Annotated in this window: 71 protein-coding genes, 1 tRNA gene and 2 pseudogenes; 39 read left to right on the top strand and 35 right to left on the bottom strand. The window is 63.3% G+C overall.

Annotated features, from left to right (window positions below):
- Nucleotides 1-207: 207 nt before the first annotated feature.
- Nucleotides 208-327 carry an IS66 family insertion sequence element accessory protein TnpB gene (gene tnpB / locus ACP7BV_RS20065; protein ID WP_426106303.1) on the top strand — a complete coding sequence of 40 codons (120 nt, stop codon included), beginning with the start codon at nucleotides 208-210 and terminating at the stop codon, nucleotides 325-327.
- Between the two features lie 17 nt (nucleotides 328-344).
- On the opposite strand, the pseudogene ACP7BV_RS20060 reads toward tnpB, so the two are convergent.
- Nucleotides 345-559 (bottom strand): annotated as a pseudogene (locus ACP7BV_RS20060) (group II intron reverse transcriptase/maturase); the annotation flags it as partial.
- An 89-nt stretch (nucleotides 560-648) separates the two neighbouring features.
- On the opposite strand from ACP7BV_RS20060, the pseudogene istA reads away from it, so the two are divergent.
- Nucleotides 649-1,602 (top strand): annotated as a pseudogene (gene istA, locus ACP7BV_RS20055) (IS21 family transposase); the annotation flags it as partial.
- A 241-nt stretch (nucleotides 1,603-1,843) separates the two neighbouring features.
- Here istA and ACP7BV_RS20050 read toward each other — a convergent pair.
- The 4 genes from ACP7BV_RS20050 to ACP7BV_RS20035 form a co-directional block, all read right to left on the bottom strand.
- A tRNA-Val gene (locus tag ACP7BV_RS20050) sits at nucleotides 1,844-1,918 on the bottom strand.
- Nucleotides 1,919-1,947: 29 nt separating this feature from the next.
- Nucleotides 1,948-2,661 (bottom strand): DNA polymerase III subunit epsilon, encoded by a 714-nt coding sequence (gene dnaQ / locus ACP7BV_RS20045; protein ID WP_426106300.1) that lies wholly within the window; start codon nucleotides 2,659-2,661, stop codon nucleotides 1,948-1,950.
- A 69-nt stretch (nucleotides 2,662-2,730) separates the two neighbouring features.
- The gene (rnhA, locus tag ACP7BV_RS20040) at nucleotides 2,731-3,168 is read right to left on the bottom strand and encodes a ribonuclease HI (protein ID WP_426106298.1); all 438 of its coding nucleotides are present in this window, start codon (nucleotides 3,166-3,168) and stop codon (nucleotides 2,731-2,733) included.
- A 29-nt stretch (nucleotides 3,169-3,197) separates the two neighbouring features.
- A complete protein-coding gene (locus ACP7BV_RS20035) occupies nucleotides 3,198-3,971 on the bottom strand; it encodes a class I SAM-dependent methyltransferase (protein WP_426106297.1) in 774 nt (257 codons plus the stop codon).
- Between the two features lie 36 nt (nucleotides 3,972-4,007).
- On the opposite strand from ACP7BV_RS20035, the gene gloB reads away from it, so the two are divergent.
- The 4 genes from gloB (at nucleotide 4,008) to ACP7BV_RS20015 (ending at nucleotide 12,842) form a co-directional block, all read left to right on the top strand.
- Entirely contained in the window at nucleotides 4,008-4,808 is an 801-nt protein-coding gene (gloB, locus tag ACP7BV_RS20030; RefSeq protein ID WP_426106296.1) for a hydroxyacylglutathione hydrolase, read from the top strand.
- 157 nt (nucleotides 4,809-4,965) lie between these two features.
- The gene (locus ACP7BV_RS20025; protein ID WP_426106295.1) at nucleotides 4,966-7,134 is read left to right on the top strand and encodes a hypothetical protein; all 2,169 of its coding nucleotides are present in this window, start codon (nucleotides 4,966-4,968) and stop codon (nucleotides 7,132-7,134) included.
- Between the two features lie 166 nt (nucleotides 7,135-7,300).
- Nucleotides 7,301-8,440 (top strand): ABC transporter substrate-binding protein, encoded by a 1,140-nt coding sequence (locus ACP7BV_RS20020; RefSeq protein WP_426106294.1) that lies wholly within the window; start codon nucleotides 7,301-7,303, stop codon nucleotides 8,438-8,440.
- A 4-nt stretch (nucleotides 8,441-8,444) separates the two neighbouring features.
- Nucleotides 8,445-12,842 (top strand): EAL domain-containing protein, encoded by a 4,398-nt coding sequence (locus ACP7BV_RS20015; RefSeq protein ID WP_426106292.1) that lies wholly within the window; start codon nucleotides 8,445-8,447, stop codon nucleotides 12,840-12,842.
- 139 nt (nucleotides 12,843-12,981) lie between these two features.
- Here the strand turns inward: ACP7BV_RS20015 and aceB are convergent, their stop codons facing one another.
- Nucleotides 12,982-14,571 (bottom strand): malate synthase A, encoded by a 1,590-nt coding sequence (aceB, locus tag ACP7BV_RS20010; protein ID WP_426106291.1) that lies wholly within the window; start codon nucleotides 14,569-14,571, stop codon nucleotides 12,982-12,984.
- Nucleotides 14,572-14,742: 171 nt separating this feature from the next.
- Here aceB and ACP7BV_RS20005 point away from each other — a divergent pair, with 171 nt between their 5' ends.
- Entirely contained in the window at nucleotides 14,743-15,648 is a 906-nt protein-coding gene (locus tag ACP7BV_RS20005; RefSeq protein ID WP_426106290.1) for a LysR family transcriptional regulator, read from the top strand.
- Nucleotides 15,649-15,780: 132 nt separating this feature from the next.
- Here ACP7BV_RS20005 and ACP7BV_RS20000 read toward each other — a convergent pair whose 3' ends face one another.
- The 4 genes from ACP7BV_RS20000 to ACP7BV_RS19985 all read right to left on the bottom strand — a co-directional run bounded on the left by ACP7BV_RS20000 (nucleotide 15,781) and on the right by ACP7BV_RS19985 (nucleotide 19,099).
- A complete protein-coding gene (locus tag ACP7BV_RS20000) occupies nucleotides 15,781-15,984 on the bottom strand; it encodes a cold-shock protein (RefSeq protein ID WP_020703630.1) in 204 nt (67 codons plus the stop codon).
- A gap of 319 nt (nucleotides 15,985-16,303) precedes the next feature.
- Nucleotides 16,304-16,678: an Hpt domain-containing protein gene (locus ACP7BV_RS19995; RefSeq protein WP_426106289.1), complete on the bottom strand. Its 375-nt coding sequence runs from the start codon at nucleotides 16,676-16,678 to the stop codon at nucleotides 16,304-16,306.
- A gap of 13 nt (nucleotides 16,679-16,691) precedes the next feature.
- Nucleotides 16,692-17,342, bottom strand: a complete 651-nt coding sequence (gene upp, locus ACP7BV_RS19990; protein WP_426106288.1) for a uracil phosphoribosyltransferase — start codon at nucleotides 17,340-17,342, stop codon at nucleotides 16,692-16,694.
- Nucleotides 17,343-17,407: 65 nt separating this feature from the next.
- On the bottom strand, nucleotides 17,408-19,099 hold the full coding sequence (locus ACP7BV_RS19985) for an isovaleryl-CoA dehydrogenase (protein WP_426106287.1): 1,692 nt from the start codon (nucleotides 19,097-19,099) through the stop codon (nucleotides 17,408-17,410).
- 277 nt (nucleotides 19,100-19,376) lie between these two features.
- Here ACP7BV_RS19985 and ACP7BV_RS19980 point away from each other — a divergent pair, with 277 nt between their 5' ends.
- Nucleotides 19,377-21,086 (top strand): putative bifunctional diguanylate cyclase/phosphodiesterase, encoded by a 1,710-nt coding sequence (locus ACP7BV_RS19980; protein ID WP_426106285.1) that lies wholly within the window; start codon nucleotides 19,377-19,379, stop codon nucleotides 21,084-21,086.
- Nucleotides 21,083-22,624 carry an HDOD domain-containing protein gene (locus ACP7BV_RS19975; protein ID WP_426106283.1) on the top strand — a complete coding sequence of 514 codons (1,542 nt, stop codon included), beginning with the start codon at nucleotides 21,083-21,085 and terminating at the stop codon, nucleotides 22,622-22,624. The genes ACP7BV_RS19980 and ACP7BV_RS19975 overlap by 4 nt, the downstream gene beginning before the upstream one ends.
- 14 nt (nucleotides 22,625-22,638) lie before the next feature.
- Here ACP7BV_RS19975 and ACP7BV_RS19970 read toward each other — a convergent pair whose 3' ends face one another.
- The 3 genes from ACP7BV_RS19970 to aroC all read right to left on the bottom strand — a co-directional run bounded on the left by ACP7BV_RS19970 (nucleotide 22,639) and on the right by aroC (nucleotide 25,508).
- Entirely contained in the window at nucleotides 22,639-23,133 is a 495-nt protein-coding gene (locus tag ACP7BV_RS19970; protein ID WP_426106281.1) for a MerR family transcriptional regulator, read from the bottom strand.
- A gap of 85 nt (nucleotides 23,134-23,218) precedes the next feature.
- Nucleotides 23,219-24,409, bottom strand: a complete 1,191-nt coding sequence (locus tag ACP7BV_RS19965; RefSeq protein WP_426106280.1) for an MFS transporter — start codon at nucleotides 24,407-24,409, stop codon at nucleotides 23,219-23,221.
- A complete protein-coding gene (aroC, locus tag ACP7BV_RS19960) occupies nucleotides 24,402-25,508 on the bottom strand; it encodes a chorismate synthase (protein ID WP_426106302.1) in 1,107 nt (368 codons plus the stop codon). Before aroC ends, ACP7BV_RS19965 begins: the two co-directional genes overlap by 8 nt.
- 212 nt (nucleotides 25,509-25,720) lie before the next feature.
- Between aroC and ACP7BV_RS19955 the strand changes: the two genes are divergently transcribed.
- From ACP7BV_RS19955 to ACP7BV_RS19945, 3 genes are all read left to right on the top strand, one after another.
- Nucleotides 25,721-27,994 (top strand): GGDEF/EAL domain-containing response regulator, encoded by a 2,274-nt coding sequence (locus ACP7BV_RS19955; RefSeq protein WP_426106279.1) that lies wholly within the window; start codon nucleotides 25,721-25,723, stop codon nucleotides 27,992-27,994.
- A 227-nt stretch (nucleotides 27,995-28,221) separates the two neighbouring features.
- Nucleotides 28,222-28,413, top strand: a complete 192-nt coding sequence (locus tag ACP7BV_RS19950) for a hypothetical protein (RefSeq protein ID WP_426106278.1) — start codon at nucleotides 28,222-28,224, stop codon at nucleotides 28,411-28,413.
- A gap of 227 nt (nucleotides 28,414-28,640) precedes the next feature.
- Nucleotides 28,641-30,887, top strand: coding sequence for a response regulator (locus ACP7BV_RS19945; protein ID WP_426106277.1), 2,247 nt, complete (start codon nucleotides 28,641-28,643; stop codon nucleotides 30,885-30,887).
- Between the two features lie 106 nt (nucleotides 30,888-30,993).
- Here the strand turns inward: ACP7BV_RS19945 and ACP7BV_RS19940 are convergent, their stop codons facing one another.
- The 4 genes from ACP7BV_RS19940 to ACP7BV_RS19925 all read right to left on the bottom strand — a co-directional run bounded on the left by ACP7BV_RS19940 (nucleotide 30,994) and on the right by ACP7BV_RS19925 (nucleotide 33,090).
- Nucleotides 30,994-31,206 (bottom strand): helix-turn-helix transcriptional regulator, encoded by a 213-nt coding sequence (locus ACP7BV_RS19940; protein ID WP_426106276.1) that lies wholly within the window; start codon nucleotides 31,204-31,206, stop codon nucleotides 30,994-30,996.
- Complete coding sequence (locus ACP7BV_RS19935) at nucleotides 31,206-31,661, bottom strand: hypothetical protein (protein ID WP_426106274.1); 456 nt, start codon at nucleotides 31,659-31,661, stop codon at nucleotides 31,206-31,208. Before ACP7BV_RS19935 ends, ACP7BV_RS19940 begins: the two co-directional genes overlap by 1 nt.
- 79 nt (nucleotides 31,662-31,740) lie before the next feature.
- Nucleotides 31,741-32,631 (bottom strand): PhzF family phenazine biosynthesis protein, encoded by an 891-nt coding sequence (locus ACP7BV_RS19930; RefSeq protein WP_426106273.1) that lies wholly within the window; start codon nucleotides 32,629-32,631, stop codon nucleotides 31,741-31,743.
- Nucleotides 32,632-32,637: 6 nt separating this feature from the next.
- The gene (locus ACP7BV_RS19925) at nucleotides 32,638-33,090 is read right to left on the bottom strand and encodes a CBS domain-containing protein (RefSeq protein ID WP_426106272.1); all 453 of its coding nucleotides are present in this window, start codon (nucleotides 33,088-33,090) and stop codon (nucleotides 32,638-32,640) included.
- Nucleotides 33,091-33,324: 234 nt separating this feature from the next.
- Between ACP7BV_RS19925 and ACP7BV_RS19920 the strand changes: the two genes are divergently transcribed.
- On the top strand, nucleotides 33,325-34,635 hold the full coding sequence (locus tag ACP7BV_RS19920) for an O-acetylhomoserine aminocarboxypropyltransferase (RefSeq protein WP_426106271.1): 1,311 nt from the start codon (nucleotides 33,325-33,327) through the stop codon (nucleotides 34,633-34,635).
- Nucleotide 34,636: 1 nt separating this feature from the next.
- On the top strand, nucleotides 34,637-35,449 hold the full coding sequence (locus ACP7BV_RS19915; protein WP_426106270.1) for an alpha/beta fold hydrolase: 813 nt from the start codon (nucleotides 34,637-34,639) through the stop codon (nucleotides 35,447-35,449).
- A gap of 126 nt (nucleotides 35,450-35,575) precedes the next feature.
- On the opposite strand, the gene ACP7BV_RS19910 is transcribed toward ACP7BV_RS19915, so the two are convergent.
- From ACP7BV_RS19910 to ACP7BV_RS19900, 3 genes are all read right to left on the bottom strand, one after another.
- Nucleotides 35,576-36,136: a dihydrofolate reductase family protein gene (locus ACP7BV_RS19910; protein ID WP_426106269.1), complete on the bottom strand. Its 561-nt coding sequence runs from the start codon at nucleotides 36,134-36,136 to the stop codon at nucleotides 35,576-35,578.
- A gap of 370 nt (nucleotides 36,137-36,506) precedes the next feature.
- Entirely contained in the window at nucleotides 36,507-36,959 is a 453-nt protein-coding gene (locus tag ACP7BV_RS19905) for a hypothetical protein (protein ID WP_426106268.1), read from the bottom strand.
- Between the two features lie 363 nt (nucleotides 36,960-37,322).
- Nucleotides 37,323-39,305: an alpha/beta fold hydrolase gene (locus ACP7BV_RS19900; protein ID WP_426106266.1), complete on the bottom strand. Its 1,983-nt coding sequence runs from the start codon at nucleotides 39,303-39,305 to the stop codon at nucleotides 37,323-37,325.
- A 106-nt stretch (nucleotides 39,306-39,411) separates the two neighbouring features.
- Here ACP7BV_RS19900 and ACP7BV_RS19895 point away from each other — a divergent pair, with 106 nt between their 5' ends.
- The gene (locus ACP7BV_RS19895; RefSeq protein WP_426106265.1) at nucleotides 39,412-39,888 is read left to right on the top strand and encodes a lysozyme inhibitor LprI family protein; all 477 of its coding nucleotides are present in this window, start codon (nucleotides 39,412-39,414) and stop codon (nucleotides 39,886-39,888) included.
- A gap of 58 nt (nucleotides 39,889-39,946) precedes the next feature.
- On the opposite strand, the gene ACP7BV_RS19890 is transcribed toward ACP7BV_RS19895, so the two are convergent.
- Entirely contained in the window at nucleotides 39,947-41,311 is a 1,365-nt protein-coding gene (locus ACP7BV_RS19890) for a YihY family inner membrane protein (protein WP_426106264.1), read from the bottom strand.
- A gap of 61 nt (nucleotides 41,312-41,372) precedes the next feature.
- Here ACP7BV_RS19890 and wrbA point away from each other — a divergent pair, with 61 nt between their 5' ends.
- From wrbA to ACP7BV_RS19835, 11 genes are all read left to right on the top strand, one after another.
- Nucleotides 41,373-41,984, top strand: coding sequence for an NAD(P)H:quinone oxidoreductase (gene wrbA, locus ACP7BV_RS19885; RefSeq protein WP_426106301.1), 612 nt, complete (start codon nucleotides 41,373-41,375; stop codon nucleotides 41,982-41,984).
- On the top strand, nucleotides 41,984-42,379 hold the full coding sequence (locus ACP7BV_RS19880) for a DUF2069 domain-containing protein (RefSeq protein ID WP_426106262.1): 396 nt from the start codon (nucleotides 41,984-41,986) through the stop codon (nucleotides 42,377-42,379). The genes wrbA and ACP7BV_RS19880 overlap by 1 nt, the downstream gene beginning before the upstream one ends.
- The gene (locus ACP7BV_RS19875) at nucleotides 42,376-43,785 is read left to right on the top strand and encodes an FAD-binding oxidoreductase (RefSeq protein WP_426106261.1); all 1,410 of its coding nucleotides are present in this window, start codon (nucleotides 42,376-42,378) and stop codon (nucleotides 43,783-43,785) included. The genes ACP7BV_RS19880 and ACP7BV_RS19875 overlap by 4 nt, the downstream gene beginning before the upstream one ends.
- Entirely contained in the window at nucleotides 43,782-44,243 is a 462-nt protein-coding gene (locus ACP7BV_RS19870) for a DUF4124 domain-containing protein (protein WP_426106260.1), read from the top strand. The genes ACP7BV_RS19875 and ACP7BV_RS19870 overlap by 4 nt, the downstream gene beginning before the upstream one ends.
- A complete protein-coding gene (locus ACP7BV_RS19865) occupies nucleotides 44,231-46,780 on the top strand; it encodes an ABC transporter permease (RefSeq protein WP_426106259.1) in 2,550 nt (849 codons plus the stop codon). The genes ACP7BV_RS19870 and ACP7BV_RS19865 overlap by 13 nt, the downstream gene beginning before the upstream one ends.
- Nucleotides 46,780-47,838: a lipocalin-like domain-containing protein gene (locus ACP7BV_RS19860; RefSeq protein ID WP_426106258.1), complete on the top strand. Its 1,059-nt coding sequence runs from the start codon at nucleotides 46,780-46,782 to the stop codon at nucleotides 47,836-47,838. Before ACP7BV_RS19865 ends, ACP7BV_RS19860 begins: the two co-directional genes overlap by 1 nt.
- 26 nt (nucleotides 47,839-47,864) lie before the next feature.
- The gene (locus ACP7BV_RS19855; protein ID WP_426106257.1) at nucleotides 47,865-49,718 is read left to right on the top strand and encodes an ABC transporter transmembrane domain-containing protein; all 1,854 of its coding nucleotides are present in this window, start codon (nucleotides 47,865-47,867) and stop codon (nucleotides 49,716-49,718) included.
- 247 nt (nucleotides 49,719-49,965) lie between these two features.
- Nucleotides 49,966-51,051 (top strand): threonine aldolase family protein, encoded by a 1,086-nt coding sequence (locus tag ACP7BV_RS19850; protein ID WP_426106256.1) that lies wholly within the window; start codon nucleotides 49,966-49,968, stop codon nucleotides 51,049-51,051.
- 34 nt (nucleotides 51,052-51,085) lie between these two features.
- A complete protein-coding gene (locus ACP7BV_RS19845) occupies nucleotides 51,086-51,880 on the top strand; it encodes a thymidylate synthase (protein ID WP_426106254.1) in 795 nt (264 codons plus the stop codon).
- Complete coding sequence (locus ACP7BV_RS19840; protein ID WP_426106253.1) at nucleotides 51,877-52,374, top strand: dihydrofolate reductase; 498 nt, start codon at nucleotides 51,877-51,879, stop codon at nucleotides 52,372-52,374. The genes ACP7BV_RS19845 and ACP7BV_RS19840 overlap by 4 nt, the downstream gene beginning before the upstream one ends.
- A 175-nt stretch (nucleotides 52,375-52,549) precedes the next feature.
- Nucleotides 52,550-54,802: an Orn/Lys/Arg decarboxylase N-terminal domain-containing protein gene (locus ACP7BV_RS19835; protein WP_426106252.1), complete on the top strand. Its 2,253-nt coding sequence runs from the start codon at nucleotides 52,550-52,552 to the stop codon at nucleotides 54,800-54,802.
- A gap of 62 nt (nucleotides 54,803-54,864) precedes the next feature.
- Here the strand turns inward: ACP7BV_RS19835 and ACP7BV_RS19830 are convergent, their stop codons facing one another.
- The 3 genes from ACP7BV_RS19830 to ACP7BV_RS19820 all read right to left on the bottom strand — a co-directional run bounded on the left by ACP7BV_RS19830 (nucleotide 54,865) and on the right by ACP7BV_RS19820 (nucleotide 57,075).
- Nucleotides 54,865-55,434 carry a PEP-CTERM sorting domain-containing protein gene (locus ACP7BV_RS19830; RefSeq protein ID WP_426106251.1) on the bottom strand — a complete coding sequence of 190 codons (570 nt, stop codon included), beginning with the start codon at nucleotides 55,432-55,434 and terminating at the stop codon, nucleotides 54,865-54,867.
- Nucleotides 55,435-55,641: 207 nt separating this feature from the next.
- Nucleotides 55,642-56,208 carry a dCTP deaminase gene (gene dcd, locus ACP7BV_RS19825; RefSeq protein ID WP_426106250.1) on the bottom strand — a complete coding sequence of 189 codons (567 nt, stop codon included), beginning with the start codon at nucleotides 56,206-56,208 and terminating at the stop codon, nucleotides 55,642-55,644.
- Nucleotides 56,209-56,274: 66 nt separating this feature from the next.
- Entirely contained in the window at nucleotides 56,275-57,075 is an 801-nt protein-coding gene (locus tag ACP7BV_RS19820; RefSeq protein ID WP_426106249.1) for an alpha/beta fold hydrolase, read from the bottom strand.
- A 115-nt stretch (nucleotides 57,076-57,190) separates the two neighbouring features.
- Here ACP7BV_RS19820 and ACP7BV_RS19815 point away from each other — a divergent pair, with 115 nt between their 5' ends.
- A complete protein-coding gene (locus ACP7BV_RS19815) occupies nucleotides 57,191-57,706 on the top strand; it encodes an alpha/beta hydrolase (protein WP_426106247.1) in 516 nt (171 codons plus the stop codon).
- A gap of 186 nt (nucleotides 57,707-57,892) precedes the next feature.
- Here ACP7BV_RS19815 and ACP7BV_RS19810 read toward each other — a convergent pair whose 3' ends face one another.
- Nucleotides 57,893-59,053, bottom strand: coding sequence for a papain-like cysteine protease family protein (locus ACP7BV_RS19810; protein WP_426106246.1), 1,161 nt, complete (start codon nucleotides 59,051-59,053; stop codon nucleotides 57,893-57,895).
- Nucleotides 59,054-59,181: 128 nt separating this feature from the next.
- Nucleotides 59,182-61,539 (bottom strand): DNA internalization-related competence protein ComEC/Rec2, encoded by a 2,358-nt coding sequence (locus ACP7BV_RS19805; RefSeq protein ID WP_426106245.1) that lies wholly within the window; start codon nucleotides 61,537-61,539, stop codon nucleotides 59,182-59,184.
- Between the two features lie 601 nt (nucleotides 61,540-62,140).
- On the opposite strand from ACP7BV_RS19805, the gene ACP7BV_RS19800 reads away from it, so the two are divergent.
- From ACP7BV_RS19800 to ACP7BV_RS19790, 3 genes are all read left to right on the top strand, one after another.
- Nucleotides 62,141-62,923: a 3-hydroxybutyrate dehydrogenase gene (locus tag ACP7BV_RS19800; RefSeq protein WP_426106244.1), complete on the top strand. Its 783-nt coding sequence runs from the start codon at nucleotides 62,141-62,143 to the stop codon at nucleotides 62,921-62,923.
- Entirely contained in the window at nucleotides 62,908-64,851 is a 1,944-nt protein-coding gene (locus ACP7BV_RS19795) for an acyl CoA:acetate/3-ketoacid CoA transferase (protein ID WP_426106243.1), read from the top strand. Before ACP7BV_RS19800 ends, ACP7BV_RS19795 begins: the two co-directional genes overlap by 16 nt.
- Nucleotides 64,852-64,955: 104 nt before the next feature.
- Entirely contained in the window at nucleotides 64,956-66,356 is a 1,401-nt protein-coding gene (locus tag ACP7BV_RS19790) for a sigma-54 interaction domain-containing protein (protein WP_426106242.1), read from the top strand.
- A gap of 19 nt (nucleotides 66,357-66,375) precedes the next feature.
- On the opposite strand, the gene ACP7BV_RS19785 is transcribed toward ACP7BV_RS19790, so the two are convergent.
- From ACP7BV_RS19785 to ACP7BV_RS19765, 5 genes are read right to left on the bottom strand one after another with little or no spacing between them, the layout of a single operon-like run.
- A complete protein-coding gene (locus ACP7BV_RS19785; RefSeq protein ID WP_426106240.1) occupies nucleotides 66,376-67,176 on the bottom strand; it encodes a TatD family hydrolase in 801 nt (266 codons plus the stop codon).
- Nucleotides 67,177-67,178: 2 nt separating this feature from the next.
- Entirely contained in the window at nucleotides 67,179-67,877 is a 699-nt protein-coding gene (gene lolD / locus ACP7BV_RS19780; RefSeq protein WP_426106239.1) for a lipoprotein-releasing ABC transporter ATP-binding protein LolD, read from the bottom strand.
- The gene (locus tag ACP7BV_RS19775) at nucleotides 67,870-69,141 is read right to left on the bottom strand and encodes a lipoprotein-releasing ABC transporter permease subunit (RefSeq protein ID WP_426106237.1); all 1,272 of its coding nucleotides are present in this window, start codon (nucleotides 69,139-69,141) and stop codon (nucleotides 67,870-67,872) included. Before ACP7BV_RS19775 ends, lolD (ACP7BV_RS19780) begins: the two co-directional genes overlap by 8 nt.
- A complete protein-coding gene (lolD, locus tag ACP7BV_RS19770) occupies nucleotides 69,138-69,878 on the bottom strand; it encodes a lipoprotein-releasing ABC transporter ATP-binding protein LolD (RefSeq protein ID WP_426106235.1) in 741 nt (246 codons plus the stop codon). The genes ACP7BV_RS19775 and lolD (ACP7BV_RS19770) overlap by 4 nt, the downstream gene beginning before the upstream one ends.
- A complete protein-coding gene (locus ACP7BV_RS19765) occupies nucleotides 69,871-71,136 on the bottom strand; it encodes a lipoprotein-releasing ABC transporter permease subunit (RefSeq protein WP_426106233.1) in 1,266 nt (421 codons plus the stop codon). Before ACP7BV_RS19765 ends, lolD (ACP7BV_RS19770) begins: the two co-directional genes overlap by 8 nt.
- 179 nt (nucleotides 71,137-71,315) lie before the next feature.
- On the opposite strand from ACP7BV_RS19765, the gene ACP7BV_RS19760 reads away from it, so the two are divergent.
- From ACP7BV_RS19760 to ACP7BV_RS19730, 7 genes are all read left to right on the top strand, one after another.
- Nucleotides 71,316-72,506, top strand: a complete 1,191-nt coding sequence (locus tag ACP7BV_RS19760; RefSeq protein WP_426106232.1) for a hypothetical protein — start codon at nucleotides 71,316-71,318, stop codon at nucleotides 72,504-72,506.
- 50 nt (nucleotides 72,507-72,556) lie between these two features.
- Nucleotides 72,557-73,342: a ferritin Dps family protein gene (locus ACP7BV_RS19755; RefSeq protein WP_426106230.1), complete on the top strand. Its 786-nt coding sequence runs from the start codon at nucleotides 72,557-72,559 to the stop codon at nucleotides 73,340-73,342.
- A gap of 139 nt (nucleotides 73,343-73,481) precedes the next feature.
- Entirely contained in the window at nucleotides 73,482-74,504 is a 1,023-nt protein-coding gene (locus ACP7BV_RS19750; RefSeq protein WP_426106229.1) for a hypothetical protein, read from the top strand.
- Entirely contained in the window at nucleotides 74,501-76,195 is a 1,695-nt protein-coding gene (gene recJ / locus ACP7BV_RS19745; protein WP_426106228.1) for a single-stranded-DNA-specific exonuclease RecJ, read from the top strand. The genes ACP7BV_RS19750 and recJ overlap by 4 nt, the downstream gene beginning before the upstream one ends.
- A 330-nt stretch (nucleotides 76,196-76,525) precedes the next feature.
- On the top strand, nucleotides 76,526-76,963 hold the full coding sequence (locus ACP7BV_RS19740) for an antitoxin Xre-like helix-turn-helix domain-containing protein (RefSeq protein ID WP_426106226.1): 438 nt from the start codon (nucleotides 76,526-76,528) through the stop codon (nucleotides 76,961-76,963).
- The gene (locus ACP7BV_RS19735) at nucleotides 76,964-77,656 is read left to right on the top strand and encodes an RES family NAD+ phosphorylase (RefSeq protein ID WP_426106224.1); all 693 of its coding nucleotides are present in this window, start codon (nucleotides 76,964-76,966) and stop codon (nucleotides 77,654-77,656) included.
- A gap of 8 nt (nucleotides 77,657-77,664) precedes the next feature.
- A complete protein-coding gene (locus ACP7BV_RS19730; RefSeq protein ID WP_426106223.1) occupies nucleotides 77,665-77,985 on the top strand; it encodes a DUF2288 domain-containing protein in 321 nt (106 codons plus the stop codon).
- Here ACP7BV_RS19730 and prfH read toward each other — a convergent pair.
- Complete coding sequence (gene prfH, locus ACP7BV_RS19725; protein ID WP_426106222.1) at nucleotides 77,982-78,602, bottom strand: peptide chain release factor H; 621 nt, start codon at nucleotides 78,600-78,602, stop codon at nucleotides 77,982-77,984. The genes ACP7BV_RS19730 and prfH overlap by 4 nt on opposite strands.
- A complete protein-coding gene (locus ACP7BV_RS19720) occupies nucleotides 78,602-79,786 on the bottom strand; it encodes an RNA ligase RtcB family protein (protein WP_426106220.1) in 1,185 nt (394 codons plus the stop codon). Before ACP7BV_RS19720 ends, prfH begins: the two co-directional genes overlap by 1 nt.
- Nucleotides 79,787-79,912: 126 nt before the next feature.
- On the opposite strand from ACP7BV_RS19720, the gene ACP7BV_RS19715 reads away from it, so the two are divergent.
- Nucleotides 79,913-80,083, top strand: a complete 171-nt coding sequence (locus tag ACP7BV_RS19715) for a hypothetical protein (protein WP_426106218.1) — start codon at nucleotides 79,913-79,915, stop codon at nucleotides 80,081-80,083.
- A gap of 52 nt (nucleotides 80,084-80,135) precedes the next feature.
- A complete protein-coding gene (locus tag ACP7BV_RS19710; protein WP_426106217.1) occupies nucleotides 80,136-80,657 on the top strand; it encodes a M23 family metallopeptidase in 522 nt (173 codons plus the stop codon).
- Between the two features lie 6 nt (nucleotides 80,658-80,663).
- Here ACP7BV_RS19710 and ACP7BV_RS19705 read toward each other — a convergent pair whose 3' ends face one another.
- Together ACP7BV_RS19705 and ACP7BV_RS19700 are read right to left on the bottom strand one after the other, a co-directional pair.
- The gene (locus ACP7BV_RS19705; protein WP_426106216.1) at nucleotides 80,664-81,032 is read right to left on the bottom strand and encodes a DUF6463 family protein; all 369 of its coding nucleotides are present in this window, start codon (nucleotides 81,030-81,032) and stop codon (nucleotides 80,664-80,666) included.
- 61 nt (nucleotides 81,033-81,093) lie between these two features.
- Nucleotides 81,094-81,288: a hypothetical protein gene (locus ACP7BV_RS19700; RefSeq protein ID WP_426106214.1), complete on the bottom strand. Its 195-nt coding sequence runs from the start codon at nucleotides 81,286-81,288 to the stop codon at nucleotides 81,094-81,096.
- Nucleotides 81,289-81,384 lie beyond the last annotated feature (96 nt).

The raw sequence follows: 81,384 nt of genomic DNA, 5'->3' as shown, positions 1-81,384 counted from the left end.
AAATTCCACCACAACAACCAAGATCAGGACATAATTTGTTCAAAAAACACACCCGACAAGTAGTCTGACACAGGGGGATATTCGGATCGGCATTTTCATCCAAAGTGATCTCCTCCGGACCTGCGCAGCAAGCGCGGCTGGGCATGGGCCTTGCCGAGCGATATGTGGGTGAGTTGGCTGGCTAAAGCGATGTCGGCTCGTTGATGGATCTCTCGGCTGTCGATCTGTCTGGCGACGGCGGCCGTGGACATGCGCACCAGCATTGACGGTCTGTTGATGCAGGTGCAGCAGGAGCTGGGGTGTGCGCCCTGTGATGGCGCGGCTTAGGTGTCGCCAACCGCCGTTGAACGGCAGGTCAGCTCACGGACGCGTTGTTTGAACGTATTGAGTGGCTTCTCAGCCACCTTGCGTTTCACTTCGCCTCCACGCGCCACCACAGGCTGTAACCGAGAAACTTGCGGCCAAACACGCTGGCCACAGCGCTCTTGCTTTCGTTGACCACGAGGTGCAACTTGGCATAGCAGCGACGTAGTAGTGCCATCACCCGTTCACCCGCCCGCACGTGTCAGCAGCGGTTGTAAACTGATACAGGCAGCGATTGAAAACTGACACACCAATTTGAGAAGATGGTCGCTTTGCGGAGCGGCCTTGAAACCCAAAGAGGTGTACGTGGAAATTCAACTACTCAGTAAGCATGGGTTAAGTCTGCGGCAGATCGCTGCCGAGGTCGGCTGTGCAGTGAACACGGTGCGGCGGCACCTGCCCTGGAGGCGGTGCCGAAGTACGAACGCAAGGTGAAGCGCCAGTCGAAGCTGCAGCAGTTCGAGGATTATCTGAGGGAGCGCCAGGAGGCTGCACACCCAGATACGATTCCGGCGACCGTGTTGTACCGCGAGATCGCTGGACGCGGCTACCAAGGCGGCATGAGCCAGCTGCGCGCCTTCATGCGGACGCTGCGGCCGACGCCAGTCGCCGACCCAGTGGTGCAGTTCAAAACGGCATGGGCGAGCAGTTGCAGGTCGACTGGGTCGAGTTCCGCAAAGGCAGCTCGCCGCTGCACGCCTTCTGCGCCACCCTGGGCTTTAGCCGGGCCAGCTATGTGGAGTTCGTCAGCAACATGAAGGTGGAGACGCTGATCGGCTGCCACGAGCGCGCCTTCGCGTTCTTCGGCGGCGTGACCAAGCGGATCCTGTACGACAACATGAAGACCGTTGTGCTCGAGCGCGATGCATACGGCGACGGGCAGCACCGCTTCCACGCCGGCTTCCTGGACTACGCCAAACATAGCGGCTTCGTCATCAAGCTGTGCCAGCCGTACCGAGCAAAAACCAAAGGCAAGGTCGAACGCTTTAACGGCTACCTGCGCCGCTCGTTTTACGTGCCGCTGGCCAGCCGCTTGGCGCAGAGCGGCCAGAAGCTCGATGTCGTCACTGCCAACGTGGAAGTGGCGCACTGGCTGGCCGAGGTTGCCAACGCGCGCGTCCATGGGACGACGAAGGAACCGCCGGCCGAAGCCTGAAGCGAGAAGCAGCGCACCTGCAGGTGTTGCCGGCTCCGTGGCGCGCGGACATTGCAGCGGCCCGGCCGCAGGCCGCAGCATCCGTTGCGGGTGTACGACGCACTGCTTGAACGCGTGGCCGAAGGAGTGGCGGCATGAATCTGCAGCATGAACGCATAGCCGCCCTGTGCGACAGTCTGAACCTGCCAGAACACTATCGACAGACTCGTCCATGTAAGTCCACCACCGTCCGCAGTAAAATCCCGTACTTTTCCCGTACATTTCCCCAGAAACAAAAAAAGGCCTGACGCATCACGCGCAAGCCTTTGATATTTCAACGAATTTTGGTGGGAAGTGCAAGTTTCGAACTTGCGACCCCTGCAGTGTGAATGCAGTGCTCTACCCCTGAGCTAACCTCCCGAAACGCGGCGTATTATCGCACACCATTTTCAAATCGTCACGCTTGGCGCGTAATTTCTCCAAATACAGCTGCCTTTGACCGCGTTGTCGAGGCCGCCGAGCAGGGTTTCATGTTCGGCCAGCTCTTCGGCGCTCGCGGCCAGCAACACGATGTCGGCCAGCGCGACCGCCTCCAGCAAGCCGCCGCCTTCGGCCACTTCTTCCTCGAGATCCATGGACAGGCTGTTTTGTCCGCGTGTCATCGACAAATACACATCGGCCAGCAATTCGGCGTCGAGCAGCGCGCCGTGCAGCTTGCGGTGCGCGTTCGAGACGCCATAGTGATCGCACAGCGCGTCGAGCGAGTTGCGCTTGCCTGGCCGCATTTCCTTGGCGTTGACCAGCGTATCGATCACGCTGCTGCAATGCCCGGTAAACGATGGCAAGCCGAGCAATTTGAATTCGTTGTTCAAAAAGCCCAGGTCGAACGGCGCGTTGTGGATGATGACTTCGGCGCCCTGGATATAGTCGCGCAGCTCAGCGACAATCTCCGCAAACTTCGGCTTGTCGCGCAAAAATTCGGTCGTGATGCCGTGCACCGCCAACGCGCCCTCTTCCGAATCGCGCTCCGGATTGATATACCGGTGAAAATTATTTCCCGTCAGCATGCGGTTTTTCAATTCCACGCAGCCAATTTCAATCACCCGGTCGCCCGTGCGGGGGTTCAGGCCGGTAGTTTCAGTATCGAGGACGATTTGACGCATGCTGTTCCAGGTGTTGGGCAAAGAAAGGCGCGCAGTATAGCAAAGCGCGCCGGCGGACACGGGAAACGGCTAGCGGCCGACGGTCTCGGCGCCGCGATTGGCCAGCACGTCGGCCCGTTCATTGCCTGGATGCCCATTGTGTCCGCGCACCCATTTCCACTCGACCTTATGCTGGTGCTGGGCCAGGTCCAGCGCCTTCCACAAATCTTCATTCTTGACCGGTTCCTTGGCGGCCGTTTTCCAGCCGCGCGCCTTCCAGCCATGGATCCACTCGGAAATACCTTTTTGTACGTACTGGCTGTCGGTGTGCAGCACCACTTCACAAGGGCGCGTCAAAATCGTCAGCGCTTCGATTACGGCGCGCAATTCCATGCGGTTGTTGGTGGTGTTCGGTTCGCCTCCAAAAATTTCCTTCTCGTGGCCGTCGGCCACCAGCAATGCCCCCCAACCGCCCTTGCCTGGATTGCCCTTGCAAGCGCCATCGGTAAAAATATCCACTTTACTCATACTTGCTTTCTCTGTCTCGCTCACGCGTTCTATTTCCGATTCGTCGCCGGCACCGCCTGGGAAGACGAGGCAGACTTTCTATTCCATGCAGGCCCGACCATTGTCATGCCCTTGACCCGCTTGACCGCATGCACCATGTACACCGCGCCCAAGTAAGGCCACCAGCGCTGTCCCGCATTTTCCATAAAGGCAAAGCGGTTGAGCCATTTGGCCGTGCGACAGGGCGGCGAATAACAGCCGAAGTGGCTGCCGCCCACCCGCAGGTTCAACAATTTTAACCAGTCTTTCATGCGCGGCATAGAGATGAATTCGCCCGCGACCGGCAGGTAGTGCTTGCGCGTGATCCGACTTACGCCCTGGCGCGCGCCCCACAGGCTGGCTGGATTGAAGCCGCAAATGATGACCTGGCCTTCAGGAATGAGCACCCGCTCGACTTCGCGCAACACCTGGTGCGGCTCGGCGGCAAACTCCAGCACATGCGGCAAGACCACCAGGTCCAGGCTTTGCGAGGCGAAGGGCAACTCGGCAAAATCGAGCGCCACGGCAATCTGTTTGCCGTCGGCGACCTGTTGCAACTGGGCCAGGCTGGAGGTGCGCATGGCCGCCTGCCATTTGTTGGGCATGCGATTGGCCGCCAGCGCATTGATTTGCGGCAGGCCGACCTGGACGGCATTGAAACCGAAAATATCAGCCGTCAATTCGTCCAGACAAGCTTGCTCCCACGCACGCACATACACGCCGGCCGGTGTTTGCAGCCACTCGTCGAGCGCTATAATGGACTTCTCTGATGCCGCACTGTCCATGCCTGACCCTCGTTGATTCTCTCGGAAACTTCCACTATGCCCACCTCATCGCAGCACGCGTTGCGCGTTCTCGCCGTCCCCGCCTTCCAGAACAATTACTTGTGGCTGGTGCATGACGGCGACCACGCGGCCGTCGTCGACCCGGGCGACGCGGCACCCATCCTCGCCGCACTGGCCGCACATCATCTCACGCTCACTGCCATTTTACTCACGCATCACCATGCTGACCATATCGGCGGCGTGCCGGCCTTGCTCGCCACGGCAGATGTGCCCGTGTTCGGCCCGCGCGGCGACGGTATTGCAGCGGTCACGGTGCCGCTGGGCGAAGGCGATTGCATCGACGTGCCCGGGCTCGACCTTGCCCTGCGCGTCTTTGACGTGCCCGGCCACACGCTCGGGCATATCGCCTACCTGCGCCGGACACCAGCGCAGCCATGGCTGTTTTGCGGCGACACGCTCTTTGCCGGCGGGTGCGGACGCCTGTTCGAAGGCACGCCGGCCCAGTTGCACGATTCGCTGACCAGACTGGCCGCGCTGCCCGACGACACGCTGGTCTATTGCGCGCACGAATACACGCTGGCCAACCTGGCGTTCGCGCATGCAGTCGAGCCGGGCAACACTGCCATTGGCGCGCGCATCGAGGCCGAAAACGCCAAGCGCGCGCGCGGCTTGCCGACCATTCCATCGACCATCGGCCTGGAAAAAGCCACCAATCCTTTCCTGCGCGCTACCCAAAGCGCCATCGCAAGCGAGCTCGTGGACGCCGGAAAACTGGCCCCGGGCGCCGCTCCGCCGGCAGTCTTTGCGGCCCTGCGCGAATGGAAGAATACTTTCTGACATTCCTTGCGGAACGAAAATATTTCCACTGCTTAGATCGGACTTGCGCCTGTATTGACGCGGACTGCCGCTGCGTGCCGCAGGCCCGGTGCCGCCTGAACCAGCGTCCATCCTGGTCCAACAGCCCCAAGCGCGTGCGCGCTCAAGGAATAGACACATGACGACATATACGATGGGCGCCCTGATGATGCTTGCTGCCACGATGTGGCCTCAGGCAGCGCTGGCATGCTCGTGCAACTTTGCTGAAGAAGCCGGATTCATTCATGCCGATATGAAGCAACTTCCGGCGAACGCATGCGGGGCCCTGTTCCTGCCAACCCGGCCGCCTCAGGCCAGCATCCTGCGCGCCGAAGGCGACTTCGTCATTTACAGTGGCGTGCCACGCGCCCTGTCCCCGTCCAGTTTTACGATGACGTCCACGCTGGACAAGGGGCCCATTCCGGTTCGCATCACGCGCGTCACGCTGCCGGGCGCCGCCGACGGCATCGCCGCCCCGCGCGCGTTTCGCTTTGCCAGCGCCGCCGACCGGGCGCGCTTTCGCGTTTCGTCACGTCCCTTGAACTGGCAAGCCATGTTGCGCGCGGGGCGGCTGATCGACATCAGCGCAGCCATGCAAGCGGCGACCGGCCTGGTGCGCATCGGACCGACCGCCGGTTTCAAAGCGGGCGCGCGTTATGCCATTGCATACCAGGGGCCAAGCGCTTCCTGGCGCTATCCGGCAAAGGTGGAGCATGCGATCGACGCTGCACCGGTAACCATGACGGGCGCCGACTACGCGCTGGCGCTTGACGGCCGTCCCGAGCGCAAGATGATGGCAAGGCCCGCAGGCGGGTCGTGCGGGTACGCGTCGGCTGCCACCGTGCAGGATTTTCATTATGTCGTCCCGGACGGGCTAAAGCGCTACGCGGGCGCAATCCTGTATTTCTCGGCCATTCGCGCCGACGGGGGCCCGACAAAGGCGAGCACGCCTTTTGCGCAATTACTTTACCAGTCCAATGCCTGCGACGTGCCCAAGTTGGGCGCAACGGCGCGCGGCAATGGGGCCGACATGATCCTCATGCCCTGTGACGGGGCCGGCGGCCGGGTCAGCATTCGCGGCTGGGCCGGAATGCTGGAGGTCGAAGACACACTGCGTCCCTCAGGCATCACCGGCGTGGATTTCGCCAACCCCAAGGGCGCTTCGTGCACCGGCTTTGGCATGCTCAAGCAAGCGCTGGCCAGTGGCAACAAGGAGCGCATCGCGCAAGCCGTGTGCATGACCGGTCACGCACAGGGGGGCGAACTGTCCGCCGGCGACGTTGCGGCCATGCCCGATCTGCTCAAGCTTGCATCGACCACAAGCGCAGCGTCGGCGAGCGTGTCAGCCAAGGGCTGCGCCAGGGCGGCCTTGGCCACCCTGTTCATCTTGGCGCCGGCGCAAAGCCGCGCTTTCGTGGAGCCTTTCGGCAAGCTGCTGGCGCAAGACATGGTGTCGTCCGACGCCAAACTCGCCCGGGATGCAGAAGAGCGCGCGTATGCGCTTTTGAACAACCTGAAGTCGGCGTCCGATGCGGCGGCCCCGGCAAGCGCCAACACATTGCTGCGGCCAATCCTGCCCGCCCTTCTTGCGGCACTGACCGGGGGCGCCAGCGCCCAGTCGGCGCAGGCTGGCGACATGATCGCCACGTTCGGGAAGGACGCCGCGCCCCTGGTGCCTGCCTTGCTGGCGGCCGCCCAGGGTGACGGCGTACGGGCCGGCCATGCGGCGCACGCCCTGACCGGCATCATTGGCGACGATCCACGCTTGCATCAGGTCTTGCTGCGCCATGCCGGCGTTGCCGCGCTGCGCGAACAAGCTTGCCTGGACTACAACGACGTGGCCGGCGCCACCAACCCGGACAAGGCGATCGCGCTGCTGACCGAGGCGGCGCGCCACGGTAGCGGCGCAGCGGTCGACATGCTGGCGCGGCACGCTCGCAAGGCCCGCTCCAGCACGCCGGTGTTGATCGGCCTGATGGAACAGGGCGGCGAATCGGGTCGCAAGGCGCTCGAGGCGCTGTTGGTGGTGGCGGACGGCGAACCGGCAGTATTGGCCGCGTTCGCCAGGCAGATCGGCGCCGGGCCCGGCAAGGAACCTTTTTCAAGTACGCTGGAAAAGCTTGCCGTGTTAAAGCAAGAGGGGCGCGCCTTGTTGCCGGCCATCGAGGCGCGAATGAAGACACCGGTATCGACACAGCGGCGCGCCGCCCTCAAGGTGCTCATTGTCAGCATGGCGCTGCCACCGGCCCGGGCGCGTTCATTGCTGGCCCGGGTCGGGCAAGCAAAGTCGAACGGGGAATATTTCTAAGATGGCAAGCATACGTGCAAGCAAATGGCCTCGCGCACGCTGATCCCGTACGCCCGACAATAAACATTATTTCTTTAAAGCTACTTTTCTGATTTATACTGCCGCGTGGAAACTGTCGCCCCTTGCGGCCGTCGCTTAACCTGGTTGGCACCTCGCGTCGCTGTCAATGATCACTATGCTCTTTCATGCCGGGCGCGTCCTGCGCGCCGCCGTCTGCCTGTTGCTGGCGCTGGCCTTGCTTGCCCCTGCGGCGGCCCGGGCGCGCACCGACGCCGCGGCCGAGATCAGCACCGCCAGTGCGGCCGGCTTTGCCGCGTCGGCCCATCTGCTTGAGCGGCTCGACGCCGGCGCCCCCGGCGCGGCCTATGCTATGCGCCCGATCACGCTGGCCCAGCTCGAAGACCAGCTGCGTCGCCCGGAACTGCAGGCCAGCGCCGGCAAGGGCGCCATCGCCGTGCTCTATTCGGACGTGTCGGAACCGGTGCGCAGCGCCTTCATTGCCATGATCCAGGGGATCGAAGAACGCACCCGGGTACGGGTGCGCAGCTATCTGGTCGAAGCGCGCACCGACCCGGCCGAACTGAACGCACGCCTCAAGCGCGCCAATACCCGCGTTGTCATCGCGCTCGGGCGCCAGGGCCTGGCCGCGGCCGCAGGCCTGGATCGCGACATCCTGGTCCTGGTGGGCGGCGCGCTGCTGCTGTCGGACGCCGAAATCGTCAACTTGAATGGGATCAGCCTGACCCCCGATCCGGCCCTGCTGTTTGCGCGCCTGCGTACGCTGCTGCCGGACGTGCGGCGCGTGCTGGTGGTGTACGACCCGACCAAAACCGAATGGCTGCTGCGCCTGGCGCGCGAGGCGGCGCGCGCCCAGGGCCTGGAACTGGTGGCCCACGAAGCGCGCGACCTGGGCCAGGCCGCGACCCTTTACGCCAGCGTACTGAAGGCGGCCGACGGCAAGCGCGACGCGCTGTGGCTGCCGCACGACACCACCACCGTCGAAGAAAGCACGCTGCTGCCGCTGATCCTGAAGCAGTCCTGGAACCAGGGCGTGCCTATTTTTTCAAGCAACGTGCTGCACGCGAAAAAAGGCGCGCTGTTCGCCATGAGTCCCAACAATGTCGAGCTGGGCAAGTCGCTGGCAAGTTCGGCGCTCGGCCTGATGGCGGGCGAACTGCGCCGCAAAGGCGTGCAGCCGCTGCGCGAATTGCACACCGCGCTCAATTTGCGTACCGCCCACCACATGGGCCTGAACATCGGCTACCAGCAGCAACGCACGTTCGACTTCATTTTTCCGGAGCCTTGACGCGATGATCAATGGCTTCCTGCGCCGCACCGGTTTTCGTCGCCAGCTCACGATCATTGTCTCGGCGGCGATCCTGGGCCTGGCGCTTTTTTCGTCGCTGATCAACTCCTGGGAAGCCAGGACCCGCATGCGCGAGCATTTTGTCGAGCAAGGCCAGCGCATCGCCGAAAATCTGGCCCGCCAGAGCACGCTGGCGCTGCTTTACCACTCGGGCGAAAACGCCAGCGAGGTCGTTGCCACCACCCTCAGCTTCCCGGACGTCTCGCACGTCCAGATCACCGACACGCTCCAGCATGTGCTGCTGGCGCGCAGCCAGAAGGACGCCGCACCCGTCACCGCCCCCGCCGTGCCAACAGCGCTGGCGCATGCCATGCTGGCCGGGGAGAGCGACAGCGCCTGGCGCTTCATCGCACCCGTGTACGGGGGCGCCGCGGCCGCCTCGCCCTTCGACCTGCACGAAAGCGCGCCGCAACTGCTCGGCTACGTGCACGTGTGGGTGGCCAAGGATACCCTGCGCCGCCTGACGCTCTCGCTCCTGGTCGGCAACCTGGCCATCAGCCTGTCGTTCGCCGTGATCCTGCTCGCCGTGGTGCGCCTGCTCACGCGGCGCATGATCAACCCCCTCAACGCCTTGTCGCATCTGATGCGGCGCGCCGAACTGGGCGAGTCGGGCATGCGCGCCGCGCCCGACGGCCCGCGCGACATCATCGACATGGCCAGCGCCTTTAACAAGATGATGGTCGTACTCGAACAGCGCGAGGCCGAACTGAAGGACTCGCGCGACGCCGCCGTCAGCATGGCCGCCATGAAGGCGCAGTTTGCCGCCACCGTCAGCCACGAAGTGCGCACCCCGTTAAATGGCGTGGTCGGCATGCTCGACATGCTCAAGGAAATGAACCTGAACCAGCGCCAGGCCCAGTGCGTTGACGTGGCCTGGAATTCGTCGCGCACGCTCATTGAACTGATCAACAACATCCTCGACTTCTCCAAAATGGAAGCGGGCAAGCTGGCGCTGGAAGAAGTCGACTTCGACCTGCGCGAACTGCTCGAAGAAGTCATCGAGCTCGTTGCCCAACAGGCGCAGGAGCGCGACGTGGAACTCGCTTACCTGCTGGACGCCGATGTGCCCGCGCGCGTGGTGGGCGACGCGCTGCGCCTGCGCCAGGTGCTCATCAACCTGGTCGGCAACGCCGTCAAGTTCACCGAACACGGCGACGTTGCAATTGCGCTTGGCCTGGTGCCCGGTCCGCAGTTCGCGCTGCGCGTCGAGGTGCGCGACAGCGGCATCGGCATGAGCTGCGCTCAGCAGGCCCGCTTGTTCGAGTCGTTCGCCCAGGCCGACCCGTCAACCACGCGCAGGTACGGCGGCACCGGCCTTGGCCTGGCGATTTGCAAGCAGCTCGTTGGCCTGATGGGCGGCGCCATCACCGTCGCTAGCACGCCCGGCGAAGGCAGCGTTTTTGCATTTACCATCTTGTGCCGCCCTGCGCCCGACCTGGCGCCGCCGCGGCCCCATCCCGCGCTGGCCGGCCTGCGCGTGATCGCCGTCGACGACAGCCTGGTCGTACGCAGCTTCATTGAACAATGCCTGGCGCGCCACGGCATGACGTGCCACGCCACGCGCTGGGGCGGCGCGGCGCTGGCGCAGCTCAAGGCGGGCAGCGACAGCGCACAACCTTACGCCATCGCGATCATGGACATCGGCGCGCTCGACGACGACGGCAACGACCTGGCGCGCCAGATCGCGCTACAGGCGCCCGGCACCCGCGTGCTGATCCTGGACCGCTTCGGCGCGCCGGGCGGGGGCAGCCTGGTCGACGGCCAGGCCACGCTCGGCAAGCCGCTGCGCCAGAGCCGCCTGCTGCGGGCGCTCCAGGACCTGTTTGATGGCGCCCCCGCGCCGTCCCCCCCGGCAAGCGCACCGGGGGCGCCCCAGCCCCTTGCCTACCGCGTCCTCGTGGCCGAAGACAATCGCACCAACCAGATGGTCGCCGCCGCCATGCTGGCCATCAATGGCTGCGCGTGCGAGTTCGCAGCGAACGGACGCGAAGCGCTGGAGGCGGCGCGGGCCGGACACTTCGACCTGATCCTGATGGATTGCAGCATGCCCGACATGGACGGCTACGAAGCGACCGCGCAGATCCGCGCGCACGAAATGGGCAGCGCTCGCCGCACGCCGCTGGTGGCCATGACGGCCAACACCCAGAGCGGCGACGCCGAAAAATGCCTCGCTGCCGGCATGGACGACTACCTCGCCAAGCCCATCACCCTGGTCGAACTGCGCCAGAAGCTCGACAGGTGGTTGCCGCGCATTCAGGCGGACATGGACGGCGACGACGCCGGGAGCCCGATCGACCTGCCCACGTTCGCCAAGCTGCGCGAAGTCATGGGGCCGATGCTGCCGCAAGCCGTCGCGCCCTTCCTGGAAGACACGGCGCAATACCTGCTCGAACTGGAAGCTGCCGTACACGGGCGCGACGCCGGCACCGCCCGCGCCAGGGCGCACGCCATCAAGGGCGCGTCCGGCAACCTGGGCGCCGGCGGCCTGGCGCAACTGGCCAAGGAAGCCGAAGAACTGGCCATGGCCGGCGACCTCGAACAGATCGTGCCGCTGTTGGCGCGCCTGCGCATGGCCTACAATGCCGTCGCCGGTTCGCTTGCCAGCGTAGTGAGCGGCAGCGACAGCTTCCACAACGCGCCCGTCGACACCGACGATGTCGCGCAGGTACTGATCGTCGACGACGACCGCAGCACCCGCAGCACGCTGCGCTACACGCTGCAGCGCGACGGCTTCAAGGTCGAGGAAGCGGCCGACGGCGCCCAGGCCCTGACCATGCTCAAGCGTTTCAAGCCCGACGTGATCCTGATGGACGCGGTGATGCCCGTCATGGATGGCTTCACCGCCTGCGCGCGCATGCAGGAGCTGCCCGGCGGCCGGGCGATACCGGTCTTGATGATCACCGCGCTGGAAGACAACTCCTCGGTCGAACGGGCCTTTGCCGCCGGCGCCAGCGACTACATCCCCAAGCCGATTCATTACGCCGTTCTGTCGCAGCGCGTGCGCCGCATCATCGAGGCCAACCGCGCCGAAAAGCGGATTCGCCACCTGGCCTATAACGACTTGTTGACGGGCCTGCCCAACCGCACGCTGTTCTTCGACCTGCTCGGCCAGGCGGTGCACCAGGCGCAGATGCAACAGTCGATGCTGGCGGTGCTGTTTCTGGACCTGGACCGCTTTAAATACGTCAATGACAATCTCGGTCACGATGTGGGCGACCGCCTGCTGGTGGCCGTGGCGCAGCGCATGCGGCGCACCGTGCGCAGCATGGAAACGCTGGCGCGCCTGGGCGGGGACGAATTCACCATCGTGCTTGCCGATATCGACGGCCCCGCGCCGGCGGCAAGCGCGGCCCAGAATATCTGCCGCGCACTGGCCGCGCCTTTCCAGATCGATGGCCACGACATTTTTGTCACCAGCAGCGTGGGCATTGCGCTGTATCCGCACGACGGGCTCGATGTGGCAACACTGGTCAAGCACGCCGACAGCGCCATGTACCGCGCCAAAAAGACCAACACCGGCTTTCAGTTCTACGAAGCGTCGATGGAAAACACCATCTCGGAACACGTGCGCCTGGAAAGCGACTTGCGGCGCGCACTCGAACACGGCGAACTGGATGTGTACTACCAGCCGCAGGCGCGGCTGGGGGACGAACGCATCATCGGTATGGAAGCGCTGGTGCGCTGGAACCACGCCACGCGCGGCATGGTGGCGCCGAATGACTTCATCCCGCTGGCCGAAGAAACCGGCCTGATTAACCCGCTGGGCGAGTTCGTGCTGCGCACCGCCTGCGCGCAGCTGCGCGCGTGGCTCGACGAGGGTTTGCCGTCGATGCGGGTGGCGGTCAACCTGTCGGTGCGCCAGCTGCTGCAGAAAAACTTCGCCGCGACGGTGGAAGCGGCCCTGATCGATACCGGCTTGCCGGCGCACTTGCTGGAGCTGGAGATCACCGAAAGCACGCTGATGGAGCATGCATCGGACACGCTGCAGGCGCTGCACCGGCTGCGCGCGCTCGGCGTGCGGATCTCGATCGACGACTTCGGCACCGGGTATTCGTCGCTGTCGTATTTGAAGCGCTTCCCGGTCGACATCATCAAGATCGACCGCTCGTTCGTGCGCGACGTGCCGCAAGATGCCGACGACGCGGCGATCATCAAGGGGATCATCGCGCTTGCACACAGCCTGAGGCTGGAAGTGGTGGCCGAGGGCGTGGAGACGCAAGCGCAGCTGAACTACCTGCGCGAGCAGTTTTGCGATCTCTTGCAGGGGTACTATCTGAGCCCCACGGTGCCGGCTGCGCAATTTGCGCAATTGGTGCGGGAACGGGAAGCCAGGCTGGTATAGGCGCTGTTGGCAAGGCAGTGTCCTCGTCACGCTTGGCGCTAAGGAGACTTCGTCCTTTTCGCAGCCCGGGCCAAAAAAAACGCCGCGTCACGGCGGCGTCTTCGTAGGGCGGAAAAGCGCATTGCGCCAAATCGCAACCTTAAATCTCTTCGTACAACGGCAGCGTCAGGAATTCGGCAAAGTCTTCCGACGTCGACATCTCTTCAAAGATCTGCGCGGCGCGCACGTACGTCGGATTGTCGCCATTTGGCGCCACGCCCTTCACCTTCACCAATTCCTCGGGAATCATCGCGCGCACCATGTCGGCGGTGACCTTGCGCCCGTCTTCGAGCACGCCCTTGGTCGAACGGATCCACTGCCACACCTGCGAGCGGCTGATCTCGGCGGTGGCCGCGTCTTCCATCAGGTTATGGATCGGCACGCAGCCGTTACCGGCCAGCCAGCTGCCCAGATAATGGATGCCGACGTTGATGTTGTAGCGCAGGCCCGCCTCCGTGATCGGCGCTTCCGGCTTGAAGTCCAGCAGTTCGGCGGCGGTGACGCTGATGTCCGGGCGCTGCTTGTCGATCTGGTTTTTTTTATCGCCCAGCACCTTGGTGAATTCGCCCATCGCCAGCGCCACCAGGCCCGGATGCGCAACCCAGCCGCCGTCGTAGCCGTCGGTCGCGTCGCGCGCCTTGTCGCTGCGAACGCCGCCCATCGCGATGTCATTTTTCTCCGGATCGTTCTTGATCGGGATCAGCGCCGCCATGCCGCCAATGGCCGGCGCATTGCGCTTGTGGCACGTTTGCAGCAGCAGCAAGGCGTAGGCGCGCATGAACGGCGACGTCATCGTCACCTTGGGCCGGTCCGCCAGGCAGAAGTCTTTGTCGAGCTTGAATTTTTTGATGCATGAGAAGATGTAGTCCCAGCGACCCGCATTCAGGCCGGAGCTGTGTTCGCGCAGCTCGTACAAAATCTCATCCATCTCGAAGGCGGCGAGGATGGTCTCGATCAGTACCGTGGCCTTGATCGTCCCTTGCGGCAGCCCCAGTTCGTTTTGCGTCATCACGAAGATGTCGTTCCACAGGCGCGCTTCAAGGTGCGACTCCATCTTGGGCAGATAAAAATACGGGCCGGCGCCGCGTGCGAGCTGCTCTTTGGCGTTGTGGACCATGAACAGCGCGAAGTCGAAAATGCCGCCCGAGATGCGCTTGCCGTCGACCAGCACGTGCTTTTCGTCGAGGTGCCAGCCGCGCGGACGCACCACCAGCGTGGCGATCTTGTCGTTCAGCTTGTAGGTCTTGCCGTTCTGCTCCATCGAGATGGTGCGGCGCACGGCGTCGCGCATGTTGATCTGGCCGGTGATCTGGTTGTCCCAGTTCGGCGTGTTCGAGTCTTCGAAGTCGGTCATGTAGCTATCGGCGCCCGAATTGAAGGCGTTGATGACCATCTTGCGTTCGACCGGGCCGGTGATTTCAACGCGGCGGCATTCCAGCGCGGGTGGAATCGGTGCGATCTTCCAGTCGCCGGCGCGGATGTGCGCCGTTTCTGGCAAAAAGTCGGGACGCTCGCCGGCGTTAAGGCGCTTGGCGCGTTCCACGCGCGCGGCCAGCAGTTCCTGGCGGCGCGGCTCGAAGGCGCGCGTGAGTTTTGCGACCAGGTCGAGTGCTTGGGGCGTCAGAATCTGTTCGTAGCCAGGCAAGATCTCGGCCTTGATGTCCATACCGGCTGGGGTGGCGATTGTCATAGGTACTCCTGTAAAGGTAAAAATGGAAAACGGGTACAGCGCATTGACGCGGCTAACTGGCGAACGCATTGGCGATTCATATGACTTCCAGTATATTCACTATCTGGTAGCTAAACGAGACATTTTATACATTCATCTGTGCGTTTTTATCACAAGTGACAGGAGCAGTTGATGGGGCAGTTCAGACAGATTTCCACCTTTGTCGAGGTTGTCGCGCGCGGCAGTCTGTCGGCTGCGGCGCGCGCCGAGGCGATCGCGCCGGCGATGATCGGGCGCCGCCTCGACGCCTTAGAGGCGCGCCTGGGCGTCAAGCTGCTGCAGCGGACCACGCGCAAACTGGTGCTCACCGACGAAGGCGCGGCCTTCCTCGAAGACTGCCAGCGCATCCTGGCCGAGCTCGAAGAAGCCGAGGCCGCCGTGGCCGAGCGCAGCGCCAAGGCCAGCGGCCATCTGCTGGTCTCCGCGCCTGCCGGCTTTGGACGCCAGCACGTGGCGCCGCTGCTGCCATCGTTTCTCGCCGAGCATCGTGAAGTGACGGTCAACCTGAACCTGAACGACCGCTTGGTCGACGTGGTGGGCGAAGGTGTGGATGTGGCCATTCGCATCGCCAGCCTGTCCGATTCCACTTTGGTGGGCATGAAGCTGGCCGACAATCAGCGCGTGCTGGTGGCCTCCCCTGCCTACCTCAAGCGCCATGGCACGCCTGAAACGCTGGCCGACCTGGCAAAGCACAACTGCCTCCCGATCAGCAGCGAAGGCAGCCAGCGCGGCTGGACCTTTCGCGAACACGGCAAAGCGGTGACGATCAAGGTGGCCGGGAACATGGTCTGCAACGACGGTGCGGTGCTGCACGACTGGGCGCTGGCAGGCAAGGGGCTGGCCTGGCGCTCGATGTGGGAGGTCAATGCCGAAATCGATGCGGGCAAGCTCAAGACCGTGCTGGACCAGTTTGCGGCGCCGGGAAACGATATCCATGCAGTATTCGCCCAGCGCCGCCATTTGCCATTACGGATCAGGGCGTTCGTGGATTTCTTGCGCCACACCTACGCCCAGCCGGGATATTGGCGCAAAGGCTGATCCACCTTCACCCCCCTCAACGGGGTCAGTGATGTGAGGGAGGAATTGCTACTAACTGCGGCGTTTCAAAACCATCAGGCGAAAAAAAATCCTCGGAAACCGAGGATTTTTTTAGTCGTTGACTCAGCGATATTAGATAGGCTGAATGTTCGAAGCTTGCTTGCCTTTAGGGCCAGCGGTTACTTCGAAAGAGACGCGCTGGTTCTCTTGCAAAGATTTGAAGCCTGCCGACTGGATAGCCGAGAAGTGAGCGAACAGATCTTCGCCGCCTTCGTCAGGGGTGATAAAGCCGAAGCCCTTCGAATCATTGAACCATTTTACGATGCCAGTTGCCATTACAATTTCCTATTTCAGTTAGTTGGGCTTTCGCCCGTTTTAGATCGTTTGAAGAAGCAAGAAAGAAATGACAGACAGACTGCACTACTACCTCGAATCCAACGATCCCGCATTATACCCAATAAATCAAAAAAAACACATTCACTGCAAAATAAAACTTGAGGACTGAAGAATCGTTGCGTTGATCAACGATGACAGAACCCGTTTGCAGCGGCAGTAAGATGAATATAGGGCATGGATACTCTGGAAGTTTGCGTTAGATCAAACGATCATCGCACCGGTTCTTGCATTAACGCATATGCAACAGTTCAATGTCGCATTACACGTCGCGTCCGCCTGCGTGTTCGTCCGCCTTGGGGTCGATTTCGGCCCAGTCGATGTAGGCGTCGAGCGCATCGAGCCAGCGCTGCCAGTCGGACGCCGCCACCGTCTCGAAGGCCATCAGCACGCGCAGGCGCTGCTCGAGCTCGCGCGCCTTCTGTCCAAAGGCGCGAAAGCCGAACGTGGCCGCCGAACCGGCAATCGTGTGCAAGGTTTCATGCAGCGCCTTGATGCTCCCTTCCTGCGGCCCATCCGGGTTGAACGCGCCTCGCTCGCGGCGCATGCGCACCAGCGTTTCGGGAATGCCCGCGGCGAACTTGTCGTTCAGTGCGCGCAGGCGCGCAAAGAAGTCCTGGTCGATCTGTGTCGCCATCGCGCAGCAGGCTTTACTTGGTGCCGAAAATACGGTCGCCCGCGTCGCCCAGGCCCGGCACGATGTACGCATGCTCGTTCAGGTGCGAGTCGAGCGAGGCCACGTACAGCTTGACGCCCGGATGCGCATCCTGGAATACCTGCACGCCTTCCGGCGCGCACACCAGCGCCAGGAAAATGATCTGCTCGTCGGAGACGCCGCGCTTTTTGAGCACGTCGACCGCATGCACGGCCGAATTGCCGGTAGCCACCATCGGGTCGCACAGGATGAAGATGCGGTCGGCCGTATCAGGCAGGCGCACCAGGTATTCGACCGGCTTGTGGGTGTTCGGATCGCGGAACACGCCCACGTGGCCCACGCGGGCCGACGGCACCAGTTCGAGCAGGCCGTCGCTCATGCCGATACCGGCGCGCAGGATCGGCACGATCGCCAGTTTTTTTCCGGCGATGACGGGCGCGTCGATGGTAACAAGGGGCGTTTCAATCTTGCGCGTGGTGAGCGGCAGGTCGCGCGTGATCTCGTAGCCCATCAGGAGCGTGATTTCCTTGAGCAGTTCGCGAAACGTGCGGGTCGAGGTGTCGCGCTCGCGCATGTGCGACAGCTTGTGCTGGATCAGCGGGTGGTCCAGGATGAACAGGTTGGGAAAGCGTGGATCTTGTTTCATGATGAGTTTTTCGTGGTAATGGCTTGTGCCCGTATTATCCCAGCCGCAGCCCGGTTTGTCCGAATTTAGTTGTCAGCCGATGCCGCCAGCGCGCGCTCGAGGATGGCCTTGCAATCGACGCCCGGCCCCAGGCGTCCGAAGGCGCCGCCCACGTCTACCGCAATGCGCGAGGCGATAAAGGCTTCGGCCACGAACGCCGGCGCGTGGCGCACCAGCAGCGCGCCCTGCACCGCGATGACGACGCGCTCGGCCAGCCGGCGCGCGCCGAATTCGTCGCCATGCGCTTGATCGATGTCGGCCAGCAGGCGCGCCGCATACGCATTCAAGGGGCCGCTGGCCTTGCCCGCAAGCGCCAGTTCGGCGGCCAGCGCCTCGCGCGCGGCCGGCGTCTTGCCAAAGGCGCGCAGCAGGTCAAGGCACATCACATTGCCCGAGCCTTCCCAGATCGAATTGACCGGCGCCTCGCGGTACAGGCGCGCCAGCGGGCCGTCTTCCACGTAGCCGTTGCCGCCCATGACTTCCATCGCTTCGGCGCCGAAGCCCGGCCCGCGCTTGCACAGCCAGTATTTGCCCGCGGGCGTGAGGATCCGTCCCAACAGCGCCTGGGCCGGGTCATCGCCTTCGTCAAAGCAGCGCGCCAGGCGCAGCGCAAAGACGGTTGCCGCCTCCGATTCGAGCGCCAGGTCGGCCAGCACGTTTTGCATCAAAGGTTGGTCGGCCAGTTTGCGCCCGAACGCGGCGCGCCCGCGCGCATGGTGCAGCGCGTGCGTGAGTGCGGCGCGCATGATGCCGGCGCTGCCCACCACGCAGTCGAGCCGCGTATGCCCGCCCATTTCCAGGATGGTGGGAATGCCGCGCCCCGCTTTGCCGACCAGCCAACCCACCGCATCGCAAAACTCCACTTCCGACGAGGCGTTCGAACGGTTGCCCAGCTTGTCCTTCAAGCGCTGCACGCGGATTGCATTGCGGCTGCCGTCAGGCAGGAAGCGCGGCACGAAAAAGCACGACAGGCCGGCACTGCCTTCGTCGTCGGTCTGCGCCAGAATCAAATGCGCGTCCGACTGGGGCGCGGAAAAAAACCACTTGTGGCCGACAATGTTGAATGCGCCTTCGCCTTCGGCGCCGAAGCGCGCCTGGCCCTCGCCCGGCGCCAGCGGCGCGGCGCGCGTGGTGTTGGCGCGCACGTCGGTGCCGCCCTGCTTTTCGGTCATGCCCATGCCGATCAAGGCGCCGTGCTTTTGCTCGATCGGCAGCGAGCGCGGGTCGTAGCGCCGCGACAGGATCTTGGGCAGCCACTTGTCGGCCAGCGCGCCGGCCTGGCGCAGCGCGGGCACGCAGGCATACGTCATGGTGATCGGGCACTGGGCGCCGTTTTCCACCTGGCCGAACAGCAGGTACTGGGCCGCGCGCGTGACCTGGGCGCCGGCCAGGCCCGAATCCCACGGCGAGGCGTGCACGCCCGATTCGATCATCAGCGTCATCAAGGCATGCCAGGATGGATGGAATTCGACTTCGTCAACCCGCCTGCCGCTGCGGTCGAAGTTATGCAATCTGGGCGCGTTGGCGTTGGCCTGGCGTCCCAGGTCCAGCACCTCGGCGCGCCCCAGTTGCTCGCCCAGCGCGTGCAAGGCGAGCGCCGCCTGCGCGCCGCCCTCGCGCTGCAGCGCTTCCTGCAAAGCCAGGTCGCAGGCGAACAGGTTGATGTCGGCAAACGGCGCGGCCTGGTTAAAGACGTCGTGGGTATCGAAATGGTGCATGGTGAAGCCTCCATGGCGGCGCTGGCGCCGTTTTATTGTTTTGCTGGCAGTGCACTGCGAGCGTTGCAGGCTAGCGCAAAGCCCCTGCAGACGCAAGTTTCGGTGATTCCGCCAGCAATGGCGCCCGGTTCCATGATGGGCGTCAAACTTCCTGCTATCAAAGGCCAAAACAGGAGGAATCAATGCCCAACGGCATTTTTTTGGTGTTACATTTCTCGCTCGTGTTGTCCACGATTGTGCTGTCCAATTCAACGGAAAGACCGATTATCTTATGCGCATGAGCATCTCCAGCGACAACCGCGGCCCGGCCCGCGAAATCGATCACCTGATGGACGCGGCCGGGGACATCGTGCTGCGCCTGGACTTGGCCGGCCAGGTCCGTTACGCCAGCCGCCGCGCCCGCGCACTGCTCGCACTGCGCGGCGCCAACATCAAGCTCGCTTCGCTCGCGGCCGACGCAGACCAGCCGTCGCTAGCCAAGGCTGTGGGCGATGCGGTGACTGCGGCGCCATCGGACGCGCCGGTGCTGGCCGTCGTGCGCCTGCAGTGCGGCGAGCAGTACACCTGGTTCGAGCTGCGCCTGTCGCGCCTGACCACGCCCGACGACATTGCCGACGTGCTGGTCGTGGGGCGCGACATGTCGGCCCAGCGCGGCACCGAAGAGATGCTGCGCCACATGGCCACCCATGACGCCCTGACCGGCCTGCCCAACCGCATTTTGCTGTCGGACCGGATCCGCATGGTCACCTTGCAGGCGCGCCGCTCGGGCGAGCCGTTTGCCGTCATCCACATCGGCCTGGACGGCTTTAAGAAGGTCAACGATAGCCTGGGCCATCCGGTGGGCGACGCGGTGCTCAAAATGGCCGCCGCGCGCATGCGCAAGACGCTGCGCGACAGCGACACGCTATCGCGCGTGGGGGGCGATGAATTCGTCGCCATCCTGCCCGGCACCCACAGCGAAGCGCAAATCAAGCTGGTCACGGGGCGCCTGTTGGCGATGGCGCAGATGGCCTTCGAGGTCGAGCACCACATGATCTACATCGGCGCCTCGATCGGGGTGGCGCTGTTTCCCGAACACGCCGAAGATGAGGTGCGGCTGGTGGCGCTGGCCGACACGGCCATGTCGCGCGCCAAGCAGACCGGCCGCGGACGCTGCGTGCTGTACAGCGCGCGCCAGAGCTCCCCGCCGGAACACGATATTTCGCTCGAGGCTGCCATGTTCCAGGCCATCCGCGAAGGCGAATTCCTGCTCTTTTACCAGCCCATCGTGGATGCGCCGACGCGCCAGATCCAGGGGTTCGAGACCTTGATGCGCTGGAAGCACCCCACGCTGGGCATGGTGCCGCCGGCACGCTTTATCGGCCTGGCCGAATCGAACGGGCTGATCAACCTGCTTGGTGCCTGGGCGCTCAAGGCGGCCTGCGTGCAGCTGGCCCAGTTTCAGCAAGCCTGCGGCCGAACGCTGTACATGTCGGTCAACATCAGCCCGCGCCAGTTTCGCAACGACCAGTTCCTGGCGGTGCTCGATGAAGCGCTCGCCTATTCGGGCTTGCCGGGCGAGCAGCTGGTGCTCGAGATTACCGAAGGCACGCTGATGCTCGACCCGCAGCACGCGGAAACGATCTTGACGCGCATGGCCGAGCGGCGCGCCCGCATCGCGATCGACGACTTCGGCACCGGCTACTCGTCGCTGGCCTACCTCAAGCGCTTTCCCATCTCCGTGTTGAAGGTCGACCGCGCCTTCGTCAAGGATTTGCCGGCGTCAAGCAAGGACGGCGCAATCTGCAACGCGGTGCTCGACCTGGCGCGCCACCTTGGCCTGTCGGTGGTGGCCGAAGGCGTCGAGACCGAAGACCAACTGCAGTACCTGGGCCAGCGCGGCTGCCAGTACATCCAGGGCTACCTGACCGGCCGTCCAATGCCGGCCCACGTCGCCATGGTCGCGCTGGCCGACACCTTCAACGCCTTGCGCACGGGGCGCGTATGATGGACGTAACCCTTTCCGCCACGGATTGCAGCTCGGATTGCAGCTCGGGTTGCAGTCCCGATTGCGGCGCCGATTGCACCTCCAATTGCGGCGCCAGCGCCGACACCACGCTCGCGCTGCTATGGGAGCGCGTGCGCGAGCAGGGCGACATGCCCGGCTTTGCCAAGGCCATCGGCGCCATCCTGGGCGCCATGCGCGGCGAAGACGAGCACGAATTTTGCATGACCCAGACCGTGCTGTCCGACCCGGTCTTGACGCAAAAGGTGCTGCGCCTTGCCAACAGCGGCATGTACGCCGCCTTTGGCCAGCGCATCAGCACCGTCTCCAAAGCCGTGCTGGTGCTGGGCACCGAGGCGATCGGTCACCTGGCGCTCGGACTGAAACTGGTCGAAGAGTTGCACGCCAGCGCCCAGGCCAGCAGCAACGCCCACGCCGAGATGGAAAAGGCGGTCCTGGCCGGCATGGTCGCGCAGCAGGTGGCCGGCAGCGCCGAAGGGCGCGACAGCGAGGAAGCGGTGGTCTGCGCCATGCTCCATGCCCTGGGCCGGATGGCCGTCACGTTCTACCTGCCGGACGTATGGAGCGCGCTGCAGGACGCCGGCGGCGTTGGCGGCGAAGACCACGCCGCCCCCGAGCTGCTCGGGCTCTCGCTCGAAGACGTGGGGCGCGCCGCTGCCGAACGCTGGGGCTTGCCGCACAAGCTGATCGCCAGCATGCGCCGGGTCGAACCGGCGCCGCGGCCCGACGCCTTCAGCGACGCCGACTGGCTGGCCGCCTTGTCGACCATGTCGAGCCGCTGCGCCGATTCGCTGTGGAACGACGACGACGCCGGCGCCGACACCTTGCAACTGCTCGCCGCCGGCTTTGCGCCCATGCTCGGCGTACAGGCCGGCAGCGTGATGGACGCCATCGGAAAAGCGCGCGAAAACGCCATCGCCGACCTGTCGGTGGCGCCATTTGCACGCGCGGCCCAAAAGCGCTCGCAGGTGCCCGAGGTGCGCGCCAAGGTGCGCGCGCGCGACAGCCGCCTGCTCGCTTCAGGCATTGCCGACATGCGCGACGTGCTCGATACGGCCAGCCCTGGCCAGATGATGTCGATGGCCCTGGAAACGCTGTATCAGGGCCTGGGCCTGGCGCGCGCGGTGGGCTTTTTGCGCAACCGCCGCGAACACAACTACGCCGCCAAGATGGGCTTCGGCGCCGGCGTGCGCCTCTTGATTCCCCGGTTGACGTTCGACGACCGCTACCAGCCGAATGTCTTTCACGCCGCGCTCAGCCACGACCGCGTGGTGTTCATTGAAAACACGCGCGACCGCGAGTTTGCGCCCCGGCTGCCGGCCTGGTGGAAGGTGTCGCTGGCGAACGCGCGCAGCTTCGTGATCTTGCCGCTGTGCCGCAACGGGCAGCCGGTCGGCTTTATTTACGGCGACTGGGACGATGAAATGTACCAAATGCCGCTCGACCATGGCCAGTTCACCCAGCTCAATGAACTGCGCGCGCTGGTGCTCGAAGCGCTGGAACGGCGCCAGCACGCCTAGGCGCGCGGCAGCGTTTACTGGTCTTCGCCGGCGCCCGCAAGGCGCGCCGCCTCCTCGCCCGTCAGGCCGAGCGAGCGCAAAAAGGCCTTGTACCCTTCCGGATTCTGGCGCGCGAACACGGCGTGCCAGCGGTGCATCGCGGCGTCATCGAGCCCGCTGGCTCCGAACGCATCCTCAAACGCATCTTCAAACGCATCTTCAAACGCAACACCCGGCGCCGCCGGCCGCCTCCCGCCTTCCAGTAACGCCACCAGCAAAGCCTGCTGCTCGCGCAGGCCTAGCATTGATTGCCCGATCTCGTCCAGGCGCTTGGCGAATGCGGCCATTTTGTCGCCGCCCGCCAGCAAGGGGCGAATCTGGTCCAGCGTCAGCCCGGTGGCGCGGTAGGTGCCGATCTGCTGCACGCGCGCCAGTTCAGGTTCCGAATAGAGCCGCTCGCCGCTCCCGCTGCGCTCGAGCGGCGCCAGCAACCCTACCTGCTCGTAATACAGCACCGTTGTGCGCGGCACATTTCAGCGGCTGGCCAGCTGGCCGAGGGTCAATCTAGCACCAAGGTGTTCGTCAGCAGACATCGCCAATGCTCCTGAAAAAAAATCAGACCATCAACCCGGGAGCGCCGGCGCCGGCGTCCTGGCGATGGAAACAATACCAGGCTGCCCCCGCCCCGGCCAGCGTCATCGCGGCGGCCGCATAAAACATGTGCTGCGGCCCGACGCGGTCCCAGCACAAGGTGAGCACCAGGCCGCCCAGCGTGCAGCCGACACCGTAAGCGACGCTCATGTAGAGCGCCTGGCCGCTGGCCTGCAGGGGGCCTGCAAACCAGCGCTGCATCGTGATTACGCAGGCCGAATGGTGGGCCGCGAACGTGGCCGCATGCATCAACTGCGCGGCAATGAGCACCCACAGCAGGCCGGGCGCCGCCCCGGTGATGGCAAAGCGCAGCAGCGCCACGCCAAAGGCGAACAGCATCACGCGGCGCGCCCCGAAGCGCGCAAACACGTGCGACTGAAAGTAGAAAAACGCCACCTCGGCCACCACGCCAAGCGCCCACATCGCGCCGATCAGCGGTTTGCCGTAACCGGCGCGCGCCAGGTACAGCGAGTAAAACGCGTACAGGCACATGTGGGCGCCGCACATCAGCGCCGCCGAGACAAAAAACGCCACCACTTCGCCCTTGCGCAGCACGCTCCACAAGGGCGGCGTGTCGTGCGCGCGCACCGGGTGAGCCGTTTCGCCAATGCGCAGGCTGGCCCCAAACACCAGCAGCAGCAGCGCGAACGTCAAGCCCAGCAGCGCCTCCACCCCGAACCATTCAAGGCCGTACCCGGCCAGCACCACCGCGGCGATAAAGCCGAGCGAGCCCCACAAGCGCAGCTTGCCATAGTTGGACAGGTCGCCCCGCATTTCGGCCAGCATCAGCGCGTCGCACAGCGGGCTTAACGCGCTGGCGAACAGGTTCACCAGCATCATCACGATGAAAAACTGCAGGTAGGAGTCGGCCACGAAGATGGCGCCGAACGAGAGCAGCGCGCCGAGCGCCGTCAGGCGCATGACCAGCACGCGGCGGGCGCTGCGGTCGGCCGCCCAGCCCCACAGGTTGGGACCGACGATGCGCATCACGGGAATGAGCGAGATCAGCACCCCGATCTGCGGCACCGTCAGGCCGCGCGCGGCGAAATACAGCGTCGCATAGGTGCCAAAGGTGCCGGCGTAGGCGTAATAGACAAACAGGAACAGCGAAAAATTAATCGACTGCAGCGGCATCGGCGCGCGCGGCTCAGGCAATTTTTGGGGCGATCCTGGGCGTGGAAACGCGCACGTCGCCGCACTGCGCCCGGTGCATCAGCGCGTGGTCGATCAAGACCAGGGCCAGCATCGCTTCAGCAATCGGCGTGGCGCGGATCCCCACGCACGGGTCGTGCCGGCCGAACGTTTCGACCAGCACCGGGTTACCCGCCTTGTCGATCGAGCGGCGCGGCGTGCGGATCGACGAGGTCGGCTTGATAGCGATCGAGACCGTGATGTCCTGCCCGGTCGAGATCCCGCCCAGCACGCCGCCGGCGTTATTGCCGACAAAGCCTTCCAGCGTCAGTTCGTCGCCATGCTCTGAGCCGCGCTGCGCCACCGACTTGAAGCCGGCCCCAATTTCCACGCCCTTGACCGCGTTAATGCCCATCATCGCGTAGGCGATGTCGGCGTCGAGCTTGTCGTAAATGGGTTGCCCCAGGCCGACCGGCACGTTGTGCGCCAGCACGTCGATGCGTGCGCCGATCGAGTCGCCGTCGCGCCGCAGCTCATCCATGGCCGCTTCCATGCGCGCGATCAGAGCGGCGTCGGCGCTGGCGGCGAAAAACGGGTTCTCGCGCACGTGCTCCCACGACGCGAACGGCACCGCAATGTCGCCCAGCTGGCTCATGCAGCCCTTGAACACCGTGCCATACTGCTCGAACAACCACTTTTTGGCGACGGCGGCGGCGCCCACCACGGGCGCGGTCAGTCGCGCCGACGAGCGCCCGCCTCCGCGCGGGTCGCGCACGCCGTACTTGTGCCAATAGGTGTAATCGGCATGGCCCGGGCGAAAGCTGTCGACGATGTTGCCGTAGTCCTTGCTGCGCTGGTCCTGGTTGCGGATCATCAGCATGATCGGCGTGCCGGTGGTCTTGCCCTCGTACACCCCGGACAATATTTCGACCAGGTCGGCTTCCTGGCGCTGCGTCACGTGGCGCGAGGTACCCGGCTTTCTGCGGTCCAGGTCCGGCTGGATATCGGCTTCCGACAGCAGCATGCCCGGCGGGCAACCGTCGATGATGCAGCCGATGGCGGGGCCATGCGATTCGCCAAAGGTGGTAACGGAAAACAGCTTGCCAAATGAGTTGCCGGACATGGTGGGAAAAGTGAGTGGGAGAAAAAGCAATTCTACCAGCCCGCGCGCATTTGCTGCACCCTTGCCCTCGAATGGCAATATCTTCCCCATCACATTACCATTAAAGCAATTGCCGTAAGCGTCACGGAAAGCTGTTTTTCTCACCGCAAACTCGCTTGAGGCGGCGTTTTCGTCGTATCCTACTGAAAAACGCCATCCTGGAGAAGCGCTACATGCCCCCATCGAGCACGCCCCCGGTCCGTTCCGAGGACGATCACGACGACCTGGTCTTTCTGGACGAGCACCCGGCAAGCGCCGCTGCCGACGGCTTGCCCAACGTATGGCGCGTGATGATCATCGATGATGATGAGGACGTCCATTCGACGACCACTTTCGCCCTGGGCAACCTGGACATGCAGCACCGTCCACTGCAATTCGTGCATGCCTATTCGGCCGCCCAGGCCCGTGAAATGCTCAAGACCGAGACCGACATTGCCGTCATTTTGCTCGACGTGGTCATGGAACAGGACGACGCCGGCCTGCACCTGGTGCGCTACATCCGCGAAACGCTCAAGCTGGCCGACGTGCGCATCATTCTGCGCACCGGGCAGCCCGGCTACGCGCCCGAAATCGACGCCATCCGCGATTTCGACATCAACGATTACAAGACCAAGTCGGAACTGACCCGCATCAAGCTATATACGACGGTGACGGCGGCGATCCGTTCCTACGAACAGATCCGCGCGATCAGCGCCAGCCGGCGCGGCCTGGACCAGATCGTGCGCGCCAGCACCGAGCTGATGTCGCTGCACGGCGTGCAAAATTTCGCCGCCGGCGTGCTGGCCCAGATTGCCGAGATCTTGCAAATCCCCCCCAACGGCGTGCTGTGCGCCCGCGACAACCCGGACGCCGGCGGCGACGCGCTGTGCGTGGTGGCCAGCGCGGGCACGGCGCGGCGCGCCGCCAACGCGCGCCTGACGCTGGCCGACGACGCCCCGCTCTACAGCGCCATGATGCGCACCCTGTCCCAGTGCAGCAACCTGTACGAACCGGGCTGCGTCACGCTCTACTTCGCCGGCAAGTCGAGCCGCGACTTCGTGGCCCGCGTCTCGGTGAACCGGGTGCTGGGCGACATCGACCGCCGTCTGCTGGACGTATTTTGCAGCAACGTCGCGGTCGGCCTGGACAATGTGGAACTGGTCAGCCACCTGCACAACGCCGCCTTTTACGACCAGCTTTCCAAGCTGCCCAACCGCACCCGCCTGGTCGAAATCCTCGACGCCACCTTGTGCGGCCCGGCATGCGACGACGCCACGCTGTGCCTGGTCGACCTGGACCACTTTGCCGAGACCAACGACGCGCTTGGCCACCAGTTCGGCGACGCACTGCTGGTGGCCGTCGCCACGCGATTGCAGACCAGCCTGGGCCAGCAGTTGACGGTGGCGCGCATCGGCGGCGATATTTTCTGCGTGCTGGGCGACGCGGCGGCCGTCAATCCGGTCGCCATCCTGTGCTTGTTCGAAACGCCCTTCCTGATCGAGAACCAGGAAGTGCGCCTGTCGGCCACGCTCGGCCTGGTGCGCCTGGTCGAGCATGACGGCGGCGGCGCCGACGCCCTGAAGGACGCCGATATTGCCTTAAAGCGCGCCAAGACCCAGCAGCGCGCCGGCCACTTTTATTTTTCGCGCAGCATGGGCGTTGAAATTCGCGAGCGGGTGCGCATGATGCACGCGCTGCGCAGCGGCTTTGCCGACGGCGAGCTGTTCGTCGTCTACCAGCCGCAGATCGACCTGGCCACGCGCCGGCCGGTGGGCGCCGAGGCGCTGCTGCGCTGGCGCGGCGCCGACGGCGTCTTCATTTCGCCCGACCGCTTCATCCCGATCGCCGAATATTCGGGCCTGATCATCGACATCGGCGAATGGGTGCTGCGCACCGCCTGCCACGAAGTGGTGCGCCTGCGCGAAGCGGGGCACCGCGATTTCACGATGTCGGTCAACGTCTCGCAGGTGCAGTTTCGCCATCCGTACTTTCTGGAGATGCTGCGCTCGGCGCTTGAAGACAGCCAGGCACCGCCCGAATTCATCGAGCTCGAAATCACCGAATCGATGGCCATGGAAGAGCCGGACCTGTTGATCAAGATGCTGGCCCAGATCAAGCATACCGGCGTGTCGATTTCGATCGACGACTTTGGCACCGGCTTTTCATCGCTGTCGTACTTGCAGCGCCTGCAGGTTGACCGGCTCAAGATCGACCGCGCTTTTGTCACCGAAATCACCGGCTCGGCGCGCGGCAGCAGCATTGCCGAAATGGTGATCCAGCTCGGGCGCAATCTGGGCTTGTCGATCGTCGCCGAAGGCGTCGAAGACGAGCGCCAGGCCCAGATCCTGCGCGATCTGGGTTGCCCGCTGGCGCAAGGCTTTTTGTTTGCGCGCCCAATGACGGTGCCGGCGCTGTACGAATGGCTGGCCAACGACCTGCACACGCGCCTGGCATTGCCGTCCGCCTGAGCTGACGTGGCCTACATGGTGGCATCGTGGGCGGAAAAGCGCATGCGCATTGCGCCAATGCGCGCATCGACGTGACGCCAGCACTGGCGGAATGCGCGTTCGCTTTTCCGCCCTACGTTTTGGTCAAGCCAACACTACTTCGTCGCGCCAGGCGTCGATGGCGCTCGCCAAGCGGCTGCCCACGTAAAATCCATGTACATCCCGCACGTCGACCAGGGGTGAGTCGAGTGGAACCATGGGCCGTCGAAAGCCGATCTCACCTGCCTCTGGCCGGCTGGGAGCAACTGGTTGAACTGGCCGACGCGGCGCTGTACTGGGTCAAGGAAAACGGGCGCAACGGCTGGAGCGCGCTCGGGCCGGCGCCGGACGGCGACTTGGCGCGCTGGTTGAAAAACTGCACCCGGGCGCCCAAGTCATGATCGACACCGGGCGCGTGACCTTGATCAGTTCGAAGGATGACGGTGCGGGCATCGACGCCGCCTGGTCGCCAGCGGATAATGTTGCCAGCTGAACCACGGCACAAACTGGGTTTGCATTGCAAGACAGCAACACGCTCCCTGTTGCGTTGGTGTAATATCCTAACTTCGTACCCCCTCGCCATTTACAACCGGTTGCCGCTGCGCGGCGCCTCGACGGAGTTGTCCGCGTGTTACTTAAAGATATTGCAATAATTTTGATCGCGGTGCTGGTTGGCGCCGTTCTCGTGGTTGCCCTGGTGCGCCGGTTCAAGTCGCGCGCGGCGCCGCCCCCGGCCATACGCCAGCATTTCACGATCGACGACGACGTTGCGGTCGACCCCGACACCATCGCCCTGGCCGAGCGCGAGCGTCTCGACGCGCTGCGCAGCGCCGCCGATGAGCTCGAGCGCGCCGACATCCAGGCCAACAGCGTCCTGGAAACGCCTGAAACGGTGCTCGACCCGGCGGTCATTTTCCGCGCCGAGGACGAACGTATTGCCGCCCACATGGCCGCGCGCGAAAAAGCCGAACGCGAAGCTGCCGCCGCCGAGGCGCTGCGCCTGGAAGCGGACCGCCTGGCGGGGGAGGAAGCGGCGCGCCTGGAAGCGGAGCGCGCAGCGGCAGAACTGGCCGCCAATATCGACGCCAAGGTCATGGCCGACGAAGAAGCGCTGCTGATCGAAGAGCAGCGCCTGGCCGAAGAAGACACGGCGCGCCGCTACGCCAAGCGCATGGCCGACGAGGAAGCGGCGCGCATCGAAGCGCTGCGCGTGGCCGAAGAAGAGCGCGCCCGGCTTGACGCGGCGCACCAGGCGCTCGACACGGCGGCGCGCGCCGAAGCGCAGCGCGTGGCGCTCGAAGACGAAGACCGGGTGCAAGCGCTGCGCGCGGCCGAAGACGCTGCCGCGCAGCGCGAGGCTGAGCGCGTGGCCGAAGAAGAAACGGCGCGCGCGCAAGCGCACGCGGCGGCCGCTGAACTGGCCGCCCGCCTGGAAGCAGAGCGCATCGCCGCCGAAACGGCAGCCCGATCCGACGCTGAAGGCGCCGCCGCGGAAGAAGCGGCCCGCGCAGAAGCTGCGCGCGTGGCGCTTGAGGAAGCAGAGCGTGCCGAAGCTGCGCGCCTGGCGCTTGCGGAAGCCGCACGCGCCGAAGCCGAACGCCTGGCCGCTGAAGAAGAAGCACATCGCCTGGCCGAGCGTGTAGCCCTTGAGGAAGCCGCCCGCGCCGAAGCGCAGCGCATCGCGCGCGAAGAAGAAGCGCGCCAGGCAGCCGAACAGGCAGCCGCCGAGGAAGCGGCGCGGGTGGAAGCTGCCCGCGTGGCCGCCCAAGAAGCCGAACGCATCGCATTAGAACGCGCCGCCGCCGAGGAGGCCGCGCGCGTGGAAGCGCAGCGCCTCGCCTCTGAAGAAGCGGCCCGCATTGAAGCTGAACGCGTCGCCCTTGAAGAAGCCGCGCGCGTGGAAGCCAAACGCATCGTCCTTGAAGAAGCCGCGCGCGCAGAAGCGCAGCGCATCGCCATTGAAGAAGCGGCCCGGCTGGAAGCGCGCCGCGCCGCCGACGAAGCGGCCGCCCGTGCGCTGGCCCAGCGCCTAGCTGCCGAGGAAGCGATCCGGCGCGAAGACGAGCGCGTGGCTGCCGAAGAAACGGCGCGCCTGCTGGCGCTGCGCCTGGCCGAACAGGAAGCGGCCCGCGTCGAGGCGCTGCGCCTGTCGGCCGAAAGGCTGGCCCGCGCCGAAGCCGAACGCGTCGCGGCCAAGGAAGCAGCACGCCTGGAAGCGATGCGCAATGCCGCCCATGAAGCGGCGCGCCTGGAAGCCGAACGCGAGGCAGCAGCGCAAGCTGCGCGCCTGAAAGCGGAGCGCGCGGCACTGGCGGAAGCCACGCGCGCGGAAGCCGAGCGCCTGGTTGCGGCCAGCGCCGCCCGCCTCGAAGCGAAGCGCCTGGCGGCGGAAGCGGCTGCGGCGGAACAGGCAGCGGCGGAACGGGCAGCGACAGCACAGGAAACGACAGGCCAGCAGCGAGCCAGTCCCGCAGCGCAGCGCGTGCCAAAGGCCGCGCCCGAGACGCTCGTCATGATTGCGGACGACTCCAAGGTAGTGCGGGTCAAGACCAACCGCATGCTGGTCAACAACCAGTTCCAGGTGCAGCAGGCCGAGGACGGTCTGGACGCCCTGCGCCAGATCGGTGAGCGCATGCCCGACGTATTGATCACCGACGTCGAAATGCCCGGCATGAACGGCTTCGAGCTGACCCAACACCTGCGCAACGACCCTGCCACCGCGCACATCCCGGTGATCATGATCAGCGCCGAAGAGAGCTATGGCCCCAAGGCGCAGGAAGCCGGAGTCGACATCCTGCTTGGCAAACCTTACGCCGACGACGTCATGCTTGCCCACATCCAGCGCTTCATGCGCGAAGGCCGCGCCGCCACCTGAGCCATATCGCAGGCCGAACGCAAAGCCAGTCCAGCCACGATTCAAGTCTGGACTGCATGACGGAAAAGCGCAAAGCGCGTCTTGCGCCATGCGTGGCCGCCCGTCCCTACGGCCTCACCTCAAGGCTGAACAACTCCTCCACGCTCACCTTGAGCGCGTGCGCCAGCTTGAGCGCGAGGATCGTGGATGGCACCATATGCCCCATCTCGATGGCATTGATCGACTTGCGGGTAATGCCGGCCATTGCGGCCAGATCGGCCTGCGTCAGGTCGCGCATGGCGCGCTGCACCTTCATCGTTGTTTTTAGATGTTCGTCCATCAGCGGTCATGCGCCAGCAAGCTGCCCACCACCGCCACTACCCCGAGCAGCGCGGTCGCGCTGGCCATCAGCATGATCGGCGGCGGCGGGCCCGCCGCCGCCAGCAGCAAGCCAAGCAGCGGCTGCGCGAACAGCACCGCAAACAAGCCATTGCGATAGGCCAGGCGCAGGCTTTGCTGGCGCAGATCATCGTTTAGCATCGACTGCATGGCAGGCGAGCCGGCATCGCTGCGCACGCCCTTGAGCGATGAGCGCAGCCACGCCACGGCGACCACGATTCCGACCGGCAGCAGCAGCGCCATGCGGCTCGCCACCAACGCGGCCGCGCCGTCCGGATACAGGTTGACGATCAGCGCATCGGCGAGCAGCGCGAGCATCAGCACCAGGGCAACCCACAGGCCACGGCGTGAACAGGCGACCAGTTGCTCAGCTTCGTTGGGTATTGTGGACTGCATGTTTGCGACTCCTCGTGAACGTCGACATGGGAGAACGCAATGTAACATAAAGGTTACTTTTTGCAACCAATAGGTTACTTTATACCTGGATTGTACCGTCAATCACCGATACCGAATGCCCGCCGATCCACGGCGCACCATCCTGGTACAGCACCGAAATGCGCCCGTCGCACTGCACCTGCCCGCCCTGGCAGGCGGTGTATCCAGCGCTGGTGTGGCCGCCATCGGGAAAGCCCTGCGCCTCGAGCACGCGCGCGATGCAGGCATTGGCGCTGCCGGTCACCGGGTCTTCGGTGAGCACGTCCATCTTGGTGAATATGGCGCGCACTTCGTAGTCGATTGCACCGCCCGGCGGCATTGCCCCGTACATGGCGATGCCGGTCATGCCCATGCGCGTGATCTCCAGCAGCGCCTGCGCGTCGGGCCGCACGTCGCGGCACGCTTGCGCGCTGTCCATGCGCACCACCAGCCAGCAAATGCCCATGGTCGCCACGACCGGCGGCCCGCCCAGGTGAAAGGCATCGCTTTGCAAAGCCGCGCGCACGGCGGGAAAGAGCGACGCGTGCAGCGCGCGCAGCTCGGCCTCGGGCGCGCGGAAAGCGAGCGCGCCATCGTCCGCGATCCGGATATGGACCAGACCCACGCCGCATTCCTGCACCAGGCGTCCGGGCGTCTTGGGCGTGAGGCCGGCTTCGAGCAGCGCATGCGCCGTACCTAAGGTGGGATGGCCGGCGAAGGGAAACTCGGTGCCGGGCGAAAAAATACGCACGCGGTAATCGGCTTGCGGATCGCGCGGCGTCAATGCAAAGGTGGTTTCGGACAGATTGGTCCAGCGCGCGATGGCGTGCATCTGCTCGTCGGCCAGAGCGTCGCCGTCCAGCACCACGGCCAGCGGATTGCCCTTGAACGGCACCCGGGTAAAAACGTCGACCTGCTTGAAACGGCGCCGGGTGCCCATGCGGGTAAGCATGCGCTGTCAGTCGTCCTGCGTGACTTCTGCCGGCCAGTCGCGGATATACGCCTTGAGCATCTTGTTTTCAAAGCTTTGCGCCTCGAGCACGGCGCGCGCCACGTCGTAAAAGGAAATTACGCCCAGCAGCGTCTTGGCGTTCATGACGGGCAGATAGCGCGCGTGCTTTTCGAGCATCATGCGGCGCACTTCATTGACTTCCGTGTCGGGGGTGACGGTGATCGGATGGTCGTCCATGTACTTGCGCACCGTGCCGGCGCCGACCGAACCGTTATTCTTGTGCAGCACCTTGATCACTTCGCGGAAGGTCAGCATGCCGACCAGGTCGCCAAATTCCATGACCACCAGCGAGCCGATATCTTTTTCCGACATCGTGTTCACGGCGTCCACCAAAGGCATGTCCGGGGTGGCCGTATAGAGGATATTGCCCTTCACTTGGAGAATTTCCGACACTTTCATGATGGCCGCCTTGTCTGATGAGGTTATAAGTGGAGTGCTTTTTTATAAGCCTTGGCTCCGAATGTAGCGTATGCGTGGCAAAAAATCCAGTTTTGCGAAAAATCAAACCGGGAAAAGCGCCATCCTTGCCGAACGTACCATTTTAGCGAGGAAACCATTCTTTTGTTTGGGACGCGCATGCTACGATTCTGCCCATCCCTCGTTACCATGTTTTATCAACCAGATGAGTCCACCATGAGCGGTCCTCAATATCCCGGCTTCGACACCCTGTCGCTGCATGCCGGCGCCACGCCAGACCCGGCCACCGGCGCACGCGCAACTCCTGTCTATTTCACGTCCTCGTTCGCCTTCAAGGATTCCGACCACGCCGCGTCGCTGTTCAATATGGAGCGCGCCGGCCACGTTTATTCGCGCATCTCGAACCCGACCAACGCCGTGCTCGAAGAGCGCATCGCCGCCCTCGAAGGCGGCGTGGCCGGCATTGCCACCGCCAGCGGCCAGGCCGCCATGTTCCTGGGCCTGGCGACCATTGCCGGCGCCGGCTCGCACATCGTCGCCTCGCGCGCGCTGTACGGCGGCTCGCACAACCTGCTCGCCTATACGCTCAAGCGCTTCGGCATCGAGACCACCTTTGTCGACCCGCGCGACATGGATGCCTGGCGCAGCGCGATCCGGCCCAACACCAAGGTGCTGTTTGCCGAAACGCTGGGCAATCCGGGCCTGGACGTGCTCGACATCCCCACCGTGGCCGCCATCGCGCATGAGCACCACCTGCCGCTGATGATGGATTCGACCTTCACCACGCCGTATCTGCTGCGTCCTTTCGAACACGGCGCCGACCTGGTCTTCCATTCGGCCACCAAGTTCCTGTGCGGGCACGGCACCGCCATCGGCGGCCTGCTGGTCGACGGCGGCACCTTTGACTGGCAAGGCGCGTACGACAAGAGCGGCCGCTTCGCCGAACTGTGCGAGCCGTATGACGGCTTTCACGGCATGGTGTTTGCCGAAGAATCGACCGTCGCCCCGTTCGCGCTGCGCGCGCGGCGCGAGGGCTTGCGCGACTTTGGCGCCGTCATGAGTCCGCACAACGCGTTCGCCGTGCTGCAAGGCATAGAGACGCTCAGCCTGCGCATGGACCGGCACGTGGCCAACACGCGCAAGGTGGTCGAATTTCTGCTCAAGCACCCTGCCGTCGAATCGGTGTCGTACCCGGAATTGGATTCGCACCCTGATTACGAACTGGCCAAGACGCTGCTGCCCAAGGGCTGCGGCGCCGTCTTCACCTTCAGCATCAAGGGCGACCGCGCCGCCGGGCGCCGCTTTGTCGACGCGCTGAAGGTGTTTTCGCACCTGGCCAATGTGGGTGACGCCAAGTCGCTGGTGATCCACCCTGCTTCGACGACGCACTTTCGGGTGCCGGCCGAGCAGTTAGCCGCCGCCGGTATCACGGAGGGAACGATGCGCCTGTCGGTGGGACTGGAAAACGTCGACGACCTGATCGAAGACCTCGCGCGCGGCCTGAAGCTGTCGCAGAAAGGAGCATGACGTGATCGTACAAGTGCAAGGCGTTGACGCCTATTGCTACACCGGCGGCAAGCCGTTCAATGCAGCGCAGCCGACCGCCATCTTCATTCACGGCGCGCAGAACGACCATTCGGTGTGGTGTTTGCAGACGCGCTATTTTGCGCACCACGGCTTCAATGTGCTGGCGCTGGACCTGCCGGGCCACGGCCGCAGCAAAGGCCGCGCATGCACCAGTGTCGAGGCGATGGCCGCGTGGGTGCTGCACGTGATGGATGCGGTGGGGGTGGACAAGGCGCTGATGATCGGGCACAGCATGGGTTCGCTCATTGCGCTCGAAGCGTCGCATATGGCGCCGGCGCGCGTGAGCCAGCTGGCGATGCTGGGAACGACCTATCCGATGAAGGTGTCCGACGCGCTGCTGGCCACGTCCAGAGACGACGAACAAGCGGCGATCGACATGGTGAATATTTTTTCGCACTCGTCGATTGCGCAAAACCCCGCGTGCCCAACGCCAGGGTTGCATGTGATGGGCGGCGCGCGCAGGCTGATGCAGCGCATGTCGCAGATTAATCCCGAGCACCTGTTTTATACGGATTTTTCTGCTTGTAACGCGTATGCGAATGGCGAGGTTGCGGCGGCGGCGGTTCCGTGTCCGGTGCTGTTCATTTTTGGGACGAAGGACATGATGACGCCGGCGCGTTCGACTAAAACGCTTACCGGCGCGATCGCGCACGGGAAGGTGGTGATGGTCGATGCGGGGCATTCGTTGATGGCCGAGCAGCCGGATGCGGTGTTGGGGGCTTTGTATGGGTTTGCGTTAAAAACGTCATTGTAGGCGGACCGTGGCAGCGGATGGCGAATGAGGGGAACGAAGTTTTTCAATCACGATTTTGCAACGCTCGAACGGACGCTGCATATCGCGGTTTAATGCATGGCGGCCCCGTTGCGGACGTTCACAATATTAGCTCCGCATCCGCCTGTAGTGCATGGCGACCGCGCCGTTGCTGAGCGGTTTCGCCGATACCAGCTCAAGCCGTCGCGTGTTGGGCGGCCCGCTCTGGTACAGGGTCGGGCCGTGGCCGGCGATCCTGGGGTGAACGAGGAACTTGTACTCGTCGATTAATTCCAGCCGATTCAGCTCGGTCGCAAGCTTACCGCTACCGAGGAGCACGCCGGCAGGGGTCGCGTCCTTGAGCTTTTGCACGCCCGAGCGCAAGTCGCCGGCGATGTGGTGGGTGTTAGTCCACGGAAAGTCCGTCCGTGTTGACGACACGACGTACTTCGACTTGGTCTGCAGCTTGAGCGCCCATTCGCGCACCGTCGGCGGCACATCCACATCGCCGCGAGCGACCGCCGGCCAGTAGCTCTCCATCATCTCGTAGGTAGTGCGGCCCCAGAGCATTGCCCCACTCTCGTCCATGAGGCGGGTGAAGAAGGCGTGCGTCTCGTCGTCCGCGATTCCCTCCTGGTGGTCGACGCAACCGTCGAGGGTGATGTTAAGGCTGAAGGTTAGCAGTCCCATGCAAGTCTCCTCCGAGTTGGGCGTTCCGCTAGAATATCGCTTGTCGACAAATACTTTGCAGCGGGTAACGTCGATTAACCGGCGCGCTGTTGCGCGTCTGTGTTAGTGGGCGCGGTAGCCACGATAATTCCGCTGGTCCGCGTGAATGCACCCGCCGCGACCTGCAAGAGCCTGCTGTGCAGTGGCCGCGCCCCGCACCACCTATGCCTGAGTGCAAGCCACCCATGGGTGACCATTGGCTACACGCTGATCATCACCCGCAACACGCCGCTGACGCGGGAGCAGCGCACGCATCAATGTCAAGCGCCCGATGAGATGGCGCAGGACTTTGCGGCCGGGCCGACGCACTTCCCTAACCCACGCAGCCGTTTTATTTTTGTTCCGGCACTGGTGGGTAAGGAAGGTTGGGAAACTGCCGCTGCATCTCCAGCTTTTGCTCGGCCGGGATGTACGAACTGACCAGAACCGTCCAGTTTGGGTCTTCCCTGTCGATAGTTTTTTTGCAAATCACGAGCACGCCCGGCATGCCCTCTTTTCGGTCCGACTCGCGTGCCCACCGCGTTCGCAGCGACACGGCGTATCGTGGAAACTGCATGCGTATGTCCGGCCCGACTGCGACCCAATCGCCTGCTTTTTTCCTCGGTTGGCGCATCAAAAATTTGCGTGCCTCTTGGTGAATTTTGTAGAGCCCATGGATCTCTGACGTCGTTCGATATTTGAGCAGACCGCTTGGGTCATCGTGCGCAAGACTGGGTCGCACCAAGGCGAGCGCGACGAGGGCGCATAGCAAAGGAGTTTTATTCGATGTAGATTTTGCCGACATATTTTCCCTCGCCGTCAAGTCGATTAGAGATGAGGTAACTGTACAACGACAGACACTTTCCTCGATTTTCAGTGCTTGTTCCTGGCGCTGAACAGCGAGCGCTAACGCCGCCCGATTTTAAGAGTTCGCCCCATTTAGAAAGCAGCAGTAACTTGCCGTGACGCTCGTGATGCCCACGGGTGTTTCAACGGGCCGCTGAACAGTCCGATGCTGTGCTGCACGCCTCGTTTGATTTAGCAGTGCAGGCTTTGATAAGTCAAGTCGCGTTGAAATGCTCTATTGCATGGTGTGACCGCATCAAGCAGCCGTTTTCGTAGAATACGCGCGACCAGGGAAGCAGCCACGCTGCCCGTTGTCAAACCGTCACGGCTTGCCGATATTCCGATCCAAAAACTTCTCGACCCGGGACCAGAAATCGACATTGTTTTCCGGTTTGGACCAGCCATGCCCCTCGTCGCCGTAGACGACCCATTCCACATTGGGATTGCCTTGCCTAACGGCGTCGTAGAATTTTTTGCCGTGCACCAGCGGAACGCGCTCATCGACGCCGCCGTAGGCCAGCAGCACCGGCTGCCGGATGCGCGAGGCCTGCGCCAGCGGCGAAGTGGCGGCAAATTGTGCTGCATCGGCGACAGGATCGCCAATCGTCATTGGCATGCCATATTTTTTAGTGGTGTCGGATAGATCGCTCCAGCGAACCGTATAGAGCAGATTGATATCCGTAACACCGACCCAGTTGATGCCGCATTTGAACAAGGCGGGATCCTTGACCAGCCCCATCATGGAGGCGTAGCCACCATACGACGCGCCCGCGATGCAAATACGCTTGGGGTCGGCAATCCCATTGGCAATGGCCCACTTGGCTCCGTCGGCAAGATCGTCCTGCATGGCAAGGCCCCATTGCTTCCAGCCGCTCTTGAAGTGGCGCGAGCCAAACCCTGTGCTGCCGCGAAATTCCGGCTCCAGCACCACGTAGCCGCGCGACGCGAGAAACTGCGTTTCGCGGTCCCATTCCCAGCGGCCGCCGCGCACATTCGGGCCGCCATGCACCATGACCACCATCGGCAAATTCTTTTTAATACCCCCTGGCGGCATGGTGATGTAGGCGGGAATGTCGAGGCCGTCACGTGCCTTGTAGCGCACCATGTCTTTGGTCCCCATTTGCTTGGGATCGATGTCGGGATGGGCCATCCCCAATTTGGTCAGCTTCTTGCTGTCCCTGTTGTAGATGAGGTAGCTATGCGGCTGTACGTCGGAATAGGCGTCGATCAGCACGTTGGCCGTTTGCGAGCGTTGCCCAACGGAGATACGGTTGCTGGTTGCTGGCAGCAGTGTGTCGATCTCCTTCTGGATGGCAAGCATGGCCGGATCAAACCATTGGGTAATCTCGCCATCGGCGTGATAGCGTACGCCCAGCAATTTGCCCTTGTCATGGATAAAGCTGGCGTCGATATCATAATCATTCGAGGACACCAGAGGCTGGGGCGCAAGCTTTCCGCTGCTCAAGTCGTAGCGGTAGATCGCGCTCTTGTCGTGGCCATTCAAGGCGCTCACGTACAGCGTATGGTCCGCTCCATACCAGATCGGCTTGAAGGCGTCACCGGACAGGCTGTCAAATTCTGCAAGCTTGCGCCAGGTGGCGCTGGCCGGATCATTGTAGTGCACTGCACGGCGCTTTCCGATGCTGGTTACCACGGTGCGCACCGTGGCATCCGGCCCAAACAGCCAGTCGTGTGCATAATCGGGCGTGTCGACAAAGGTGGAAAGTCCCGATTTGGTATTGACGCGCTGCAGGCGCAGAAAAGCGTCGACATTCTTGCCATAGCCCTCGTACAGCATGACAAAAACATCGTTCGACTCTTGTGTTCCCGGCACGCCAACCAGGAAAGTATTCCACGGCAAAATATTGGGTTCGTCGGTATTTTTGAGGTAGTGGAAGTCAGTCTCCACCAAACGCCGAAAGCCATTGCCATCGCGGTCCACTGCGAACAGTCCGGGCACGAAGTCTCGTTCGCCCTCGGCTATCCGCAAGTCGGTCACGGAAAAGACCAGGCGCTTGTCATTTACCCAGTGAAACGCCCCGATATCGACACCGTCGATCGCGGCGACAGCCGTTGGCTGCATGGTGTCCAGGTCGAGTACGCCGAGTGTGGCCCGGCTGCCCTTGGTGGCGACGCGGAACGCGACGAAGCGCCCATTGGGCGACATTTCGGCGCCACTAAACGCGGCACTTTTGAAGAAGCTGCCAATCGGGGGGCGCACCGGGGTTTGCGCAGAACAAAGGTGGGAGACGAACAACAGCGTTGCCAGCACTGCGTGCACAGGGATGCTTCTGAGAGTGATCATATGGGTCGCCAAGGTAGGTCGGAGCGGGTCGCTGCGATGGCAACGGGCCTTCGCGCACGGCCGCGGCGATCATAGCAGAATGTTGGTCAAATATCAATAACAATGAATGACCGTTGGCCAACTTGTTTTCGTTATGGTAACTTTACAAGCCTGTGGAGAGCAGCTTGCAGCGCCGATGGCGGCGCCGGGCTGGTCGCACTTTGAGGAAAACATGAAACGCATCGTCATTGCCGCCCTGCTGTGTGCATCAAGCGCCGCCTTTGCCAACTCCGCCTGCGACAAACCGAAGAACGATTTCGATGGTTTGTATTGCCTGAACAAGGTGTATCAGGAAGCGGACAAGGAACTGAACGAGAATTACCAGAAGCTCTCTGCCAAGCTCGATTCTGAAGGAAAGAAAGCGCTCAAAAAGCGCCAACTCGGGTGGATGCAGGATCGGAACAGGTCTTGCTCGAAGGCGGAAACCGACCGTTTCTATGTTGATTTGCAATGTGCGTCGAGCACGACCATCGCACGCGCCCAGTTTTTGCAGGACCGTGTGCGCGAATGCGCCAGCGCCGGCTGCCAGAACAGCAAACTGTAACATAGCGCCGCGCGTGAAAGCGGGTCGGGGCGGCTGGCAACTGCCGCGCCGCCTTGCGTCACGCCTCGACCAGCGCCCCCCGCGCAAAATGCTCGGCCAGCGTCTGATCCAGCCCGCCTTCCACCGCCAGCTCCACCTGCCGGGCCAGCGCACTGGTATCCAAGGTCATCGGCGAGTCCTGATCCAGGTCGAGCGGCTTGGCCGCATCCACTGCCACGCCATTGAACACAAACAGCCGGTACACATCGGCCAGCCTCAGCTTATTCACATTGGCCAGCAGAACCCAGTTGTCCGCATTTTCCACCACGCCCTTGCCCCAGCGCGCGCGCGCCGTCACATCATCCTGCACGCGCCCGACCCACCCTTCAGCGAGCATGCGCTCGAGTAGCGACGTCATCTCGTCATAGCCAAAGCGCGTATGCGCCCTGATCGACGCCGACGACACCAGCGCGGTCAGATTCACCTGCGCGCTGCCGTGCAGCACCTTGAGGATCGCCATCGCGTCCACAAACGCCCCGCCCGGCACCGGCTTGTACCACCAGCGCTCATATTTCACGACCGGCAGCGCCGCCGTCAGCAGCGCCCCCACCAGCGTGATCATCCACGACAGATAAATCCACGTTAAAAACAAGGGCAGCGCCGCCAGCGCGCCGTAAATTACGGCATAACTTGGGAACTGCCGAATGAACATCGCAAACAGCCGCTTGGCAACCTCAAACGCCACCGCCGCCACCAGACCGCCCCACATGGCGTCGCGCCAGTCGACGAATTTGTTCGGCACCAGCATGTACAGCAGCGTGTACGCGCCCCCGGTCAGCCCGACCGACACGATGGTATAAAACAACGAGGTCACAAATGGCGACACCTGCGTCAGCCCCGTCGTGGCCAAAAACAATTGCGAGGTGGCCGTGATCGACAGGCCGAACAGCAAAGGCCCCAGCGTCACGAGCGCCCAATAAATCACCACCCGCTGCCCGATCGGGCGCACGCGCCTGACCTTCCAGATCTGGTTGAAGGCGCGCTCGATCATCCCCATCATGCTGGCCGAGGTGAAAAACAGCATGACCGCGCCCACCGCCGACAAGCCCTTGGCCTTGCTGGCAAAGGTGGTGAGGCTCCCGATCACGGTCTCGGATATGCCCCGCGGCATCATCGTCTGGACGAAATACGCCTCCAGCGCCGTGCGGAAATTATGGAATATGGGAAAGGTCGTGAAGATCGCGAGAATGATCGTCAACAGCGGCACCAAGGCCAGCGTGGTCGTAAACGTCAGGCCGCCCGCGACCTGCTGCAATTGCTCCTCGCCAAGGCGGCGGCGCGCGAAATAAAACAGGTCGCGCGCTTCGCTCCAGGTCAGGCCGCGCACGACATCGACGCTCGAGTGGATCATTTGGTTGGTGGAGCGGGAAATTTTAGAAAGCATGTGGTCGGAAAAAGGCGTCGCGTGGCGATATCGGCATTCAAAGCGCCCTATAATACCAATGATGAACCCTACGAATCCGATTATTCTTGTTTTGTATTACTCGCGCCATGGGGCCACGCGCAAGCTGGCCGAACTGATCGCCCAGGGGGTCGAAAGCGTGCCCGGCGTTGATGCGCGCCTGCGCACGGTGCCGGCCGTGTCCACCGTGACCGAAGCGACCGAGGCCGACATTCCTTCCGGCGGCGCGCCCTATGTGGAGCTGCAAGACCTGGCCGAATGCGCCGGCCTTGCGCTCGGCTCGCCCACGCGCTTTGGCAACATGGCCGCCTCCGTCAAGTACTTCCTCGACGGCACCGCGGCCGAATGGCTGTCGGGCACCCTGTCAGGCAAGCCTGCGGTCGTATTTACCTCCACCGGCAGCCTGCACGGCGGCCAGGAATCAACCTTGCTGACGATGATGATTCCCCTGCTACACCACGGCATGCTGATCATGGGCTTGCCGTACACCCACCCCGAACTGATGACCACCGCCAGCGGCGGCAGCCCGTACGGCCCGACCCACTGGTCCGGTATCGACGGCAACAAGGCCATCACCGACGACGAAAAGCGTTTGGCCGTCGCGATGGGCAAACGTTTGGCCGAAACGGCTGTCAAACTTGGCGGAGCGCGCTAATGGAATCGCCAAAATATTTTCACCTGGGCGCCATTGCCAGTCTGGTCGCGCTGATCGTCTGGCTGGTGGTGTGGGAAGTAGTCGTCGCCCCGCTGCATCCAGGCGGCTCGTGGCTGGCGCTGAAAGCCGTGCCGCTGCTCATTCCGCTGGGCGGCGTCATCAAGCGCGACATTTATACGCTGCAGTGGTCATCCATGGTGATCCTGCTGTACTTCATTGAAGGCTCGGTGCGCGCCTGGAGCGACAAGCTGCCGGCGTCGCAACTCATGGCCTGGGGCGAAGTTGTCCTGGTCTGCATTTATTTTGTCTGCGCGCTGCTGTATTTGCGCCCCTACAAAATGGCGGCAAAACGCATCGCCAAGGAGTTGCTCGAAAAGGTCACGTCCAAGCAATGACGGCTGCTTTCCTGCGCCGCTGCCGCGACATCGCCGGGGACAGCCACGTATTGTCCAGGGAATGCGACATGGCACCGTTCCTCACTGACTGGCGCGGCCGGTTTACGGGCAAGGCGCTGGCGGTGCTGCGCCCGGATACCGTGGCGCAAGTGGTGCAACTGGTCCAGGCCTGCGCCGCATTTGGCATTCCACTGGTGCCGCAAGGCGGCAAAACCGGTCTGGTGCAAGGCGGCGTGCCTGACGCCAGCGGCAGCGCCGTGGTGCTGTCGCTGGCGCGCCTGGCCCAGGTGCGCGCGATCGACCCGGTCAACCGCACCATCACGGTGGACGCCGGCTGCATCCTGCACACTATCCAGGAGGCGGCCGCGCAACACGGCTGCCTGTTTCCGCTGTCGCTGGCGGCCGAAGGCAGTTGCACCATCGGCGGCAACCTTTCCACCAATGCCGGCGGCACCGCGGTGCTGCGCTACGGCAACACGCGCGAGCTGTGCCTCGGTCTGGAAGTGGTCACGCCCCAGGGCGAGCTGTGGAGCGGCCTGCGCGGCCTGCGCAAGGACAACACCGGCTACGACTTGCGCGACCTGTTCATCGGCGCCGAAGGCACGCTCGGCGTCATCACCGGCGCCGTCCTCAAGCTGTTCCCGCAACCGAAGGCATCAATCACGGCCATGGTCGCGCTGGCCTCGCCGCGCGGCGCGCTCGGCCTGCTCAGCCTGATGCAAGACGGTTGCGGCGCCAGCCTGACGGGCTTTGAACTGATGTCGGACTTTGCACTGCGCCTGGTGGCCACCCACTTCCCGCTGCTGCCCAGGCCCTTTTTGGCGCGCCACAACCAGTACGTGCTGGTGGAACTGTCCAGCAGCGAGTCGGAACGGCACGCCATCGATCTGCTCGAACGCGCCATTGCCGGCGCGCTGGAAGCGGGCATGGCCGACGACGCCGTAGTCGCCACCTCGGTTGCCCAGTCGCGCGGCCTGTGGCAGGTGCGCGAACACATTTCGATGGCGCAGGCAGCCGCCGGCAGCAACATCAAGCACGACGTGTCGCTGCCCATTTCGCGCATCGCCGACTTCATCGAGCAGACCGACGCGCTGCTGCTGTCCGCCTTTCCCGGCTGCCAGCTGGTGTGTTTCGGCCACCTGGGCGACGGCAACCTGCATTACAACGTAGCCCCGCCCGACGGCACGGCGCACGCCGCGTTTTTGCAGCACCAGGAGGCGATCAATCGTCTGGTGCACGACAGCGTCGACCGTTTCGGAGGATCAATATCTGCCGAGCACGGAATTGGCACCTTAAAACGTGACGAACTGGTACGCTACAAGAGCCCCGTGGAACTGAACATGATGCGTGCAATCAAAAACGCGCTTGATCCGCTGGGCATCATGAATCCTGGGAAAATCCTATGAACTTCGGGAGAGAGAACATGTCGCGCTTGATTTCCTTGCTTTTGCTGTGCTCGCTGTCCTCCTTGTGCACAGTGGCCAACGCCCAAAAACTGTACAAATGCCGCGTCAATGGCACCCTGGTCTATTCCGGCGCGCCGTGCAAGGGCGTGACCAGTACACCCGTTGACGTGCCCGACGCCCCCAAGCCCGACCCTGCCGTCGCCGCCGAACTCAAGCGCCAGGAAATCGCGCTCGACCGGCTCGAAAAAGAGCGCCTGATCCGCGAAAAACAGGACAAGCGCTATGCTGATTCCGACGCCCGCTTGGCTACCGGGCGACGCAACCGCTGCGAGAAGCTGCGCCTGCAGAAAAAATTCGCCGACGATGAAGTCACCGCCGCCGTGGGTCTGGAAACCCAGGCGCTCAAAGAGAAAGCGATGCGCGTGGCCGAGTACGTGGCGTCGGAGTGTCCCGATTGACTTTGCTGACCCGCTGGCTGCTGTTCGGTGAATGGCGCGCTCACCCCATCCGCGCACTGCTGGCCATTGCCGCCATTGCGGTCGGCGTGGCCATGGGCTTTGCCATCCACCTGATCAATTCGGCGGCCTTCAACGAGTTTTCGGCGGCCACCAAAAGCATTTCCGGCCAGGCCGACCTGCACATCACGGGCACCGAAGCCTGGTTCGATGAAGCGCTCTTTCCGCGCATTGCCGAACACCCGATGGTGGCCGTGGCCTCGCCCGTCTTGCTGGTCAATGCGGGCGTGCCGGGGCAAAGAACCACGCTGCAAGTGGTCGGCGTCGACGCGTTTCGGGCCGGCTACGTCACGCCCGGCCTGGTGGGGGCCAGCGCGTCCGGCAAGGCGGCCGATATTTTCGCCGATGACGCCATTTTCCTCTCGCCGGCGGCAACCAGCTGGCTCAAGCGCGCCGCCGGCGCCAGCGTGGTGCTGCGCTCGGGCACCAGCGACTTTACGCTGCGCGTGGCCGGCCAGCTGGCGCAGGCGCGGCCCGGGCAGCGCATCGCCATGATGGACATTGGCGCGGCCCAATGGCGCTTTGGCAAAGTGGGCGTGCTCTCGCGCATCGACCTCAAACTGCGCACCGGCGCCAACCGCGAGGCGGTCGAACGCGATCTGGCGGCAGCGCTCGAGCGCGACTTTCCGGGCCGCTTTCGGGTCGAGCAGCCCAACGACACGGCCCAGGAAAGCCGCAACAGCGGCATGAGCCGGGCCTATCGCGTCAACCTCACCGTGCTAGCGCTGGTCGCCCTGTTTACCGGCGCCTTCCTGGTGTTTTCCACGCAGGCGCTGTCTGTGATGCGCCGGCGCAGCCAGTTTGCGCTGCTGCGCGTGCTCGGCGTCGAACGGCGCACGCTGCTGCGCCAGGTGCTGCTCGAAGGCGCCAGCCTGGGTCTGCTGGGCGCGCTGCTGGGCATCGGCGCCGGCTACGCGCTGGCGGCGCTCGCGCTGCGTTATTTTGGCGCCGACCTTGGCGCCGGCTTTTTTTCCGGCGTGCGCCCGAGCATCGTGTTCCCGCCGCTGGCCGCGAGCGTCTTTTTTGCGCTCGGCCTGGGCGTGGCGGTCCTGGGCGGCATGGCGCCGGCGCTGGAAGCTGCCCGCGCCGCGCCCGCCGTGGCGCTAAAATCGGGCAACGATGAAGCGGCGCTGGCGCGCCTGGCACGCCTGTGGCCGTCCATGGTGTGCTTTGCGCTGGCCGCGGCCATGGCTTTTGCGCCGCCCGTGTTCGAGCTGCCGCTGTTCGGCTACCTGGCAATCGCTTTGCTTCTCATCGGCGGCATCGGCATGATGCCGCGCCTGGCCGGCGTCGTCTTCACGCAGCTTAACCGCATCTCCATGGCGCGCGCGCGCCAGCACCCGGTGCTGGCGCTGACGCTGGCGCGGCTGGCCAACGCTTCCGGGCAGGCCGGCATTGCGTTGGGTGGCGTGCTCTCGAGTTTTTCACTGATGGTCGCCATGGCGATCATGGTGTCGAGCTTTCGGGTGTCGCTGGACGACTGGCTGGTGCGCCTGCTGCCCGCCGACCTGTACCTGCGCATTGAAAACAGCGGCAGCGCCGGCGGCCTGGGCCCGGCCGAGCAGGCGGCGCTTGGCGCACTGCCGGGCGCGGCCCGGGTCGAATTTCTGCGTGGCCGCGACCTCTCGCTCGACCCGGCGCGCCCGCCCGTGACCCTGATCGCACGCCATATCGATACGCTCGACCCCGGCCGCGCCATGGTGCTCGAAGGCGCTAGCGTCCCCGTGCCGGCCGGTGCGCGCCCGGCCTGGGTGTCGGGCGCGATGCTCGACCTGTACCAGGTCAAGGTGGGCGGACAGCTGCGCGTGCCGCTCGGTGGCAGCATGCAGGCGTTTTTTGTCGCCGGCGTGGTGCGCGACTACGTGCACCAGAACGGTGGCGTCCACGTGCGCCTGGAAGACTACCGGGCCCTGTCCGGCGACGCCGCCGTCAACGATGTCGCCGTATGGACCGCGCCCGGGACCAGCTCGCAGCAGTTAGAGGCGCGCATTCGCGCCCTGCCCTTTGGCGCCGCCCTCGCGTACGCAAGGCCCGGCGAAATTCGCGACGTGAGCATGAAGATCTTCGACCGCAGCTTTGCCGTCACCTACCTGCTGGAGGCGATCGCCATTGCCATCGGTATGGCGGGCGTGGCCGCCACGTTTTCGGCCCAGACGATTGCGCGCGCAAAGGAATTTGGCATGCTGCGCCACGTCGGCGTCACGCGCGGGCAAATCCTGCGCATCCTGGCCCTTGAGGGCGGCTCGCTGTCGGCGCTGGGCGTGGCCTGCGGGTTTGCGCTCGGGCTGTTGATCAGTTTTGTGCTGGTCTATATCGTCAATCCGCAATCGTTCCACTGGTCGATGCAGCTCAACGTGCCGTGGCCCCTGCTGGCCAGCGTGGCCGCCGCGCTGCTGGTGGCGTCCGTGCTCACCGCGCTGGTGTCGGGGCGCTATGCGCTCTCCGGCGGACCGATACGCGCCGTCAGGGAGGACTGGTAATGCGCTTTGTTTTCATGCTGCTGTTGCTGCTGTCGCAAGCTTGCCAGGCGGCCGATTTTGCGCCCGTGGTGCCGGGCCGCGCGCTGGTTTTCCCGGCCGATTACGGCGCCCATCCCGCCTTCAAGACCGAGTGGTGGTACGTCACCGGCTGGCTCAAGGGCGCGGACGGCAAGCCGCTCGGTTTTCAGGTCACGTTCTTTCGCAGCGCGACCGGCCAGGGCAAGGACAACCCGAGCGCCTTTGCCCCGCGCCAGCTGATCATCGGCCACGCCGCGCTGTCCGACCCGGCGCTCGGCAAACTCGCGCACGACCAGCGCTCCACGCGCGAAGGCTTCGGTTTGGCCTATGCCAAGCCAGGCACCACCGACATCAAGCTGGAGGACTGGCGCATGGTGCGCGGCGCCGACGGCGTCTACAAAGTGAGCATCAAGTCGGCCCAACTGCAGCTTGACCTCACCCTGGCCCCGCGCCAGGCGCTGCTGTTGCAGGGCCAGGGGGGCTACTCGCGCAAGGGGCGCGACGCGGCCAACGCCAGCTACTATTACAGCGAACCGCAGCTTTTGGTGCGCGGCACGGCCGGCAGCGGGGCGACTGCGCGCCCGGTCGAAGGGACGGCCTGGCTCGATCACGAGTGGTCCAGCCAGGCGCTCGATCCTGACGCGGCGGGCTGGGACTGGATCGGCGCCAACCTCGATGACGGCTCGGCGCTGATGGCTTTTCAGATCCGAAGCAAACAAGGTGGTAAACTATGGGCGCACGCAACGGTCCGCGACGCGCGCGGCAAAGTCACGCAGTATGAACCCGATCAAGTCAGTTTTACCCCGCAGGCGCATTGGCGCTCGCCCCGTACGAACGCCGACTATCCGGTAGCGACGACCATCGTCACCGGATCGACCAAATGGCAGATAACACCGTTGCAGAGCGACCAGGAGCTCGATTCGCGCCGCTCGACCGGCGCCGTCTACTGGGAAGGCGCGGTATCGGTCGGGCGCGACGGCGTGCCTGCGGGGCATGGATACCTTGAACTGGTCGGCTACCACCGCCCGATGACACTTTAAAATTACACCGCACAGCATAAGACACGATGACCAATAGCTCCACCAGCACCACCAGCACGGCCAGCACCGCCAGCACAGCGAGCACCAGCGCGACCGAAGCAAGCCGCAAAGGCAGTCTGGCTGCATTCAAGGGCCTGTTCCCGTTTTTGCGCCCGTACCGGCGCCAGTTCATGCTGGCCGCGATCGCCCTGGTTGTCGCCGCCGCGTCCACACTGGCCATACCGTACTCGTTCAAGCAAATGATCGACCTTGGCTTTGGCGCCTCGGCCGGAGCGCGCAGCATCAAGCACGTCGACGCCACCTTCCTGGCGCTGTTCGGCGTGGCCACCGTGCTGGCGCTGGCCACGGCGGCGCGCTTTCTGACTGTCTCGTGGCTGGGCGAGCGCGTCACCGCCGACATCCGCAGCGCTGTCTACGCCCACGTGGTCAACCAGAGTCCCGAATTTTTCGAGACCACGCAGACCGGCGAAGTCCTCTCGCGCATCACCACCGACACCACGCTGATCCAGGCCGTGGTCGGCACCAGCATCTCCATGGCGCTGCGCAACGTGCTGCTGTTCGTGGGCGGTCTGGCAATGCTGTTCGTGACCAGCGTGAAGCTTTCGTCGATTATTCTGGTGCTGCTGGTGCTAGTGATCGTGCCGATCATCCTGTTCGGACGCCGCGTGCGCAAGCTCTCGCGCGACTCGCAAGACCGGATAGCCGACGCCTCGGCCATGGCCGGCGAAATCCTGAACGCCATGCCGACGGTACAGGCGTTCACCCATGAAAAAATCGAATCGACGCGCTTTGGCGCCTCGGTCGAAAGCGCGTTTCAGACAGCCATGCGGCGCATCCGCGCGCGCGCGCTGCTGACCATGATTGCCATCGTGCTCGTGTTCGGGACCATCGTGTTCGTGCTGTGGCTGGGCGCGCACGCGGTGCTGAACGGCGAAATGACGGGCGGCGACCTTGGCCAGTTCATTTTGTACGCATCGATCGTGGCCGGCTCGATTGGCGCGCTGTCCGAAGTGATGGGCGAAGCCCAGCGCGCCGCCGGCGCCACCGAGCGCCTGCTTGAACTGCTGTCGGTCAAGTCGTCGATCCAGAACCCCGCCCAGCCGCTGGCGCTGCCGGCGCGCATGGCGACCGGCGCCGCGCTGGCGCTGTCGGATGTGACGTTCTCGTACCCGTCGCGGCCCGAGACGGCGGCGCTGGCGCACCTGTCGCTGTCGATCCAGCCTGGCGAAACGGTGGCCGTGGTCGGCCCGTCGGGCGCGGGCAAGACCACGCTGTTCCAGTTGTTCTTGCGCTTTTACGATCCGCAAAGCGGCAGCATCACGCTGGACGGCGTCGACATCAGGCAGCTCGACCTGCACACCTTGCGCGACGCAATCGGCATCGTCCCGCAGGACACCATCATCTTTTCGGCCGACGCGATGGAAAACATCCGCTACGGCCGGGCCGGCGCGACCGATGCCGAAGTGATTGCGGCGGCGCGCATGGCGGCCGCGCACGAATTCATCGAGCGACTGCCGCAAGGCTACAAATCCTTCCTGGGCGAGCGCGGCGTGCGCCTCTCCGGCGGGCAACGCCAGCGCATCGCGATTGCGCGCGCCCTGCTCAAAAATCCCCCGCTGCTGCTGCTGGACGAAGCGACCAGTGCGCTCGACGCCGAGTCGGAGCGCCTGGTCCAGAGCGCGCTGGAAGCGGCGATGGTGGGGCGCACGACCGTCATCATCGCGCACCGGCTGGCGACGGTACAGCGTGCCGACCGCATCATCGTCATGGAAGACGGCAAAATCGTCGAAACCGGCACCCATTCCACGCTGGTCGCCCTTGGCGGCATCTACGCCAACCTCGCCGCCCTCCAGTTCCACAACGTCCACATCACCCACTAAACCCGGGGTCAGACCTCAGTTAGAAAACAATTTTTTAATTGGGGTCAGACCTCGTGTTTCGAGTAATTTTTGAAGGTGCATGGCAAGATTCGGCGAGTATTTGGGACAATCTGGGCCTTGTCGGTCCTTTCCAGTGTTCGACGGTACAAAGTCGTGGCAACACGGAAATAAATTGCTCGAACCGCGAGGTCTGACCCCAATTAAAAAACTATTTCAAAATTGTGGTCTGACCCCGGAGGAGTGTGTGATGACAGATGCTGAACTCTTGCAACAGTGTGATACGGTGATTCCCGGACACAAGGCGCGGGCGCCGGCGGCAATGTTTGCTGCGATGGCGGCGTGGTGCGACGCCAACCAGGTCGCGCATGACGTCTACGGCGACGGCGCCCTGATCCAGGCCTTCGAAGATGAGGTCGCCGCCATTCTCGGCTTCGAAGCGGCCGTTTTTTGCATCAGCGGGACGATGGCGCAGGTTACCGCGCTGCGGCTCGGCTGCGAGGACCGCGCCAGCCAACTGGTTGCGCTCCATCCTACCTCGCACATCATCGTCCACGAAAAATCGAACTATCAACTGTTCGCACACTTCCATGCGCTGCAGGTGGGCGAGCGTCACCGGCCATGGTCGCCCGATGATCTTGAAGCGATCCCGGACCGCCTGGGCGCCGTGGCCATCGAAGTGCCAATGCGCGAAATCGGCGGCCAGAATCCTTCATGGGAAGAGCTGTCGGCCATCAAGGCCCACTGCCGCCGCCGCAACGTCCACCTGCACATCGATGGCGCGCGCCTGTGGGAATGCGCCGCCGCCTACAATCGCCCCGTGGCCGACATCGCCGCGGGCGCCGATTCGTGCTACGTGTCACTGTACAAGGGGATCGGTGGGCTTGGCGGCGCGATGCTGGCCGGCTCGCGCAGCTTTGTGGCGCGCGCGGCCGAGTCGTTCCGGCGCCAGGGCGGCAATGTCATCCATCGCTCGCCGTATATCGTGGCCGCAGCCATGCAGTTCAATGCGCGCCTGGCCGCCATGCCCGCCCTGTTTCGCCGCACAGAGTGGCTTTACGCGCTGCTGCGCGACTATCCAGCGCTGCGCCCCAATCCTGCCCGCCCGCAGGCCAATATGCTGCACCTGCATCTGCCCGTCAGCCGCGACAAGGCGCTGGCGATCCGCAACCGCGTGGCGCAAGAGCACCGCATCTGGCTGTTCGGCCGCGCCGCGCACGGCGCCCTGCCTGACACCAGCGTCATCGAACTGTACGTGGGCGACAACCTCGCCAACTTGCTTGACGATCGGGTGCGCGAGGCGTTTGCGATCCTCGCCGCCGAAGTGTGCGCCTAAGTTACAATCACCTCAAATCCACCGAACCTACGCGATGCGCCAATACCTCGACCTGATGCGCCATGTGAAAGAACATGGCACCGTAAAAACCGACCGCACCGGCACCGGAACCCGTTCCGTTTTCGCCCACCAGATGCGCTTTAACCTGCGGGAAGGCTTTCCGCTGGTGACCACCAAGAAGCTGCACCTGAAATCCATCATCCATGAGTTGATCTGGTTCCTGAACGGCTCCACCAACATCGATTACCTCAAGCAGAACGGGGTGTCGATCTGGGATGACTGGGCCGACGCCGACGGCAACCTCGGCCCCATCTACGGCTACCAGTGGCGCAACTGGCCCACGCCCGACGGCGGTCACATCGACCAGATAGTGCAAGTATTGGACCAGATCAGGAACAATCCGGACTCGCGCCGCATGATCGTCTCGGCCTGGAACGTGGCCGACGTGCCGAACATGAAGCTGCCGCCTTGCCACGCGCTGTTCCAGTTCTACGTCGCCGACGGCAAGCTGTCGTGCCAACTGTACCAGCGCAGCGCCGACATCTTTTTGGGCGTGCCCTTCAATATCGCCTCCTACGCCCTGCTGACCCACATGATGGCGCAGCAGGCCGGCCTGGACGTGGGCGACTTTATCTGGACCGGCGGCGACTGCCACCTGTACGCAAACCACATGGAGCAGGTCGAGCTGCAGCTGTCGCGCGCGCCGATGGCGCTGCCCAAGCTGGTCATCAAGCGCAAACCTGATTCTCTGTTCGATTACCAGTTCGACGACTTCGCCTTTGAAGGCTATGCGCCGCAGGGGCTGATCCGCGCGCCGGTGGCCGTATGAGCGCCACGCTCACCATCGTGGTCGCTATCGACGCAGAACGCGGGATCGGCGTTGACAACAAGCTGCCCTGGCACCTGCCCGAGGATCTGGCGCATTTCAAGCGTGTCACGTCCGGCCACCCGATCATCATGGGACGCAAGACGTTCGACTCGATCGGCCGCGCGCTGCCGAACCGGCGCAATATCGTCATCACGCGCAATGCCAACTGGCGCCACGAGGGCGTGGAAGCGGTGCCGTCACTGGGCGCTGCCGTCAAGCTGGTGGGCGAGGCGAGCGCTTTCATCATCGGCGGGGCCCAGATTTTCAATGATGCGATCGCCCTGGCCGAGCGCATGATCGTGACCGAAATTGCCCATACCTTTTCCTGCGACACCTTCTTCCCCGCCATCGACCACAACGCGTGGGCGCAATCGGCGCGCGAGGCGTATCATTCGGACGCCAACGGTTATGCGTACGCGTTTGTCACCTATGAAAAGGTGGGGCGCCAGGCTTGAACCGGCGCCGCGCCAAGTGTGCGACGCCAGAGCCCGCTTGTGGCTGTTCTTGCAATATTCTTACAAAAGTTTTTTCACCGGATTGGCGCCTTTTCTGCGAAAATCCGCTTCTTATTTTTTACCGGTGCCGTGAGCGACGTCCCTGCCCTCACGGCGCTCTGCTTTGGAGCTGTCCATGAAATTTCGCTTCCCGATCGTCATCATCGATGAGGATTTCCGTTCCGAGAACACCTCCGGCCTTGGCATCCGCGCGCTGGCCGATGCGATGGAAAAAGAAGGCATGGAAGTACTCGGGCTGACTAGCTACGGCGACCTGTCGCAGTTTGCGCAGCAGCAGTCGCGCGCGTCCGCCTTTGTGCTGTCGATCGACGATGAAGAGTTCGGCGAAGGATCGGTCGCCGAGACCGATTCAGCCCTCATTTCGATCCGCGCGTTCATCAAGGAGATCCGCCACAAGAATGCGGACATCCCGATCTACATCTACGGCGAAACGCGCACCTCGCGCCATATCCCGAACGACATCCTGCGCGAGCTGCACGGCTTCATCCACATGTTCGAGGACACGCCCGAATTCGTCGCGCGCCACATCATCCGCGAAGCGAAGTCTTACCTCGACGGCCTGGCGCCGCCGTTTTTCCGCGCGCTCGTTAACTACGCCAACGACGGCTCGTACTCGTGGCACTGCCCCGGCCACTCCGGCGGCGTAGCCTTCCTCAAGTCGCCGATCGGCCAGATGTTCCACCAGTTCTTTGGCGAGAACATGCTGCGCGCGGACGTGTGCAACGCGGTCGAGGAACTCGGCCAACTGCTCGACCATACCGGCCCCGTGGCCAAGTCGGAGCGCAATGCGGCGCGCATCTTCAACGCCGACCACTGCTATTTCGTCACCAACGGCACCTCGACCTCCAACAAGATGGTGTGGCACTCGACGGTCGCTCCCGGCGACATCGTCGTCGTGGACCGCAACTGCCACAAGTCGATCCTGCACTCGATCATCATGTGCGGCGCCATTCCCGTGTTCCTGATGCCGACCCGGAACCACCTGGGCATCATCGGCCCGATCCCGCTCGAGGAATTTACGCCCGAGTCGATCGCCCGCAAGATCGAAGCCAATCCGTTCGCGCGCGAAGCGGTCAACAAAAAGCCGCGCATCCTGACCATCACCCAGTCGACCTATGACGGCGTGGTCTACAACGTCGAGACGCTGCGCGAAATGTTGGACGGCAAGATCGACACCCTGCACTTCGATGAAGCATGGCTGCCGCACGCGACCTTCCACGACTTCTACAAGAACATGCACGCAATCGGCAAGGACCGTCCGCGCGCCAAGGAATCGATGATTTTCTCGACTCAATCGACCCACAAGCTGCTCGCGGGCCTGTCGCAGGCCTCGCAGGTGCTGGTGCGCGAATCGGAAACCGTCAAGCTCGACCGCGATGCCTTCAACGAGGCGTATCTGATGCACACCTCGACCTCGCCCCAGTATTCGATCATCGCCTCGTGCGACGTGGCCGCGGCCATGATGGAAGCGCCAGGCGGCACGGCGCTGGTCGAAGAGTCGATTTTCGAGGCGCTGGACTTCCGGCGCGCGATGAAAAAGGTCGACGCTGAATTTGGCGACGAGTGGTGGTTCAAGGTCTGGGGCCCGGACACCTTCAGCGAAGAAGGCATCGGCACCCAGGACGACTGGATGATTCGCGCCGAAGACACCTGGCACGGCTTTGGCAACCTCGCTCCCGGGTTCAACATGCTCGACCCGATCAAGGCCACGGTGGTCACGCCCGGCCTGTCGCTTGACGGCATGTTCGGCAAGACCGGCATTCCCGCCTCGATCGTCACCAAGTACCTGGCCGAACACGGCGTGATCATCGAAAAGTGCGGGCTGTATTCGTTCTTCATCATGTTTACGATCGGGATTACCAAGGGCCGCTGGAACACGCTGGTCACGGCGCTGCAGCAGTTCAAGGACGACTACGACAAGAACCAGCCGATGTGGCGCATCCTGCCCGAATTTGCGGCCGCCAACCCGCGCTACGAAGCGATGGGCCTGCGCGACCTGTGCCAGCAGATCCACGATTTCTACCAGGCCTACGACGTGGCGCGCCTGACGACCGAGATGTATTTGTCGGACATGATCCCTGCGATGAAACCATCGGACGCATTCGCCAAGATGGCGCATCGCGAAATCGAACGCGTTGCGCTCGAAGACCTGGAAGGACGCATCACGGCAATCCTGTTGACGCCTTATCCGCCGGGCATTCCACTGCTCATTCCCGGCGAGCGGTTCAACAAGACCATCGTCGATTACCTGCGCTTTGCGCGCGACTTCAACGAGCGCTTCCCGGGCTTCGAAACGGACGTGCACGGCCTGGTCAAGCGCGAAGTCGATGGCAAGCGAGGTTACTTCGTCGATTGCGTCATGCAGTAGGCGACAGTTAAAAATAAGGCCCGGCGCTTGCAGCGACCGGGCCTTTTTTATTGCGGAGAAACTTAGGCGCGGCGGCGCGAACCAATCAGGCCCGCAAGTGCCAGGCCGAACAGCAGCGGCATTGCCGGTTCGGGAACGTCTGCCGGGGCCGTGGTCACCGTGTTGGTGAACGAGAAGCTCAGGTCGTTGTAGTCGAACGGCCCGCCCAACAGGTCTTCGAAGCTGACCAGGGTTGTACCAGGCATCCAGTTCTCTTGAACGCGCGCATGGAAATTGTTGTCGAGGTTGCGCGTGGCAGCGCCAGTGAAGTAGTCGTTGCCCGTATTGTTCACATGCAGGCGGAACAGCAGTTCAGACCCGGTAGCGAAAGAGCCCAGGTTGAAAGTACTGCCGATCGGCGAGGCATGATTGTTGAATATCAGGACATCGTTACCGGCAATGCCGTCATCGGTGTACAGGTACAGGTCGTTACTGAATGACGCCGTGTTGCCCTGGTAAGTGGCGACAATATCGCCGGTGTTACCGGCCAGTACGACCAGTCCTTCCGTTCCGGATGCGGCGATCGGGAACGCAAATGCCGCGACGGGCATCGCCAGCACTGCTGCTGCCAGTAATTTTTGTAGTAGTTTCATGCAGTTTTCCCATATATCGTTTTGACTACGCCGCTCAAGTAAGCGGCTTGCCAGGGGAAAAGCACAAGTTGCGCCAGTGTAAGTACACTGGCGGGATAATGTCTATAAATCAATTACTTAACGACAATGGCATGATATGTTGCATCGGGCTCCTGTAAGGATCGCCGACATGCCAAGCGGGTACATGGCCCCGCCCCGCCTTCCTGATCAAGCCTTCGGCAAGGTGACGCCGCTCTGTCCCTGGTACTTGCCGCCGCGGTCCTTGTACGAGGTCTCGCACACTTCATCGCTCTCGAAGAACAGCACCTGCGCGCAGCCTTCGCCCGCATAAATCTTGGCCGGCAATGGCGTGGTGTTTGAAAACTCCAGCGTCACGTAGCCTTCCCACTCCGGCTCGAACGGCGTCACGTTGACGATGATGCCGCAGCGCGCGTAGGTCGACTTGCCCAGGCAAATGGTCAGCACATTGCGCGGAATCCTGAAGTACTCCATGGTCCGCGCCAGCGCGAACGAGTTCGGTGGAATGATGCAGACATCGCTTTTGACGTCCACGAACGAGTTCGGATCGAAATTCTTCGGGTCGACAATGGTGCTGTTGATATTCGTGAAAATCTTGAACTCGTCGGCGCAGCGGATGTCGTAGCCATAAGACGAGGTGCCATACGAGATGATCTTGCGCCCATCCACTTCGCGCACCTGTTGCGGTTCGAACGGTTCGATCATGCCGGTGGCGAGCGCCGTGCGGCGGATCCATTTATCGCTTTTGATAGTCATCGCGGAGGCTTCTTCCAGATTGGTGGGTTAATTTCACGCGATTTTACGCGAAAAGCGCCCGCCAGACTATTTAGCCTGCTTGAGCAGCCGCCCGATCATCTCGCGCGTCAGACGCGCCGCCTTCTCTGGCGACTCCATCGGGAACAGGTGCCCGCCCTCGATCGGGCTGAAATGCTCGCCCACCAGCGCGCGCGTGGCGCCCAGCCCGGCCTGGCGTAATTCTTCGGAGGCGACGCCGGCCACAAAGCCGATCGGCACCGGAAACTGCCCGCCCATCAGCGTGCCCAGGTGGTGCGGCAGCGCGCGGTAAATGGCGGTTTCGACTTCGCGCCGAAAGCGCAGTTGCACCCCTTCCGGATGCGGCTCGAGGCCATGTTCAAGGTAGTCGGCGAGCACCCCGGGCGCCCAGGCGGCGAACATGGGTTTGCTGTTGAAGTGCGCATGCGCGGCCTGCGCGTCGGGCCACACGTTGCGCCGCTTTTTCGACGACTTGGCCGGCGAAAACCGGTCGGCCCAGCGCTGGCCCTTGGCAAAGCGCAGCAGCATGGCGCGCCAGCCGGCCACCACGGGCGAATCGAGCATCACCACGCAGCGCACCAGGTCGGGCCGCTGCTTGGCCGCCATCATGCTGAGCATGCCGCCCAGCGAATGGCCGACCAGGATCACCGGCTCGGGATACGTTTCAAGACTGGCGACCAGATGCTCGACCAGCTTGGGCCAGCCGTCCGTGACCGGATAGCGCGGATCATGGCCGTACATGTCGATCGAACGGATATCGAACTCGTCGCGCAGGTAATCGAAAAACTGGCGGTAGCTGCCGGCCGGGTAGCTGTTGCCGTGCGAAAAGTGGATCAGGGGTTTGCTCATCGCCAAATTGTAAGGGGATTCGCGCCCCGCCGATCATGGTTTAGAGGAAACGCACTAGAGGCGCGCGAACCAATCGCGCCGGCGCTGTTCTTACCCTCATTTGTAGGAGGAAGCGATGCCCACCCAAGCGCATTTGTACGCGCGTCCCGGGCCGGTCACGGCACTGGCGCCGACCGGGATGCAAACGCTGCCTGTCGGCGGCAAGCGCGACAGTTATTTGTACGTGCCGTCGCGCTATCACCCGCTGTATCCGATGCCGCTGGTGGTGTTGCTGCACGGCGCAGGCGGCCACGCGCAGGACGGCCTCGACATCTTGCGTTCGCAGGCGGACCAGGCCGGCATGATGCTCGTCGCGCCAGCCTCCGACGCCGGCACCTGGGACATCATTGCGGCGCGCACTTACGGCTCGGACATCGGGCCGATGACGGCGCGCGGCGAGCCGAAGATTTATATTTCGCACGGCACCGAGGACGAGGTACTCCCCGTCAATCCCTGTGCCCGCAGTATCGTCAAGCAACTGGAACGGCTGGAATTTGATGTGACGTACGAAGAATTTGACGGCGGGCATACGATACCGGCGGAGGTGGCACAGTCGGCGGTCGCATGGTTTACCGCTCCTGACAAGCCGTGAGTAAAGAAATCCCTCGATCATCCGCGCGCGCGAGTGGTGAAGAGCCTCTGTAGGGCGGAAAAGGGCAAGGCTCGCATTCCGCCATGCGTCTCGACGGCGCTGGTCGGAAAAGGCGGCCGCGCAGGCGCCATCGACCTTTCCCGACCGGCGCCAACTCTGTTGCAAGACTGGCAACCCAGCCCACCATCAGGCGCCGATGGTGTCATCCATGTTCGCCAGCGGCCGCGCAGCTTCGCGCAGTGCGGCCAGCGCGTCTGGCAGCGCCACCACCTGATACGGCGCCAGGCGCCCCACGCTGCGCGTAGGCACCAGCACATCCTTGGCAGCATCGCCGTCGGAGCTGATCCAGAGCGCCTCGAAGTTCAACGCCGGCACCCGGAACAGACGCAATTCGTACGTCTGGTCTTCCTTGGCCTGCCCGAGCGCGACCGCCAGGGCGCGCGCAAAGGCGTCCAGGTGGACCTTGGCGGCCGACATCTGCAGTAGGCGCGCCTCGTCATCCTCGCTGATATCGAAAAAGGCGCGCGGCACCTCGCCCGCCATCTCGTAGACGCGCAGGCCGACCGCCTCGGGCGCAACGGCGTCCCCGCGCAGCAAGGCGTCAAGCCCGACGGCATAGATGCGCTGCGCCAGACCCACGGAGGCGTCCTGGTCGTCGCTGGCGTCGCGCGGATTGACGTCCGCCAGGTCGCCCTTCAACTTGAGCAGCGGGCGCAGTTCCCAGATGCGGCGCAAGATCTTGTCCGCCGGAATCGGGAAGTCGAATGGCAATTTGAAGTAACTTTTCATAAAGTAAGTATGGGTCCAGCTGCCCGATCCCTGGTAACTGTTTGAAAATTCCGACACGGGAATGTGGCTCTTGCCGTAAATCGGATCGTCGATATCGAAGTATTCGTTCCCGGCAATCAGGCTGTAGCCGTAGATCACCATGAAGTGGCCGCCGCCGCCGCTCCAGCCAATGCGTGCGCCGACCGGTTTGCCGGCATCGATCTGCGCGCGCACCAGCTCGAAACTGGCCGGCCCCTGGATGCTGACAAAGTTGCGCGTGCGCGTCAACGCGCGGTCGAGATACCACGGCACGTTGCAGTCCGACGGCACCGGGCTGTGGCAGCAATCGGTGTGGCCCAGTTCCGCGTTGGCGATTTTACATTGGCTCCATGTGCTCCAGCGCCAGAAATAATGCGACACGCTGTTGGCCGTCGCCGCCCAGCACCAGTTCGACTGGGTCTGCAGCTGCATATTGAATGGTAACTGCTTGACGACAAAGAGCGTACCGAAGATGGTACTTTCTTGCAGCAAGGCGCTGTAGGGGCGGCGCGCCAGGTAAGCTAATTCGGACACATTCATGACAACTCCATAAGGTAAGAGGCGGGTAAGGGGCGCCACCGGCGGCGTCCACCGTAGGAGATTCTGGATTAAACGGATGAGGCCGGTTTGTGGCAACGCACAGGTGGGGCGTTTCTCAACAGCAAGCCTTAATGCCCGTACCAGTAGCGCTGGTGTTCGCGCCGGTAGGCATGGGGAACGAAACCATCGCTCGAGCTGATCTGCACCGCGCCCGATTCATCGCTGCGCAAGCGCGCGATGCCACGTATCCGGTAGCGCGCGATCACCTCCGCTTTTGGATGGTGATAGCGGTTCCGATAACCCACCTGGAACAGGGCCAGCTGAGGATCGACGGCCTTTAAAAATGCCATCGTCGATGAGGTTCCGCTGCCATGATGCGGCGCCAGCAGCACCTGGGCGCGCAGCAAGCCTGGCATGCGCGCCACCAGTTGCGCTTCCTGCGCCGCTTCAATGTCCGCCGCCAGCAGCACAGCCTGCCCGCGCGCCGAGATGCGCAGCGTGCAACCGCGCGCGTTCGGCTTGAGGGCCGGCTCGTCGTAGCTGGCCAAGCTTGGCTGCAGCATTTCGAAGCGCACGCCCTCCCATACCCAGGCCTGCCCGCCAACGCAGCGCACGTGGCGCCGCGCTGCGTGCACCACCGGGTGGTCATACCACAGCGACGAGCTGACCCAGTCCACTTTGATTTCGCCGAGCACCGCCAGCGCGCCACCGGCATGATCGGCGTCGCTGTGGCTCACCACCATGGCGTCGAGCACGTCGATCCCGCGCGCCTTCAAGTACGGCAAAATCACGCGGTTGCCACCATTCGACTCGGCCGAGTACAGCGGCCCGGCGTCGTACAGCAGCCGATGCCCGCGCGTTTCCACCAGCAGCGCCATGCCCTGCCCGACATCGAACGCGGTGACGGTGAACTGGCCATCGTCGGGGTGCGACGGCTGCCCCGCCAGCAGCGGCAGCCAAGCGATGGCGCCGCTCCAGCGCAGCGGCCAGCCGCGCGGCGCCAGCATCCACAGGGTGCCGGCCATCGCAAAGCAAAACACCCATGCCGATGGCGCCGGCGCACTCCATACCGCCATCGGCATGGCACTCATGGCTTCCAGCGCTAAGGCCAGCGCTTCGACCGCGGCATGCGCCAGCGTGAGCAGCAATGTGGAGAGCGGCGCCGGCAGCATGGCGCCGGCCAGTGCCAGCGGCGTCACCACCAGACTGATGAGAGGGATGGCGATCGCGTTGGCGAATGGGCTGGCCAGCGAGAACTGCGAGAACAGCAGCATCGTTAGCGGCACCAGCCCCAGCGTGACCACATACTGGGTGTGCGCCCCCAGTTTGATGACGCTCCAAAAGCGGGTGGCCGGCCCTTCGGTGCGGCCGGTGGTGGCAAACAGGATCACCGCCACCGCGCCAAACGAGAGCCAGAATCCCGGCGCCCGCACGGCCCACGGATCGAGCAGGACCACCGCGCCGAGCGCCGCGCACAGCACGTGCGAAACATTGGCGAGGCGCCCGGACCAGAGCGCGACGGCCACCACGGCCAGCATGTACAGCGTGCGCTGGGCGGGAATGCCAAAGCCGGCCAGCAGCACGTAGAGCAGCGCGACGGCAGCGCCGGTTAGCGCCGCCACCTTTTGCGCCGGCAGCAACAGCGGCAATTGGGCACGCGTAAAAAACGAGCGCCGCCACAAACTGGAGACGAGCAGCGCAAACAGGCCCGCCACCATGGTGATGTGCAGCCCGGAGATCGAGATCAAATGTCCAACGCCGGTGCGGTTGAACACCTTCCAGTCCGACTGGTCGATGGCGCGCTGGTCGCCCACCACCAGCGCGACGATCACGCCCGCGTATTGTTTGCCGGGCAGCGCGCGCAGGATGCGTTCGCGCAGCGTGGCGCGGCTGCGCTCGACCAGGTTGGCCACGCTGGTCACGAAAGGGTCGATGCGCCGGTTTTGCGCGCCGGCCGGACGCACATAGCCGGTGGCGCGCACGCCCTGCTCGAGCAGCCACGCTTCATAGTCAAAGCCCTCGGGATTGGCGTTACCGTGCGGTCGCTGCAAGCGGACCGTCAGCTGCCAGCGTTCGCCCGGCTGCACGTCGCCCACCTGCTGCACGCTGTCGCGAAAACCCGTGTACCACGCCAGTGTGATGCGCGGCGGGACCTGAATGCGCGCGTCCTGCACGCGTTCGACGGCAAAGTTGAAACGCGTGCCCTGGTCGAAGTGGTACGGCAGGTTGTCGACGGTCCCGGTAATGACGATGTCGCGCCCTTCGTCCGCCGCCGACAATTGCGGGGCCAGCGCCAGCGTCGCCAGCAGCGCGGCCCAGCAATAGCCGAGCAGCACGCCTGCGGCGCCAGCGCCTGCCGCGTAACGCAGGCAGCCGCACAGGACTGCGGCGCAAGCGAGCCATGCGAGGGCTGCAGCGTCGGGCAAGCCAGGCGATGACTGAAGACAAGCTGCGCCGGTGGCAAAACCGAGAATCGCACAGCGCATGATAGGTCCCTGGCGGAGAAAGACACGAGTCTCGCCTTGTTGTCGAGGTTTGCTTTGTCTCAAATCTAGATCTCGGCAAATTCGGTGGGATATTAATTGTGGCTTGCCAAAATTTCACACACCGTCAGCCCCAACCAGAAAGTCACCAATGGACACTTTGCTAGCGCCGCCTGGTCTATCCGCAGCGCCGGCGGTCACGTGATCTTTGTGCAGCACGCTGACGAAGAGGCCATTCCAGGCTCCCATGGGTGGCAGATCATCCCCACCCTGGCCACGGAACGGCAAGGGTGCCGGTAACGGGCACGGATTCCAGACCACTGCCGACGCTTTTCCTAGCGCCCCGAGCAACTAACAGGTAACGCCCGCTCCTAATTCGAGACAACCGTCTAAAATTTGAGACAAAGCCGAGCAACAGAGCGCCACGCCCGCCATGCATCAAACAAGTCTCAAACTTGAGACGACCGCCACCTCGACAATTGCGCGGCGAACGCTTTCTTGCTCGTGGCGACCCGTCATTTGAACCGCCCTCCCACATTGGCATGATCATTGCTCAGTAATCCGGAACGGTCAGCATCGGCCGATCATTCCAGGAGACTTTTGCATGCTACGCAACAAAACTGCCATCGTGACCGGTTCCACCAGCGGCATCGGCCTGGGCATTGCCCACGCACTGGCCGAGCAAGGCGCCAACATCGTCCTTAACGGCTTTGGCGACCCGCACGCCATCGAACTGCTGCGCGCCGGCATGGCCCGCGATCACGGCGTCGAGGTGCTGTTCTGCGACGCCGACATGTCGATCCCCAGGCAAGTGCGCGAACTGGTCGCTCTCGCCAGCGCGCGCATGGGCCGCGTCGACATCCTGGTCAACAATGCCGGAATCCAGCACACGGCCCCCGTCGAAGAATTCCCGGATGACAAATGGGACGCTATCCTCGCCATCAACCTGTCGTCCAATTTCCACGCCATCAAGGCCGCCCTGCCCCATATGCGCGCCCAGGGCGCGGGGCGGATCGTCAACATCGCCTCGGTGCACGGCCTGGTTGCCTCGACCATGAAAAGCGCCTATGTGGCAGCAAAGCATGGCGTAATCGGCCTGACGCGCGCCATTGCGCTGGAAACTGCCGGCTCCGGCATCACGTGCAATGCCGTGTGCCCGGGCTGGGTCTTGACACCGCTGGTGCAAAAACAGATCGATGACTTGGCCGCACGGCTGGATGTCGCCCCGGCGCAAGCCCAGGCGCAGTTGCTGTCGCAAAAGCAGCCCTCCGGTCAGTTCGCCACGCCCGAACAAGTCGGCGCGCTGGTGGCCTTCCTGTGCTCCGCCCCAGCTGCCCAGATCAGCGGCGCGGCCATGACGGTGGACGGGGGATGGACCGCGCAATGATCGGGCACAGCGCAGGGCAAGGCAAGGTGGTCACGGCCGGCGAGGCCGTGCGGCTGATCCGCAGCGGCGACACGGTCGCCACCGGCGGCTTTGTCGGTATCGGTTTCGCCGAAGAGATCGCCATCGCGCTAGAACAATTGTTTTTAGACGGCGGCGGGCCGCGCGACCTGACGCTGGTGTACGCCGCCGGTCAAGGCGACGGCAAGGACAAGGGACTGAACCACCTGGCCCACCAGGGCTTGCTCAAGCGCGTGGTCGGCGGCCATTGGGGGCTCGTACCCAAACTGCAGCAGTTGGCGCTGTCCGGCGCCATCGAAGCCTACAATTTGCCGCAGGGCGTGATTTCGCACCTGTTTCGCGACATTGCCGCGCGCCGGCCCGGCCATGTCTCGACGGTCGGCCTGGGCACCTTTGTCGATCCCCGTTTTGGCGGCGGCAAGCTCAACGAACGCACCACCCAAGACCTGGTGCAATTAATCGACATGCCGATGAGCACCGAAGAATGCCTGTTCTACGAAGCTCTTCCGATCAACATCGGTATCTTGCGGGGCACCACGGCTGATACCGACGGCAATATCACGATGGAAAAAGAAGCGCTGACGCTGGAAGCGCTGGCCATTGCGATGGCGGTGCACAATTCGGGCGGCATCGTGATGGTGCAGGTCGAACGTATTGCCGAGCGCGGTTCGCTCAATGCGCGCCGGGTGGCCATACCCGGCATCCTGGTCGACTGCGTGGTGCTGGCGCGTCCGGAACATCACTGGCAGACTTTCGACGAGCCCTACAGCGCAGCATTTAGCGCCGAGATTCGCGTGCCCGGCGCCTCCGCCCAGCCCATGCTCGCCGGTGCGCGCCGCATCATCGCGCGCCGCGCCGCGCTTGAACTCAAGCCCAACAGCGTGGTCAACCTCGGCATCGGCATGCCCGAAGGCGTGGCCGCCATTGCCAACGAAGAAAACGTGATCGACCTGGTGACGCTCACGGCCGAGCCGGGCGTAATCGGCGGCATTCCCGCCGGCGGCCTGAACTTTGGCGCCGCCATCAATGCCGACGCCATCATCGACCAGCCGTCGCAGTTCGATTTCTACGATGGCGGCGGCCTGGACGTGGCCTTCCTGGGGCTGGCGCAGGCTGACCGCCACGGCAACCTGAACGTGAGCAAGTTCGGCAGCAAACTGGCCGGTGCGGGCGGCTTTATCAATATCAGCCAGAACGCAAAAAAGGTTGTGTTCATGGGAACGTTTTTCGCCGGTAATGATGTGCGCAAGTTTGTTGATGAGGTCGAACACTGCACCTTCAGCGGACCGTTTGCCGTGCGCCGCAAGCAGCCGGTGCTGTACGTGACGGAGCGCTGCGTATTCCAGTTATGCGAAGAAGGACTGGAACTAATCGAAGTGGCTCCGGGCGTGGACGTGGCGCGCGATATCCTGGCCCATATGGACTTCGCGCCGCGCATCAATGGCACGGTCGCGCTGATGGATGCACGCATCTTCGAGGACGACAAAATGGGCTTGCGCGACAGGATGCTCAGCCTGCCACTGGCCAGCCGCTTCGCTTACGATGAGCGGCACAATACGCTATTCATCAATTTCGAAGGCTACAGCGTTCGGAACCTGGCCGACGTCAACGCCATCGGCTTCCAGGTGGAACGCCTGGCCCTGCCGGGCGGACGGCGCGTGCAGGCGATCGTGAACTACGACAATTTCTCGATCGCGCCCGACGTGCTCGACGCCTACACCGACATGGTCAAGGAGCTGATCGCCCGCTACTACGCGGGCGTGACGCGCTACACGACCAGCAGCTTTTTGCGCGCCAAGCTGGGAAAAGCGCTGGCCGAGCGCAGCGTGGCGCCGCATATCTACGAAAGCGCGGCCGAGGCGCATGCCTACCTGCAAAGCCTGGCCGGAAAGAACGCCCATTCGGCCTGACGCCAAGGACGTGATTAAACCGGCCTGATCCGCTGTACACTTGCATCATTTGCAAGTATCCTACAAGCTGATCGCCAAAGGGCCGGTGCACGATGTTGACACACATGACGCAAGCTTTCCTGCAGGATTCGCACGCCATCCACAAGCATGCGATGGCCTCCCTGTTCGCCCAGCTCGACAGCTTGTGCGAGGGGGCGATCACGGTCGACCGCAAGGGCCGCATCGCCTGGATCAACGACAAATATTTGGCCATGCTTGGCGTTGCCAGCGCCCAAGAGGCGCTGGGCCAGGATGTGGAGACGCTCATCCCCAACAGCCTGATGCGCGAAGTGATGCGCTTGAACCAGCCCATACTGCTCGACATCATGACCATTGGCGCACAGTCGATGGTCGTTACGCGCATGCCGCTGCATGACGCCCAGGGCGACGTCATCGGCGCGGTCGGCTTTGTGCTGTACGAAAAAATGAATTACCTCAAACCCCTGCTGACCAAGTTCGCCGCGCTGCAAGCCGAGCTGGCGCAGGCCAAGCGCGGGCTGGCCGAAACGCGCCGCCCCAAGCACACGCTCGACAGCTTTGTCGGCGAGAGCCCGGCCAGCGTTGAAGTCAAGCGCCTGGCGCGCCGCGCCGCCCAGCAGGAGGCCAGCGTGCTGCTGCTGGGCGAAACCGGTACCGGCAAGGAAATCATCGCCAGCGCGATTCATGCCGCGTCGCCGCGCTCGGGCGGGCCGTTTATTGGCATCAACATGGCAGCGGTGCCGGAAGCCTTGCTGGAAGCGGAGTTTTTCGGTGTGGCGCCTGGCGCCTACACGGGCGCCGACAAGCGAGCGCGCGAAGGAAAATTCAGGCTGGCCGACGGCGGTACTTTGTTTCTTGACGAAATTGGCGATTTGCCGCTGCCGATGCAAGGCAAGCTGCTGCGCGTGCTGCAGGAGCAGGAATTCGAACTGCTCGGCTCGAACAGCGTCGTCAAAGTGGACGTGCGCGTGATCGCCGCCACCAGCGTCGATCTCGATTATTTAATGCGTGAAGGTCGTTTCCGTTCAGATCTTTACTATCGCTTGAATGTCCTGCAGATCAAGTTGCCACCGCTGCGCGAGCGCTTGTCAGATCTGGCGCTGCTGTCCCAAGCGCTGCTGAAAGAAATTTCGCGCCGCACCGGCACGGCGCCGCGCCGCATCGGTCCGGGCGCAATGCCCATCCTCAGCGCCTACCGCTGGCCGGGCAATGTGCGCGAACTGGCCAACGTGCTCGAGCGTGGCTGCATCCTGAGCGACAACCTCGAACTGGACGCGGTCGACTTTGCGTTTTTGGGGCCGGCCGCGGCGAGCGTCGCCGTCAACTACGCCGAGGCACTCGCAGCGTTCGACCGCAACATCATCGCGCTGGCCCTGCAAGACAACGGCGGCCACGTACCGGCGGCGGCGCGCCAGCTGGGCATGTCGCGCGCCACGCTGTACAAGCGCATCGCAGCATTGGGTCTGGCGGGGCGCAAACACGCATAGCGCGCATAGCGCGCATTTTTCAGCCGACGATAGCGCTCAAGCGGGGCAATGCCGATAGCGCATTTGCCTTCATCGCCGCCTGCACATCGCCTGGCGCCATCGCGCGCAGTTCGGCCAGGGCCGCGCCAATCGCCGGCAACTGCTCCGGACTGTTGCGCGCCGGATGAACCCAGGCCGGCGAAATGTCGGGCGCATCGGTCTCGAGCACAAGGGCGTCGAGCGGCAGCGTGGTGGCCAACCGGCGGATCTGCAGCGCGCGGGTAAACGTCATCGCGCCGCCAAAGCCAAGCTTGAAGCCCAGGTCAATATACATCTGCGCCTGCTGGAAGCTGCCGTTAAATGCATGCGCGATTCCGCCAGCCGGGCGAATTTGCCGCACGTGCTTGAGCACCTGGTCTTGCGAACGCCGCACGTGCATCAGCACCGGCAAGGCATAGTCGCGCGCCATGCGCAGCTGTTCGCGGAAAAAATGGTCCTGCTTCTCGCGCATGGCCGCCTCGCACAGCATCGGGATAAAAAAATCGAGCCCGATTTCGCCGATCGCCACAAAGCGCGGATCGATGAGCGCCGCCTCGACGGCAGTGCGCAGCGCCAGCAGATCTTCTTCGCGCGCCTGGGGCACGCAGATCGGGTGAATTCCCAGCGCATAGCTGACGTTGGGCGCACTGGCCGCCAGTTGCGCGACAACGCCAAAATTACCCCGCTCAACTGCTGGAATCACGATCATGCCCACCCCGGCCGCGCCGGCGCGCTGGGCCACGGCCAGCGACTCGGCGCCGAATTCATGGGCGTCAAGGTGGCAGTGGGTGTCGATCCACATGGTCAGTGCGCCGCGCTCTGCAGCCCGGTGTCGGTCAGGCGCAGCACCCGGTCGCAGCGCTGCGCCAGCTCGATATCGTGGGTGACGATCACGAAGGCGGTGCCCAGGGTGCTCGAGAGGTCGAGCATCAGGTCAAAAATTTGCTGCGCCGTCGCGTGATCGAGGTTGCCGGTTGGTTCGTCCGCCAGCACGCAGCCGGGCTGTGTGACGAGCGCGCGCGCCAGTGCCACGCGCTGGCGCTCGCCGCCCGACAGCTCGCCCGGGACGTGAATGGCGCGCTTGGACAGTCCTACCCGTTCCAGGATCGCTTCGGCCTTCTTGACGGCCGTCGCGCGCTTTTCACGCCGGATCAACAGCGGCATGGCCACGTTGTCGAGCGCGGAAAACTCCGGCAGCAAGTGGTGGAACTGGTACACGAAGCCAAGCGACGTATTGCGCAGGTCGCCTCGCGCCGTCTCCGACAAGGTGGCAAAGTCGGCGCCCTGCAGCGTGACGCTGCCGGTGGTCGGCGTATCGAGCCCGCCCAGTAAATGGAGCAACGTCGACTTGCCCGAACCCGACGCGCCGACGATGGCCACGTGCTCGCCGCGGTAGACGTCGAAGTCGACATTATCGAGCACCTTGACCTGGTAGTCGCCCTGCACATAGGTCTTGCCCAAACCACGGCACGAGAGCACGGCTGGCAGCTTGGCGTCATTCATAGCGCAGCGCCTCCGCCGGTTTGACGCGCGAGGCGGCAAAGCTGGGGTACAGCGTGGCGATGAAGGCCAGGCCAACTGACACTGCGGCGATCAGGCATACATCGGGCCAGCGCACGTCGGACGGCAAGGCGCTGATGAAATAGATCTCCTTGGAGATGAACTGCATGCCCAGCACGCGCTCGATAAACGGGATGATGACGTCGACATTGAGCGCGATGAGCACGCCCGCGCCCACGCCTGCGGCAGTGCCGATGATGCCCACCAGCGCCCCCTGGATCATGAAGATCTTCATGATCGAACGCGGGGATGAGCCGAGCGTGCGCAAGATGGCGATGTCGGCCTGCTTGTCCGTCACCGTCATGGCCAGCGTGGCCACCAGGTTGAAGGCCGCCACCGCGATAATCAGCACCAAAATAATAAACATCATCTTCTTTTGACTCTGGACGGCGGCAAACCAGGTCGGGTTGTGCTTGGACCAGTCGCGCAGCAGCAAGCTGCCCGGCATGGTCCTGGCCAGCTCCTGGGTGACCTGCGGCGCCTGGTGCAGGTCGGCCAGGCGCAGGCGCACGCCGGCCGGCGCCAGCAGGTTGGCGATGACCTGCGCATCGGCCATGTGCACGAAAGCCAGGCCCGAGTCGAACTCGAAATGGCCAACCTCGAAGATACCCACGAGCGTAAAGTTGACCATGCGCGGCGAGCTGGCGGCCGCTGACGCATCGCCCGGCGCCACGGCCAGCGTGACCTTGTCGCCTACCTTAAGCGCGAGCGCCTTGGCAAGCTCGCTGCCCAGGATGATGTTGAATTCTCCCGCGCGCAAGGCGTCAAAGCTGCCCTGCCCCTTGACCATGCTGTGCGGGACGTCCGACACTTTGCTCTCTTCGGCGGGCAGCACGCCGCGCAGCACGGCCGGCTTCATGACGCCGTCGTACATCAGCATGCCCTGGGTTTCGGCGAACGGAGCAGCCCCGATCACGGCCGAGTTCTGGTATGCCGCCTTGATTGCGCCTTGCCAGTCGGGCATGGCGCCGCGCTCGTCGTAGATTTCAATGTGCGCCACCACGGCCAGCATGCGGTCGGTAACTTCCTTCTGAAAGCCGTTCATCACCGACAGCACCACGATCAGCGCGGCCACGCCAAGCGCAATGCCCGACACCGAAATGAGCGAGATGAATGAAATGAAGCTATTGCGCGCACTGCGCTTGCCGGCGCGCGTGTAACGGATGCCCACGGCCCATTCGTAGGGCAGTTTGTCGATAATGCTCATGGCGTCGCGCCTTGCAAAACGGTCGTCCGTTCAGCCGGATGCAGCCCGTGTTCGGTCAGGCGCAGCACGCGGTCGCAGCGCCCGGCCAGTTCAATGTCGTGGGTGACGATGACGAAGGCGGTGCCCAGGGTGCTCGACAAATCGAGCATCAGCGCAAAGATCTGCTGCGCGGTCGCGTGATCGAGGTTGCCGGTCGGTTCATCGGCCAGCACGCAGGCCGGTTGCGTGACGAGGGCGCGCGCCAGTGCCACGCGCTGGCGTTCGCCGCCGGACAGTTCGCCCGGCACGTGAATGGCGCGCTTGGACAGGCCCACGCGCGCCAGGATGGCTTCGGCCTTGGCCAGCGCCGTTGCACGTTTTTCGCGCCGGATCAGGAGCGGCATGGCCACATTGTCGAGCGCCGAAAATTCGGGCAGCAGGTGGTGGAACTGGTAGACGAAGCCGAGCGAGGCATTGCGCAAGTCGCCGCGCGCGGTTTCCGACAGCGTGGCAAAGTCCTTGCCATGCAAGGTGACCGAGCCGGTGCTGGGCGTATCGAGCCCGCCGAGCAGATGCAGCAAAGTCGACTTGCCCGAACCGGACGCGCCGACAATGGCCACATGCTCGGCGCGCTGCACGCTAAAGTCGATATTACTCAGTACCTTGACCTGGTAGTCGCCTTGCGTATACGTCTTGCCCAGGCCGCGGCAGGCCAGCACAACGTCGGAAACCGGCTTACTTGAAACAGGCTTATTCATAGCGCAGCGCCTCCGCAGGCTTGACGCGCGAGGCGGCAAAGCTTGGATAGATGGTAGCCAAAAAGGCCATCAGCACGGACATGCCGCCGATGCCATACACGTCGGGCCAGTGCAGGTCCGACGGCAAGGCGCTCACTTGGTAAATATCGCTCGACAAAACCTGCGCTCCAAAAAGGTGTTCAAAAAACGGGACGATCACGCCGATATTGAGCGCCACCACCACGCCCATGCCGACGCCGGCCAGCGTGCCCAGAATGCCCACGACCGCGCCCTGGATCATGAATATTTTCATGATGGAGTGCGGCGACGCGCCCAGCGTGCGCAAAATGGCGATGTCGGCCTGCTTGTCCGTCACCGTCATCACCAGGATCGACACCAGGTTGAAGGCGGCTACGGTGATGATCAGCGCCATGGCGATCAGCATCATCTTCTTTTCGATCTGCACGGCGGCAAACCAGGTCTTGTTCTGCTTGGACCAGTCGCGAACTTCCAGGTGGCCGGGAAGGCTCGCTTCGAGCTGCCTGGCGACTTCAATCCCCTGGTGCATGTCGGCGATGCGCAGGCGAATACCGGACGGCGCGGCCAGACGTTCCATTTTCTGTGCGTCCGCCATGTGCACGAAGGCCATGCCGTTATCAAATTCAAAGTGGCCCGCCTCGAACACGCCCACCAGCGTAAAAGAACGCATGCGCGGCACCATGCCGGCCGGCGTGACCTGGGCCTGGGCCAGCGCCATGGTGACCTTGTCGCCGATATTCAGACCAAGCGAACGGGCCAGCGCGTAGCCCATCACAATATTGAACTGGCCGGGGCGCAGCGCGTCCAGGCTACCTTGCACGACCGTCTTGGCGACGTCGGACACCTTGGGTTCTTCCGACGGCAGCACGCCGCGAATCACGGCCGGGCGCATCGAGCCGTCCTTGAGCAGCATGCCCTGGGTCTGGACGTAGGGCGCCGCGCCCTTGACGGCCGGGTTCTGGAACGCTTGCGTCATCACCTCCTGCCAGTTGCTCATCTCGCCCTGGGGCCCGAGCACTTCGATATGCGCCAGCACCGAGAGCATGCGGTTGGTGACATCCTTGCGAAAGCCGTTCATGACCGACATGACGATGATCAGCGCGGCCACGCCGAGAGCGATGCCGGCGACCGACAGGAAGGAAATGAAGGAAATGAAGCTGTTGCGGCCGCTGCGCTTGCCGGCGCGCGTGTAGCGCAGGCCGACCAGCCATTCGTACGGCATCTTGTGGGTGATACTCATGAGTCCCGGCAGTGTATTTTAAGTAAGTGCGAAGTGTGCCATACAAAGCCGCTGCATGACAGTCTTGCCACCATTGAATCACGCGCCGCTAGGCTGACAGTTACAAAAAAACCTTGAACCTGCCGGCAGCCGGCAACTCAAAGCATGAAGCCCGTACGTTCACCAACAGGAGGCTCGTGATGGCATTTAGCTTATTTGACGCAAAAGGCATTAAGGTCGAGAACCAGCATTTTACCTGGCGCGACCTTGTTCAAAAACCGATCAGCAAACTTGACGACGACGCATTTACGCGCGTGCGGATCATTCTCATCAACGGGCTGGAGCACGAAGCGCTGCGTTTCGGTCACATGGCGGCGCGTTTCAATGCCGACCTGCGCCTGCCGCTGGCCCAGGTGCGCCGCACCGAGCACCACCAGGCCACCATGGTCAACTGGCTCATTGGCGCCGACCATTCGCCCCTTGAAACCACCATTGCCTACGAACAGACGGCGATCGAAGTCACCGCCGCCATCGCCCAGCGCGAGCCGGACGCTTACCTGGCGCAGGTTTACCGTTTCGGGCTGCTGGAAGACTTCGACCATTTATACCGCTACTCGGCCCTGCTCGACCGGCTTGAAGGCAAGGATGCCAACAACATCTTGCAAAGCTATACCGACATCGTGCCCGCCCGCCACACGGTGGAACACCACCGCTCGCCCGAGGACGACCTGCGCACACCCTACGACGCCAAACAGGCCGATTTCCTCACCAAACTGCACGCGCTCACCATCGTCGCAGGCGAATCGCAAACCCAGAACTATTACCTCAATATCGGTCCGCTGTTTTCCGACCCGCTGGCACGCCAGCTCTATGCCGAGATTGCCTCTATCGAAGAGCAGCACGTCACCCAGTACTCATCCATGCTCGACCCGACCGAAAGCTGGCTCGAACAATGGGTGCTGCACGAGGCAAACGAGTGCTACAACTACTACAGCTGCGTGGAGCAGGAAACCAACCACAACGTCAAAGCCATCTGGGAACGCTTCCTGGACTATGAGCTGGGGCACTTCCACATGGCCTGCGGCGCGCTTAAGCAGTTCGCCAAACGTGACCCAGCCGAGATCGTCACGAGCGACTTCACCGCCCCGCTCGCGTTCCGCAGCCAGCGCGAGTTCGTGCGCAAGGTGCTCGCCAACGAGGTTGACCTGCGCACCGACGGCACACAGTTCGTCACGCGCGACAAGGAGGGACCTAACTCTATCCTCTACCGCAACGTGGTCAACGCTGACGGTTCGCCCAGCGAAGCGGTGGCGTCCGGCTACATCTGGGCGCCAGGCACGGAACTGAGCCGCAGGGGCAAGATCAGCGCCGTGGGAACCATGGCGTCCTGACGTCTTCCCGATTTGATGAACTATTGCAGGAGACATCTTAGGAGATATGTATGACACGTCATTCTGAACACGTGGGCATGAACCGCACCGGGATCCAGATGTCGCCCGTTGACAGCAAGGCGATGCAGGAAATGGATCCTTCCATGGCCGGGATTGACGACGGCGACGAATCGGCACTGGCCGAGATGCGCAACGACTACATCGCCAACGCCGATTCGCTTGGTTCGATTCCGCTTCCCGGCACGCTCAAGGGTGCAGTGAGCATGACGGTGCAGGCGCTCAAGGGCGACAGCCCGCAAATCCTGCTCGACAAGCTTGGCGAGCGGCTCGCCTTTGAACGTACCGGCACCCGGCTCTATGACGCGCTGATCACCAAGTGCGAAGTCATGCTCGACGGCGACATCAGCATGACTATCGATGACCTGGAGCACATCAGGGCCGATGAAGCGCGCCATTTCATGCTTATTTCCGACGCCATCGAATCGCTGGGCGGCGACCCGACGTCGCAAACGCCCAGCGCCGACCTGGCCGGGGTCGAGTCCATGGGTCTGGTCCAGGTGTTGAACGACCCGCGCACCAGCATTGCCCAGTCGCTGCACGCCATCATGACGGCCGAACTGAGCGACAAAGCCGGCTGGGAAACCCTGGTCGCGCTGGCTGACGAGCACGACCTGACCGACATGGTCGATGAGTTCACTAACGCGCTGAACCAGGAGCGCGAGCACCTGGCACTGGTGCAAACGTGGTACGAGGAAGCCATCGGACTGACGTACGGCGATGTGGAGCTCGACGGTGGGGACATCGATAGCCAGCAAGAGTCGATATCAGCGGAATAACAGCAGCGCATGCATTAGTAAATGGCAGCACGCGCCGTGCCGCCTAATGGTGGCTTGATTGTCGCCCGGCGCGCGTTTTTAAGGGCACTGCAGGTTCGTGCAATTGCACCTGGAAACATAAGATGCCCTACAATGTGGCATGACTCAGATTACGCTTGTCCTGCCCTACGCTCTGCCCCCCTCCGAACTGGCGCAAGACTTGGTGCGCGCCCTGAAGACCCCAGCCTTGGCAGCGTTGCTGTCGCGCGCTGCGTGCCGCAGCTTGCCCTTCGACGACAATTTGCGCGCGCTGCCGCATGAAACCTGGCTTTCCGCAACGCTCGGCCTGGCGCCTTCCGGCGCCCCAAGCTTTGCCGCCGCCGCCATGCGCGGCTTTGGCCTGGACCCTGGCACGGCCGCCTGGTTCATCATCAACCCTGCCCACATCGAAATCGCACGCAGCCACCTGTTAATGCACGACCTTCGCCAGCTGCACCTGGCCGAAGACCATGCCAAAGCCTTGTTCGCCACCTCCAAGCCGGTTTTCGACGAATTGGGCAAAACGCTGGTGTACGGCGACGCCCAGACCTGGTTCATGGCCGCCGGCGACTGGGCCACGCTGCACACCGGCTCGCCCGACGCCGCCGTGGGCCAGAACCTGACCGACTGGCTGCCTACCGGCCCGGCCGCCGTGGAATTTCGCAAGCTGCAAAACGAAGTCCAGATGCTGTGGTTCGAGCACCCGGCCAACGTGGCGCGCGAAGGTCGCGGCCTGGCAGCGGTCAATTCCTTCTGGCCGTGGGGCTTGTCGCAAGGGCCTGCAACTGCGGGCGCTACGCCACTGTTTGCCGCCACCGGCGTGCCGTCCTGGCTGTCGGCCATCGCCACCAGTCCTGCAGCCGCCCTGCCCGACCCGTTCAGCGGCAAGGAGGCTGACAGCATGCTGGTGCGCGGCGACTTGTGCCAGGCCGCCATGGCCGGCGACTGGTCCAGCTGGCTTGGCCTCATGCAGCGCTTTGAAGAGACACTGTTCGCGCCCACGCTGGCCGGCTTGCAGCATGGGCGCAATGCGCAGCTCAGGCTCGTGATCGGCAACCGCGCCGTCCACAAGGCATTCATCACCACCAAGTGGGCGCAGAAAGCATTCTGGCGTTCGCCTACCCTCGACCGATTGTTGCCATGACCCGTATTTCGACCCGCCCCTGTTCGTTCCGCACTTCTGAAATGCTGCGCCAGGGCGGCGTGCATCCCGTGCTGGCCCGCCTGTTTGCCTCACGTGGCTTGTCCGACGCGCGCGAACTGTCGAGCGAACTGGCGTCCCTGATGGCACCAAGCGGCTTGCTGCATATTGGCGCCGCCGCCGTGTTCCTGGCCGACGCCATCGCTGCCGGCAGAAAGATGTGCATCGTGGCCGACTACGACTGCGACGGCGCCACCGCCTGCGCCGTCGCGCTGCGCGGCTTGCGGGCCATGGGCGCCACGGTCGACTTCATTGTTCCCAACCGCTTCGAGTACGGCTACGGGCTCACGCCCGAAATCGTCGCCCTGACCGCGCGCGAAAAAGCGCCCGACATCATCGTCACCGTCGACAACGGCATCGCCAGCATCGACGGGGTGCTCGAAGCGAAGCGGCGCGGGATTGACGTCGTCATCACCGACCATCACCTCCCCGCCGACAAGCTGCCCGAGGCGCGCGTCATCGTCAACCCCAACCAGCCCGAGTGCGGCTTTCCCAGCAAGCACCTGGCGGGCGTGGGCGTGGTGTTTTACGTACTGCTGGCCGTGCGCGCCGAAATGCGCCGGCGCGGCGTGTTCGACGCCCAGACCCAGCCCAAGCTCGACAACCTGCTCGACCTGGTCGCGCTGGGGACCGTGGCCGACGTCGTCAAGCTCGACGCCAACAACCGCATCCTGGTCGCGCAAGGCTTGAAGCGCATGCGCGCCGGCCGCATGCATGCCGGTGTAGCCGCGCTGTTTCGCGTGGCCGGGCGCGAACCGCGCACCGCGTCGCCCTTCGACCTGGGCTTTGCCCTGGGTCCGCGTTTGAACGCCGCGGGACGGCTGGACGACATGTCGCTTGGGATCGAGTGCTTGATCACGGACGACGAAGGGCGCGCCTGGGCGATCGCCCAGCAGCTCAATGAAATCAACCTTAAACGGCGCGAAATCGAAGCGGAGATGCAGGACGCTGCGCTGCTACACCTGGACGCCTTTGAGCCGTCGGCCAGCAATACGATCAGCGTGTTTGACGAAAGCTGGCACCAGGGCGTGATCGGCATTGTGGCCTCGCGCCTGAAGGAGAAATTTTTCAGGCCCACGATCACGTTCGCGCCCGGTGCCGATGGCTGGATCAAGGGGTCCGGACGGTCGATCCCAGGATTTCACTTGCGCGATGCGCTCGACCTCGTGTCGAAACGTGCGCCCAGCCTAATCGACAAATTTGGCGGCCACGCGATGGCGGCCGGGCTGACGATACGCGCTGACGCCTTTGACGCGTTCTCGGAAGCCTTCGAGGCAGTGGGACGCGCCTGGCTGAGCGCCCCGCAGCTCGAGCGCATCATCGAGACCGACGGACCGCTGGAAGACGCGTACTACACGACCGAATTCATTGACATCATGGATGGCCAGGTATGGGGCCAGGGCTTCGCGCCGCCCGTGTTTTGCGACGAGTTTCGGGTGGTAAGCCAGCGCATTTTGAAAGAGCGCCACTTGAAGCTGCAGCTGGAGCGCAATGGCCAGCGCTATGATGCGATCTGGTTCGGGCACACCGCGTCGGTGGGCGAGCGCGCCAGGGTCGCATTCCGGCTCGATGCCAATGAGTACAACGGCGTCACGCGGGTGCAACTGATGGTGGAACACGCGGAACCGGCGTAAAGGGACGCCAGATCCAAGGAGTTGCTCAGTCATCGACGCAGCACCTCGCGCACGAAGTTATCGCAGAACAGATAACGTTTTAGCATTGCGCGCTGCCTCTGGTGTGAACGTGTCCCAACGAGGGGCATAGGTCGGATAAGCGCAAGGCCTGGGCGCGCCCCTTCTCCGACCTGCGCATCGTTGACGCCCCAAACGCGCAACAACAAAATGACGAGTGTAAATTACTCCAACTCATCGAAAAAAGCCAAGAAACCCTCCGAATTCGGCGCAAACGCTTGCACGTGCGGCCCAAGTGGAGTATAAAGTATCCATAACCGGAGGTATCGCATCATGAACCTAGCCTACGCATATCCTAAAAGCCGTTTCGAGCCCGCCGTCCTGGTGGACTTGAACGCGCGGCCCGAACGCGAGCGCCTGTCCAAGTCGGCGCTCATCGGCTTTTTCAAGCTCGTTGCAGCCTGGAAGCTGCGCGACGAAGACGCGCGCGAACTTCTCGGCGGCCTGTCTTCGTCCACGTTTTACGAGTGGAAAAAGAACCCCGACCGCGTGCTCGAAGTCGACCGCATTACGCGTATTTCTTACCTGCTCGGCATCTACAAGGCCCTGCACATTCTGTACGGCGACAAGCTCGCCGACGAATGGATCACGCTCCCGAATAAAAATCCCGTGTTTGCCGGGCGCACCCCGATCTCGCAGATGGTTGCGGGCGGCCTGCTGGCCATGCAAACCGTACGCAAACTGCTCGATGCGCGCCGCGGAGGCCTCTAATTGCCCGTCGTCCCCCAACTTTGCAACCTGCGCCAGTTCGATACCTGTCGCCTGATCCCGTCGCGCTTTGCCGATGTCGAAGACTCGGTCCTCGCACCGCTGGCCGGAAGCCCCGACGTGCTGCGCGACCTGTTCGAGCTCGATAACGCCACCAACGAACGCCTGCGCGGCGAATACGGCGGCCTGCCCGGCATTGGCGTCGATGAACTCGTATTCGGCGTGCCCAACTTTCGCATCATCAATGCGGCCTATACCTATCCGCGCCCGGAAGGCAGCCGCTTCAACGACGGCGAACGCGGGGCCTGGTACTGCGCTTTCGAAGTGGAGACTTCGCTCGCCGAAATCACTTTCCACAAGACCGTGGAATACCAGGAGATCGACCGCTTCGACGACAGCGTGACCTACCAGGCGATGCTGGCTGACTTCACCAGCACCTTCCACGACATCCGTGGCATCGACGCCTTCAGCAACTGCCTGGACCCGGCCAGCTACATGGACTCGCAAAAACTGGCCGCCGACCTGCTCGACGCCGGCTCGATGGGCGTTATTTACCCCAGCGTGCGCCATGAAGGCGGCACTTGCCTGGCATGCTTTCGGCCCGCGCTGGTCGGCAACGTGCGCAAAGGCCCGGCCTACCGCCTTACGTGGTCCGGCTCGCCAACACCCGTCATTGAATCCATTGAACACCCTTGATCTTTTGCATGAACACGACACCTGACAACGACACCGACCTGCGCATCAAGATCAACCTCGAAACTGCGCGCCTGCCATGGGCCGAACTGGAACGCCACTTCGCCCAGGGCACCGTGGTCTACATTAGCGAAGAACTCGACCTGGTCGATGTCGCCGTGCGTATTTCGCACGACGACAAGGCCGCCATCGCCGCCTGGATGGCCGAAGGCAAAGTGGGCAAGGTCACCGACGTGCAGGCCCAGACCTGGGCTCAGTCCGAGGCCTTGCTGTGGACGTCAGTGGTCAATCCTTTCATCCTGGTCCAGCCAGAGAAGAAAAAAATTCACTAGCGCTTTTCCGCAAAGTCTGCACCGACGAACACGCGGGCGGCATTACCCCGCTCCGCCTGCAGGTGCCCCATGCGGCGCGCCGACTTTTGACTATCGGCTTGCGCTTGCGCCAAAGCGGCCAGCTTACTTGCCAGCAGTTGCCCCGCCAACCGCTTGTTGGCATGCTGGCTGCGCTCGCTCTGCACCTTGACCGACAAGCCGGACGCCACGTGCGTGGCCCGGATCGCGCTGTCGGTCTTGTTGACGTGCTGCCCGCCCGGTCCGGACGCGCGCGTCGCCTCATAGCGGATCTCGCCCGTGCCGGCGTCCACCTGCGGCGGCGCGAAGGCCGCGCCATGCAGGAACCAGTTCTTGCGCTTGTGGAGCTTGCGGTAGGGGCTCTCGCACACCCACAGCAAACTGCCGCACCAGCGCCTGGCCAGCAGCGCGGCGTCGCCACCATCGAGTTCAAGCAAGACCGACCTGAAAGTGCCGAGAACCGGCCCTTCCAGCTGTTCGACGATACGAATGTCGACGCCGGCCTGCAACGCCTCCGCGCTCAACACGCCGACCGCCTTTGTCACCGCAAGGCAGCACGCCGCCGGGCCGGAATTGACCGTGATTTGCAACCAGATCATCAGCAGCACTCCCCGCGTGTTTTGTACGTCAGCAGCGGTCTGCTGCGCGCAACAACGCGCGCAAGTCCTGCGCCAACCAGGCACGCGAGCACGCTGTCGACGTTCTTGTATGCCTGCGGCGCCTCCTCGTAAATCAACGCGCGGTCATTGCAGATCACGCGCCCGCCCATTGACGTGCGGCTCAATTGCGCCGGCGTGGCGATACGGTCCAGCCGCCCTTTGCAGTCGGTGCGCATCCACTTGCGCCCGGCGCCATGCGCCAGCGAATGCAGGCTGAGCGATCCTACTTCCACGAGCGGCTCGATCAGGTAGCTGTAGTCGTCGCGCGACCCGGGCAGCACGACCAGCGGGCCATCGCTGGGCGTGGCACCTTTTCGGTGCAGCCAGCCTTGCACGCCATCGATGCAGGTGGCGTTGACGGTGTTGTGGTTCACTTCCAAAACTGCCTCACCGGTGCAGCGCAGCCGATTGAACATTCGCGCGGCGATCAGGCTGCGATTGAGCTCTGCAAACCGCACCGCAGCATCGTGCTGCAGCAGGTAGGCAAGCGCCTCCTCGCTCCCTTCGGCCAGCCCCGCATGGCTGAACGCATCGACATGCGCGCGCAGCACCTGCTGGCCCAGGCCGCGCGAACCGCTGTGCACCAGCAGTTGCAGGCACTTTGGCGCCAGCGCAGTTGCGGCCAGCACGTCGGGCGCCTCCACCGCGTCGATCACCTGCAGTTCGGCGAAGTGATTGCCCTTGCCGATCGTGCCGAGCGAGCGCAGATGCGCCGGGTCCAGGCCAGCTGCCTGCATCAGCGCCGTCAATTGCGCGAGGCGCGCGAGCATGCCCTCGTCAAGGCTGGCCCATTCGTCCTCATCCATGACCTCGTCCAGGTTGCCGATCTGTTTGTCGAGCTTGTCGAGCTTGGCCTTCCCGGCCAGGATGTCAGTCTGCCACAGCGCCATGCCGCAGCCAATGTCGTTGCCCACCAGCGCCGGATAAAAACGCCCGGTCGAGAAAAAAGCGGCGCCGACCGGGTAACCGCGGCCGGGATGCAAGTCCGGCAGTCCGACCACGCGCTGCATGCCTGGCAAAAGCGACGTGGTCTTTGCCTGTTGAATAGCCGCGTCCTCGAGCCACAGGCGCTCGGACGCAATGATCGATACGCGATCAGAAATTTGTTGAACAAAATTGCCCATGTAATGCCAATCCAAAAAAATAGAAAAAGGATTGGGCGCTGGCGGTGGGCGGACGAGTGATTCGTCGCTGGAGGAACTACGGCTTAATGCAGGACGTGACCAGCCAGACCCAGAAAAGGAGTGGAGATGTTCAAGTTAGTCATATCAAACTCCTTTCAAAAAATGGGTTGGCTTGCCGAGGTCCCGGATCATAAATCAATTTTAGAGGGCTTGCAAGAAAAACATCAGCGCTCGTCTGCAGAGCAACGCGCAGGCATTACATTGGAAACGCATCGTGCCTGCACACATCGGCAGTAAAGTCTGGTGTTACGCTGCCCAACCGACGTTACTCTGCACTGTGAATACGCTCTTGTTAACCATCATTCGCCGTCTCCTTGCTACCGTACTGTTCATCGCCCTGGCGTACCTGGCGTTTCCCTGGCTGGACCTCGCCTGGTATGCCGTCCGGCTGTCTTCCATGCCGCAGCCAACTGAGCTGGCGATGCCTGTTGATGCGATTGACCCCCACGCCCTCAGAGACACGTGGCATGCCGCGAGGGCGCCGAATCGCCGCCATGAAGGGATCGACATCTTTGCGAAAAAGGGAACGCCGGTGTTAGCATCTACCGAAGGCATTGTGCTGCGGCTCGAGGAAACGCCCGTCGGCGGCAAGGTGGTGTGGGTGCTCGGGCCGGCCGGGCACCATCACTACTATGCTCACCTGGACCGCTTCGGCACTGTCAGAGCCGGCGATCGGTTGCGGGCCGGCACGCTGCTGGGATATGTTGGTAACACTGGCAATGCCAAAACCACGCCACCGCATCTGCACTACGGCGTCTATGCCGATGAGGGCGCGATCAATCCTTATCCCTTGCTTGGCGGGAGGTCGTAGCGCCGGTCATGCGCTGGCATTGGGCGCGACAGGTGTGCGATTATAAAATATCGCAAATATTGCCGGAAACATCAACCAGAATCCTGAAATTGGCATCATCACCACGCCGACGGTAGTTAGCAACAAAAGCGCCACCCCCACCGATTTTGACACTTGCAGCCTATTTTTTTCAAGGTTGGAAATCAGCATTCCAACAATGAACAAAACGATGCCAAATAGCGCAAACCAGACAGCCCTTCCGGATTTTACTGACTGTACGGAATCATAGAGCCCACCAGCAATCAATTCACGATAAGCTCCACCAAAGAAAAGCGATGCAGAGACCGTGTGTCCGATAGCGACAAACATCACCCACTTACCAATCCAATTTCTCAAAATATCTCCCCGTTAAAATTCTATAAAAAGTACCTCTACGTCTGCTGTTGGCCGAACATGACTACGACAACACTGGCATGAACGCCCCAGTCAGAGCGTCCACATCAGGCTTGGTTTTGGATGTTTGGAATAAGGCCTCGTCCACGCGATCCAGCAGCCAAGGCAACTCCGGCTTCTGAGTCGATTTCTTTGCAAGCGTGCTGCATGCCTGCGCTACATCGGGAGAGGTGAGTAAATTGGTGAGTTGCTTTTCCATTCGCCTACTCGACAGGCGTTCGGTAATTTGCAAGCTAGTTGTCGCCTAAAAGCGGTTTCTACGCTGCTTTTTTGAGTTCTGGATTTTTCTCCTTTT

The sequence above is a fragment of the Massilia sp. TSP1-1-2 genome, from assembly GCF_049896185.1.
GTDB lineage: Bacteria > Pseudomonadota > Gammaproteobacteria > Burkholderiales > Burkholderiaceae_D > Telluria_A.
Note: the sequence above shows the minus strand (reverse complement) of the source record. Positions and strands in the feature narration are given on the sequence as shown.

Excerpts from the sequence above, each read along its gene's own strand:
- dnaQ (WP_426106300.1), bottom strand. The coding sequence starts at position 2,661 with ATGCGTCAAATCGTCCTCGATACTGAAACTACCGGCCTGAACCCCCGC.
- rnhA (WP_426106298.1), bottom strand. The coding sequence starts at position 3,168 with ATGAGTAAAGTGGATATTTTTACCGATGGCGCTTGCAAGGGCAATCCA.
- ACP7BV_RS20035 (WP_426106297.1), bottom strand. The coding sequence starts at position 3,971 with ATGGACAGTGCGGCATCAGAGAAGTCCATTATAGCGCTCGACGAGTGG.
- gloB (WP_426106296.1), top strand. The coding sequence starts at position 4,008 with ATGCCCACCTCATCGCAGCACGCGTTGCGCGTTCTCGCCGTCCCCGCC.
- ACP7BV_RS20025 (WP_426106295.1), top strand. The coding sequence starts at position 4,966 with ATGACGACATATACGATGGGCGCCCTGATGATGCTTGCTGCCACGATG.
- ACP7BV_RS20020 (WP_426106294.1), top strand. The coding sequence starts at position 7,301 with ATGATCACTATGCTCTTTCATGCCGGGCGCGTCCTGCGCGCCGCCGTC.
- ACP7BV_RS20015 (WP_426106292.1), top strand. The coding sequence starts at position 8,445 with ATGATCAATGGCTTCCTGCGCCGCACCGGTTTTCGTCGCCAGCTCACG.
- aceB (WP_426106291.1), bottom strand. The coding sequence starts at position 14,571 with ATGACAATCGCCACCCCAGCCGGTATGGACATCAAGGCCGAGATCTTG.
- ACP7BV_RS20005 (WP_426106290.1), top strand. The coding sequence starts at position 14,743 with ATGGGGCAGTTCAGACAGATTTCCACCTTTGTCGAGGTTGTCGCGCGC.
- ACP7BV_RS20000 (WP_020703630.1), bottom strand. The coding sequence starts at position 15,984 with ATGGCAACTGGCATCGTAAAATGGTTCAATGATTCGAAGGGCTTCGGC.
- ACP7BV_RS19995 (WP_426106289.1), bottom strand. The coding sequence starts at position 16,678 with ATGGCGACACAGATCGACCAGGACTTCTTTGCGCGCCTGCGCGCACTG.
- upp (WP_426106288.1), bottom strand. The coding sequence starts at position 17,342 with ATGAAACAAGATCCACGCTTTCCCAACCTGTTCATCCTGGACCACCCG.
- ACP7BV_RS19985 (WP_426106287.1), bottom strand. The coding sequence starts at position 19,099 with ATGCACCATTTCGATACCCACGACGTCTTTAACCAGGCCGCGCCGTTT.
- ACP7BV_RS19980 (WP_426106285.1), top strand. The coding sequence starts at position 19,377 with ATGAGCATCTCCAGCGACAACCGCGGCCCGGCCCGCGAAATCGATCAC.
- ACP7BV_RS19975 (WP_426106283.1), top strand. The coding sequence starts at position 21,083 with ATGATGGACGTAACCCTTTCCGCCACGGATTGCAGCTCGGATTGCAGC.
- aroC (WP_426106302.1), bottom strand. The coding sequence starts at position 25,508 with ATGTCCGGCAACTCATTTGGCAAGCTGTTTTCCGTTACCACCTTTGGC.
- ACP7BV_RS19955 (WP_426106279.1), top strand. The coding sequence starts at position 25,721 with ATGCCCCCATCGAGCACGCCCCCGGTCCGTTCCGAGGACGATCACGAC.
- ACP7BV_RS19940 (WP_426106276.1), bottom strand. The coding sequence starts at position 31,206 with ATGGACGAACATCTAAAAACAACGATGAAGGTGCAGCGCGCCATGCGC.
- ACP7BV_RS19935 (WP_426106274.1), bottom strand. The coding sequence starts at position 31,661 with ATGCAGTCCACAATACCCAACGAAGCTGAGCAACTGGTCGCCTGTTCA.
- ACP7BV_RS19930 (WP_426106273.1), bottom strand. The coding sequence starts at position 32,631 with ATGCTTACCCGCATGGGCACCCGGCGCCGTTTCAAGCAGGTCGACGTT.
- ACP7BV_RS19925 (WP_426106272.1), bottom strand. The coding sequence starts at position 33,090 with ATGAAAGTGTCGGAAATTCTCCAAGTGAAGGGCAATATCCTCTATACG.
- ACP7BV_RS19920 (WP_426106271.1), top strand. The coding sequence starts at position 33,325 with ATGAGCGGTCCTCAATATCCCGGCTTCGACACCCTGTCGCTGCATGCC.
- ACP7BV_RS19910 (WP_426106269.1), bottom strand. The coding sequence starts at position 36,136 with ATGGGACTGCTAACCTTCAGCCTTAACATCACCCTCGACGGTTGCGTC.
- ACP7BV_RS19905 (WP_426106268.1), bottom strand. The coding sequence starts at position 36,959 with ATGTCGGCAAAATCTACATCGAATAAAACTCCTTTGCTATGCGCCCTC.
- ACP7BV_RS19900 (WP_426106266.1), bottom strand. The coding sequence starts at position 39,305 with ATGATCACTCTCAGAAGCATCCCTGTGCACGCAGTGCTGGCAACGCTG.
- ACP7BV_RS19895 (WP_426106265.1), top strand. The coding sequence starts at position 39,412 with ATGACCGTTGGCCAACTTGTTTTCGTTATGGTAACTTTACAAGCCTGT.
- ACP7BV_RS19890 (WP_426106264.1), bottom strand. The coding sequence starts at position 41,311 with ATGCTTTCTAAAATTTCCCGCTCCACCAACCAAATGATCCACTCGAGC.
- wrbA (WP_426106301.1), top strand. The coding sequence starts at position 41,373 with ATGAACCCTACGAATCCGATTATTCTTGTTTTGTATTACTCGCGCCAT.
- ACP7BV_RS19880 (WP_426106262.1), top strand. The coding sequence starts at position 41,984 with ATGGAATCGCCAAAATATTTTCACCTGGGCGCCATTGCCAGTCTGGTC.
- ACP7BV_RS19875 (WP_426106261.1), top strand. The coding sequence starts at position 42,376 with ATGACGGCTGCTTTCCTGCGCCGCTGCCGCGACATCGCCGGGGACAGC.
- ACP7BV_RS19870 (WP_426106260.1), top strand. The coding sequence starts at position 43,782 with ATGAACTTCGGGAGAGAGAACATGTCGCGCTTGATTTCCTTGCTTTTG.
- ACP7BV_RS19860 (WP_426106258.1), top strand. The coding sequence starts at position 46,780 with ATGCGCTTTGTTTTCATGCTGCTGTTGCTGCTGTCGCAAGCTTGCCAG.
- ACP7BV_RS19855 (WP_426106257.1), top strand. The coding sequence starts at position 47,865 with ATGACCAATAGCTCCACCAGCACCACCAGCACGGCCAGCACCGCCAGC.
- ACP7BV_RS19850 (WP_426106256.1), top strand. The coding sequence starts at position 49,966 with ATGACAGATGCTGAACTCTTGCAACAGTGTGATACGGTGATTCCCGGA.
- ACP7BV_RS19845 (WP_426106254.1), top strand. The coding sequence starts at position 51,086 with ATGCGCCAATACCTCGACCTGATGCGCCATGTGAAAGAACATGGCACC.
- ACP7BV_RS19840 (WP_426106253.1), top strand. The coding sequence starts at position 51,877 with ATGAGCGCCACGCTCACCATCGTGGTCGCTATCGACGCAGAACGCGGG.
- ACP7BV_RS19835 (WP_426106252.1), top strand. The coding sequence starts at position 52,550 with ATGAAATTTCGCTTCCCGATCGTCATCATCGATGAGGATTTCCGTTCC.
- ACP7BV_RS19830 (WP_426106251.1), bottom strand. The coding sequence starts at position 55,434 with ATGAAACTACTACAAAAATTACTGGCAGCAGCAGTGCTGGCGATGCCC.
- dcd (WP_426106250.1), bottom strand. The coding sequence starts at position 56,208 with ATGACTATCAAAAGCGATAAATGGATCCGCCGCACGGCGCTCGCCACC.
- ACP7BV_RS19820 (WP_426106249.1), bottom strand. The coding sequence starts at position 57,075 with ATGAGCAAACCCCTGATCCACTTTTCGCACGGCAACAGCTACCCGGCC.
- ACP7BV_RS19815 (WP_426106247.1), top strand. The coding sequence starts at position 57,191 with ATGCCCACCCAAGCGCATTTGTACGCGCGTCCCGGGCCGGTCACGGCA.
- ACP7BV_RS19810 (WP_426106246.1), bottom strand. The coding sequence starts at position 59,053 with ATGAATGTGTCCGAATTAGCTTACCTGGCGCGCCGCCCCTACAGCGCC.
- ACP7BV_RS19805 (WP_426106245.1), bottom strand. The coding sequence starts at position 61,539 with ATGCGCTGTGCGATTCTCGGTTTTGCCACCGGCGCAGCTTGTCTTCAG.
- ACP7BV_RS19800 (WP_426106244.1), top strand. The coding sequence starts at position 62,141 with ATGCTACGCAACAAAACTGCCATCGTGACCGGTTCCACCAGCGGCATC.
- ACP7BV_RS19795 (WP_426106243.1), top strand. The coding sequence starts at position 62,908 with ATGGACCGCGCAATGATCGGGCACAGCGCAGGGCAAGGCAAGGTGGTC.
- ACP7BV_RS19790 (WP_426106242.1), top strand. The coding sequence starts at position 64,956 with ATGACGCAAGCTTTCCTGCAGGATTCGCACGCCATCCACAAGCATGCG.
- ACP7BV_RS19785 (WP_426106240.1), bottom strand. The coding sequence starts at position 67,176 with ATGTGGATCGACACCCACTGCCACCTTGACGCCCATGAATTCGGCGCC.
- lolD (WP_426106239.1), bottom strand. The coding sequence starts at position 67,877 with ATGAATGACGCCAAGCTGCCAGCCGTGCTCTCGTGCCGTGGTTTGGGC.
- ACP7BV_RS19775 (WP_426106237.1), bottom strand. The coding sequence starts at position 69,141 with ATGAGCATTATCGACAAACTGCCCTACGAATGGGCCGTGGGCATCCGT.
- lolD (WP_426106235.1), bottom strand. The coding sequence starts at position 69,878 with ATGAATAAGCCTGTTTCAAGTAAGCCGGTTTCCGACGTTGTGCTGGCC.
- ACP7BV_RS19765 (WP_426106233.1), bottom strand. The coding sequence starts at position 71,136 with ATGAGTATCACCCACAAGATGCCGTACGAATGGCTGGTCGGCCTGCGC.
- ACP7BV_RS19760 (WP_426106232.1), top strand. The coding sequence starts at position 71,316 with ATGGCATTTAGCTTATTTGACGCAAAAGGCATTAAGGTCGAGAACCAG.
- ACP7BV_RS19755 (WP_426106230.1), top strand. The coding sequence starts at position 72,557 with ATGACACGTCATTCTGAACACGTGGGCATGAACCGCACCGGGATCCAG.
- ACP7BV_RS19750 (WP_426106229.1), top strand. The coding sequence starts at position 73,482 with ATGACTCAGATTACGCTTGTCCTGCCCTACGCTCTGCCCCCCTCCGAA.
- recJ (WP_426106228.1), top strand. The coding sequence starts at position 74,501 with ATGACCCGTATTTCGACCCGCCCCTGTTCGTTCCGCACTTCTGAAATG.
- ACP7BV_RS19740 (WP_426106226.1), top strand. The coding sequence starts at position 76,526 with ATGAACCTAGCCTACGCATATCCTAAAAGCCGTTTCGAGCCCGCCGTC.
- ACP7BV_RS19730 (WP_426106223.1), top strand. The coding sequence starts at position 77,665 with ATGAACACGACACCTGACAACGACACCGACCTGCGCATCAAGATCAAC.
- prfH (WP_426106222.1), bottom strand. The coding sequence starts at position 78,602 with ATGATCTGGTTGCAAATCACGGTCAATTCCGGCCCGGCGGCGTGCTGC.
- ACP7BV_RS19720 (WP_426106220.1), bottom strand. The coding sequence starts at position 79,786 with ATGGGCAATTTTGTTCAACAAATTTCTGATCGCGTATCGATCATTGCG.
- ACP7BV_RS19715 (WP_426106218.1), top strand. The coding sequence starts at position 79,913 with ATGTTCAAGTTAGTCATATCAAACTCCTTTCAAAAAATGGGTTGGCTT.
- ACP7BV_RS19700 (WP_426106214.1), bottom strand. The coding sequence starts at position 81,288 with ATGGAAAAGCAACTCACCAATTTACTCACCTCTCCCGATGTAGCGCAG.